Source organism: Bowmanella sp. JS7-9 (assembly GCF_004329715.1).
Lineage (GTDB): Bacteria > Pseudomonadota > Gammaproteobacteria > Enterobacterales > Alteromonadaceae > Pseudobowmanella > Pseudobowmanella zhangzhouensis.
The window spans coordinates 1-110,475 of sequence record NZ_JXSY01000010.1 but is presented as its reverse complement, the minus strand read 5'-3'; the positions used below and the strand labels follow the sequence as shown (position 1 = coordinate 110,475).

The 110,475-nt window shown below is 49.6% G+C and carries 104 protein-coding genes, 1 tRNA gene and 1 pseudogene; 40 read left to right on the top strand and 66 right to left on the bottom strand.

Going from position 1 to position 110,475, the window contains the following annotated elements; translation table 11 throughout:
- Positions 1-461: 461 nt before the first annotated feature.
- A tRNA-Arg gene (locus TK45_RS05490) sits at positions 462-538 on the bottom strand.
- Positions 539-774: 236 nt separating this feature from the next.
- On the opposite strand from TK45_RS05490, the gene TK45_RS05485 reads away from it, so the two are divergent.
- Both TK45_RS05485 and TK45_RS05480 read left to right on the top strand, forming a co-directional pair.
- Positions 775-1,131, top strand: coding sequence for a cytochrome c5 family protein (locus tag TK45_RS05485; RefSeq protein WP_131257637.1), 357 nt, complete (start codon positions 775-777; stop codon positions 1,129-1,131).
- A gap of 133 nt (positions 1,132-1,264) precedes the next feature.
- The gene (locus TK45_RS05480) at positions 1,265-3,883 is read left to right on the top strand and encodes an EAL domain-containing protein (protein WP_131257630.1); all 2,619 of its coding nucleotides are present in this window, start codon (positions 1,265-1,267) and stop codon (positions 3,881-3,883) included.
- On the opposite strand, the gene rep is transcribed toward TK45_RS05480, so the two are convergent.
- Positions 3,873-5,891, bottom strand: a complete 2,019-nt coding sequence (gene rep / locus TK45_RS05475; RefSeq protein WP_131257629.1) for a DNA helicase Rep — start codon at positions 5,889-5,891, stop codon at positions 3,873-3,875. The two genes, TK45_RS05480 and rep, sit on opposite strands and share 11 nt — an antisense overlap.
- A gap of 152 nt (positions 5,892-6,043) precedes the next feature.
- Here rep and TK45_RS05470 point away from each other — a divergent pair, with 152 nt between their 5' ends.
- Complete coding sequence (locus tag TK45_RS05470; protein WP_131257628.1) at positions 6,044-6,295, top strand: accessory factor UbiK family protein; 252 nt, start codon at positions 6,044-6,046, stop codon at positions 6,293-6,295.
- A 16-nt stretch (positions 6,296-6,311) separates the two neighbouring features.
- On the opposite strand, the gene ilvA is transcribed toward TK45_RS05470, so the two are convergent.
- From ilvA to TK45_RS05455, 3 genes are all read right to left on the bottom strand, one after another.
- Positions 6,312-7,859 carry a threonine ammonia-lyase, biosynthetic gene (gene ilvA, locus TK45_RS05465; RefSeq protein WP_131257627.1) on the bottom strand — a complete coding sequence of 516 codons (1,548 nt, stop codon included), beginning with the start codon at positions 7,857-7,859 and terminating at the stop codon, positions 6,312-6,314.
- On the bottom strand, positions 7,859-9,709 hold the full coding sequence (gene ilvD, locus TK45_RS05460; RefSeq protein ID WP_131257626.1) for a dihydroxy-acid dehydratase: 1,851 nt from the start codon (positions 9,707-9,709) through the stop codon (positions 7,859-7,861). The genes ilvA and ilvD overlap by 1 nt, the downstream gene beginning before the upstream one ends.
- A gap of 132 nt (positions 9,710-9,841) precedes the next feature.
- Positions 9,842-10,774: a branched-chain amino acid transaminase gene (locus TK45_RS05455; protein WP_131257625.1), complete on the bottom strand. Its 933-nt coding sequence runs from the start codon at positions 10,772-10,774 to the stop codon at positions 9,842-9,844.
- Between the two features lie 364 nt (positions 10,775-11,138).
- On the opposite strand from TK45_RS05455, the gene TK45_RS05450 reads away from it, so the two are divergent.
- Positions 11,139-11,783, top strand: coding sequence for a trimeric intracellular cation channel family protein (locus TK45_RS05450; protein ID WP_131257624.1), 645 nt, complete (start codon positions 11,139-11,141; stop codon positions 11,781-11,783).
- Here TK45_RS05450 and TK45_RS16205 read toward each other — a convergent pair.
- Entirely contained in the window at positions 11,780-12,982 is a 1,203-nt protein-coding gene (locus TK45_RS16205; protein WP_165490705.1) for a hypothetical protein, read from the bottom strand. The two genes, TK45_RS05450 and TK45_RS16205, sit on opposite strands and share 4 nt — an antisense overlap.
- A 44-nt stretch (positions 12,983-13,026) precedes the next feature.
- On the opposite strand from TK45_RS16205, the gene TK45_RS16200 reads away from it, so the two are divergent.
- Positions 13,027-14,004 (top strand): hypothetical protein, encoded by a 978-nt coding sequence (locus TK45_RS16200; RefSeq protein WP_165490711.1) that lies wholly within the window; start codon positions 13,027-13,029, stop codon positions 14,002-14,004.
- Positions 14,005-14,273: 269 nt separating this feature from the next.
- Here the strand turns inward: TK45_RS16200 and TK45_RS05435 are convergent, their stop codons facing one another.
- Both TK45_RS05435 and TK45_RS05430 read right to left on the bottom strand, forming a co-directional pair.
- Positions 14,274-15,065 carry an outer membrane lipoprotein-sorting protein gene (locus TK45_RS05435; RefSeq protein ID WP_131257622.1) on the bottom strand — a complete coding sequence of 264 codons (792 nt, stop codon included), beginning with the start codon at positions 15,063-15,065 and terminating at the stop codon, positions 14,274-14,276.
- Entirely contained in the window at positions 15,055-17,367 is a 2,313-nt protein-coding gene (locus TK45_RS05430; RefSeq protein WP_131257621.1) for an RND family transporter, read from the bottom strand. The genes TK45_RS05435 and TK45_RS05430 overlap by 11 nt, the downstream gene beginning before the upstream one ends.
- Positions 17,368-17,570: 203 nt before the next feature.
- Here TK45_RS05430 and TK45_RS05425 point away from each other — a divergent pair, with 203 nt between their 5' ends.
- Complete coding sequence (locus tag TK45_RS05425; protein WP_131257620.1) at positions 17,571-19,088, top strand: YifB family Mg chelatase-like AAA ATPase; 1,518 nt, start codon at positions 17,571-17,573, stop codon at positions 19,086-19,088.
- On the opposite strand, the gene ilvY is transcribed toward TK45_RS05425, so the two are convergent.
- The gene (gene ilvY, locus TK45_RS05420) at positions 19,085-19,945 is read right to left on the bottom strand and encodes an HTH-type transcriptional activator IlvY (RefSeq protein ID WP_131257636.1); all 861 of its coding nucleotides are present in this window, start codon (positions 19,943-19,945) and stop codon (positions 19,085-19,087) included. The genes TK45_RS05425 and ilvY overlap by 4 nt on opposite strands.
- Before the next feature lie 117 nt (positions 19,946-20,062).
- Between ilvY and ilvC the strand changes: the two genes are divergently transcribed.
- From ilvC to TK45_RS05405, 3 genes are all read left to right on the top strand, one after another.
- Complete coding sequence (gene ilvC / locus TK45_RS05415; protein WP_131257619.1) at positions 20,063-21,547, top strand: ketol-acid reductoisomerase; 1,485 nt, start codon at positions 20,063-20,065, stop codon at positions 21,545-21,547.
- Between the two features lie 119 nt (positions 21,548-21,666).
- On the top strand, positions 21,667-22,332 hold the full coding sequence (locus TK45_RS05410) for a cyclase family protein (protein ID WP_131257618.1): 666 nt from the start codon (positions 21,667-21,669) through the stop codon (positions 22,330-22,332).
- A gap of 3 nt (positions 22,333-22,335) precedes the next feature.
- Positions 22,336-23,319, top strand: coding sequence for a GlxA family transcriptional regulator (locus TK45_RS05405; RefSeq protein WP_131257617.1), 984 nt, complete (start codon positions 22,336-22,338; stop codon positions 23,317-23,319).
- Here the strand turns inward: TK45_RS05405 and TK45_RS05400 are convergent.
- From TK45_RS05400 to cyaY, 9 genes are all read right to left on the bottom strand, one after another.
- Positions 23,311-24,219, bottom strand: a complete 909-nt coding sequence (locus tag TK45_RS05400; RefSeq protein ID WP_131257616.1) for a DMT family transporter — start codon at positions 24,217-24,219, stop codon at positions 23,311-23,313. The two genes, TK45_RS05405 and TK45_RS05400, sit on opposite strands and share 9 nt — an antisense overlap.
- A 58-nt stretch (positions 24,220-24,277) precedes the next feature.
- The gene (locus TK45_RS05395) at positions 24,278-25,528 is read right to left on the bottom strand and encodes a glutamate-5-semialdehyde dehydrogenase (RefSeq protein ID WP_131257615.1); all 1,251 of its coding nucleotides are present in this window, start codon (positions 25,526-25,528) and stop codon (positions 24,278-24,280) included.
- Between the two features lie 137 nt (positions 25,529-25,665).
- Positions 25,666-26,829: a heme biosynthesis HemY N-terminal domain-containing protein gene (locus TK45_RS05390; RefSeq protein ID WP_165490710.1), complete on the bottom strand. Its 1,164-nt coding sequence runs from the start codon at positions 26,827-26,829 to the stop codon at positions 25,666-25,668.
- Entirely contained in the window at positions 26,822-28,672 is a 1,851-nt protein-coding gene (locus TK45_RS05385) for a uroporphyrinogen-III synthase (RefSeq protein ID WP_131257613.1), read from the bottom strand. Before TK45_RS05385 ends, TK45_RS05390 begins: the two co-directional genes overlap by 8 nt.
- Positions 28,672-29,598, bottom strand: coding sequence for a hydroxymethylbilane synthase (hemC, locus tag TK45_RS05380; protein ID WP_131257612.1), 927 nt, complete (start codon positions 29,596-29,598; stop codon positions 28,672-28,674). Before hemC ends, TK45_RS05385 begins: the two co-directional genes overlap by 1 nt.
- 124 nt (positions 29,599-29,722) lie before the next feature.
- On the bottom strand, positions 29,723-31,057 hold the full coding sequence (locus tag TK45_RS05375; protein ID WP_131257611.1) for a magnesium transporter: 1,335 nt from the start codon (positions 31,055-31,057) through the stop codon (positions 29,723-29,725).
- Between the two features lie 87 nt (positions 31,058-31,144).
- A complete protein-coding gene (locus TK45_RS05370) occupies positions 31,145-31,534 on the bottom strand; it encodes a DUF2914 domain-containing protein (protein ID WP_131257610.1) in 390 nt (129 codons plus the stop codon).
- A 15-nt stretch (positions 31,535-31,549) separates the two neighbouring features.
- Positions 31,550-32,218 carry an alpha/beta hydrolase gene (locus TK45_RS05365; protein WP_131257609.1) on the bottom strand — a complete coding sequence of 223 codons (669 nt, stop codon included), beginning with the start codon at positions 32,216-32,218 and terminating at the stop codon, positions 31,550-31,552.
- The gene (cyaY, locus tag TK45_RS05360) at positions 32,211-32,546 is read right to left on the bottom strand and encodes an iron donor protein CyaY (RefSeq protein ID WP_371414260.1); all 336 of its coding nucleotides are present in this window, start codon (positions 32,544-32,546) and stop codon (positions 32,211-32,213) included. The genes TK45_RS05365 and cyaY overlap by 8 nt, the downstream gene beginning before the upstream one ends.
- Before the next feature lie 135 nt (positions 32,547-32,681).
- On the opposite strand from cyaY, the gene gmk reads away from it, so the two are divergent.
- The 7 genes from gmk (at position 32,682) to TK45_RS05325 (ending at position 39,866) form a co-directional block, all read left to right on the top strand.
- Complete coding sequence (gmk, locus tag TK45_RS05355; RefSeq protein ID WP_131257608.1) at positions 32,682-33,320, top strand: guanylate kinase; 639 nt, start codon at positions 32,682-32,684, stop codon at positions 33,318-33,320.
- A gap of 87 nt (positions 33,321-33,407) precedes the next feature.
- On the top strand, positions 33,408-33,683 hold the full coding sequence (gene rpoZ, locus TK45_RS05350; RefSeq protein ID WP_131257607.1) for a DNA-directed RNA polymerase subunit omega: 276 nt from the start codon (positions 33,408-33,410) through the stop codon (positions 33,681-33,683).
- A gap of 104 nt (positions 33,684-33,787) precedes the next feature.
- Complete coding sequence (gene spoT, locus TK45_RS05345; RefSeq protein WP_131257606.1) at positions 33,788-35,896, top strand: bifunctional GTP diphosphokinase/guanosine-3',5'-bis pyrophosphate 3'-pyrophosphohydrolase; 2,109 nt, start codon at positions 33,788-33,790, stop codon at positions 35,894-35,896.
- Positions 35,897-35,927: 31 nt separating this feature from the next.
- A complete protein-coding gene (locus TK45_RS05340) occupies positions 35,928-36,314 on the top strand; it encodes a RidA family protein (RefSeq protein ID WP_131257605.1) in 387 nt (128 codons plus the stop codon).
- 2 nt (positions 36,315-36,316) lie between these two features.
- Complete coding sequence (gene trmH / locus TK45_RS05335) at positions 36,317-37,009, top strand: tRNA (guanosine(18)-2'-O)-methyltransferase TrmH (protein ID WP_131257604.1); 693 nt, start codon at positions 36,317-36,319, stop codon at positions 37,007-37,009.
- Positions 37,010-37,054: 45 nt separating this feature from the next.
- Positions 37,055-39,130: an ATP-dependent DNA helicase RecG gene (gene recG, locus TK45_RS05330; RefSeq protein ID WP_131257603.1), complete on the top strand. Its 2,076-nt coding sequence runs from the start codon at positions 37,055-37,057 to the stop codon at positions 39,128-39,130.
- Positions 39,123-39,866 (top strand): class I SAM-dependent methyltransferase, encoded by a 744-nt coding sequence (locus tag TK45_RS05325; protein WP_131257602.1) that lies wholly within the window; start codon positions 39,123-39,125, stop codon positions 39,864-39,866. The genes recG and TK45_RS05325 overlap by 8 nt, the downstream gene beginning before the upstream one ends.
- Here the strand turns inward: TK45_RS05325 and TK45_RS05320 are convergent.
- Entirely contained in the window at positions 39,856-40,296 is a 441-nt protein-coding gene (locus tag TK45_RS05320; protein WP_131257601.1) for a nuclear transport factor 2 family protein, read from the bottom strand. The genes TK45_RS05325 and TK45_RS05320 overlap by 11 nt on opposite strands.
- Before the next feature lie 9 nt (positions 40,297-40,305).
- Positions 40,306-40,644, bottom strand: a complete 339-nt coding sequence (locus tag TK45_RS05315; protein ID WP_131257600.1) for an MGMT family protein — start codon at positions 40,642-40,644, stop codon at positions 40,306-40,308.
- A 51-nt stretch (positions 40,645-40,695) separates the two neighbouring features.
- Here TK45_RS05315 and TK45_RS05310 point away from each other — a divergent pair, with 51 nt between their 5' ends.
- Positions 40,696-41,250, top strand: a complete 555-nt coding sequence (locus TK45_RS05310) for a tRNA-uridine aminocarboxypropyltransferase (protein ID WP_131257599.1) — start codon at positions 40,696-40,698, stop codon at positions 41,248-41,250.
- Here the strand turns inward: TK45_RS05310 and TK45_RS05305 are convergent.
- The 3 genes from TK45_RS05305 to cysE all read right to left on the bottom strand — a co-directional run bounded on the left by TK45_RS05305 (position 41,177) and on the right by cysE (position 46,894).
- Positions 41,177-43,804, bottom strand: a complete 2,628-nt coding sequence (locus TK45_RS05305) for a DUF3857 domain-containing protein (RefSeq protein WP_131257598.1) — start codon at positions 43,802-43,804, stop codon at positions 41,177-41,179. The genes TK45_RS05310 and TK45_RS05305 overlap by 74 nt on opposite strands.
- 148 nt (positions 43,805-43,952) lie before the next feature.
- On the bottom strand, positions 43,953-46,016 hold the full coding sequence (locus TK45_RS05300) for a M13 family metallopeptidase (RefSeq protein ID WP_131257597.1): 2,064 nt from the start codon (positions 46,014-46,016) through the stop codon (positions 43,953-43,955).
- Between the two features lie 92 nt (positions 46,017-46,108).
- Positions 46,109-46,894, bottom strand: coding sequence for a serine O-acetyltransferase (gene cysE / locus TK45_RS05295; protein ID WP_131257596.1), 786 nt, complete (start codon positions 46,892-46,894; stop codon positions 46,109-46,111).
- 226 nt (positions 46,895-47,120) lie between these two features.
- Between cysE and TK45_RS05290 the strand changes: the two genes are divergently transcribed.
- Complete coding sequence (locus TK45_RS05290) at positions 47,121-47,354, top strand: FeoA family protein (RefSeq protein ID WP_131257595.1); 234 nt, start codon at positions 47,121-47,123, stop codon at positions 47,352-47,354.
- A gap of 51 nt (positions 47,355-47,405) precedes the next feature.
- Entirely contained in the window at positions 47,406-49,223 is a 1,818-nt protein-coding gene (locus TK45_RS05285) for a ferrous iron transporter B (protein WP_131257594.1), read from the top strand.
- Positions 49,224-49,254: 31 nt separating this feature from the next.
- Here TK45_RS05285 and TK45_RS05280 read toward each other — a convergent pair whose 3' ends face one another.
- Positions 49,255-49,446, bottom strand: a complete 192-nt coding sequence (locus TK45_RS05280) for a CsbD family protein (RefSeq protein WP_131257593.1) — start codon at positions 49,444-49,446, stop codon at positions 49,255-49,257.
- Positions 49,447-49,637: 191 nt separating this feature from the next.
- Here TK45_RS05280 and TK45_RS05275 point away from each other — a divergent pair, with 191 nt between their 5' ends.
- The 5 genes from TK45_RS05275 to TK45_RS05255 all read left to right on the top strand — a co-directional run bounded on the left by TK45_RS05275 (position 49,638) and on the right by TK45_RS05255 (position 54,957).
- Positions 49,638-50,087, top strand: coding sequence for a hypothetical protein (locus TK45_RS05275; RefSeq protein ID WP_131257592.1), 450 nt, complete (start codon positions 49,638-49,640; stop codon positions 50,085-50,087).
- A 144-nt stretch (positions 50,088-50,231) separates the two neighbouring features.
- The gene (locus TK45_RS05270) at positions 50,232-50,522 is read left to right on the top strand and encodes an autorepressor SdpR family transcription factor (protein ID WP_131257591.1); all 291 of its coding nucleotides are present in this window, start codon (positions 50,232-50,234) and stop codon (positions 50,520-50,522) included.
- Positions 50,509-51,144 carry an SdpI family protein gene (locus TK45_RS05265; protein ID WP_131257590.1) on the top strand — a complete coding sequence of 212 codons (636 nt, stop codon included), beginning with the start codon at positions 50,509-50,511 and terminating at the stop codon, positions 51,142-51,144. The genes TK45_RS05270 and TK45_RS05265 overlap by 14 nt, the downstream gene beginning before the upstream one ends.
- Before the next feature lie 281 nt (positions 51,145-51,425).
- The gene (locus TK45_RS05260; protein WP_131257589.1) at positions 51,426-53,834 is read left to right on the top strand and encodes a hypothetical protein; all 2,409 of its coding nucleotides are present in this window, start codon (positions 51,426-51,428) and stop codon (positions 53,832-53,834) included.
- 52 nt (positions 53,835-53,886) lie between these two features.
- A complete protein-coding gene (locus TK45_RS05255; protein ID WP_131257588.1) occupies positions 53,887-54,957 on the top strand; it encodes a hypothetical protein in 1,071 nt (356 codons plus the stop codon).
- 4 nt (positions 54,958-54,961) lie between these two features.
- Here the strand turns inward: TK45_RS05255 and TK45_RS05250 are convergent, their stop codons facing one another.
- The 25 genes from TK45_RS05250 to rpmH form a co-directional block, all read right to left on the bottom strand.
- On the bottom strand, positions 54,962-56,110 hold the full coding sequence (locus TK45_RS05250; protein ID WP_165490709.1) for an AI-2E family transporter: 1,149 nt from the start codon (positions 56,108-56,110) through the stop codon (positions 54,962-54,964).
- A 116-nt stretch (positions 56,111-56,226) separates the two neighbouring features.
- Positions 56,227-56,643 carry a F0F1 ATP synthase subunit epsilon gene (locus tag TK45_RS05245; RefSeq protein WP_131257586.1) on the bottom strand — a complete coding sequence of 139 codons (417 nt, stop codon included), beginning with the start codon at positions 56,641-56,643 and terminating at the stop codon, positions 56,227-56,229.
- Positions 56,644-56,691: 48 nt separating this feature from the next.
- The gene (gene atpD, locus TK45_RS05240) at positions 56,692-58,074 is read right to left on the bottom strand and encodes a F0F1 ATP synthase subunit beta (RefSeq protein WP_131257585.1); all 1,383 of its coding nucleotides are present in this window, start codon (positions 58,072-58,074) and stop codon (positions 56,692-56,694) included.
- Between the two features lie 30 nt (positions 58,075-58,104).
- Positions 58,105-58,965 (bottom strand): F0F1 ATP synthase subunit gamma, encoded by an 861-nt coding sequence (gene atpG / locus TK45_RS05235; protein WP_131257584.1) that lies wholly within the window; start codon positions 58,963-58,965, stop codon positions 58,105-58,107.
- Positions 58,966-59,019: 54 nt separating this feature from the next.
- Positions 59,020-60,561: a F0F1 ATP synthase subunit alpha gene (gene atpA, locus TK45_RS05230; RefSeq protein ID WP_131257583.1), complete on the bottom strand. Its 1,542-nt coding sequence runs from the start codon at positions 60,559-60,561 to the stop codon at positions 59,020-59,022.
- A 13-nt stretch (positions 60,562-60,574) separates the two neighbouring features.
- Positions 60,575-61,108 (bottom strand): F0F1 ATP synthase subunit delta, encoded by a 534-nt coding sequence (atpH, locus tag TK45_RS05225; RefSeq protein ID WP_131257582.1) that lies wholly within the window; start codon positions 61,106-61,108, stop codon positions 60,575-60,577.
- Between the two features lie 12 nt (positions 61,109-61,120).
- Positions 61,121-61,591 (bottom strand): F0F1 ATP synthase subunit B, encoded by a 471-nt coding sequence (gene atpF, locus TK45_RS05220; protein WP_131257581.1) that lies wholly within the window; start codon positions 61,589-61,591, stop codon positions 61,121-61,123.
- Between the two features lie 50 nt (positions 61,592-61,641).
- Positions 61,642-61,869 carry a F0F1 ATP synthase subunit C gene (gene atpE, locus TK45_RS05215; protein WP_131257580.1) on the bottom strand — a complete coding sequence of 76 codons (228 nt, stop codon included), beginning with the start codon at positions 61,867-61,869 and terminating at the stop codon, positions 61,642-61,644.
- An 87-nt stretch (positions 61,870-61,956) separates the two neighbouring features.
- A complete protein-coding gene (gene atpB, locus TK45_RS05210; protein ID WP_131257579.1) occupies positions 61,957-62,757 on the bottom strand; it encodes a F0F1 ATP synthase subunit A in 801 nt (266 codons plus the stop codon).
- A gap of 13 nt (positions 62,758-62,770) precedes the next feature.
- Positions 62,771-63,151: an ATP synthase subunit I gene (locus TK45_RS05205; RefSeq protein ID WP_165490708.1), complete on the bottom strand. Its 381-nt coding sequence runs from the start codon at positions 63,149-63,151 to the stop codon at positions 62,771-62,773.
- A 90-nt stretch (positions 63,152-63,241) separates the two neighbouring features.
- Positions 63,242-64,108 (bottom strand): ParB/RepB/Spo0J family partition protein, encoded by an 867-nt coding sequence (locus tag TK45_RS05200; protein ID WP_131257577.1) that lies wholly within the window; start codon positions 64,106-64,108, stop codon positions 63,242-63,244.
- A 15-nt stretch (positions 64,109-64,123) separates the two neighbouring features.
- On the bottom strand, positions 64,124-64,912 hold the full coding sequence (locus TK45_RS05195; protein ID WP_131257576.1) for a ParA family protein: 789 nt from the start codon (positions 64,910-64,912) through the stop codon (positions 64,124-64,126).
- A gap of 55 nt (positions 64,913-64,967) precedes the next feature.
- Positions 64,968-65,591: a 16S rRNA (guanine(527)-N(7))-methyltransferase RsmG gene (rsmG, locus tag TK45_RS05190; protein ID WP_254426548.1), complete on the bottom strand. Its 624-nt coding sequence runs from the start codon at positions 65,589-65,591 to the stop codon at positions 64,968-64,970.
- A gap of 11 nt (positions 65,592-65,602) precedes the next feature.
- Complete coding sequence (mnmG, locus tag TK45_RS05185; RefSeq protein ID WP_131257574.1) at positions 65,603-67,492, bottom strand: tRNA uridine-5-carboxymethylaminomethyl(34) synthesis enzyme MnmG; 1,890 nt, start codon at positions 67,490-67,492, stop codon at positions 65,603-65,605.
- A 593-nt stretch (positions 67,493-68,085) separates the two neighbouring features.
- A complete protein-coding gene (locus TK45_RS05180) occupies positions 68,086-68,892 on the bottom strand; it encodes a DnaA ATPase domain-containing protein (RefSeq protein ID WP_131257573.1) in 807 nt (268 codons plus the stop codon).
- Positions 68,876-69,520 (bottom strand): DnaT-like ssDNA-binding domain-containing protein, encoded by a 645-nt coding sequence (locus TK45_RS05175; RefSeq protein WP_174719770.1) that lies wholly within the window; start codon positions 69,518-69,520, stop codon positions 68,876-68,878. Before TK45_RS05175 ends, TK45_RS05180 begins: the two co-directional genes overlap by 17 nt.
- The gene (mioC, locus tag TK45_RS05170; protein WP_131257572.1) at positions 69,513-69,944 is read right to left on the bottom strand and encodes an FMN-binding protein MioC; all 432 of its coding nucleotides are present in this window, start codon (positions 69,942-69,944) and stop codon (positions 69,513-69,515) included. The genes TK45_RS05175 and mioC overlap by 8 nt, the downstream gene beginning before the upstream one ends.
- Positions 69,945-69,996: 52 nt before the next feature.
- Positions 69,997-70,569 carry a LemA family protein gene (locus TK45_RS05165; RefSeq protein WP_131257571.1) on the bottom strand — a complete coding sequence of 191 codons (573 nt, stop codon included), beginning with the start codon at positions 70,567-70,569 and terminating at the stop codon, positions 69,997-69,999.
- An 8-nt stretch (positions 70,570-70,577) separates the two neighbouring features.
- Positions 70,578-71,609 (bottom strand): DUF3137 domain-containing protein, encoded by a 1,032-nt coding sequence (locus tag TK45_RS05160; protein WP_165490707.1) that lies wholly within the window; start codon positions 71,607-71,609, stop codon positions 70,578-70,580.
- Between the two features lie 15 nt (positions 71,610-71,624).
- Entirely contained in the window at positions 71,625-72,989 is a 1,365-nt protein-coding gene (mnmE, locus tag TK45_RS05155; RefSeq protein WP_217350809.1) for a tRNA uridine-5-carboxymethylaminomethyl(34) synthesis GTPase MnmE, read from the bottom strand.
- 11 nt (positions 72,990-73,000) lie between these two features.
- A complete protein-coding gene (locus tag TK45_RS05150) occupies positions 73,001-73,483 on the bottom strand; it encodes a YajQ family cyclic di-GMP-binding protein (protein ID WP_131257568.1) in 483 nt (160 codons plus the stop codon).
- A gap of 82 nt (positions 73,484-73,565) precedes the next feature.
- A complete protein-coding gene (gene yidC, locus TK45_RS05145) occupies positions 73,566-75,215 on the bottom strand; it encodes a membrane protein insertase YidC (protein ID WP_131257567.1) in 1,650 nt (549 codons plus the stop codon).
- Between the two features lie 12 nt (positions 75,216-75,227).
- Positions 75,228-75,482, bottom strand: coding sequence for a membrane protein insertion efficiency factor YidD (gene yidD / locus TK45_RS05140; protein WP_217350808.1), 255 nt, complete (start codon positions 75,480-75,482; stop codon positions 75,228-75,230).
- Positions 75,446-75,805: a ribonuclease P protein component gene (gene rnpA / locus TK45_RS05135; RefSeq protein ID WP_131257566.1), complete on the bottom strand. Its 360-nt coding sequence runs from the start codon at positions 75,803-75,805 to the stop codon at positions 75,446-75,448. Before rnpA ends, yidD begins: the two co-directional genes overlap by 37 nt.
- Positions 75,806-75,819: 14 nt before the next feature.
- The gene (gene rpmH / locus TK45_RS05130; protein ID WP_131257565.1) at positions 75,820-75,954 is read right to left on the bottom strand and encodes a 50S ribosomal protein L34; all 135 of its coding nucleotides are present in this window, start codon (positions 75,952-75,954) and stop codon (positions 75,820-75,822) included.
- A 510-nt stretch (positions 75,955-76,464) separates the two neighbouring features.
- On the opposite strand from rpmH, the gene dnaA reads away from it, so the two are divergent.
- Genes dnaA through gyrB form a run of 4 tightly spaced genes read left to right on the top strand, consistent with a single transcriptional unit; the run spans position 76,465 to position 82,482 of the window.
- Entirely contained in the window at positions 76,465-77,823 is a 1,359-nt protein-coding gene (gene dnaA, locus TK45_RS05125) for a chromosomal replication initiator protein DnaA (RefSeq protein WP_217350807.1), read from the top strand.
- Between the two features lie 20 nt (positions 77,824-77,843).
- Positions 77,844-78,947, top strand: coding sequence for a DNA polymerase III subunit beta (gene dnaN, locus TK45_RS05120; protein ID WP_131257563.1), 1,104 nt, complete (start codon positions 77,844-77,846; stop codon positions 78,945-78,947).
- Between the two features lie 15 nt (positions 78,948-78,962).
- On the top strand, positions 78,963-80,069 hold the full coding sequence (gene recF / locus TK45_RS05115) for a DNA replication/repair protein RecF (RefSeq protein WP_131257562.1): 1,107 nt from the start codon (positions 78,963-78,965) through the stop codon (positions 80,067-80,069).
- Positions 80,062-82,482, top strand: coding sequence for a DNA topoisomerase (ATP-hydrolyzing) subunit B (gene gyrB / locus TK45_RS05110; protein ID WP_131257561.1), 2,421 nt, complete (start codon positions 80,062-80,064; stop codon positions 82,480-82,482). The genes recF and gyrB overlap by 8 nt, the downstream gene beginning before the upstream one ends.
- 88 nt (positions 82,483-82,570) lie before the next feature.
- On the opposite strand, the gene TK45_RS05105 is transcribed toward gyrB, so the two are convergent.
- The 3 genes from TK45_RS05105 to glyQ are packed head-to-tail and all read right to left on the bottom strand — an operon-like array spanning position 82,571 to position 86,006.
- Positions 82,571-83,011, bottom strand: a complete 441-nt coding sequence (locus tag TK45_RS05105) for a hypothetical protein (protein ID WP_131257560.1) — start codon at positions 83,009-83,011, stop codon at positions 82,571-82,573.
- A gap of 16 nt (positions 83,012-83,027) precedes the next feature.
- A complete protein-coding gene (gene glyS / locus TK45_RS05100) occupies positions 83,028-85,097 on the bottom strand; it encodes a glycine--tRNA ligase subunit beta (RefSeq protein ID WP_131257559.1) in 2,070 nt (689 codons plus the stop codon).
- 3 nt (positions 85,098-85,100) lie between these two features.
- Positions 85,101-86,006 carry a glycine--tRNA ligase subunit alpha gene (gene glyQ / locus TK45_RS05095; protein ID WP_131257558.1) on the bottom strand — a complete coding sequence of 302 codons (906 nt, stop codon included), beginning with the start codon at positions 86,004-86,006 and terminating at the stop codon, positions 85,101-85,103.
- Between the two features lie 103 nt (positions 86,007-86,109).
- Here glyQ and TK45_RS05090 point away from each other — a divergent pair, with 103 nt between their 5' ends.
- A complete protein-coding gene (locus TK45_RS05090) occupies positions 86,110-86,694 on the top strand; it encodes a DNA-3-methyladenine glycosylase I (protein WP_131257557.1) in 585 nt (194 codons plus the stop codon).
- Here the strand turns inward: TK45_RS05090 and TK45_RS05085 are convergent.
- The 4 genes from TK45_RS05085 to TK45_RS05070 all read right to left on the bottom strand — a co-directional run bounded on the left by TK45_RS05085 (position 86,684) and on the right by TK45_RS05070 (position 89,370).
- Positions 86,684-87,124, bottom strand: coding sequence for a DUF2489 domain-containing protein (locus TK45_RS05085; RefSeq protein WP_165490706.1), 441 nt, complete (start codon positions 87,122-87,124; stop codon positions 86,684-86,686). The two genes, TK45_RS05090 and TK45_RS05085, sit on opposite strands and share 11 nt — an antisense overlap.
- Positions 87,121-87,636, bottom strand: coding sequence for a Der GTPase-activating protein YihI (gene yihI / locus TK45_RS05080; RefSeq protein WP_131257556.1), 516 nt, complete (start codon positions 87,634-87,636; stop codon positions 87,121-87,123). Before yihI ends, TK45_RS05085 begins: the two co-directional genes overlap by 4 nt.
- Positions 87,637-87,688: 52 nt before the next feature.
- Positions 87,689-88,366, bottom strand: coding sequence for a class I SAM-dependent methyltransferase (locus TK45_RS05075; protein ID WP_254426547.1), 678 nt, complete (start codon positions 88,364-88,366; stop codon positions 87,689-87,691).
- 380 nt (positions 88,367-88,746) lie between these two features.
- Positions 88,747-89,370: a cytochrome c gene (locus TK45_RS05070; protein ID WP_131257555.1), complete on the bottom strand. Its 624-nt coding sequence runs from the start codon at positions 89,368-89,370 to the stop codon at positions 88,747-88,749.
- Positions 89,371-89,532: 162 nt separating this feature from the next.
- Here TK45_RS05070 and yihA point away from each other — a divergent pair, with 162 nt between their 5' ends.
- Positions 89,533-90,135 (top strand): ribosome biogenesis GTP-binding protein YihA/YsxC, encoded by a 603-nt coding sequence (gene yihA / locus TK45_RS05065; RefSeq protein WP_131257554.1) that lies wholly within the window; start codon positions 89,533-89,535, stop codon positions 90,133-90,135.
- A gap of 332 nt (positions 90,136-90,467) precedes the next feature.
- On the opposite strand, the gene polA is transcribed toward yihA, so the two are convergent.
- Positions 90,468-93,227: a DNA polymerase I gene (gene polA, locus TK45_RS05060; RefSeq protein WP_131257553.1), complete on the bottom strand. Its 2,760-nt coding sequence runs from the start codon at positions 93,225-93,227 to the stop codon at positions 90,468-90,470.
- A gap of 389 nt (positions 93,228-93,616) precedes the next feature.
- Here polA and elbB point away from each other — a divergent pair, with 389 nt between their 5' ends.
- The gene (gene elbB, locus TK45_RS05055; RefSeq protein ID WP_131257552.1) at positions 93,617-94,288 is read left to right on the top strand and encodes an isoprenoid biosynthesis glyoxalase ElbB; all 672 of its coding nucleotides are present in this window, start codon (positions 93,617-93,619) and stop codon (positions 94,286-94,288) included.
- Here the strand turns inward: elbB and TK45_RS05050 are convergent.
- Complete coding sequence (locus TK45_RS05050; RefSeq protein WP_131257551.1) at positions 94,276-95,130, bottom strand: serine aminopeptidase domain-containing protein; 855 nt, start codon at positions 95,128-95,130, stop codon at positions 94,276-94,278. The two genes, elbB and TK45_RS05050, sit on opposite strands and share 13 nt — an antisense overlap.
- Positions 95,131-95,330: 200 nt before the next feature.
- Here TK45_RS05050 and TK45_RS05045 point away from each other — a divergent pair, with 200 nt between their 5' ends.
- Positions 95,331-96,782 (top strand): TrkH family potassium uptake protein, encoded by a 1,452-nt coding sequence (locus TK45_RS05045; RefSeq protein ID WP_131257550.1) that lies wholly within the window; start codon positions 95,331-95,333, stop codon positions 96,780-96,782.
- Between the two features lie 5 nt (positions 96,783-96,787).
- On the opposite strand, the gene trkA is transcribed toward TK45_RS05045, so the two are convergent.
- From trkA to def, 4 genes are read right to left on the bottom strand one after another with little or no spacing between them, the layout of a single operon-like run.
- Positions 96,788-98,221: a Trk system potassium transporter TrkA gene (gene trkA, locus TK45_RS05040; RefSeq protein ID WP_131257549.1), complete on the bottom strand. Its 1,434-nt coding sequence runs from the start codon at positions 98,219-98,221 to the stop codon at positions 96,788-96,790.
- A 33-nt stretch (positions 98,222-98,254) separates the two neighbouring features.
- Positions 98,255-99,541, bottom strand: a complete 1,287-nt coding sequence (gene rsmB, locus TK45_RS05035) for a 16S rRNA (cytosine(967)-C(5))-methyltransferase RsmB (protein ID WP_131257548.1) — start codon at positions 99,539-99,541, stop codon at positions 98,255-98,257.
- The gene (gene fmt / locus TK45_RS05030) at positions 99,538-100,473 is read right to left on the bottom strand and encodes a methionyl-tRNA formyltransferase (RefSeq protein ID WP_131257547.1); all 936 of its coding nucleotides are present in this window, start codon (positions 100,471-100,473) and stop codon (positions 99,538-99,540) included. Before fmt ends, rsmB begins: the two co-directional genes overlap by 4 nt.
- Positions 100,470-100,979 carry a peptide deformylase gene (gene def / locus TK45_RS05025; RefSeq protein WP_131257546.1) on the bottom strand — a complete coding sequence of 170 codons (510 nt, stop codon included), beginning with the start codon at positions 100,977-100,979 and terminating at the stop codon, positions 100,470-100,472. The genes fmt and def overlap by 4 nt, the downstream gene beginning before the upstream one ends.
- A 137-nt stretch (positions 100,980-101,116) precedes the next feature.
- Between def and TK45_RS05020 the strand changes: the two genes are divergently transcribed.
- The 4 genes from TK45_RS05020 to TK45_RS05005 are packed head-to-tail and all read left to right on the top strand — an operon-like array spanning position 101,117 to position 104,352.
- Positions 101,117-102,190, top strand: coding sequence for a LysM peptidoglycan-binding domain-containing protein (locus TK45_RS05020; protein WP_131257545.1), 1,074 nt, complete (start codon positions 101,117-101,119; stop codon positions 102,188-102,190).
- 8 nt (positions 102,191-102,198) lie between these two features.
- Positions 102,199-103,287: a DNA-processing protein DprA gene (dprA, locus tag TK45_RS05015; RefSeq protein ID WP_131257544.1), complete on the top strand. Its 1,089-nt coding sequence runs from the start codon at positions 102,199-102,201 to the stop codon at positions 103,285-103,287.
- Between the two features lie 4 nt (positions 103,288-103,291).
- Complete coding sequence (locus TK45_RS05010) at positions 103,292-103,768, top strand: DUF494 family protein (protein WP_131257543.1); 477 nt, start codon at positions 103,292-103,294, stop codon at positions 103,766-103,768.
- Between the two features lie 38 nt (positions 103,769-103,806).
- Positions 103,807-104,352: a type I DNA topoisomerase gene (locus TK45_RS05005; protein WP_131257542.1), complete on the top strand. Its 546-nt coding sequence runs from the start codon at positions 103,807-103,809 to the stop codon at positions 104,350-104,352.
- Here the strand turns inward: TK45_RS05005 and TK45_RS05000 are convergent, their stop codons facing one another.
- Together TK45_RS05000 and purE are read right to left on the bottom strand one after the other, a co-directional pair.
- Complete coding sequence (locus tag TK45_RS05000; protein WP_131257541.1) at positions 104,353-105,480, bottom strand: 5-(carboxyamino)imidazole ribonucleotide synthase; 1,128 nt, start codon at positions 105,478-105,480, stop codon at positions 104,353-104,355. It abuts the gene before it with no gap.
- A 3-nt stretch (positions 105,481-105,483) separates the two neighbouring features.
- A complete protein-coding gene (gene purE, locus TK45_RS04995; RefSeq protein ID WP_131257540.1) occupies positions 105,484-105,969 on the bottom strand; it encodes a 5-(carboxyamino)imidazole ribonucleotide mutase in 486 nt (161 codons plus the stop codon).
- A 148-nt stretch (positions 105,970-106,117) separates the two neighbouring features.
- Here purE and TK45_RS04990 point away from each other — a divergent pair, with 148 nt between their 5' ends.
- The 4 genes from TK45_RS04990 to aroE all read left to right on the top strand — a co-directional run bounded on the left by TK45_RS04990 (position 106,118) and on the right by aroE (position 109,333).
- Positions 106,118-106,678: a Sua5/YciO/YrdC/YwlC family protein gene (locus TK45_RS04990; RefSeq protein WP_254426546.1), complete on the top strand. Its 561-nt coding sequence runs from the start codon at positions 106,118-106,120 to the stop codon at positions 106,676-106,678.
- Positions 106,679-106,683: 5 nt separating this feature from the next.
- Positions 106,684-107,598: an oxygen-dependent coproporphyrinogen oxidase gene (gene hemF, locus TK45_RS04985; protein ID WP_131257538.1), complete on the top strand. Its 915-nt coding sequence runs from the start codon at positions 106,684-106,686 to the stop codon at positions 107,596-107,598.
- A gap of 135 nt (positions 107,599-107,733) precedes the next feature.
- On the top strand, positions 107,734-108,399 hold the full coding sequence (locus tag TK45_RS04980) for an OmpW family protein (protein ID WP_131257537.1): 666 nt from the start codon (positions 107,734-107,736) through the stop codon (positions 108,397-108,399).
- 118 nt (positions 108,400-108,517) lie between these two features.
- Positions 108,518-109,333, top strand: a complete 816-nt coding sequence (gene aroE / locus TK45_RS04975) for a shikimate dehydrogenase (RefSeq protein ID WP_131257536.1) — start codon at positions 108,518-108,520, stop codon at positions 109,331-109,333.
- Here the strand turns inward: aroE and rraA are convergent.
- Positions 109,328-109,822 carry a ribonuclease E activity regulator RraA gene (gene rraA / locus TK45_RS16335; RefSeq protein WP_174719771.1) on the bottom strand — a complete coding sequence of 165 codons (495 nt, stop codon included), beginning with the start codon at positions 109,820-109,822 and terminating at the stop codon, positions 109,328-109,330. The two genes, aroE and rraA, sit on opposite strands and share 6 nt — an antisense overlap.
- Positions 109,814-110,341 (bottom strand): annotated as a pseudogene (locus TK45_RS16330) (gamma carbonic anhydrase family protein); the annotation flags it as partial. The gene rraA and the pseudogene TK45_RS16330, both read right to left, overlap by 9 nt.
- Positions 110,342-110,475: the final 134 nt, after the last annotated feature.

Genomic DNA, 110,475 nt, shown 5'->3' with positions numbered 1-110,475 from the left:
CGCACTGAAGTGCGTTCAAAAATGCCAATGTGTCGGATCATCCCGGCAAAACTGTCGAACCCTAGGTTCTCATCCACAAGGTACCGTAGATACAAAAAACCAACATTGCTGGTTAAGGCTGAGATGATAAGCAAAGGATTACTCGTATCATCCTGATACTCGCCCCGTTGGGGTCGTCGTCGCTTTGCTCCGACATGCAAAAACGTTCCTGACGTTTTGGTCGAACGAATAGGTTCTCATCCGTAGGGTGCAAAAACGCAAAAACCAGCCATAAAGGCTGGTTTTCGTGTTTTTTGGCGCACCCGATAGGATTACTCGTATCTTCCTGATACTCGCCCTTTCGGGCCGCACTAAAGTGCGTTCAAATTTGCTCCCAGCAAATTTGTCGAACCCTAGGTTCTCATCCACGAGGTACTGTAGATACAAAAAAGCCGACATTAAGTCGGCGTTTTTTGTATCTATGGCGCACCCGATAGGATTCGAACCTATGACCTTTGCCTCCGGAGGGCAACGCTCTATCCAGCTGAGCTACGGGTGCTTAAGCGGCGCATATAATACGTGCGCGGTTGCGGGGCATCAACCGATTTATCCGGCTTTTGTGCATAATCTTGCGCTGTTTTGCCACCCGCGCTGATCAAAATCTTGTTCACAAACGTTTGTTCGTTATAATCGTACCCAGAATTTTTCTAAGGTTTTTAACTGCTCGCAGTGCTGAGCGTGGAGGAAAGTGTGAAATCAGGTCTGAAAGCATTATTCGGTCTGCTTGCTGGCGTAATGGTGTTTGCTGCAAATGCACAACAGGATATGTCTGACGCTGCAATTAAAGAGCGCATCAAGCCGATGGCTCAGGTCACTGTTGCAGGTGCGTCATCTGCGGCTGCCGCATCTGGCCCTCGCTCTGGTGAAGACGTATATAAAGCCTCATGTTTCGCCTGTCACGGCACTGGCGCACTGGGTGCACCTAAGCCAGGTGACGCTGCGGCGTGGGGCCCACGTATCGAGCAAGGTATGGATACATTGCTGAGCCACGCACTGAACGGTTTTAATGCGATGCCGCCACGCGGTACCTGTGGTGCCTGTTCTGATGACGAGATCAAAGCCGCCATCGAACACATGATCAAGGATATCTAAGGGACGGGTATTCCCTTAAAAATCATTGAATTACACGAGACCACCAATGTGTGGTCTTTTATTTGTATAAGATGTATGCTAACGCTCGCTATTGGCAGGAGCCACTAGCGAGTTTTTTGCATAACAGGGTTGTATGACGACAATAAACCCGGCCGAACAATTAACAGTCGAAGAATTACGCGAGCTTGTCCCGCAGTTGCAGCAACTGACTGAAAAATATAAACGCGCCGAACTTGTACAAAAAGCACTCTTTGATATCTCTGAATTAGCCAGTTCGGTTTCGGAGCTTGGCTCCCTTTATCCTGCGATCCATGAAATTCTTGGCGAGTTAATGACCGCCAGAAACTTCTTCGTTGCCCTGTATGACCACAATGAAGAGTCGGTAAACTTTACCTATTTTGTCGATGAATTCGATGAACTTACCCTACGTTCTTTCCCTGCGGCGCAACTGAAACGCGGCCTGACAGGTTATTTGCTGCGTAGCGGCGAAGCGCTGTTCCTGCGTCACGAAACCATAGAAGCACAACTCAAAGGGCTGGATGTCGAAAACATCGGCGCGGCCCCTGTCGACTGGATCGGCGTGCCCCTGAAAAAAGGCCGCCAGGTCATCGGCGCCATGGTTATTCAAAGCTATGACGAGTCAGAGCGCTATGGCGAAGACGATCTGGAATTTATGCTGTTCGTGTCCCAGCACATTGTTAACGCGCTGGAGCGGGTGAAAAGCCGCGAACTGATTGAAAAAACCATCAAAGAACGCACCCAGCAGCTGGAAAACATCAACAGCGAACTGGAAGAAGAAATTTCTGAACGTCAGAAGATAGAACAGCTGCAACAGGCGCTGTTCGAGATTTCTGAGTTATCTGCCAATGTTGAAGGTGACATGGCGACGTTTTATGCCAGTTTGCACGATATTCTGTCGCGCCTGATCAGTGCCCCTAACTGTTATATTGCCACCTTAAATGAAGCGGGCGATCATCTGGAATTCCCGTATTTCAGTGATGAATTAACCACGGAAATCTCCTCGCGTCCTCTTGGCCGCGGCCTGACCGAATATGTATTACGCCATGGGCAGGCTGCCCTGATTGATACCGTTAACGTATCGGATTTAGCCGTACAGGGCGAAATCGACCCACAGACCGCGGGCAATATGAATGCTAACTTCAACTCCTGGCTGGGCTCGCCACTCATCGTGGAAGGCGAGATCTACGGGGTGATTGCGGTACAGACTTATAACGAAAACAAAGCCTATGGCCACCGAGATCTGGAATTACTGCGTTTCGTTTCACACCACATCGCCACGGCAATGGAGCGCAAACGCGCGGCCGAAGCGATTCAGCGCACTAACCAGATGCTGGAAGAAAAGGTCAGAGAGCGTACCGAGGCGTTAAACCGCACCGCCGAAAACCTGCGCAAACAGATTGAAGAGCGCAAGGAAATTGAATTACGCCTGATCCACGATGCGCACCATGATGCGCTGACCGGCCTGCCGAACCGCGTGATGTTTAACAACCGCCTGGAGCTGGCCGTAGCCAATAAACAGCGCCATAAAGAGCATAATTTTGCCGTGCTGTTTATCGATCTGGACCGCTTTAAGCAAATTAACGATACCCTCGGCCACCATGCCGGCGACCTGTTCCTGATTGAGGTCGCGAAGCGCATTGGCAAATGTATACGCGGGCACGATCTGCTTGCCCGTCTGGGTGGTGATGAATTTGTCGTACTGCTGGATAACTTCGAGACACTGGAAGATGCCGAAGACGTGGCCAGCCGGATAATTGACTCGCTGTCTCGGGTGTTTGTGCTGGATGACAAAGAAATGTACTCGGGCGCCAGTATTGGTATTGCCTCAATTGAGCCATGGTACCAGTCTGCCGACGAAGTGATCCGTGATGCCGATGCCGCTATGTATCAGTCTAAGTCCACGGGCCGCGGTCGCTATGTGGTGTTCGATAAGAGCATGCGAGAAAAGCTGCTGGAAGAGCTGGCACTGGAAAATGAATTCCGTCGCGACCTGCGTGAAAAGGCCTTTGAGTGTTATTTTCAGCCGGCCGCCACGCTGGAAACGAAAGAACCGCTGTATTTCGAAGCCTATATTCGCTGGGAACACCCTAAGCTTGGCAAAATTAAGCGTGACCAGTTCTATAAAGTGGCCGAAGACAGTGGCCTGACGCTGGAACTGGACGAGTTCTTAATCGGCCAGGCCTGTGCGCTGCTACGCCAGTGGCAATATTCTGATGGCCCGGAGAAACGCTATTCCATCGCTATCAATATGTCGGTGAATGAACTGGTGCAGCCCAAGCTCATCGATAAAATTCTCGATTTTATCCGTGCCAGCGGCGTGAACCCTTATCATCTGCTGTTTGAGTTTGATGAAAGCCAGATGAATCGCCGTTCACAGCATATTCTGCCTGCGCTGAAAAAACTCAAAAAGGCCGGTATTCAATTGGTGCTGGATAACTTCGGCAGCGGACTGGCATCTCTGAGCTACCTGTATTCCTACCCGTTTGATTACGTCAAAATCGATCATCGTTTTGTGAAATCGCTACCGCGCTCACAAAAGAACCTGAAGATGATTCAGTCAGTCCTGAATATTGGTGAACACCTTAACTTTAAGGTGATTGCAGAAGGCATCGAAACGGCTCAGCAATTCCGTGAACTGGTCAGAATTGGCTGCCTGTATGGCCAGGGCCATTATCTGGAGCCGGCGCGTAAGCTGTCCATCAAAGCGCCCGCCAAAGCGACTAACTCTTAAGCCCCAGCAAGCCTTTTAAATTGGCTAAACCCTGTTCGTTGCGTTTCTGACGTTCTTCTTTACTTTCTGTTTGCGGGCGATCCGCCCACACTACATCATCCTGCGGCAATTCATCCAGAAAGCGGCTTGGCTCGGGGCGAATTATCTCACCAAACTGACGACGCTCACGGGCCAGGGTAAAAAACAGCTCGCGCTGCGCACGGGTTATGCCCACATAGGCCAGACGGCGCTCTTCTTCGATATTGTCTTCATCGATACTGGTCTGGTGCGGTAATAAGCCTTCTTCCATCCCCACCATAAACACGTACGGGAATTCCAAGCCTTTAGACGCGTGCAGTGTCATCAGCTGTACCTGATCAGAGGATTCTTCATCTTCACCGCGTTCCATCATATCTCTTAGGATCAGACGATTAACCACTTCCTGCAGCGTCATTGGCGCATCCAGTTCATCGCCTTCCAGCATGTCGGTGACCCAGCGGAACAGCGTACTGATGTTAGCCATGCCCATCTCTGCAGCTTTCGGGCTGGCGCTGGTTTCATACAGGTATTCTTCGTACCCCATGGACTTAATCATTTCACGCACGACCTGCACGGTATCACCGCGCTTGGCATTGTCGGCCAGTTCAATCACCCACTGGGCAAACGCATGGATGGCATTGAGCGGCTTACCACTGACATGCATTGCCAGGCCCTGTTCACAGGCTGCGGTAAACATCGACACACCCAGTTCGTTGGCATAATTACCCAGGCGCTCCAGCGAGGTACGGCCAATGCCACGGGGCGGAATATTGATAATACGCAGCAGGGCGTTATCGTCATCCTGATTCACCAGCAAGCGCAGATAAGCCATGATGTCTTTAACCTCTGCACGGCCAAAGAACGAGGTACCACCGTTGATCTTGTAGGGGATACGGTTGCTCATCAGCATTTTTTCAAACACCCGCGACTGAAAATTACCACGATATAAAATCGCGTAATCGCCATAAGAGGTGTTGTTCATAAATTTGTGCGCCATCAGCTCGGCCACCACTTTCTGCGCTTCGTCATCCTCATTACGGGTCGGGATCACGCGCAGCTTTTCACCGTAATCCAGCTCAGAAAACAGTTTCTTTTCAAACACATGGGGGTTGTTCTGAATCAGGATATTGGCGGAATGCAGGATCCGCCCGGAGGAACGATAGTTTTGCTCCAGCATGATCACGCGCAGGCTGGGAAAGTGCTTTTCCAGCAGGATCAGGTTCTGCGGTTTGGCACCACGCCAGGAATAAATCGACTGATCATCATCGCCTACCACAGTAAAACGCGCGCGCTCGCCCACCAGTAAACGCACCAGTTCGTACTGGCTGGTATTGGTATCCTGATACTCATCCACCAGCAAATACTGAATTTTACGCTGCCATTTGAGGCGGATTTCTTCATTCTGCTTAAACAGCAGGGTGGGCAGCAGGATCAGATCATCGAAATCCAGTGCATTGTAGGCGCGCAGATGGTTCTGATAGCGCTGATAGAATTCCGCAAATTCGCGCTCACCGGGGGATTTGGCTTCGCGCAGCAACTGCTTCGGCCCGAGCAAATCATTCTTCCAGTTGGAGATGCAGCTTTGCAGTATATTCAGCTGGTCTTTGTCACCATCCAGCTCGGTCTCGGTTAGGTCCTTCAATAGCGCCAGCGTGTCTTTGTCATCAAACAGCGAAAAGCCTGCCTTAAGCCCCAGCGCTTTGTTCTCTTTTTTGATGATATTCAGGCCCAATGTGTGGAAGGTCGACACCTGCAAGCCACGGGCTTCCTGTTTGCCCAGCGTCTGGCCCACCCGCTCTTTCATCTCGCGCGCCGCTTTATTGGTAAAGGTCACGGCGGCAATATGCCGGGCGGGCATTTTACACTCGCGCACCAGATAGGCGATTTTGTTGGTGATCACGCGGGTTTTACCACTGCCGGCGCCTGCCAGTACCAGACAAGGTCCGGAGACAAAGGTTACTGCTTGTTGTTGGGCCGGGTTAAGTTTCATGAAGACTCCGCGTAATGGCAGCGAATTTTAAGGAATTCAGCGCCTGACTACCACCAACAATGCACCCAAACGGCAGGAAACTGCGTATTGGTTTACCACAGCAGCCGTTTCATGGTTACAATGAGCCGATTAAACCCACAGGTTAGCGCAACATGATTAACGCCAAAAAAATTGAAGAAATCGCCCGCCAAATCACCGACGCCATTCCACCAGGCGTAAAAACCATGGCCGAAGGGGCGGAAGAGAAAATCAAACAGACCCTGCAGGCGCAACTAGCCAAGCTGGATGTGGTGACGCGCGAAGAATTTGATGTACAGACACAGGTATTGGCAAAAACCCGTGCCAAACTGGACGCACTGGAAGCCAAAATCGCCGAACTGGAAGCGGCGCAACAGGCGAAATAAACCTGTTTGATGGCCGCTAGCTGCGGCCATGCATATCCGCTAAGAAAAACTTGTAAGCCGGATTGTCGGTTTGCTCGCGATACTGATAGCCCAGTTGCTGCAGGTGAGCGATAAAGTCTGTTTCACTGCCCGGCTGGATCTCAAAACCCGCTAATACCAAGCCATCCGCAGCACCATGATTGCGGTAATGGAACAGCGTAATATTCCAGCGCTCGCCCAAGGTTTGCAGAAACTTCATCAGCGCACCAGGGTACTCCGGAAACTCAAAAGAAAAAATCCGCTCGTGCTGCAACTGATGTGGTCGCCCGCCGACCATATAGCGCACGTGTAGCTTGGCCATCTCGTTATCGGACAAGTCAAACAGGCTATAGCCCTGGGTATGCAGGCGCTCAGTTAACGCGGCAAATTCCGCTTTGCCTTCCCGGAGCTTTAAGCCCACGAAGATATGTGCTTCGTCACCATCAGCATACCGATAGTTAAATTCTGTGATGCCGCGGCCACCGAGCTCTGCGCAAAATTCACGGAATGCGCCTTTGCGCTCGGGGATACGCACCGCAAACACGGCTTCTTTCTGCTCCCCAAGCTCACAGCGTTCAGACACATAGCGCAAGGTATGGAAGTTGATATTTGCTCCGCACAAAATGCCACCGAGCTTTTGTCCGCGCAGGTGATGCTGTTGCACATACTTGCGAATGGCCGCGACCGATAGCGCCCCGGCAGGCTCAGCGATGACGCGGGTATCATCGAAAATGTCTTTGATTGCCGCACAGATTTCATCGGTGCTGACCGTCATCACTTCATCCACATATTGCTGACAAAGGCGGAACGTCTCGTCACCGATAATCCGCACCGCGACCCCGTCGGCGAAAATGCCAACTGAATCCAGCGCCACGGGCTTGCCCGCCTCGAGCGCGGCCTGCAGGCAGGCAGAATCTTCGGCTTCTACCGCGACGATTTTTAGCTGCGGTTTAAGTTGCTTGAGATACACCGCTATACCGGCAGCCAACCCGCCACCGCCGACCGCAATGAATAAGGTATCCAACTCGGGTAACTGCTCGAGTAATTCACGCCCAATGGTGCCCTGCCCAGCAATCACATCCGGATGGTCAAAAGGCGGGATCATGGCGTAGCCATGGGTATCGGCCAGATGGGCAGCATGGGTTTTGGCGGCATCAAAGTTAGTCCCGTGCAGCACAACCGTGGCGTACTCACCACCAAATTTACGTACCGCATCGACCTTAATATCCGGCGTGGTTTCCGGCATCACAATCACCGCCGGCACATTGCGACGACGAGCCGAATAGGCCAGCCCCTGGGCATGATTGCCGGCTGATGCGGCAACAACCCCGCAGGCGGCTTCGGCATCGCTGAGTTGCGACAGGCGATTATAAGCACCGCGCAGTTTGAACGATTTGACCGGCTGTTGATCTTCCCGTTTCAGGTAAATCTCATTACCCAGTTCATCGGACAGACGAGTCAGATAATCCACGTCGCTCTTTACCGCGACATCATATACCGGGGCCAGTAGGATCTTTTTCAGGTATTCGGCATCGCTGACTGTCATCAGTCACCTTCCAGCAGCGTTTTATCCCGTACCGCGCCTTTGTCGGCGCTGGTTGCCAATAGCGCATACGCTTTGAGCGCCAGTGACACGCTGCGTTCACGATTCGCTGGTTTCCAGGGTCTGGCGCGCTGCTGCATGGCATCACGACGTGACTGCAGGGTTGCGTCATCAACGGCAAGATGAATCCGTCTGGCCGGGATATCGATCTCAATCAAATCACCATTTTCCACCAACCCGATAGTGCCGCCACTGGCGGCTTCCGGTGAGACATGGCCGATGGACAGGCCCGATGTACCGCCGGAAAAGCGTCCATCGGTAATCAGGGCGCAGGCTTTGCCCAGCCCTTTGGATTTTAAATAGGAGGTGGGATAGAGCATTTCCTGCATGCCCGGACCACCTTTCGGGCCTTCGTAGCGAATAAGCACCACTTCACCGGCCTGTACTTCATCACTGAGAATACCTTGCACCGCATCATCCTGGCTTTCATAGATGCGCGCCGGACCGCTGAAACGCAGATTATCTTCATCTACCCCGGCAGTTTTAACGATGCAGCCATTTTCGGCCAGATTGCCGTAGAGCACGGCCAGCCCGCCCTCCAGACTATAGGCATGCTGCATATCGCGGATACAACCTGCGCTGCGGTCAGTGTCTGCATCCGGCCAGCGACAATCCTGACTAAAGGCGCGGGTGGTGCGAATACCAGCCGGCCCGGCTCGATAAAACGTCGTCGCATCCACATTGGCACTGTCGGTGATATCCCACTGGCTGATCACATTGGCAATACTGCTGCCCAGCACGTGGCCGGCATCCGGATTGAGCAAACCTGCTTTGTTTAGTTCATTCAAAATGCCCATCACCCCGCCGGCGCGGTGCACATCTTCCATATGATATTGCTGAGTGGAGGGAGCCACTTTGCAAAGATGCGGCACCTTACGCGATAAACGATCGATGTCCGCCATGGTGAAGTCCACTTCAGCTTCCTGGGCGGCAGCCAACAGGTGCAGAATGGTATTGGTTGATCCACCCATGGCGATATCCAGACACATGGCGTTTTCAAACGCCGCCAGATTGGCAATATTGCGCGGCAGGGCAGAGGCGTCATCCTGTTGGTAGTAACGCTGGCACAGCTCCACCACCAACTGACCAGCCTGAATAAACAGCTGTTCACGATCGGCATGGGTGGCCAGTAATGAGCCATTACCCGGCAGCGATAACCCCAGCGCTTCGGTTAAACAGTTCATTGAGTTGGCGGTAAACATGCCCGAGCAGGAGCCGCAGGTAGGACAGGCTGAGCGTTCGATTTGTTCGCTGTCGGCATCGCTGACATTCGGGTTGGCTGCCGCGACCATGGCGTCGACCAGATCCAATTTAATCAGCTTATCGGAGAGCTTGGTTTTGCCCGCTTCCATTGGTCCGCCTGACACAAATACCACAGGGATATTCAGGCGCAGTGCCGCCATCAGCATGCCGGGCGTGATTTTGTCGCAGTTGGAAATGCACACCAGCGCGTCGGCACAATGGGCGTTGACCATGTATTCGACCGCATCAGCGATCAACTCTCTGGAAGGCAGGCTGTATAGCATGCCGCCATGCCCCATGGCGATTCCGTCATCCACCGCGATGGTGTTGAATTCTTTGGCTACGCCGCCGGCCTGTTCGACGCTCTGCGCGACTAATTGACCAAGATCTTTAAGATGGACATGCCCGGGAACAAACTGGGTGAAGGAATTGGCGATGGCGATAATGGGTTTACCAAAATCGGTGTCTTTCATACCGGTGGCCCGCCATAGCGCGCGGGCTCCCGCCATATTGCGCCCCTGAGTCGAGGTCGCGGATCGTAATTTGGGCATCACATGTCCTTCTTGCTAAACAGAAAACTCTTGTTCACCTGTTATTGTTTTTAGCGGTGAGTAGGGTACAGCGTAATCTGTCTGTCACAGCGGGCGCACCTATGTGCGCCCATCAAGAAGGCAAAAGTGGTGTTACTCGATTGGTGTTAACCAACCCCACTTGTCTTCTGTTTCGCCACTGAACAAACCGAAGAATGCATTCTGTACTTTCTCAGTAATCGGGCCACGGCCACCATTACCGACAGGAATACCATCTACACTGCGTACCGGCGTGACTTCCGCCGCTGTACCACACATTAAAATTTCATCTGCCAGATACAGGGCTTCACGCGGAATATTTTGTTCGCGCACTTCGTAGCCCATATCTTTCAGTAACGTAATCACAGTATCACGGGTGATGCCCGGTAAAATTGCCGCGGTAACCGGCGTGGTCATCACGATACCATTACGGATCACAAACAGGTTTTCACCGGCACCTTCACTGACCAGACCGTTACGATCCAGTGCAATCCCTTCCACATAGCCATGACGACGGGCTTCCATGGAGATCAGTTGCGACGACAGGTAGTTACCACCCGCTTTTGCGCCGGTTGGCATAGTGTTGGCAGCCAAACGGTTCCAGCTGGATACGCCTGCATCCACACCGTTTTTCAGGCCTTCTTCACCTAAATACGCGCCCCATTCGAAGGCAGCGATAACCAGTTCGGTTTCTGTGCCAAATGGCACCTGCAGACCCATGCCGATATCGCCGTAAAACGCGATAGGGCGAATATAGGCAGATTTCAGTTTGTTGGCTTTGACGATATCCAGCGTGGCCTGGTTAATTTCTTCCAGACTATACGGGATGGTCATACGATAAATCTTGGCAGAGTCGAGCAAACGCTGACTATGTTCCTGCAGACGGAACACACAGGTGCCTTTGTGCGGTGTGTGATAGGCGCGAACACCCTCAAAGACCGAAGATCCATAGTGAATCGCATGAGTCATCACATGCACTGTGGCGTTTTGCCACGGCATAATTTCCCCGTTAAACCAAATCAGTTCTGCTGTTTTCTTCTTTGCCATCTTGATTCCTTGCAACCTGCGCCACTGCGCCCAAATGATTGGCGTCGAGTATATCGCCATTTAAAACGAAAAACCCCCGTTGAAATACCGGGGGTTTGGTTGTCAGTGTAAACTGAGCCACTACACCCCCGGGTTCGGGATGACCACTCGAATAATCATTAGGGTAATAGCGGTTGCAAATTTCATGTCTGTGACTTATGCCTGTCTAGGATGGACATACAGATATCACGAAAAAATACCGCCAATCAAGAAACATTTATCCTCAATTTAAAAATAAACAGCAACAATATTTTCAATGCGCTGATATCTGACATTTTTATCCTAATGTGGGAACATAGGCTTTTACGTTTGATGCATTAGCGCGATGGGCGATTTTTTACCTGACAATGCCAGCGATTGGCTGCACTGGATTGATTTATTGGGCGTGGCAGTATTTGCCATTTCCGGCACCCTGATGGCCCATAAAAAGCACATGGATGGGATTGGCGTCATTGTGTTGGCGACGGTGACCGCCATTGGCGGTGGTACGCTGCGAGATTTGATTCTGGATGTCCCGGTGTTCTGGGTGTCCGATAACAGTTACCTATATGCCATTTTGCTTGCAGCGCTCATCACCATCATCTGGATCCGTCGCAGTGATCGCTTTCCATTGCGATTTTTGCTGCATGCCGATGCCATCGGGTTAGCATTTTTTAATATTATGGGGGCTCAAAAAGCACTTAGCATGGGTGTGTCGCCGGTTGTCGCGGTGATGATGGGTACCATGAGTGGCGTGTTTGGAGGTTTGCTGCGAGATGTGATTTGCCGGGAAATTCCATTGGTACTTAAAGGCGAATTGTATGCCACCGCCTGTATCATCGGCGGCATACTCTATACCCTGTGTTTGTATGTAGGGATGGCAAGTCATTGGAGCATGGCCGCAGGTATTCTGGTTACTCTGACCATCCGCTTGCTGGCAATGCGTTACCACTGGCAGCTAACGGTCTTTCATCCGCCGACTAACCATTAAAAATGGTAGGTAAAGGTCAGCTGGGCGAAATCATCCTGACGTATGTACCACAATGGGTCGCTGGCCTGTTGATTGATAAACAGCCAGATATCTATATTCATGGTCCAGGCCGCTGAAAGACGGGTTTGCCCTTCAACCAGAAAAACACGGCTGCTGGTTTCATCCAAATCCTGCATCATACCGGCGAGTATTTGGCTGTCATCCATATCATTGAACCCAATGCGCGTGCCGAGGAACAAATCATTCTGGTTAAAACTGCTGGCGTCTGTACCCCGACTGTCGTACTGATATTCCAGCAACAGACCGACATCAATGGCGGAATCGCTGACGCCATACAAGGTGTATTCAAAGCCACCTACTGCGGCCTGATAGTCTTCAAATAGCTCACCTTCGCGGTGAATCGCTTCCAGCTTCCAGATCCAGTCACCGCTGAGATATAACGACTCAAGGCCATATTGGGTCATTTGCGGATAGAGCGGTCGCAAATGCGTCATAGGATTCAACGGGTCAGCAACCATCAACGGATCGCGTGACGTGCCATCAAATGCCGATAATGCGAGCTCCCAGTCACCGAATAACTGACTCCAGCGCAGGGCGTAATCCACGTGCTGTTGCTCATCCGCTGATTCATACAGCGCATCGTCATCGGTATTAATCAACACTGGCAGGCGTAAACGCCCTTCGGGCCCGGCAAAGGTACGTTCACGAAAATAAGGCATGACGAATATATCCAGATTGCCCCATCCACCATTGGTGGCAAGGCGCAGCATCGGCTGGCCTAACTTGTCTTCGGTATCCGGATGTTCGACTAAATCTGTCTGATTCACTACATCAACCAGGTGCAATGACTCGGCCTGTCCCCAAAACACTTTGTCGATGCCAGCATGGACTTCCCACCCTTCACCGACGTGAAAATATTTGAGTTCACGAATATCCACATGGCTGCGCTCGCTATCCTGGCTGTCCCAGCGGCCAAATACACTGGCAACAAGTGCGTCCCTCTCATCATTCCAAGGCACGTAAGCGGTTAACAAAGTGCTAATAGAGGTAGTGCTGTCAGTCTGCGCCGGATAGGCGGCCTGCTGCCAGAAATAGCGACCCTGCATAGCGAGTTCACCATCCAGTCGAAGCGGTGATTGTTGCTGTTCAGAGCGACTGGCAACTTCAGGTAGGGCAGCGAATGGCGATAGTACCGGCATAGCGCTTGCCGTTGGATTTTCCTCAGGTTCAGCATCTGTCGAGGATGTCTCCTGTGCAGCTGGAGCTGGAGCTGGAGCTGGAGCTGGAGCTGGAGCTGGAGCTGGAGCTGGAGCTGGAGCTGGAGCTGGAGCTGGAGCTGGAGCTGGAGCTGGAGCTGGAGCTGGAGCTGGAGCTGGAGCTGGAGCTGGAGCTGGAGCTGGAGCTGGAGCTGGAGCTGGAGCTGGAGCTGGAGCTGGAGCTGGAGCTGGAGCTGGAGCTGGAGCTGGAGCTGGAGCTGGAGCTGGAGCTGGAGCTGGAGCTGGAGCTGGAGCTGGAGCTGGAGCTGGAGCTGGAGCTGGAGCTGGAGCTGGAGCTGGAGCTGGAGCTGGAGCTGGAGCTGGAGCTGGAGCTGGAGCTGGAGCTGGAGCTGGAGCTGGAGCTGGAGCTGGAGCTGGAGCTGGAGCTGGAGCTGGAGCTGGAGCTGGAGCTGGAGCTGGAGCTGGAGCTGGAGCTGGAGCTGGAGCTGGAGCTGGAGCTGGAGCTGGAGCTGGAGCTGGAGCTGGAGCTGGAGCTGGAGCTGGAGCTGGAGCTGGAGCTGGAGCTGGAGCTGGAGCTGGAGCTGGAGCTGGAGCTGGAGCTGGAGCTGGAGCTGGAGCTGGAGCTGGAGCTGGAGCTGGAGCTGGAGCTGGAGCTGGAGCTGGAGCTGGAGCTGGAGCTGGAGCTGGAGCTGGAGCTGGAGCTGGAGCTGGAGCTGGAGCTGGAGCTGGAGCTGGAGCTGGAGCTGGAGCTGGAGCTGGAGCTGGAGCTGGAGCTGGAGCTGGAGCTGGAGCTGGAGCTGGAGCTGGAGCTGGAGCTGGAGCTGGAGCTGGAGCTGGAGCTGGAGCTGGAGCTGGAGCTGGAGCTGGAGCTGGAGCTGGAGCTGGAGCTGGAGCTGGAGCTGGAGCTGGAGCTGGAGCTGGAGCTGGAGCTGGAGCTGGAGCTTTGTCAGGATGAGCTTCACCGGAAACATCTGCAACTACAGCATCACACCCTGGCAAAGTAAGTGTACTGCCTGCACGCAAGCTGGTCAGGCTGGCATCGTTAAAAGCACGTGGATTCGCAGCGCGAATAGCCTGCATCCATTCAGATAACGCGACACCTAACGGGCGGTGGTTAAAAGCGATACGCCACAAGGTTTCCCCTTCGGCAACCGGACCATATTGCTGATCATTACCTGGCGAACAGACTTGTGCTGCGCTGGATGCTGAGCCGATTGCCAGTGAAATGGCCAGCGCAACCCTTGCAATACGAGTAGGCATTAACGTCATCCTATTATCTCGCACGTTTAAGACTATTTTGAGTAAAATCATCAACGCTCAAATTCGTATCAAAACTGATGCTATCGATGGCTAATGTCGTACTTTTGCCAGTTTGGTGATTGACCATATCGATGCGATGAGGGCGCCAATATTTATCTTTGTGTAACTGATAATCCGACATCGTCGCAGTTTTTAACAATGCGCCTTTGCGATCGTAATACTCTGTTTTAAGTGGACGAAATGCCTCGGTATCGAGCCAGGTAATCACTTTGGTATAACCAGAATAGCGATCTGTTGGGGTAGCCTCGATGACGTGCAATGCGACGCCATTGACAGTTTCATCGCGTAACCAGTTAAAGCGGAATTTATCCAGCTCAAAGGACGTCAGATCCTCATAAGCAAACTCACTACCCATGAACGGACCGGATTTATTGTTCGAAGAAATACGTTTAACCCGTTTAAGCGCTGGCATAAACAGCCACTGCTCATCGGCACCATCAACGTGAGAGTAGGTTAAAAAGGCAGTGCCTTTTACATCTGCAGGCTGATCAAAAATAGTCAGACTCTTGTCACCATCACCCTGTACTTCTAACGCCTGGGTGCGCAATTGGCGCACCGACTCGTTGCCCTGCGCGTCACGTAAAATCATACGGTTAGATGATTCAGAACTGCCCCAGCCCACATCCCGCTCTTTGCGTTGCTTGGCAATATCAAAACCTTTTTGCTGCGTAGCGTCGTCTGCAATCGCTGAAACTGACACGCTTAAACAAGCGGCCATTAAAAATCTCACCCAGTTAGTTCGCATCCTTCACCTCCTGATACGTCTCGCCTTTGTCCACTAACATCAAAAACGCGGGCAAAAAGAAAAAATCCACCAACAGCGCTATGGCAATAATAGCAGCGGTCAGTAAACCGAGGTCGCTGTTGAGGTTAAAGTCGGAAAGAGACAGCAACATAAACCCGGTAATCAGCACCAACGTCGTTACCCACAACGCCTTACCGACGCTGATAAATGCATAGCGTACCGCCTGCTCGGCATCTTTGCCCGCCTGACGGGCGTGCTTATATTTACTGAGGAAGTGGACCGTATCGTCGACCACAATCCCTAAACACATGGATGTCACCACTGACAAACCCAAGTTGACGTTACCGTTGTAAACCGCCCACACACCAAATCCGATACCTGCGGGTGCCAGATTGGGAATTAGTGAAATCAATCCCAAACGGACATCTTTTAGCGCAATCATCAGCAGCCCAGAGATCATCACGATGGCCCACGCTGTGCCCCACAGCATACTGGTCATATTGCGTTCGCCGATATGCGCGAACATCAATCCTACTCCCGCAACAGACACATTCACTTCGGGATAGTAGCGAGCGAGCCAGCTACGTACCCGCTGCTCAAATGCCACCATTTCCTTGCTGCCATTTTCGTGCAGGGTCACCGACAACTTCACTGCTGATTTATTCAGATTGAGCTGGTTATTTAAATCCAGTCCGTAAGGCAGCGACATCTCGTACAGCAGCAAATACTGGGCTGCAAGATCCTGCTCTTTGGGTAAACGATAAAAGTCATTGTCATCGTTGTGCATGTTACGATTTAAGCGCTTATATACATCAGCCAGTGTAAACACGTGGTCCACTTCCGGCTGGGCACGCAACCAGCTGGAAAATGATTCAAGTTTCTGCAGAAACAAAGGTGAGTTAACGCCGCTGGCTTCACCGGTTTCCAGCGCGATATCTACTGTGGTAAATCCAGTCAGATATTGCTGCATGAAATCCGCGTCCTGACGCAATGCGACATCTTCATCAAAGTATTCAATTGCCACATCATTAATGCTGTTAAACGGCATTAATACGGTAAAACCAACGATTACCGCACTGGATACGGGTAATAACCAACCACGATTGCGAATATTCCACTCCGCAAAGCGGTTCATCATTGGCTGTTTACCTTCCGCCACAGCGGGCGGATTAAGTGGCAACACACGCAAAAATGCCGGGAATATAGTTATCGACAACCACCACGCCAGAATCACACCAATCGCAGTAAGATTGCCCAGATCTCGAAGGGGTGGCACGTCTGAGAAGTTGAAAGTCAAAAAGCCAATCGCGGTGGTCGCGCTGGTAATAAAAATAGGTTTGAAATTTAGCGCAAGACTGGCGGCAATCGCGTCATTTTTATGCATACCATTACGCATATTAAACAACACACCCGACCCCATATGCACGCAATCGGCCACAGCCAGCGTCATCACAATAATCGGAACATTGACTGTCGCCGTTGAAAGGTAATACCCGAGCCAACCTGCAATACCCAATGTCACGGCAATACTCATGATAATGACCAACACTGTGCCCGTTGTTGCCGTAAACGAACGCAAAAGAATCACCAACATCAGGATGACCGCAATAAACATCGCGGGCAATAAGGTGGACGCATCTTTATTGGCCTCTTCAAAGAAGCCATTGTTTACCATTACCACGCCCGTAAGATGGAATTCGACCCCTGCGTATTGCAAGTCATAGCGGGCAACCAGATCGCGGACAAATGTCACTATTTCGGCGCTTTGTGCAGTTTTTAACTGATCATCATCCGATTGCTGCACGGTGATATTGATCATGGTGACACGGCCATCTTCTGAAATCAGTTTATTGACTAGTGAAGGCTCGTGAAGGGCAATCGTGCGAATCTTTTCGACTTTTTCCGGTGACAAATCTTCAGTGAACTCCAATAGCGGCGCCACCAACAAATCATCGTCTATGGCCTCGGTAAACTGGAAGTTTGTTACTGAATCGACCCGTGAAGAGTAGGGCGTTTGCCAGGCATCTTCTGTCATCCGCCACACCAGCTCGAGCATCCGTTCAGAGAACACACTGTCCTGCTTGGGCGCAATCACAATGCCGACGTTATCCGATTTATTAAACGTCGCCTGCATAGACTCGAAGTCGCGCAGCTGCGGGTTTTCTGCGCCAAAAAACACTTTGTAATCGCCACGAAAATACAACTGGCTGGCGCCCCATGCTGCCACAACGGTAAGCAACACGCTGAGAATCAGCGTTACCCAGCTACGCCGTAATGCCCAGTTTTCGATTAATTTTTCCATAAATATCAGGTCGTTAATTTCGCAGGCTAAAACAATAAGTAATCATGACACAGTTATCGCAATATCGCACAAGTCCACAGGTTAGGTGGTATCCCGATTGATAACTTATTGTATTAAATAATATTTTCCACTGACATTGCGCTTACCCGGCTAGCGACTACGTTTTATAGACAGCGTTGCTTTGTTATCGCCACGGAGAGCCCATGTCATTAGCACGCGTTTTCAGTCGCGCCTCAATTGGTGTCAATGCCCCACTTATTCAAATTGAGGTTCATCTGGCCAATGGCTTGCCGGCGTTCAATATCGTCGGTTTACCCGAAGCGTCAGTGCGAGAAGCGCGGGAGCGGGTGCGCAGCGCCCTGCAAAACTCCGGATTCGATTTCCCTGCGCGACGCATCACCGTCAATATGGCACCCGCCGATTTGCCCAAAGAAGGAGGGCGATTTGATTTAGCTATCGCCATCGGCATCATCAGTGCGGGCGGCCTGATACCTCCTGATACCTTGCAAAACGTCGAGTTACTTGGCGAATTAAGTCTTAATGGGGAATTGCAGGGCGTCAGTGCGTGTTTACCTTTTGTTATAGCGGCAGGCAAAGCTGGCCACAAAGCCATTGTCCCCAATGCCAACCAGGCCGAAGCCGCTTTGATTGATAATATGGACGTTGTTAATGCGCATTCTCTGATTGAGGTATTTCATCACCTTTTGGGTCAACAAAGTCTGCCGGTTTGCCAACACGACGAAACCTCACAACAGACCCTCTATCCTTTCGATTTGGCTGATGTCATAGGCCAGCAAGCCGCCAAGCGGGCACTGGAAATTGCTGCAGCAGGTGGGCATAACCTGCTGATGATAGGCCCGCCGGGCACAGGTAAAACCATGCTGGCACAGCGGCTGGTCACATTATTACCGCCCATGTCAGATGACGAGGCACTCGCCTCTGCGGCCATTCGTTCGGTTGCCGGCATGCAACCGGACAGTGTCCACTGGCGCCAACGGCCGTTTCGCGCACCCCACCATACTAGCTCTGCTGTAGCTCTGGTTGGCGGCGGCAGTAATCCGCGTCCGGGCGAGATTTCACTGGCCCATCATGGCGTATTATTTCTGGATGAGTTGCCCGAATTTGATCGCAAAGTGCTGGATGTGCTCAGAGAACCGATGGAGTCTGGTACCGTCAGTATCTCAAGAGCGGCACGGCAGGCGGAATTTCCCGCACAGTTTCAGCTGGTTGCAGCAATGAACCCCAGCCCCACCGGTGCACTGGATGACGGACGCAGCACAGGTGATCAGGTACTTCGCTATATCAATCGCATATCTGGTCCATTTTTAGACCGCATCGATATGCAATTGGATGTGCCAAGGCTACCCCAAGGCAGCCTGAGCAATCCCAACCAGCAGCAGAGTGAAACCAGTGCGCAGGTGCGTGAACGGGTAATGGCTGCCCACCAACGCCAGCTGACCCGGTGTGGTAAATGCAATGCGCAGCTCTCTACCCGGGAGATTGCACGGTACTGCCCCTTGCTCAGTGACGATCAACATTTTCTGGAGCAAGCCGTCGAAAAATTGGGATTATCGGTGCGTAGTTATCACCGAATCATAAAAGTGGCACGCACCATTGCCGACTTAGCCGATGACGCCAATATCGGCCGCAGCCATCTTGCACAGGCGCTGAGCTACCGGGCACTTGATCGTACCCTGGCGCAACTGACGTCAACTGTTTAAAGGGTGGCGGACACGATAGCGGCAATGACAGGATCCCGCGCACGCTCACGCATATAACATAATCCAAGCTTAAACGGCTCAATGCCGGATAGCGGCAAATAACTGATGCGGCTGGCTGCCACCGATTGCTCCACCACGACTTTCGGCACAATCCCGACACCACAACCCAGCGCGACCATACTCACGATCGCTTCATGCCCATTGACCTTAGCGTAGATACGCGGGCGAATCCCATGCTGCCGGAACCATTGGTTGGCAAGCGGTACCGATGGACCAGACTCCGCCATAATCACCGACACCTGTTGCCAGTCAAGTTGCTCTGCCTGTGTGACTTTCATGCTGGCCGGCACGATTAGCCCCAACGGCAAGGTGTCTAAATGCCGGTAGTCCAGTTCAGCGGGAAATTGCTCATCCACCACCGCTAGCGCCAAATCCGCGTTGCCGTGCAGCACATTGGCAACCGCCTGACCTGGCTCACCCGTAGTGAGTTTGACATCGACCTGGGGAAACTGCTGAGCAAGCGCCGACAGTATTGCCGGTGCGTGGCTGAAACTGGCCGTTACCGAGCAAAACAGATGCACATGGCCATGCAGCTTTTGCTGACTGTCCCTGAAACCCGCCTTCAAGGTCGCCCAATCCTGCAAATATTGGCGGGCAAAGGTCAGAAGTTGTTCGCCTTCAAAGGTAAGGCGTACATTGCGGTTATCACGGCTAAATAAACTCACTCCACAATCCTGCTCGAGGCGCTGAATAGCCCGGCTCAGAGTCGAAGGAGTTACATGCATCGCTTCTGCGGTCTTAGCGAAATGCAGGCTGGTGGCTAACTGTGTGAAAAGTTGCAGGTTACGGCTGTCCATTTGTTGCACTTTTTGCAATTAAGTATTGCGAATATATCACTTTATACAACACCAGCAAGATTCTACAGTGAACCTATCGCCCTGAAAGGGCTCCAGATTGATGCAGTGAAGAAAGTTATGGCCAATTATTTTAATCAGTTACCGTTTCGTACCCAGTTGGACCAGTTAGGTCGTTGTCGCTTTATGCAGCGGGAAGAATTTGCCCAGGGTTGCGATTACCTCAAAGGCAAGAAAATCGTAATCGTAGGTTGCGGTGCGCAAGGCCTGAATCAGGGCCTCAATATGCGTGATTCAGGTTTAGACGTTGCCTATGCCCTGCGTCAGGCGGCTATCGACGAAAAACGTGATTCGTGGCAACGTGCCACCAGCAACGGCTTTGAGGTTGGTACCTATGAGCAACTGATCCCAGGTGCCGATTTGGTTTATAACCTGACCCCGGACAAACAGCACAATGCCGTCGTCACGGCGGTGATGCCTTTGATGAAACAAGGGGCGACATTAAGCTATTCCCACGGATTTAATATTGTTGAAGAAGGTCAGCAGATTCGTGCGGATATCACCGTGGTCATGTGCGCACCCAAATGCCCGGGCACCGAAGTACGTGAAGAGTATAAGCGTGGTTTCGGCGTTCCCACCCTGATTGCGGTACATCCTGAAAACGATCCAAACGGTGATGGTCTGGATATTGCCAAAGCTCTGGCATCGGCGACCGGTGGCGATCGTGCTGGCGTATTGGAGTCATCGTTTGTTGCAGAAGTAAAATCCGACCTGATGGGCGAGCAAACCATCCTGTGCGGAATGCAGCAATCTGCCGCGATTCTGGCGTTTGAAAAAATGACCGCAGATGGCATCGACGCAGCCTATGCCGCGGCGCTAATTCAATATGGTCTGCAGGCGATCACAGAAGCCCTCAAGCTCGGTGGGGTAACCCACATGATGGATCGTTTACCGAACGCCGCGAAATTGCGCGCGTATCAACTGTCGGACGAGATTAAACAACTGTTGAAACCCTTGTTTGAGAAACATCAGGACGACATCATCAGTGGCGAGTTCTCCCGCACTATGATGGCCGACTGGGCGAATGACGACGCTAATCTGCTGAAATGGCGTGAAGAAACCCGTCAGAGTGGTTTTGAAAATGCACCGGTTTATGAAGGTCAAATCGATGAGCAGGAATTTTTCGATAAAGGCATTTTCCTGGTTGCCATGATCAAAGCCGGCGTAGAGCAGGCTTTCGATACGATGGTACAAGCCGGTATGCTGCCTGAGTCAGCCTATTACGAGTCTCTGCATGAAACCCCGTTAATCGCCAATACTATTGCTCGTAAGCGCCTGTATGAGATGAACGTGGTGATTTCCGATACCGCTGAGTATGGCAACTATCTGTTTGCCAATGCCGCGATTCCGACCCTGCGCGCGCAGCTGATGCCTACCTTAAGTACGGCGGAAATCGGCAAGGGCCTAGCCAAAGCCCATGGTGGGGTAGATAACAAAGCACTAATCGATGTGAATCAGGCGATTCGTCAACATCCGGTTGAAACCATCGGTGCCCAGTTACGAGGTTATATGACAGCAATGCAAGCGATTGTTTTACAAGCGTAAATCCCTGGTAGCGAGAGTGAAATTGATTTTTAGGTAGTCCTCGCCTTGTGTTTAGCCCGGCTTTAGCCGGGCTTTTTTTATGCCCCGATTGATTATATGGTGAACAAAAAGGAGGGCCTATGCATACCCGGCTTATCGATCTCAGCCACGAAATATTCGATGGTTTAATTACTTATAAAGGCCTCCCTGCTCCGGTGATTTGTGATTTTCTCAGCCGTGAACAAAGCAAGGCGAACTATGGCGGTCAGCACAGCGTGCAAATCGGCCGGATTAATATGGTGTCGAATACCGGCACCTACGTGGATGTACCGTTTCATTTTTGTGAGCACGGTGAAGACTTAGCGCAGCTGGAACTGTCACACTTTGCCGAATTACCCGGCATTTGCATCGATGCCCATGGCGTGCAGGCCATCGGCCCCGAACTTTTTGCCGGCAAGGCGCTGCGAGGCAGGGCGGTGTTGATCCACACCGGCTGGTCACAACACTGGAACACGCCGGTCTATTTTGAAAACCATCCGTTTCTCACCGAAGCCGCTGCCGGGTATCTTCAACAAGCCGGTGTGATGCTGGTGGGCATCGACTCGCACAATATTGACGATACCCGCGGCGTCACTCGTCCGGTACATCAGCACCTGTTGTCACACCGGATTTTAATTGTCGAACACCTGACCAATCTCGCCAGCCTGCCGCAGCAGGACTTTTTGTTTAGTGCCGTGCCACCCAAAGTTGCGGGCATGGGTACCTTTCCTGTGCGCGCCTATGCGTCACTGACGGCAAAAGGTTAGCCAATGAACAAACCGGCATTTACCATTGGCCTGTTGGTGTATCCCCATTGCTTACCCTCGCAACTTTTTGGATTGCGCGACAGTCTGCAGGTGGCTAATCGAGTGGCAGAGCTGGAAAAATTGCCGCCGCTGGATATCAAGCTGATTGGTTTGCAGGACTCAGTACAAAGCGTCAATGGGGAATGGCAAATTGGCTGCAGCACACAGACAGATGATATTGATGTGTTGTTAGTGCCCGGATTCTTTTTACGGCGCCGCGCCGAACTGCCCAAAATCATTAATGCGCTGCATGATGAAGTCCATCTGTTAAAGCACTTTGCCGCATCGGGACGCCTGCTGGCCAGTTGCTGTGTCGGTAGTTTCCTGTTAGCGGAAGCGGGAGTGCTGGATAAGAAACACGCCACCACAGCCTGGTATTTTGCCGATCAATTGCGTCAGCATTCGCCAACCTGTTTTGTCGACAATCAGGCCATGTTAATCACCGATGGCAATATTGCAACCAGCGGCGCAATGCTCAGTTGGGTCGATTTGATCATTACGCTGATTAGCCGCATTTACTCACAAGACATCAGTCGTCTTTGCCGACAACTGTTACTCGCTGACGCACCGCGTACCAGTCAGGCAGCGTTTATGAACCTGTCCCTGACCCGCATTCGGCGCGGCCATTTCGCCGAACAGGTCGAGGCGTTACTGGATGCCAATCTGGCCAGTCCCTATGACCTGAATCAGATGGCCGCCGCATTACAAACCAGCACCCGCACCTTATTGCGCAAATACAATCAGTTACGTGGCATCTCGCCATTGAAATATCTGCAAAACCGCCGTATGGAACAGGCACGTCAATTACTGGAGACCAGTACACTGAGTATCGAGCAAATTGCCCAACAGGTCGGCTATCAGGATCTCAGTGCGTTTCGGGCGGTTTTCAACCGCGAAGCCGGTATGCCGCCAGCCAGCTATCGGCGCATGGTCTCCCGCTCAGGCTGATTGCCGCGCTGGGCGCAAATGCCGCATCAAACGAAGTTTGCCCAGTGCAGTGGCATTGCCCAGCAGAATAACGCCAATCCCCAGCAGGGTTTGCCATTGCCACTGGAAGTTCTCAAACCAACTGGATAACACTAGTGCCACCAGTGGAAACAGCAGAACCACAAATACTGAGCGATCAGAACCGATTTTTTGCATCAATTTCATATAGGCACCAAACGCCAGTACGGTGCCAAACACACTTAAATAAACCGTCGCCAGCCAAAAATCTGAATCCGCCGGCAAGGTCAACGGGATACCACCTATCCAGATGGCCAATAACATCGCAATCACGGCGTAACTCATGCCCCAGAAGTTCAACTGCACAACAGGTACGCCATGCTCCAGTACATATTCATTCAGCACGTTGCCCACTGAGGCAAAAAAGTTGGAACCAATAACCAGTAAAATCCCGCCAATGAGCAGGCTATCGGTCGACAGACGTGCAAATTCAGGCCTGAAAACCAGTACCAGACCAATCACCCCGAGGCTGGCACCAAGCAACACATCACGCCGCACCGGCTTGTTAAAAAACCAGCGACGCAGCAGCACATTCATATAAATCATTAAACAACTCATCAGCGCCACCACGGCACTGATCAGGTGCTCTTCGCCGTAATACAGCAGGGTGTAGTCCAACCAGTACAGCGCCAGCCCACCGGCGGCGACCGGAAGGTGCAGTTGTCTGGGTATGCGCAATGAGCGGCGCGATAGAGTGATCCATACCAGCAGCAAAAAAGCCGCGATCACGAAGCGATACAACACCGAGACCATAGGATCAACCACACCTAATTGCAGGCGGATTACCAGCCAGGTCGAGCCCCAAATTAAGGTACAGATAGCGAACAACACTGCGACTTGCATAGATTTTCCAATAAAAAACCCACCGAATGGTGGGCTTTGTGTTCAGGATAGTGTGATATCAGCCACGCACGTGACCATCACCCAACACAATAAACTTCTCGGTTGTAAGCGATTCTACACCCATCGGGCCATAGGCATGCAGCTTGCTGGTTGAAATACCGATTTCCGCGCCCAGTCCCAGCTCGCCCCCATCGGAAAAGCGTGATGAAGCATTGGCCATCACCACCGCCGAGTTAATCCGGCGAATAAAATCCTGGGTGCGGGAATAATCCTGACTGGCAATCACTTCGGTATGCCCGGAACTGTATTGCTCGATATGCACGACACCGGCCTCATAGTCATCCACAACCCTGACCGCGATTTCCAGCGCCAGATATTCCGCATCCCAATCCGCATCGGTTGCCGGCTCTGCCTGTGCAAAGTAACCCAGGCTCTGCTCACAGGCGTGAACCCGTACGCCTTTTGCCGCAAATAACTTGGCAGCCATGGGCAGAAACTGTTCGGCTACCGCCTTATCGACCAGCAGCGTTTCCAGCGCGTTACACACTCCGGTTCGCTGAGTCTTGCCGTTTTCCAGTAAGGCCAGGGCTTTGCTGAGGTCAGCATGGGCGTCCACCAGCAGATGACATACACCTTTAAAATGCTGAATGACCGGGATGCGACTATTTTGCGTAACGTAACGGATCAGACCTTCACCGCCGCGTGGAATGATCAAATCCACGTCCTCACTGAGCGTCATCAATTCCTGCATAATGGCGCGGTCCGGATCCGGAATGACCACCACCGCATGTTGATTCACACCATGTTCGGTCAATGCAGTGCGAATACAATCGGCCAGCGCCAGATTGGAATGTAAGGCCTCTTTACCGCCGCGCAGAATCACGGCGTTGCCGGCTTTAAAGCATAAGGCGGCGGCATCGATGGTGACATTCGGTCGCGATTCGTAAATCATCGCAATCACACCTAATGGAATGCGCATTTTGCCCACTTCAATGCCACTGGACTGGCGGGTGATATGGCTGATTCGGCCCACCGGATCCTGCTGCGAGGCAATTGCCCGCACGGCATTGGCCAGATTAGTAATGCCCTGCTGATCCAGTTTTAGACGGTCAATCATGGCGTCAGACAGCCCGTTATCACGTGCTGCATTAAGATCCTGTAGGTTTGCGCTTTGCAACGCGCCGCTACGCTGTTCGAGTAAGTCGGCGATGCGATTCAGAATCGCGTTTTTTTGATGAGTGCTCAGGTTTGCCACCTGACGTGAAGCGTGTCTTGCGTGTTTTGCCATCTCGCGGATGGAAAAAGTCATAATTCTCCCTTGGGCCCGGCCCGTTACGTGCGAAGTTGCGAAGCCTATTTAACCTAATGATTTTCAGACAAAAATCAAATGCCTGATGGACTTAGATATAACCGGGTGTAAAGAATCGGCGTTTACACCCGCTGCATTTACTCACCACTGAGGGTCTGTTTATAAATCTCCAGCGCCTGCATTGGTTGTTGAGTCGCTTCTTTAATCTGCGCCAGCAGCAACATATCGGTTTTATCCTGCTGCAGGTTTAAGCGACGGGTGATCACCCGTTCTGCCAGGCGGTACTCACCGGCATTGTAGGCCAAATGGCCTAATGCAGACAAAACCGCGATGTTAGCGTCATCCTGTTTTAGCCAGTTTTCCAGTTTCTTCAGGGCGGCGGTCGGCTGCTTTGCGCGAATATCTTTGAATAATGCCAGCAATCCCGGCTCTGGCGCATCCAGAAAACTCACCAGTGCTTCCACGGCATCGTTGTGCATGTCCTGACTGATCAACTGACGCACATACGCGGCTTGCTGAGCCGGATCTTTGCGCGCCGAACGCGGCAGCGTCTGCCAGCGGGCTTTCAATTCGTTGGCACCTTCTTTACTGGCTATCTCAGCGAATGTTCCCAACGCCGCGGCGCGCATCCAGTGGTCATAACGCTCCATGCCCAAATGCTTTTTCCATCCTTTGAGCTTGTCTTTCAGTTCATGCCAACGATTAAGGCCTGCCAGCGCCTCTGCCCAGTGTGCGACCACGGATGGATGATCTTTGTGTTTATCATGCAGCCCTTCCAGTAAACGCAATGCCTCGGCATGATTTTCCTGTTTGAGCGCTAATCTGACCAAATTCAATGTCGCCGCCAACTCGGTGGCCGGTTGGCGCGCCGCTTTCTGCCATAACTCGCGGGCTTTATCGGTTTGATTCAGGCGCAGCGCCGCCTGGGCGGCAGCCAGCAAATCCACGCCAGAGAACGCATCCGCTTTGGCGGCTTTCTCCAGTTGTTTCTGTGCCTCCTGGAAATTCTGTTCATCCAGCGCCACCAGGCCTTTGGTAAAGGCGACTTGCTGGCGACGACTCTGCCAGCTACCGAAGAGATCGAACGAGCCCTTACTAAGTCGAAACGCCTTGGATAACAGCCACTTGGTGCCTTCCCACAGCAGCCATAACAGTAATAACGCTACGGCCAGGCCAGGCATGGTTGTCTCGACCGTCCAGTTACCTAATGAAATCAGCACATAGCCGAGCTTATCGTAGATAAACGGCCCGGCAATGATGCCAACGACCAGCAGGCCGAGCAGCAGGAATAATTTAATCATTCGCCACCTCGCCATTTACCCGTTGTGCGAGCAGACGTTGCAGGGGTTCCGCCACGGATAACTTTTCAGGGTAGAAACGACTAATGTCGGTGCCCTGCAATTGCTCCAGAGCGGCGGCGAATTGCTGGGTAAGTGCCAACTGACCGTCGAAGTTTTCACGCAGCAGGGCCATCGCCTGACTCAGTGCCTGTGCGTATAACTCAGGCTGTTCACGAAGCGCGGCGAACTGCGCTTCTAACAAATGTAAACGAAGTTGTTGTTTGACCAACCACTGTTGCTGGGCAGACATCAGCGGTTTGACCATTTCGCTGCGATGCCGCACTTTGAAAAAGATGTCCACGGTGCGAGTCCAGAAGGCTTTGAGATTCTGTTGCCAGTCGGCCACATCCCCACTGGGTTTGATTGCCTCTGGTTCATCCATAGCTTCCGGCAATTCCACCATGGCCAGCTCCAGCCCATCCACCTGACGCGCCAATGCACCGGCTTGTAACGCCATTTCCATGATCGGCGCATCCTGAATCATCGCCAGTGTTTGTAAGTCATCGGCCAGCAACGAGCGCAGCGGGATCAGGCTGGGGTCGTTGAGTTCTGCCAAGCGTAAATCTGCATCCTTCAGCATTTGCCGGGCACTGGCAAGATCATGCTCCAGCCACAATTTGCGGCCGGCCATACGCACCAGATAATCGGCTTCGGCAAGGATCCAATCACTGGGCTGACGACCGCTCATTTCCAGCAACTTACGCTGAGTACTGTCATTCAGCGCCATCATCTGCTGCATACGTTGTTCGGCGGCTTCGGCCTGCTGTGCAACCTGACGCTCGATGCCTGCGGTCAGGGTCTGTAACTCCTGACGTTGCTGTTCTACTTGTGCCCACAGAGCCTGTTGCTGAGTCTCATTCTGCTGCGCCTGCCATTGCTGCCAGTTCAGATAAAACCAGACGGCCGCAGCAATTACGCCCGCCAGTAACAACAAATTAAGCAGTGCCAGCACTCCGGGCCACTTGGCCGATTTTACCGGCGCAGCAGGCTGCTCACGGTCGGCAAAACTGAGATTTTGCTCCAGTTCGGTCAATGCGTTTTGTTGTTCTGCATCTTTTGCTTGTTGTTCGGCCATGGCCTGCTGCTCCGCAATCTTAAGCGCACCCGCGATAAGCGCCTGATCCGAGGCGCCGTCGCACAATGCGATTTGAGTTATTCCTTTCGAGTGTAAATAGTCAGCCTGTCGTTGACCAGCCACACACCAGTGTCGTGCCTGTAGCCAATCCTCTGACAGCGCTTCACAAAATAGCGCTAATTGTTCATTGCTGGTCGCAATAATGGCGTCCGGCGGTGTTGCTATTAATGCTTTAATATCAGCACTGATGTCCAAATCTACCCGTTTATACAGGTTAAAACTCTCTGGCTGGGCGCCCCGTTCGGTTAAGGTGGCAGCCAGTAAATCACGGCCACCATGGCCTTTAATCAGCCAAAGGCGTTTATCCTTTACATCAATCAGTTCAGCCAGCTCTAACAGACCCTCGCTGTCATGACGTTTTGGCACAGTGACGGACAGGCCCGCATCCCGCAAGACTGTGGCAGATGCCTCCCCTACGGCGTAAAAACGCCCGTCGCGGGGTAATTGCTCAGCCAATGCTGTAATCAGATTCTGTGCCGCATAGGTGCTGGTCACTACCCACCCATCTGGTGGATTTTTTGCCAGTTCGGCCTGTAAACGAGCAGCCTCGCTGACATCGTTTTCTACCTGCTGTACCGCCAACCCGGTTACCGCTAACCCAGCCTGCTGCAACGCGGCAACGCTGGCGGTGAGTTTCGGCTGGGGGCGTAACAACAGAAAATGCGTCATCAGGCGTAGGCCTCATCCAGCAGGGCTTTGGCGCCTTGTGCAAACAATTGTTGCGCAGCTTGCAGACCCAATGTTGAAGCGTCGGCAACATTGCCGCTTATTTCACATTGCACCAGTTTGCCTGAACTCACCCCACCGACCAGACCACGCACAGTCAGGATATCACCATCCAGCATGGCATGACTGCCAATCGGCACCTGACAGCCCCCTTGCAGCGCACCATTTAACGCGCGCTCAGCCACAACACGGGACGCGGTTGGCTGATGATGCAATGGCGCGAGTAATGCCAGCAAATCCTGATCGTCACTGCGACATTCAATGCCCACTGCACCTTGTCCCACAGCAGGTAAGGATTGTTCGACCGGCAAATAGGTGCGGATACGCTGCGCCATATCTAAACGAATCAGCCCTGCGGCAGCCAGAATAATCGCGTCGTAGTCACCCGCATCCAGCTTAGCCAGGCGGGTATTGACGTTACCGCGCAGATCACGAATCTGCACGTCCGGACGAACCTGACGGATCTGTACCTGACGACGCAGGCTTGACGTCCCCACAATCGCACCTTGTGGCAGATCATTCAGATCCGCATAGTTATTTGAAACAAACGCGTCGCGCGGATCCTCGCGCTCACAAATGCAATGAATATCGAACCCCTCTGGCATTTCGACGGGTACGTCTTTCATACTGTGAACCGCTATATCCGCCCGACCTTCCTGCATGGCGATTTCCAGCTCTTTGATAAACAGGCCCTTACCACCCACTTTGGCCAACGGCGCATCCAGAATCCGATCACCTTTGGTGGTCATAGGCAATAACTCAACCTGTAACCCTGGGTGGGCCTGCTCCAGAGCAGCTTTCACAAATTCGGCCTGCCACAAGGCCAGAGCACTTTGGCGGGTAGCGATACGGATGACCCGTTGATTCATAGTCGGTTAACTCACAACAAATGCATTTAATGCCTTGATAGTACCAGATATTTCGCTTGTGGCGGTTTGTGCTGAAACAAAAAAAGCCGCGGCAGCGGCTTTTCATCTCCGGTCAGCATCGGGCTCAAAGCAGCAGCATGGTACCCAAGCCTAAGAACGCCACAAAGCCGACAATGTCGGTCACTGTGGTCAGAATGACGGAGCCGGATAATGCCGGGTCGATATCAAATTTTTCTAACAACACCGGGATCAACACGCCAGATAACGCCGCGCAGATAATATTGGCCAGAATTGCCAGACCAATCACTAACCCTAAGCGCGGATCACCAAACCAGAAGCTTGCCACCGCACCTATCACAACGGCCCAAATCACCCCATTTACCGCGCCAACCCCCACCTCTTTGCGGGTTAGTGCCTGTAAATTGGCTTTGCTAACCTGACCTAGCGCGAGACCACGAATAATCAGCGTCAGGGTTTGGCTGCCGGCAATGCCGCCCATACTGGCCACTACTGGCATCAATACTGCCAGCGCCACCACCTGCTGCAGGGTGGCTTCGAACAAACCGATAAAAGCAGAAGCCAAAAACGCGGTTAGCAGGTTAATACCCAACCAAATCGCCCTTTTTCGGGCACTTTTCGCCACAGGAGAGAATAAGTCCTCTTCTTCATCCATACCGGCCGAGGCCATTAACTGACCTTCGTAATATTCATTAACCAGTTCACTGGCAGCAGTGATATCCAAACGCCCCAACAACTTTTGCTGTTCGTCGACAACCGGCAGGGCGGAAAAACCCGACTTTTGCAGCAACATGGCGGCATCGACGCAATCTTCTTTGGCCTGCAGCACACTGAACGCATCTTCGGAAATATCTACCAAGGGCGTGTGGTCAGGAGTACGCAGTACCTCGGTAATCCGCACCGCTTCGGCAAACTGACCGGCGCGGTTGACCAAAAACAATGTATCGGTATGGGGGGCAATCTCGCGGCGCAGCAGACGCATTGCATCACGGACTTTGGCATTTTGCGGCAACACCAGCATGTCATGATTAATCCAGCGCCCGGTTTCATCATCATCGAACTGGGCGGCATCGGCAAAGTACTCACTTTGCTTCTCGTCCATCAACGACAAAGCCAAATCGATAATCCGGCTCGGCAGGTTGTAAGACAGCTCTAACAGGTCTTCCGCATCGATATCCGCCAGTAACGTCAGCCACTGCTCACGGCTCATATCCGCGATCAGGGTTTCCCGCGCATCCACGCGCATCTCGACCAAGACTTCCAGGCGGCGACTTTGGGGTATTTGTTCCCAGGTGTGCTGACGTTCATCAACCGGCAATGATTCGAGCAACAACGCGATATCGGCGGCATCCTGCGAGGCCAGCACCGAAGCGAGCACGTTGTCGTCGGTATCCTGCGCGTGCACCACTTCTTCAATCAGATCGGTGATTTGTTCAGACATGAAACTAACCCTGTATACAACACCTTATTGGACAAGGTGCGATAGGAGAGGGTGATAATCGGGTATCACCCCATAACAAAACTATTTTTATTCTGCGTTAACGACGCTAAACGGGAAGCTATGCACCACTTCACCGTCGACCACCACGTCAATCCGCCAGTCACCATTCCAGGCACTGACCATACGTTTACTGGAATAGGTACGCCAGTTATCGCTGCCAACACTGAGGTTCACTTCAGCCATAACCTGATCACCATACAGCCAGCGGTGCATCACCTGTTTACCAGCATAGTCGGTCACGCGGGTGAAGAAATAGACTTTGCTGATCCCCTGCGCTGGCACCCGATATTGAGCCTGCAGATCATCCACCGGCTGACGATTCACAATACCTGTGGTCAGCACACTTTCCGCCACATCGGCCAGGGCCGCCGAACTCATTAGCACGCTGGCCAGCAGCATAGTGATTAACTTTTTCATCGAAATTCGCTCCCGTTATCCGGTTAGTCGCGCCTGTAACCAGGCAGAAATTTGCTCAATTTCGTCGGCGCACACATTGTGCTCCATCATGTAGTCCTGCCACTGCACATTGAATCCAGCCTGTTGCAGCGCATTATAGGCCTGACGACCATAGGTCATAGGCACAATATCATCCATTCGGCCATGGCACATCAGTATCGGTGTCTGACGATTTAGTTCACTGGCTTCACTGGCCAACTTGTCTGGCTCACTCATATATGTGGATAACGCCAGAATCCCTGCCAGTTTGTGTGTTATCCGTGTACCCAGATGCAATGCAATGACGCCGCCCTGAGAGAAACCGGCCAGGACAATTTTATCTGGCGCAACGCCCAGTTCGAGCTCTCGTTCAATCAAACGTTCAATCAAATTCGCCGACTCAGCCACACCTGTGGGGTCGGCCCGTTTATCCAGTTCCAGCGAACGAATATCGTACCAGGCATGCATCTGGTAGCCATTATTAATGGTAATCGCCCGTACCGGTGCGTGAGGAAACACAAACCGAATGCCGGCATCGGCGGGCAATTTCAGTTCCGGCACAATCGGGGCAAAGCCATGTCCGGAATCGCCCAAACCGTGCAGCCAAATCACGCAGGCTTTGACCTCACCGACCGGATTAACCTGGACAAACTCCAAATCAGTCATGACTGATATCCAGTTCCACAGCCATACCTGCCTGTTTACTGATCGCCTCGTTCATAAATGACCAGAATTCCGCATCAGTACGTTCATCAATCCACACGCCGTCATCGGTGTAATTGAAATGATGGCCATTAAACTTAGTTGCTACCCAAATTTGCAGCAATGGTGGCTGTTTATTGAGAATAATCTTAGTGCCGTTGACAAAGATCAGGGTCAGAATACCGCCGGCACTCTCGTAATCGATGTCGGCATCACAGTTGTCCAACGCTTCTTCGATTTTTAAAAAGGCTTCATCAACCAGTTGGTCATAGCGCGCTTCAGTCAGTGTCATGGGAAGATTTACCAGCAAATACTTAGATTAACCGTATGGTCTGGAAAATCGCGCCATTGATCAAGTAGTGTCTGAGGGCTGAACAGAATAAATAGCTGTGCTAACATACCGGAAAGTGAGCCACACGAAAAAATCATGAGTCCGGTAGCAGGAAATCTGTTTATTCTCGCCGCCCCGTCCGGAGGCGGAAAGTCCAGTCTAATCAAAGCATTGCTTGAAAAACATGCCGACCAGAATATGCAAGTCTCGGTATCCCTGACCACGCGCGCACCGCGCCCGGGCGAGGAAAATGGCAAACATTATCATTTCGTCGATGTTGCGCGTTTTAAACAGGAAATTGCCGATGGCACCCTGTTTGAGTGGGCAGAAGTATTTGGTAATTACTACGGCACCTCACGTACGGTGATCGAACAAACCCTGCAACAAGGTATCGATGTATTTCTGGATATTGACTGGCAGGGTGCCCGTCAGGTGAAGCAGCAGATCCCGGATGCCAGTGCGATTTTCATTTTACCGCCGTCGGAAGATGAACTCCGCAAACGCCTGACTGGTCGCGGCCAGGACAGCCAGGAAGTGATCGAACAGCGCATGGCTGAAGCGCGGGCGGAAATTTCCCATTATGCCGAATTTGATTACCTGGTGGTCAATGACGAATTTGACCATGCGTTGGCGGATTTAGAGCGCATCGTCCTGACCCAACGTTTACGCTTAGGCCCACAACGGGCTCGTCATCATGAGTTACTCGCCAGTTTATTGCCGGATGACCGCCGTTAAGGCGCATTTGTTGCTGGCATTGGGCCTGATTACTAAGTAAACTATGCAACCTTTTATTTTAACCCGACTAGCTCACGGAGAATTTTAATGGCTCGCGTAACTGTAGAAGACGCTCTCAACAAAATGGGTAACCGCTTCGACCTGGTTCTGGTTGCCGCGCGTCGTGCCCGCCAACTTGCCATCGAAGGCAAAGATCCAAAGGTTGAGGCAGATAACGACAAGCCAACCGTTATTGCCCTGCGGGAAATCGAAGAAGGCAAAGTGACTGCCGAGTCTGTTGAACAGGAAGATATGCGAGATCAACAGCAACAAGTCATGACTGACTTCAATGCCGTTGCCAGCATCCTGTCTGAGCAAGACTAATCATCTTTCGATGAATCCACTGTTGCCGGCGTGATAGCGTTGGCAACAGCCTCCTTTCCCCGTATCCTTAACACACGTTAGTTCACACGGATTTTCGCTCCAGCGTGTATTTGTTCGAAGGGTTAAAACAAAAAGTCAGCGCTTACTTGCCGGTCGAGCAGGTAGAGTTAGTCGAACGCGCCTTTAAGGTGGGCAAAGATGCTCACGAAGGTCAGTTGCGTTCCAGCGGTGACCCTTATATTACGCACCCTGTCGCCGTGGCCGGCATTCTGGCTGATATGCGCCTCGATCACGAAACCCTGTGTGCAGCGATTTTGCACGATGTCATCGAAGACACCGAATTGGACAAAGCCGATCTGGCCGATTTGTTTGGTGACACCATTGCCGGCTTAGTGGAAGGCGTGTCAAAGCTGGATAAAATTAAATTTCGCAGTCAAAAAGAAGCGCAGGTCGAAAACTTCCGCAAAATGGTTATGGCCATGGTGCAGGATATTCGTGTGATCCTGATTAAGCTGGCCGACCGCACCCACAACATGCGCACACTCGGCGCGCTGCGCCCGGATAAACGCCGCCGAATTGCCGCCGAGACGCTGGAAATCTACGCCCCACTGGCGCACCGCCTCGGTATTCACGATATGAAGAACGAGCTGGAAGATCTGGGATTTCAGGCGATGTATCCGTTTCGTCACCGCGCACTGGCGGGCGCCGTGCGACAGGCACGCGGAAACCGTAAAGAAATCATCGACAACATTTTCCATGAAATTGAAAGCCGACTGCGTGAACACCAGTTGGGCGCACGCGTGGTCGGCCGCGAGAAGCACCTGTATTCCATTTACCGCAAAATGAAAAACAAAGAACTGATGTTCAATGAGGTAATGGATATTTATGCGTTTCGCCTGATCGTGCCAAGCGTCGATGCCTGCTACCGTGCATTGGGCGTGATGCATGGCCTGTACAAGCCCATTGAGGGTCGCTTCAAAGATTATATCGCCATTCCCCGTACCAACGGTTACCAGTCGCTGCACACTTCGCTGGTGGGCCCTCATGGTATTCCGGTGGAGATCCAGATTCGTACCGAAGAAATGGATCATATGGCGGACAAAGGGGTTGCTGCGCATTGGTTATACAAAGAGCCCGGCGAGTCCAAAGGCACTACCGCACAGGTACGCGCCAACAAATGGATGCATTCCCTGCTGGAATTGCAGCAAAGCGCCAGTTCTTCATTTGAATTTATCGAGAACGTGAAAACCGACCTGTTCCCGGATGAAATCTACGTGTTTACCCCGGATGGTCGCATTATTGAGTTACCGACAGGCTCCACAGCAGTCGATTTTGCTTACGCAGTGCATTCCGATATTGGCAATACCTGCGTTGGGGTGCGCGTCAATCGTCGCACCTGGTCACTGAGCCGGCCACTGGAAACCGGCCAGACTGTCGAGATCATCACCTCGCCACGCGCCAAGCCCAATGCTAACTGGCTCAACTTCGTCATCAGCGCCAAGGCTCGTTCATATATTCGTCAATATCTTAAGCGTCAGCGCACCGAAGAGGCCATCAGTTTGGGTAACCGCTTGCTGCGCCATGCGCTGGGTACCACCAAGCTGGATGATATCCCACCAAGCGAGATTGAACGACTGGTCAAAGAAACCAACCACGAGAATTTCGACGCGTTGCTGGCGGATATCGGGCTGGGTAATGAACTGTCGGCCATCATTGCGCGGCGCTTAACCGGTATTGATGATTTACCCACTAAAGGGCAGGTGGCCATTCGCGGTACTGAGGGCCTGCTGGTCACGTTTGCGCGCTGCTGCCACCCGGTTCCTGACGATGAAATCATCGCATTGCTGAGTCCGGGTAAAGGCATGGTAATCCACCAGCACGGCTGTAAAAACATCGCGCGGATAGCCAAAGAAGAGCCTAACCGCGTGTTGCCGATGCAATGGGATGACGATCCAAAAGGTGAATTCAAAGCGGCGTTACGGGTGGAGCTGATCAACCATCAGGGTACGCTGGCCACCCTGACCAATGCGGTCACCAGTGCCGGGTCAAATATCATTACACTGCAAACGGAAGAAAAGGAGAGCAATATCTACTACGTGGATATGGAGCTCACCATTACCGACCGTCTGCACCTGGCCAACATTATGCGTAAGATCCGCGTCATGCCGGAAGTGCAGCGCGTATCCCGCCACAGTCAATATCGCGCCGGTTAATCCGGCGCCCCTATTTGAGTTCGAGGTTAAGATGAGCAAATCCATTATTCATACCGATCAGGCTCCAGCAGCCATCGGCACTTATAGCCAGGCCGTTAAAGCTGGCAATACTGTGTATCTGTCAGGCCAGATTCCGTTGAAACCGGACACCATGGAAATGGTTAGCGACGACTTCAGCGAGCAAACCGTACAGGTTTTTGAAAACCTTAAAGCAGTGTGTGAAGCCAGCGGCGGCACCCTGAATGATATGGTTAAGGTAAATATCTTTATGACTGACCTTAGCCATTTCGCCAAAGTAAATGAAATCATGAGTGGTTACTTCCGCGAGCCTTATCCAGCCCGCGCAGCGATTGGTGTGGCACAGTTACCCCGCGGTGCACAAATCGAAATAGACGGCATTCTGCGCCTGCCAGAATAAGCATGACGCCGGAACGCAATCAGCGCATCCGCGCGGCGTTAGCTCACCGCCAGGTCGACCTGGCGGTGTGTCTCGACAGGGTACATAAAACCCATAATCTGTCCGCGATTATTCGCACTGCCGAAGCCGTCGGTGTGCATCATGTGCATGCCGTATGGATGGATCAGCAATCCGGGCTGCGCAAAGGCACCAGCATGGGCACACATAATTGGATGCAGATCCATGACCATCCACACATCGAAGATGCCATCGATACTTTGCGGGCAGAAGGCAAGCAAGTGCTGATTAGCCATATGTCGGACAAGGCAGTAGATTTTCGTGAGGTAGATTATACCCGGCCAACCGCCATCATTATGAGTCAGGAGCGCCTTGGTGCATGTGAAGAGGCCATTGCCGCCGCCGATCAGCAAATTGTGGTGCCCATGGCCGGTATGGTGGAGTCACTGAATGTCTCGGTGGCGACCGCGATTGTACTGTATGAAGCACAACGACAGCGTCAGTTAGCCGGCATGTACCAGCAGGATAATTTTCCCGAGCAGGAAAAGCAGCGCCTGCTGTTTTTAGGTGGCTACCCAAGACTCTACCAGCAGTGCATTTCGAAAGGGCTGGCATTTCCACCTATCGATGATGACGGCCAGATTGCCGCCGATCCCGACTGGTGGCATGCGATGCAATACTCCAAAACTTCCGGTTAATTGGGGTATCATCTTGATATTCCTACTGATTAGCAGACCGCTTTGATGAAATCCGTCACCCAGACTCCCGTTACCGCGCTGAAAGGCGTGGGTGCCAAAGTGGCGGAAAAACTACAAAAGCTCGGTCTGCACAGTGTTCAGGACGTACTTTTCCATTTGCCGCTGCGCTACGAAGACCGCACCCGCATTTACCCGGTCTGTGACCTGTTGCCCGGCCTGCACGCCAGTGTCGAAGGGGAAATCAAAGATGTCAGCATTGCCTATGGCAAAGCGCGCATGCTGGTGGTGCGTATCCATGACGGAAGCGGCGGACTGACCCTGCGGTTTTTCCATTTTACTGCCGCTCAGCGCAATGCCATGGTGCCGGGTAAGCATCTGCGTGGTTTTGGTGAAATCCGTACCGGTAAACACGGGTTAGAAATGACCCACCCTGAATACAAAATCATTGAAGACAGCAGCCAGACAGAGTTACAGGAAACCCTGACACCTGTGTATCCCACCACCGAAGGTCTGAAACAGATTAGCCTGCGCAATATCACCGAACAGGCACTGGCCTTTCTTGAGCAACATGGCTTAACCGAATTATTGCCGGATGGTTTGTATGCGGGTCAGATCAGCCTGCCGGACGCGTTAAAACTGGTGCACCGACCGCCACCCGACGTGGCACTGACCCTGCTGGAAAGCGGCCAGCACCCGGCGCAAAAGCGTCTGATTCTGGAAGAGTTACTCGCCCACCACCTGAGCGTATTGAAAGTACGTCAGCAATCCGATGCCCACCGCGCTCAACCTGTTGCCACCGACGCTGAACTCATCAGTCGATTTTTACGCACCTTACCGTTTCAACCCACCGGCGCCCAGCAGCGCGTGGTGGAAGAGATTCAGTTTGATATGCAGCAGGGCAAACCCATGATGCGTCTGGTGCAGGGTGATGTAGGCTCTGGCAAAACACTGGTGGCGGTACTGGCCGCACTATCGGCGCTGGGCAAAGGCTGGCAGGTTGCGCTCATGGCCCCCACCGAATTGCTGGCCGAGCAGCATGCTAATAACTTTCGTCAATGGCTAACCCCACTGGGCATTGAAGTGGGATGGCTGGCCGGAAAACTGAAAGGTAATGCCCGCCGGGAAATGCTCGAGCGCCTCGCCAGTGGCGAGGTAAAAATGCTGGTGGGTACCCATGCGATATTTCAGGAGCAGGTGGTATTTTCCCATCTGTCACTGGTGATTATCGATGAACAACACCGATTTGGCGTGCATCAGCGCTTAGCCCTGCGGGAAAAGGGCTTACATCAGGGGCATTATCCCCATCAGCTGATAATGACCGCCACCCCCATTCCACGTACATTGGCGATGACCGCCTATGCGGACTTAGATACCTCCATCATCGATGAACTGCCTCCCGGCCGCACCCCGGTGAAGACCGTAGTAGTGCCTGACTCACGCCGTGGCGAAATCATGCAACGTGTCGATGAGGTGGTTAAACAGGAACAGCGTCAGGTCTACTGGGTGTGTACCCTGATTGAAGAGTCAGACGTACTGCAGTGTCAGGCCGCAGAAGACACAGCAACGGCGCTTAAAACCGCCTTGCCGGATATTCGTGTGGGACTGGTGCATGGTCGTCTTAAGCCTGCTGAAAAACAGCAAATCATGCTGGATTTTAAAGAAGCCAGGCTGGATCTGCTGGTGGCAACCACGGTTATCGAAGTGGGCGTAGATGTACCCAATGCCAGTTTAATGATTATCGAAAATCCCGAACGCCTGGGACTGGCGCAATTGCACCAATTACGCGGCCGGGTAGGGCGCGGCAGTGTCGAAAGCCATTGTGTGCTGTTATATTCTTCGCCCTTATCAAAAACGGCCAGTAAACGTTTGGCTGTACTACGCGAGAGTAATGATGGCTTTTACATCGCTCAGTGCGATCTGGAAATTCGTGGCCCGGGTGAATTACTCGGTACCAAACAAACGGGTCTGGCAGATATGAAAATTGCCGATGTGGTGCGCGATCAGGCACTGATCCCCCAGGTTCAGAATATCGCCAATACCCTGTGGCAACGATATCCATCCCATGCGCAGGCCATTATTAACCGCTGGTTGCCGCACCGCGAGGATTACGGCCATGCCTGATTTTAGCTTACTTTGTCAGGATCCGAATCGGCAGGAGACTGCTCGCCAACTGGCTGCCAAATACGGCTTTGTTTATGGCCAACAAGCGCAACACGGCTTAATACTTAGCCTCGAGACAGAGGGTCTGCAGCTCAAGAATCTGGATGAACCGAAGACTGGTGGCGTGATGGTGGATTTTATCAGCGCCGCCATGAGCTGGCGTCGTGAGCACGGTGGCGGACTCAAGGAGGCCGTCGCCAAGGCAGTGGGAGTAAAAGGCAATTATCATCTCACGGTATTCGATGCCACCGCAGGGCTTGGCCGCGACGCGTTTATTCTGGCCAATCTGGGCTGTTCGGTAACAATGACAGAGCGCAGCCCAATCGTGGCGGCGCTGCTTGAGGATGGCTTACAGCGCGGCATAGCAGATCCGGCCGTGCAGCGTATGCGTTTGTTGAATGTGCCTGCACTGCAAGCGATGCAAAACTGGCAAGACGAACAACCGGATGTGGTTTATCTCGACCCTATGTTTCCACACCGCAAGAAATCTGCGGCGGTCAAAAAAGATATGCGCTTGTTTCAGTTGCTGTTGGGGCCGGATCTGGATGCCGATGGGTTATTGGCACCGGCGCGTCAGCTGGCCAAAAAACGCGTGGTGGTCAAGCGACCCGCCAACGCGCCCTATTTGGCAGAATGTAAGCCTTCGATTGAAATGAAAGGCAAAGCCAATCGTTTCGATATCTATCTCAATCCTTAGTTGGCAATGCCTTTTTGGTTGCCTGCCAGTTAACCGCTTGCCAGCGCTCATCACGCCAGACAAACACGCCACTGTTTAAGTAATAACTTTTCTGATTGGCGTTGGCGCTATCGGTTGCCACCAGAGTAAAGTCCAGCAACGCAATGTTATCCAATAGGCGTATATGCACATCATCCGCGCTATACAGCACAGCCGGATTGTCGACCTTGCCTTCACCATTTACGCCCTGCATCAGAACATCTTTACCGAAGCGGGTACCTGAAGAACTGGTATACACCAAGTCACTTGCCCAGAACTGGTTGTGAATCTGAGCATCGTTCACACTGGCTCCAGTCAGGAATGCATGCAACTGATTTTCAAGGTCTTCTTTACTGCCCTGGGCTAAGACTGTGAATGACAATACACTCAATAAGGCTATCCATTTTTTCATTGTTTTCTCTCAGTATTGCAATGTAAATAACATCTCATCCAGGCTGGGTTGCCACTGAAAATCGCGCAGCTTGACCCGATTATTCAACACCACGACCCCCTCTTCCTGCAACAATCCGGTTTGCAGAGTACTGTGCGCCGAGCCTGATGGAAATGCAATCTGCCCGTTGCTGCGCAGAACCCGATACCAGGGCACCACCATTTGTTCTGGCACAAAACCCAGTGCTTTGCCCACCAGCCTGGCACGCCCGGGCAACCCTGCCAGATCGGCGATTTGGCCATAGCTGGCGATTTTGCCGTAAGGGATGGCCTGAACCGTTTGCCAAATGCGTTGATAATGTTGTTTCATACCCGCTAACTCATTTGTCCTGCTGATTTACGCAATCTATCGCGCTTCACTATGCCAGAATCTCCACGTCGTCCGTATTGTCCCACATGCCACTACCCATTACGGGTGTGCCTGTGTGACAGCGTAACGCGAATAGATAACAACTGTCAGATCCTGATTCTGCAGCATCCCAGCGAAGTATCTGTGGCAAAAAATACCGCGCGTTTACTGGCACTGAGTTTAAATCACTGCACCATTGCCATAGGTGAGCAGCCGGCAGATTTTCAACATCTGTCTATCGCGGACGATGCGGTTGTGTTGTATCCCAATCCTCACAGTCAGCCGCTCTCAATACCGAACGCCCCAACTGCGCCTCCGAGCCAACTTATTCTGTTGGACGGCACCTGGCGAAAAGCCTATAAGCTGTGGTGCAGTAACCCCTGGTTACACCAATTGGCCATCGCGCATCTCGACTCACCACCGCCAAGTACCTATCAGCGCTGCGCCAAAGGTGAACAGCAACTTTCAACGCTGGAAGCCTGCACGTATGCGCTCAGTGTGTTAGAGGGGTGTGATCCTCAACCGCTGTTATCCTTACTGGCTGCTCGCCAACGGGCCGGTTTTTGACGCTACGCTGATTAAACGTCGCTTTCACTGATTGGTTAAGAGCCAGATATATCACCCAAATGACCTCAACGAGCATAACCAACAACAGGTAAGCGAAATCCAACAAAGTAAATTCGACTTGCTGTCTCCCGATAATGCCGACCAACGCGGCATCTACCATGCCCAAAAGCACATCTGCAACCAGCAACACACAAAATACCGGAACAAAGGTGTGGCGTCGCTGTAGATACAACAGGCTAACGGCGAAAAGCCCACTTAACGTTAGAATCATTAAGGCCAGTTCGGCTTCAATCAACTGTAAAAAGCCGCTGGAATAGGTTTGTGCCAACTCAGTCCAATTTTGCTGGTCGAAATAATCACTGAAATCGCTTATTCCATTGATTGTGTATCCCAACGCAATCAGCAAAATAACGCCATTTATTGCCATAGTGACCGATGACGATGGCATCCCCTCTGTATATTGGACAGGATTAGGATCGCTACGAAAAATTAACCATATAATCGCCATTCCAGCCAAGCCAGCAAATACCACTACATACCAAAGGTTGTGCTTTACCTGTTCTTCATTTTGCAATTCGCCACCATCTTCGCTTGGTGCTCTAGGTTCAGCAGGCTGAGTGGTTTTAATGATTTGCGACGTTTTACGCGAGATCTGATAGTAACCGGCTTCATACGCGTTCTGCAGGTTTTGCTTGTAGAGTGCAAAATCCTGCGGATTTACCACATCAGTTTTAGAGTAGTAGTCATAGGCTATAGTCAGAACGCCATCACTGAATGTTACGTTTTTCGTGTAACTGAACGCCGGATCATCGACCGCTAGTTGCTGCTCCTCCATACTAGAGCCTGGTTCAAGCAAAATACGAGTGACATGGGATAGGTGCAACGGATACTCAATGGCAAGAGGCATCGTTCGAGTGTCCTCTTCCGGCACTTTGAGGTGGTCATCCATTAAAAAAGGTTCAAACTGAATCGCGATTTTTGGCTCGTTTTCCACTGGTTGCCAGGCATCATCGTGCTGGTAAAACTCTGTCGTGGTAACAATGTTTTCTTTGTAATCATAATCAATACGTAAAGGAGCGCGCAGCGAGATGCCCGGATAATATTTTTGCGTAAAACCGAGATAATCTTGCTCCAACGCAACCTGACCCTCTTCCGCCAGTTCGCGTCTTAGGTCATCTGCATAAAACCCTTGATAGGTCGCAATGATTTTATACATCATGTTGTTGCTTCTGGATGTCAGATCAATTTCTTCAATGACCCGTTTTACCTGTTGCTGCTTTGCAGGTGGAGGTAAAGAGACCAAGTCTCGCTGTCCCTCAATCAGAGGCAAGGCATGGTGACGATTCGGTTGATACAAAGTGTCTAACGAGCCCTGCTGGTGTTGTCTGGTCGGATCCAACCAATAGGTTTGTTCACCCAGCGCAACTTGTACTAGTAGATGATTGAAACCGTACTGGGCAGGCAAAAACTCGGGCAACGCCTTGCCCAACCGCTGGTGAACCAGCGCTATTTTTGACTCAATCCCCTGCGAACGAAGCAAACTTAGTAACAATAGTGCTTTGTCTTTTACGTCCGCGAATCCCTGTTGTAACACCTGGCTTGGCGGCAACGGCAACTGCGCGTGCAGTCCCATATCCGGATCCACGAAACGAATGCGGTCCTGGACATAACTCAATGCCTTAAGTGCTTTTTGCTCCTGATTCATCGACTCAGCAAATAATTGCTGCGCCAATTTCAAAATTGCAGGGTCTCGCTCGCGGCTCTCAAATCTCGGCAACATCCACCCAACGACCTGCTGCCAGGATGCAAAGTCTGATATCTGTACGTAAGGAAAAGGTTGAAACGAATTGGGATAATCTTCATCCGGTTTTATCCCAGCCACATTGTCTATTTGCAGCAGGAAGCTCTGGTCATCAGACTCATCGAATGTCGCATCTGAACGGTGGTAACGGAACGAAAGAGGCGTCTGCGACCTGTTTACCAAGCGATAAGATACTTTGCCGACTGATGTCCTCCAGGCCAAATCCAACCATATGGCAAAATGGCCGGCAAAAAGCGGATTTTCGCCAACGCGGGAAAAGCTGTACTCGACCACATCACCCACCTGAACATCATGCAACAATACGCTCAGCTGCTGGTCCTGGTTATACACCCGACTTTGCGCATCGTTTGCAGCAGGCTTAACATCGATCTTCGCTAAATGAAGTTGTGAGATACGTTGTCCATCACGGATGACATTCAGTGCATGGAGCTGTAACTGCTGATAACCAGGCGTAAAATCGATGGTAATGCTCGCTGCATCATCAATTCCTTCTGGGCTAGTCACCTGACTCACATAACGGTAGAAGCGGCTACTGTTTTGCTGGGCTAACAGATATTGGCGGTCAACCAATAACCAGGCACGCCCCTCATTATTTTGCTCATCAGATGCCAACGCGGCTGGAATGGATACGTCCATTACCCAATCTGGTGTCGCCACAACCTGATAATCTTGTGCAAAACTACTGTTGATAAACAGTAAGCAACATACTGCCCAAACAATCCGCTTTAACATCTCGCTTCCCTTCACGATAACATGATGATTTTTATGCTTTATCTGAGCAACTTTACTGTTTTTATTGTGCCAAGAACAGCGCTCAGCCCATTACCAGGCCAGCAATAAAAAGCCCCCGACAGGCGGGGGCTTTTAAATCACCAATACATTACCAGATTTTGACCCGTTGCTCCGGTGCCAGATAAAGCGCATCACCGGGTTTTACATCAAACGCAGTGTAGAATTCAGGCACGTTTCGTACTGATCCATTGGCACGGAATTTCGCTGGACTGTGAGGATCAGTGGATACCTGAGTGCGCAGTGCTTCTTCGCGCTGCTTAGCTGCCCAGACCTGGCCGAAACCAATGAACACCCGTTGATCACCGGTAAAACCATCCATCACCGGCGCTTCCTGGCCATTCAGCGATAAATGATAGGCTTTCAGCGCGATACTGATGCCACCTAAATCACCGATGTTTTCACCCAGGGTGAATTCCCCATTCACGTTCAAATCTGGCAGGGCCTGGAAACCGCTGTATTGCGCTACGAGTTCGCTGGTGCGACGTTTGAATTCGTCGCGGTCGTTGTCGGTCCACCAATTACGCAACACACCATCACCATCGAAGGTACTGCCGGAGTCATCAAATCCATGGCCGATTTCATGACCGATCACCGCGCCAATACCACCATAATTGACGGCATCTTCCGCTTCCATATTGAAAAACGGCGGTTGCAGAATCGCTGCAGGGAAGACGATTTCATTGGACGGCGGGCTGTAATAGGCATTAACCGTCTGTGGCGTCATGTTCCACTCATATTTACGCACCGGTCCCTGCTGTTTCTCCAGCATTTGTGCGTACTTCACTTCTGCCGAGCGACGCAGGTTGCCAAACAAATCGTCTTTACTGATAGTCAGCGCAGTATAGTCCTGCCACTTGTCCGGATACCCGATCTTCGGTGTGAATTTAGATAACTTATCCAGCGCCTGTACGCGGGTTTCTTCGGTCATCCAGTCCAACTGTTTGATGCTTTGCTCATAGGCCAGCAACAGGTTCTGCACCATTTTTTCCATGCGAGCTTTAGCTTCAGGCGGGAAGTGCTTCTTCACATAAACCTTGCCAATGACCTCACCCACGTGGCCATTGAGCAGGTTAACCCCACGACGCCACTGAGGAAGTTGCTCTTCAACGCCCTGCATTACTTTGCTGTAGAACTCAAAGTTGGCTTGATCCAGCGCGTCATTCAGGCGTGCGGCGTTAGCATTAACCAGGTGCCACTGCAGAAACGCTTTCCAGGTGTCCATATCTGTGTCCTGAATAATCTGATTCAGGGCCTTCATGTAATCCACCTGGGTGACGACCAACCCGTCCAACGAGGTCAGCTGCATGTCGCGCATAAACACATCCCATGCAAAGTCCGGCATCAGATCCGACAACTGGTCCAGGGGATATTTGTTGTACAGAGCAACCATGTCGCGGGTCTGCTCTTTTTTCATATGCTCGCCGGCAATGCGGGTTTCCAGCGCCATAATGCTTTGCGCTTTGGCCTCAGCGCCATCAATCCCTGCCAGAGTCAGCACAGTAGCAATATGCGCCTGGTATTTTGCGCGAATATTGCGGGTTGCTTCATCATCTTTGAAATAGTACTCACGCTCAGGCAGACCAATGCCACCTTGCCAGGCGTAGATCATATAGGTTTGTGGATTTTTGAAATCGACATATTGGTTAATTGCAAACGGCGCGCCGTATCCGTAACGGTTGGCATAGGCAAAATAGGCAGCCAGGTCCGTTTTGTTTTGTAAAGCAGCAATTTTTGCCAGCTCAGGCTGCAATGGCGTTACCCCTAATGCGTTACGGGTGTCCATGTCCATATAGGAGGAATACAGATCGCCGACCTTTTGCTCGTCGCTGCCCGCCGCAAAATTGCCCGCGGATGCCTCATTGATGATCGCCATCACATCTTCCTGGGATTTCTCGTGCAGGATATGGAAAGCGCCATAGCTGGCTTTGTCTGCCGGAATATCGGTTTTTTCCAGCCAGGAGCCATTCACATACTGAAAGAAATCATCTCCTGGCTTAACACTGCTATCAAAATTTTGCAGATAAACGCCAGATTCGAGTTGTTCAACGGGTTGCTGAACAATTGTTTCAGAAGAATTTGTACGTTGTTCCGGGGCCTGGCTACAGGCGCTGAGTGCGCAAGCACAGGCAAGCGCAATGAGAGAGTAACGCATGGTGTGTTCCTGTTTATTATTATCAATCTGTACTTTGACAGAACCGCTTAAAAACACCAGTGCAGGACTACAAATGACATAGTCTGTTACAGTTATTCGTCTTCTAACACATTCTGCTGCATACTTTCGCACGGTCGGGTACAGCGCGGTTTACCGACGACTTTAGCCGGCACGCCAACCACAGTCACATGAGGCGGCACATCGCTGAGTACCACACTCCCAGCACCGACCTTACTGCCTTCGCCAATTTCAATATTGCCAAGGATTTTTGCGCCAGCACCAATCATGACGCCCTGTCTGACTTTCGGGTGGCGATCCCCTGATTCATTGCCGGTACCGCCCAGTGTTACCGATTGCAATAGCGATACGTTGTCTTCAATCACACAGGTTTCACCAATAACAATACCTGTCGCATGATCAAACATGAGGCCCTTGCCCAATCTCGCAGCAGGATGAATATCCACACCATTGACGGCGGAATTACGACTTTGCAGAAATAACGCCAGATCGCGACGTTTATGCTGCCATAGCCAATTGGCCAAACGATGAATTTGAATGGCCTTAAACCCTTTAAAATAAAGCATGACAGATAGACAAGCGCTTACCGCAGGATCGCGCTGTAGGACAGCTGTGACGTCCGCGATGGCATCGTCCACTAATTCAGGACTGAGCAAATAAGCCTGATCGATCATTTCCCGTAACGCCAGCGCAGACACGGTTTCATCACTAATGGTGTCGCTCAGCATATAACTCAGTGTGGATTCGATGTTGTGATGCACCAGTACGCAGGCATGCAGATAGCTACTCAGTAACGGTTCGCTTTGCGCAACCAGCTGTGCTTCCTGTTTTAACTGCAACCAAAACTCTGTCGAATTCATATCACCATCCCCAGCAAAGGTTAATGTCAGCATAAGATCAGTTGGTCACTTGAGCAATGCGCAGATCATTCTGTGCAACAGGATCAATCACCAGGTAAAAACATGACCTGACGCAAAAAAAACGCTGTATTACTTACTTTCCGCTGGTTTTTCAGCGGTCAGCTATTGTCCGGAACGAAAAATAAGCTAATAATAATAATTATCATTTAGACGCTGGAGCACACCAATGACGTTATGGGAAATCCCTGCAAAAAATTCTGCTCAGATTGACGCCTTAAGCCAGGCGCTAAATCCGGCCGTGGCGGCACGTCTAAGTGAAATGGGCTTTACTCCGGGACAGGACGTATATTGTTTGCGTCGCTCGCCATTACAGGGGCCACTGGTTGTACAACTGGGAGACTGCGTGTATTCACTGGAACGCGATGTCGCCAACCAAATTCATCTCGCCCACGCTAGCTAATATTCGATTTTTCACTGCCCTGAATGAGGCAGTGACAGTTCAGGTAGTTTAATGAAACGCATTATTCTTGTCGGCAAACCCAACTGCGGTAAAAGTCTGCTGTTTAACCAGCTCACCGGACTACGTCAGAAAGTAGCTAATTTCCCCGGTGTCACGGTGGAACTAAAAAGCGGACAGTTTAAAGAATTTGAGCTGGTGGACTTTCCGGGCACCTACTCACTGCACACCTTATCCAAAGATGAGGAAATTGCGGTCGTTAAGTTAAAAGAGGCCATGCAACAAGAGAACACAGCCGTCGTAGTCTGTGTGCTGGACGCGACGCGCATGGAGCGTAGTTTGGTGTTCGGTCTTCAGGTTCAGGCACTTGCCAAGGCCCATGACAAAACCGTGGTGTTTGTGCTGAACATGATCGATGAAGTGCGTCGCTATGGTTTCGATATTGATACCACCCAACTTGCCGATGAACTGGGCAGCCCGGTGTTTGCTTTGTCTGCCAAAACCCTGATTGGTTTGAGCGAATTTCAAAAAGCGCTGCCCGAAATTGCCAGACAGCCTGAGCAATACCGCAATGAACAGTCTGCCATCGCACCCGAGAACGCGCTGATCGTGGCGCGGGAACTGAGTAAGAATCACGGTGTAAATGCGGACGTGGTGCTGAAAAAGCAAAACCGCATCGACAGCTTCATGCTGAATAACGTCTTCGGTGGCGTCGCCTTCCTGTTTATCATGTTCTTTTTGTTCCAGAGTATTTTTACCTGGGCCACACCACTTATGGATGCAGTGGAATTCGCAATCGGCGAACTGGCCGTGTGGGTGACAGGCTTCACTGGCGAGGGCATGACAACGGACTTCTTGTCAGATGCTATTTTTGGCGGGATTGGGTCATTTTTAGTGTTTGTACCGCAGATCATGGTGTTAACCCTGATTATCGGTGTCCTAGAAGACAGCGGTTATCTGGCCCGCGCGGCGCTGATTTGCCACAAACCTTTGAGTTACTTTGGTCTGTCAGGCCGTAGCTTTATCCCTTATCTGTCAGGTCATGCCTGTGCTATCCCGGCGATTATGGCGGCACGCACTATCGAGTCTCCACGAAAACGCCTGTTTACCATGATGACGATTCCGCTGATGTCATGCTCGGCACGCCTGCCAGTTTACGCTTTACTTATTGCCGTATTAATTCCGGCAGATGCCACCCTGATGGGCATCTTTAATCTGCAAGGCGTGGCGTTCTTTGGGCTCTATTTATTTGGCATTGTAACAGCGCTACTGGTGAGCTTTTTTCTGCATAAATTTACCCACCAGCATGACGAAAAGTCGGATATGCCATTTATTCTTGAGTTGCCGACGTACCGCTTACCCCACTGGAAACCCCTTATGTACCGGGTCGTTAACAGTGGACTGGCCTTTATCAAACGCGCTGGTCCGGTAATTTTCTGGGTGTCCGTGGTTATTTGGGTGTTAGGCTACTTCCCGCAACATGGTGGTCTGGAAAACAGCTATTTGGGTAAGATTGGTCATTTCATTGAGCCAATCTTCGAGCCATTGGGATTGGATTGGCGCTACGGTGTAGCGATACTGATGTCTTTCCTTGCCCGCGAGGTATTTGTTGGTGCGCTAGGTACTCTGTTTGGCATTGAAGGCGCAGACGAAAATATCAGTGGGCTGGCAGAAAATATTCAAGCCGATGGCTTAGCCCTGGGCGCAGGTATTGGCTTGCTGTTGTTCTACGTTGTGGCATTGCAATGTGTCGCTACGGTAGCGGTACTTCGGGCCGAGACTGGCAAAGCCAGAATCGCAGCAGGGTTGGTGGTCGCTTATGGCCTGCTGGCTTATATCATTGCGTTACTGGCAGCAAACCTGATTAACTAATAAAAACGCCGGCTAACGCCGGCGTTTTTGTTTATCGCAGGTATTTGTCTACCTCATATTCCGCCTGATCGCGGGAATAACCGTAATACTCCTGAATTTTGCCCACCAACTCATTGCGATATCCATCTATCACTTCCAAATCGTCGTCGGTAAGCCGCCCCCAACGTTGCTGGATTTTGCCTTTCACTTCATTCCAGTTACCTTCAATGCGATATTTGTCCATCGTGTCCTCCACAACATAGTGTTAATGCCAACCGGTCTAGCAATTACAACCTGGCACCTCAGACCGCCCACTAAGTGTAGCGGAGGAAAATAAAAATCCAGCAAACGACACAGATTGAAACAGTTCAGATTGTTGGCCACATAATGCCTTTGCTAATCTAATCAATCAGTTAATCAGGAATCGAAGACACTATGCGGATTTTGACATTAGTCGGAGCGTTATTTGCCTCCTCAGCCTTGGCAGATACTTCACCAATCTCCCCAGTTCAGGCTTTATTTGATGGCATGCGCGAACATAATAGCGAAAAAATTTTGGCGCAATTTACGGATAACGCCACCCTGAAACGGGTAAAGCCGGATGGTCAGATTCAGCAAACTGACATTGGCAAGTTCGCCACCAGCATTGCTAATCATCCTAAATATCTGGACGAACAGTTACTGTCTGTGAACATTGCGGTCGAGGGCAATCTGGCCAGCGTATGGACCCCGTTTGCATTTTATATCGATGGCACGCTGAGCCATTGTGGCAGCAATCATTTTACCGTGGTGAAGGTGCAGGAGAGCTGGAAACTCCTCGATGTTATTGATGTGGGGTACGAAGGCAACTGTGAGGAATTCATTCACAACAACAAAAAGCCATAACGACCACTCAAACACGAGTCTTCCTAAGCGTCTGTCACACAGGCGCTGATTGCGGAACTTGCTGTGTTGATTTTTTTGCTTGACTAATTAACCATTTAGTTAAATAGTTAATTAGCCATTGAATATCAGGAAATCCATCACCTAATGAACGATGTATACCGCGCGCTATCCGATCCAACCAGACGGAAAATACTCGAATTGTTAAAAGTACGGGAAAAAAGTGCCGGAGAACTAGCAGACCACTTCGACATGAGTAAACCCGCGATGTCTAAACATTTTACCGTTCTGAAAAGCGCAGATTTGGTTTACTCACGACGCGAAGGCAATCAGATTTATTACGGCCTGAATCTGTCTGTTTTACAAGAGGCTCTAATGGGGCTTATGCAGGCATTTGATCTGGGCAAATCAGGGAGTAAAGACAGTGAAAATAGTTAGTTGGCTGAGTATTTTTCTAACACTTATCGTTATGGCAATAGCATGGTCATGGTTACCTGAAGGGGCGATGGTACCGATTCATTGGAATTTAAACGGCGAGCCCGACAGTTTCACCAACAAATGGACCGCATTTGCAATATTTCCATTAGTGCAACTGGGTTTACTGGCATTACGTGCATGGCTGCCAGCAATCGAGCCGCGCAAAGACAACATGCATGGGTCAAAGCAGGGTTACTCGCTGATGTTTACTGCGTTAATCCTCGCCATGTTTGCACTGCAGGTTGTCACTTTAGCGGCAACTTTAAAATGGATCTCGGAACCTGCCAGTGCCATCCTGTTGTGTATCTCATTGTTATTGATGGCATTGGGCAATTATTTGTCACGGGTGCGTTCCAATTTTTTCATTGGCATACGTACCCCATGGACGTTAAGCAACGAGCAAGTTTGGTATCAAACCCATCGGCTGGGTTCAAAATTATTTGTCGCCGCAGGTTGCATCGGTATTCTGGCGACATTGTTACCTGTCACCATAGGTTTTCGATTATTTTTGGTCGCGATCGTCATCGCCGCCCTAATCCCAGTTGTGTACAGTTGGTTTATCTATAAAAAAGAGACTGCGTAACTGTTTTATTCAAAAGTCCCCAGCTAGCCAACGCTGGGGACGATGAATGCGACAATAATTTACTCTCAATCCGCTCGCTCAACAGACAAAAATTTCCACCGGCCCGTAAAGTTAATTAACGCTTTGAATTAACAACCAAAAAGTAATGGAACAGCATGTTTCCTGCCACTTCAAAGCTTGGTTGTAATTGAGTAATTGCACTTCTTTGCTAGGTTTAAGTGTTGATCTGGCTGTCCATATTTTTCTTTTTTCACGGAACAATCGAACCTGAGAGGCCGCCCATGTCCCGACTACATCACACTAAATCAATGCTCACGCTATGTCTGTGTGCATCGCTTGCCGGCTGTTTTGGCAGCGATGATGACGACGAAACTCCCACCCCGAATCCCGAACCTGTCAATGCGGCATTAAGTGGTGCGGCATCAAAGGGAATAATCATAGGTGGCACTGTCACCGCCTATGAGATAGTCGATGGTGTCGTAACCGATACCGTGCTGGGCACGGCGACAACCGGCGATGACGGCACATACAGCATTAATATCGAAGGCGGTGAAGCTAAACTATTTAAAGTGGTCATCAGCGTGCCAACCGGTGGCGCCAGCATGAAATGTGATATGCCGGACGGTTGTGACGTGGATGGCGATGGCAACATTGATGCGGATACTGAAAGCTTTGGCAAAGTGATTCCTCTACCTGCCGACTTCACCTTATCTGCCATTGCCAGTCTTGCTGCGGATGCTACTTCAATTAGTACCAACGTCACCGTTTTAACTCAGGCTGCCGCATCAATTGCCGAAGCCAATGGCCTGACACCGGAGGCAGCAACTAATGCCAACAGCCAGGTGGCAGCGCTGTTTAATATCAGCTCGGGAGATGTGACCAATGTGCCGGTTATTGACCTGACCGATGCGGATTCCGTTAATGGCGCCAGCGAAGCTGACCTGAAAGCGGCGTTAACCTCTGTGGCAGTTGCCAATGCCGCTGCCACAGTCGCCGCGACCCAAGCTGGCACCAACGGAAATAACCTCGCCAATATCATTGCGGGGGTGAATAGTTTCGCGCAGACCATGGCAGCCAATAACGGGCAAATTGTGGCAAATGACGCTGACGGAGATAACACCACCGTCAGCCTGTCTGACGTGCTCGGTCAGGTATCCAATGTCGCGCTGACTGTTGCGACCCAAACGTTAGCGCTTACCCCTGAACAGTTTGAAAGTCAGGCTCCCGCCAGCTTAGTCGCGGTGCAACAGCAAGCCACCCAGCAACAACAGGTGGTCGAACTGCTGGACGAAGGCGAGCAAACCAACGCCGGGCCGTCTGATGAAATAAACAGTGACAACATGGCCAAAGTGAAGGCGATGGTTGCCGATGTGCGCAATCTGGAAGTAAGCCTGCAGCCTATCGCTGAAGCGTTTGATGGCACCAGCACATCTGAGGGTTTTGCCTCACAACTGGAGCAGGCATCTAGGGTGCTTGATAATGACTCCATGCTGGTATTCGATGCCATTACTCAGGCGGGGCTTGCATTTACCGAAGCATTCGAAGATTACAATGGCCAAACCTCGCTGCCAGCCGCTGCATATAACTTCTCGGCCAGTAACGGGCTGACCGTAGCCATGACGCCAGGCGCGTCACTCAGTGCTGCCGTAGCCAGCATTAATCAGGTGACAGTTGGTGAAGTGACTCTGGATATGACGGCAGATCTGAATGCGACGTTTGATGAGCAAACCACTGAAACGGATAATAGTGGCGAGGGCACGGCTACTGGCGACGTGGATATTATGATCAGTGGTACCGCGATGGACCGATTGGTCACGGTTACCCTGACAGAATTGAGCCTTGAAGCTGAGTTTAATGACCAATGGCAATGGTCATGGACAAATTCACAATCTGACACCGGCTACAGCTCCAGCAATACAGATAGTGGCACCTTTATGGGTGATATCAGCCTGCATGGCGATATTATGATCGCGCACAATTCCGGTGTTGTAGAGTCTCCGGCCAGTTTTGAAGGAGAAATCATGCTGGCGGTGACCGATTTAGTTGAAACCTATGATGACAGCTACAGCAATGAAGGCACCTTCAATCCGGATGGTACCGGCTCATACAGCTATATGCAGTCGTTCAGTAGTTCACTTAGCGTCAGTAGCCTCGACATAATGCTGGCCGGTAAGTTTACCCTTGGCAGCAATAATTTATCTGCAGTCTTAATGGGCAGCGCCAATGCACCGGAAGGCACTACGATTACCTTCGAAGAAATGAGCAGTTACGAAGGCTTCGAAAACTCCACCGGTGAGTTTGGCCAAAGCTATGAGAGTAGCTCCACTAACAATGAAACCGCCGAGGCCTACATGGCGGTTGAATTGAGTTTGGCCTTTATTGCAAATCTGCCGGGCATCGATGACCAGACGTCTTTGGCGTTTAGTCTGGAACGCAGCGGACTGGAAGATGTCATGGCGCATATCGATGCCACATGGACCGGCAATGACTATGATATCAGCATGGATTCTGCGCAGAAAATGGTTACGGTGACCAATCTGGATGGTGTCACGCTAACCATGCAGGAAGATGAAAATGAAGTCATTAGCGGCCATATCTCGTTGGAAGGCGAGCAATACGCCACTGTGGAAGAAACCAGCAACGGTGCCGTTATCATCCGCTACACTGATGGTGAATTTGAATCCTTCTGATCAAACCGATTAATCAGGGGGCTTATGCCCCCTTTTTTATGGATGAATGTTAATGCCCAAATTTTTACTGCTGATCGGTTTCTTCTCAGTTGTTACCCCGTCTTTCGCGCAAACCACGGAATATTTTCTGTCGGTTGATTCTCTGAGCATCAGCGACACCGTGCCTGTATACAGTTATTTTCATCAACTGGACGGGCAAAGTCAGAGCGGTAACTATGCCTTTACCCGTAATCAGTTGAAAGCCGGGGTACGCTATCCGCTCAACGCCCATAGCCAGATCGAATTATCTGCGTTGAGCCGCTATGACTATGGCCTGACATTCAGCCCGGACAGTTTCGATCTGTTTTATCGGGAAAAAAACAAGCTACCAGCACGGGAGAATACAAGCAGCGACATGGATATTAGTGCGCTTGAATTGCAAGGTGAAGGTATTGAACTGGCGCATGTTTATCAGGATAAACATTGGCGTGTTGTCACCGGGCTTAGTGTCGTGACTATAGCTAGGGTGCTGGACGGCACGCTCACCGGTCAGTTGATTACCGATAACGATAGTTATCAGGGCAATCTGTTCCTTGCCCAGCATTACACCCGCGATACGATTTTAGACAGACAAGTAAGCAAAGACAGAGGCTTGGGTTGGAGTCTAAGAATTGGTGTGGAATGGCACTATGATGATTTTGCTATCAGCTATCAGGCAGACGATATCACTTCCCGCATTTATTGGGATGAACTGGCGTTTACCGATGCAAGCCTGCAACCACGCTCGGTCAGTTTTGATGAAAATGGCTTACTAAGCGTAACCCCGAATATCACTGGTGATGAGGGCTATCAGACTCACCAACAATCTTTCGATGCATTACACAGATTGCATGCGCAGTATCACCTGAACGATAAGCTCACGCTAAATGGCGAAGTGATCCACTACCGGCAGCAATCTTTACCTTATATGGGAGCTGATTTCCCGTTGGCTGATAACAGCAGGATGTCTGTGGCATACGGGATAGCGGATAAGGCCATCGCTGTAGGTGTACAAACCGCAAAATTCAGCGCCAGGCTACAGCTTTCCAATATTGATTATCAGCAGGCCCGTTCAATCGGATTTAATATTGGCGTCACCTTTTAATTGCCTATTTTGCTTCGACCAGACGGATCCAGTGGGGTGCTTTGTCCATCTGCACTAAGACCAGCTTGATACACACCAGGATTGGCAGAGCCAACAACACTCCCGCCATCCCCCACAACCAGCCCATGCAGGCCAGCCATAAAATGACGATGAGGGGATTCACCTGCATTCTGCGCCCCAATACCAAAGGTGTGATTAATTGCGACTCAATAATATTCAGCAGCATAAACAACGTGGCGGGTGCCAACGCCATCAACGTGAGGTTGTATTGTACCAATCCTGCCATCAGCAACATGCTAAGGCTTATCACTGAGCCAACATATGGCACAAAGTTAAACAGCGCCACCACAGACCCCCACAGAATAAAATCCTGCGTACCAAGCAAGTAAAGGGCTGTAGCCGTCATAATGCCTAACCCGGCATTAATGGTGGCGACGGTAAAAATGTATTTAGATAGCTCAGACTGAATACTTTTAACGGTAGCTTTGACCTTGTCTTTATTGGTCACCTGTGGAAATTCATCGATGAAAACGGTAAACAATCGTCGGCCATAGACCAGAATAAACAGGGTTAAAATCACTCCTCCAAGACACTGGGCCAGAAATAATGGCGCTGCCAGTAACGAGGTAAACAGTAACTCTGCGCCGCCCTGTTCGATTCGCTCGGATACACTGGGCTGATTATCCGGTTTTTGTTCGGGCTCAGGCTCTTCTTCATCGCGACTAAACCAGGAGAAAAAGCCCGAATCTTTCTCTTCTTTTTTAGGCTCTTCCAGCTCCTGACGCGCTTCCTGCTCACCCAACTGCATGACCTGATTAAAAGACTCGACCTGTTGCTCTATATATAGGGTAAATTTAGGGACGGCCTTTAACCACTTCTCTGCCGGCTCTGCCAATTCAGCCCCCAACCACACCACAGGTGTCAGCAACACCGTTAACAATGTTACTGACGAGATAATCCGCGGAACGTGCGCCTGCTTGAGGCGGCTTACCAGCGGATTAAGCAACAGCGCCACTAACAAGGAAAACACCAGTGGAATAAGCAAGGATTGCGCGAAATACAGCACGGCCAAAACAGCAATCACCGCCAGCGTGTTCAAAGGCGTGATCAGTTTACGTGGTGATGTGGTGTGAGTAGATTGTGTGTCGCTCAAAGTCAGATCCCTTTCACTTTTGGCTCTACTGTATAAGTGTTTATGCGGAGAAAGCAAAATTCACCAACAAAAAACCCCGCATCAGCGGGGCTTTTTAATCAGTTATTCGCTTTAACTTACTTACGCAGGTTTTTAATCAGACGTAATTGCGCAATAGCCTGAGCCAGTTCGGCTGCAGCTTCTGCATAGTTAAAGTCGGTACCAGGATTCGCGATGTGCTCTTCTGCACGACGTTTGGCTTCTTCAGCTGCCGCTTCGTCAAGCTCTTCCGCACGTACGGCGACATCAGCCAGAACCACTACGCTGCTTGGTTGTACTTCTAAAACACCACCAGCAACATAAATGAATTCTTCTTCACCGAATTGTTTAACCAAACGCACCATACCCGGGCGCAGGGTCGTTAACAAAGGGGCGTGCCCAGGGTGGATACCCAGTTCACCTTCGCTACCTGTAACCTGAATGGTTTCAACCAGACCAGAAAAGATTTTCTGCTCTGCGCTTACTACATCCAGATGGACTGTCATGGCGGCCATTAACCCTCCTCAAGATTACTGTCCGGCCGGAGCCGGACGGTAACTGTGTTATTTTTTGGCTTTTTCGATCGCTTCGTCGATTGAACCAACCATGTAGAAGGCTTGCTCCGGCAGGTGATCGTAATCGCCAGCCAGGATACCTTTAAATCCACTGATGGTGTCTTTCAGAGAAACGTACTTACCTGGTGAGCCAGTGAATACTTCTGCTACGAAGAATGGCTGAGACAGGAAACGCTGGATCTTACGGGCACGAGATACTACTTGCTTGTCTTCTTCAGACAGCTCGTCCATACCCAGAATCGCGATAATGTCTTTCAGCTCTTTGTAACGTTGCAGTACTGACTGTACGCCACGGGCAGTTTCATAGTGCTCTTGACCGATTACCAGAGGATCCAGCTGACGAGAAGTTGAATCCAGAGGGTCTACCGCAGGGTAAATACCCAGTGCAGCGATGTCACGAGACAATACAACGGTCGCGTCCAAGTGAGCAAAGGTCGTTGCCGGAGACGGGTCAGTTAAGTCATCCGCAGGTACGTATACCGCCTGGATAGACGTGATTGAACCAGTCTTAGTCGAGGTAATACGCTCCTGCAGAACACCCATCTCTTCTGCCAGCGTAGGCTGATAACCTACCGCAGATGGCATACGACCCAACAGGGCTGATACTTCGGTACCGGCCAGAGTGTAACGGTAGATGTTATCTACGAAGAACAGTACGTCACGACCTTCGTCACGGAATTTCTCTGCCATGGTCAGACCGGTCAGAGCAACACGCAGACGGTTGCCGGGTGGTTCGTTCATCTGACCATAAACCAGTGATACTTTATCCAGAACGTTTGAATCGTTCATTTCATGATAGAAGTCGTTACCTTCACGAGTACGCTCACCAACACCAGCGAATACAGAGTAACCACTGTGCTCGATAGCGATGTTACGGATAAGCTCCATCATGTTTACGGTTTTACCTACACCGGCACCACCGAACAGACCGACTTTACCACCCTTAGCGAATGGACAAACCAGGTCGATTACCTTGATACCCGTTTCTAACAGTTCTACCGCGTTAGATTGATCTTCATAAGAAGGGGCTTCACGGTGGATAGACATACGCTCTTCTTCACCGATTGGACCCGCTTCATCAATTGGGTTACCCAGTACATCCATAATACGGCCCAAAGTCGCTTTACCGACCGGAACCATGATAGGTGCACCAGTATTTTCTACAGTCAGACCACGACGCAGACCGTCTGTGGTACCCAGAGCGATAGCACGTACTACGCCACCACCTAACTGCTGTTGTACTTCCAGAGTAAGTCCCTGCAGATCACCTTCAGTAACCTTCAGTGCGTCATAGACTCGTGGTACCGCATCTTGTGGAAACTCGATGTCCACAACGGCGCCAATGATTTGGACGACCTTACCTTGACTCATGATATTTCCTCTTAAATTAAAAACCTTTGCCTACACCGCAGCTGCACCGCTAACGATTTCGCTGATTTCCTGCGTAATCGCTGCCTGACGCGCTTTGTTGTATACCAGTTGCAGATCGTCGATCAGGTTGCCTGCGTTATCTGTTGCGGCTTTCATCGCGACCATACGCGCAGCCTGCTCAGACGCGAGGTTTTCTACAACACCCTGGTATACCTGAGATTCAATGTAACGAACTAACAGCATGTCCAGAATTGGCTTAGCATCTGGTTCGTAGATGTAATCCCAGTGGTGGGTTAATTTGTCTTCTTCAGATTTTGGCAAAGGTAACAATTGCTCGATTTTTGGCTCCTGCGCCATAGTGTTCACAAACTTGTTGAACACCAGGAACAAGCGGTCAATCTTGCCTTCGTCATAGGCATTTAGCATGATGCGAACCGCACCAACTAAATCCTGTACAGACGGGTTATCACCCAGACCTGACTCTGCCGCCAACACTTCACCGCCAAAACGGTTGAAAAACGCGACTGCTTTTGACCCCAGCGCAGCGAAGTCAACATCGACTCCCTGCTGCTTCCAGGATTTGATTTCTTTCGCGACTGCCTTGAATTCGTTAGCGTTTAAGCCGCCACACAATCCACGATCAGATGAAATCACAATATAGCCAACGCGTTTAACTTCACGTTCTTCCATATATGGATGACGATATTCAAGGTTGGCATGGGCAATGTGACCAATCACTTTGCGCATGTTCTCAGCGTACGGACGGCTGGAAGCCATGCGTTCCTGCGCACGTTTCATTTTTGACGCAGCAACCATTTCCATCGCGCTGGTGATCTTCTGAGTATTTTTGATACTCCCGATCTTACCTTTTATCTCTTTACCGCCGGCCATGACTATCTCCTCGATTACTCAACGACGGATGCGCCTTGCGGCGCATCACACTGATTACCAGGTTTGGGTTTCCTTGAACTTAGTCAGCGCTTCGTTCAGGGTCGCCTCAATATCGTCGTTGTAGTTACCAGTTTGGTTGATAGTGGCCATCAGCTCAGCATACGTGCTGTTCATGAAAGAGTGCAGGGCCGCTTCAAAATCCAGAACTTTGTTCAGTTCAACAGACTTCAGGTAGCCTTTCTCTACTGCGAACAGTGATACCGCCATGTCTGCAACAGACAGTGGCGCGAATTGCTTTTGCTTCATCAGCTCAGTTACACGCTGACCATGCTCTAACTGAGCACGGGTTGCGTCGTCCAAATCAGAAGCGAACTGAGAGAACGCTGCCAATTCACGGTACTGAGCCAATGCCAGACGGATACCACCACCCAGCTTCTTGATAATTTTGGTCTGTGCCGCACCACCTACACGAGATACCGAGATACCCGCGTTAACCGCAGGACGGATACCCGCGTTGAACAAGTCAGTTTCCAGGAAGATCTGACCGTCAGTAATCGAGATTACGTTGGTAGGTACGAATGCAGATACGTCACCCGCTTGCGTTTCGATGATTGGCAGAGCGGTCAATGAACCGGTTTTGCCTTTTACTTCACCGTTAGTGAAACGCTCTACGTACAGCTCGTTTACACGGGCAGCACGTTCCAGTAGACGTGAGTGCAGATAGAATACGTCACCCGGGTAGGCTTCACGACCTGGTGGACGACGCAGCAATAATGATACCTGACGGTAAGCAACAGCTTGCTTAGACAGGTCATCGTATACGATCAGCGCATCTTCACCGCGGTCACGGAAGAATTCACCCATAGTACAACCAGAGTATGGAGCCAGGTATTGCAGAGCCGCAGACTCAGAAGCCGATGCAGCAACGACGATGGTGTGAGCCATTGCGCCGTGCTCTTCCAGCTTACGTACAACGTTAGCAATAGTAGAGGCTTTCTGACCGATAGCGACGTAAATACACTTAACGCCAGTACCTTTCTGGTTGATGATGGCATCAACTGCCATGGCAGTTTTACCAGTCTGACGGTCACCGATGATCAGCTCACGCTGACCACGACCGATTGGAATCATCGAGTCGATAGACTTGTAACCAGTTTGCACTGGCTGGTCTACTGAGCGACGGTCGATTACACCCGGAGCGATTTTCTCAACAGGTTCGAAACCGTCAGCCTCAATAGCGCCTTTACCATCGATTGGCTCACCCAGGGTGTTAACCACACGACCTAACAGACCACGACCAACTGGTACTTCTAAGATACGGCCAGTTGACTTAACTTTGGTGCCTTCTTGCAGGTCCGCATATGGACCCATTACAACCGCACCTACAGAGTCGCGCTCTAAGTTCAGTGCGATAGCGTAGCGGCTACCCGGAAGCTCAATCATTTCACCCTGCATGACATCTGCAAGGCCGTGAATACGAATGATACCGTCGGTAACACCAACGATAGTCCCTTCGTTACGAGCTTCACTTACTACATTGAACTGTTCAATACGTTTTTTGATCAGTTCAGCAATTTCAGTGGAATTCAGTTGCATCCTCAGTTCCCCGTTATGCTTGCAACGCGTCGGTCAGACGGCTCAAGGTGCTCTTCACAGAGCCATCAATTACCGTATCGCCGGCCTTAATAACCAAACCAGCTATCAGGGTAGAATCGACGTTACAATTCAGCTTAACTTTACGTGCCAGACGTTTTTCAAGTGACGCGGCAATTTTTTGTGTCTGTTCATCAGAAAGCTCGACAGTCGATGTCACCTGGACATCAATTTCTTTGTCGTACTCCGCTTTCAGTTCGTTGAACAGCGCTAATACAGCCGGCAACGCTTTCAGACGTCGATTATCTGCCAGAACACGAATAAAGTTCTGGCCGGCTTCGTTGAGTTGTTCGCCACACACCTGTACAAACAGGTCTGCCAAGCTATCTGCTGCCAGCGCGCCAGTCAGTAATTCCTGAATTGCGTCGTTAGCAGAGACTTCGGCAGCAAACACTAACATTTCCTGCCAGTTCTCAACGGCATTATTCTCGACCGCATAGGCGAAAGCAGCTTTAGCGTAAGGACGAGCAATGGTTGTCATTTCAGACATCAGCCATTCTCCTTACAGTTCAGCGACAAGTTTTTCAACAATGTCAGAATGTGCAGCTGCATCGATTTCACGTGCCAGAATTTTCTCTGCACCTACAACCGCTAATGTAGCGACTTGCTTGCGCAGTTCTTCTCTTGCACGGTTGCGTTCCGCATCAACCTCAGCGTGACCCTGAGCGATGATTTTCTCACGCTCGCTGTGACCACGTTGGGTCTCTTCGTCAACGATTTGGCTGGCACGTTTTTTAGCCTGCTCGATAATTTCCGCGGCCTGAGCCTTGGCGTCTTTCAGTTGTTCACTGGCTTTTTCCTGAGCTAAATGCAGGTCTTTCTCTGCACGCTCAGATGCCGCCAGGCCATCTGCAATTTGTTTTTGACGGTTTTCGATCGCTTGCATGATTGGTGGCCATACATATTTCATGCAGAACAACACAAACACGATAAACGCGATACTTTGACCGATCAGAGTGGCGTTGATATTCACAACAGCTCCCCTTTATAAAAATTGATCGTTACGGGTTAAGTGGCGTTAACTTACGCGCCCAGAACGAACAACATATAAAGAGCGATAGCTACACCGATCATCGCGATTGCGTCGATCAGACCAGCCACGATAAACATGCGAGTTTGCAACTGAGCAGCCAGCTCTGGTTGACGAGCTGAAGACTCCAGGAACTTACCACCTAACAGACCGAAGCCGATAGCTGGACCCAGAGCGCACAGACCAATCAGGATACCTACTGCGATGTATAATTCACCCATTTTATTTCACCTTTTTAAAGTTAAAGTTAATGTTAAAAACTTGATTTTATTAAACTTTTTACTAATACAATTTGTTCAAAAACAGTATTAGTGGTCTTCGTGAGCCATGCTCAGATAAACAATGGTCAACATCATAAAGATGAAGGCCTGTAACGGGATTACCAGCAAGTGGAATACCGCCCATACAAAGTGCATTGGTAACTGGTAGAAACCAGTTAACGCAATCAGGATAAAGATCAGCTCACCGGCGTACAGGTTACCGAACAAACGCAGTGCCAGAGACAAAGGTTTAGCAAACAGGGTAACCAATTCCAGAATCAGGTTAACCGGTACAAACGCCCAGTGGTTAAATGGCGTAAAACTCAGCTCTTTCAGGAAGCCACCAGCACCTTTAACCTTGATCGAGTAGTAGATCATCAGGACAAATACGCCCAGAGATAGTGCGAACGTCATGTTCAGGTCTGTGGTGGGTACGACTTTCATATAAACATGATGCGGATCCATGCCAAATGCATGTTCACCGATTAGCATTGCCAAACCAGGCAGCCAGTCAACCGGTACCAAATCCATCAGGTTCATCAGCAATACCCACACGAAAATGGTCAGTGCCAATGGCGCAATTACCGGGTTTTTACCGTGGAATGTGCTTTTTACCGTGGAGTCTACGAAATCAACGATTAACTCAACCGCAGCCTGTGTTTTGCTTGGCACACCGCTAGTCGCGTTTTTCGCTACACGACGAAAAATCCAGAGAAAAAGAATACCCAGACCAATTGACCAACCTAATGTATCGATGTGCCAGGTCCAGAAACCTTCACCGACGCTCGCGTTGGTTAAGTGGTGCAAGATGTATTGTGAGGAGGTTTGTCCACCTTCAGTTGCAGCCATGATTTACCCTACTTTAAAGTTTTACAAAAATCGTTACGAACCACTGACTGGCAGTAGTAGCAGCGTAAGTGAGTAACATGACCGACAATATCAGGCCTGACCACTGGTACACTGCGCAGAACAATCCGATACTAATAAGCAATTTCAGGGATTGTCCGCGATAAATATTGCGCATGGTTTGTTGCAACTGGCTGGCACCCACGGTGCGAAAGAAAAACCAGCTGAAAATCATGAACGGGAGGATACAGGAAACACCACCTGCAAGACCTGAAATAGCGCCATTCATGCCATACATCGCCCCGCTTATTGCACTTGCTAAGCCGGTCACGACCAGCTGTGCTATCAGTATTTTTGCGGCAATTGCCCGGCCTGCGGCAGCCAGTGGCGATATCAAAATTTTCTTAACCTATTCTTAACAAACAGACTCAAAAAGCAGCGGAATTATACTTGTTTAACACCTATTTTCAACTAGATGCGGCGAGGGCTAGCGGGAAATACGCGCAAGAATGCCGTCTAATTGATCAAGATTGGCAAAGTTAATCGTCAATTTGCCTTTACCCTTGGCGTTATGCGCAATGGAAACCTCGGCGCCAAGGTTTTCAGAAAGCTCTGTTTGCAATTTTTGTACATCCGGATCTAACGATGTTTCAGCTTTCGGTTTTGGTGGCTCCTGCAGACGACGGACCAGATTTTCAGTATCTCTGACTGTCATACCTTTCGACGCAACAGTGCGTGCCGCGTCCGATTGTTGTTCCCCTTCCAGCGCGAGCAGAGCACGGGCATGGCCCATCTCAATATCGCCATATTCGAGCAACAACTTCACGTCGTCATTGAGATTATTAAGACGCAACAGATTAGATACTGCCGTACGGGATTTACCCACGGCTTCTGCAACCTGTTGGTGGGTGAGTTCAAATTCTGTCAGTAAGCGTTCCAGCGCCTGGGCTTCTTCCATGGCGTTGAGATCTTCACGCTGAATGTTCTCGATCAGTGCAATCGCAACCGCGGCTTCATCTTCAACGTTTTTGATAAGGCACGGCACACTGTCCAGCTTGGCCAACTGAGATGCCCGCCAGCGACGTTCACCGGCGATGATTTCGTAGCGGTCTGCACCAATACTGCGCACCACAATCGGTTGAATAACCCCTTGCGAACGAATAGAAGAGGCCAATTCTTCCAGTGCCTCGGGTGACATGTCTTTACGAGGTTGATATTTACCCGGCTGTAATATTTCCACTGGCAGGAACTGCAGGTCTTTGTCTTTCACTGCATCAGTGATATCCGGACGACGCTGACTATTCGCCAATAATGCATCCAGCCCGCGGCCTAATCCTCGATTTTTACTAGACATGTCTTCCTCTGTAATTTAGCTGGCAGCCTGGGCTTGCTGCTCTTTTCCACGGCGCAGAATTTCACCTGCCAATGCTAAATAGGCTTTGGCGCCCGTAGATGATTTTTCATAATACATCGCCGGCGTACCAAAACTGGGGGCTTCCGCCAAACGCACATTACGTGGGATCACCGTGCGATATACCTGCGAGCCAAAGTGTCGTTTTAATTGCTCAGACACATCATTGGCTAAACGATTGCGTGGATCGTACATGGTACGTAATACCCCTTCAATCTTCAGGGCAGGATTAACGACCGACGCCAACTTCTGAATGGTATCCATTAAGGCGGTTAATCCCTCCAGCGCGTAGTATTCGCACTGCATGGGTACCAGCACAGAATCTGCCGCTGCCATCGCGTTAACGGTTAACTGACTAAGAGAAGGGGGACAATCGATAAAAATATAATCGTAGTAGTCACGAACTGGCGCCAACGCATTACGCAGACGTACTTCACGGGCAAACAATTCCATGAGTTTAATTTCTGCCGCGGTTACATCGCCATTCGCAGCGATCAGGTCGTATTTGCCAGTGGTGTTGGATACGATCACATCCTTCACCGGCTTATCTTCGATGAGCAACTCGTACACAGTGGCGTCCACATCAAATTTGTCGACACCACTGCCCATTGTGGCATTACCCTGAGGATCGAGATCAATCAATAACACTTTGCGTCGTGTTGCCGCCATGGAGGCCGCCACATTGACTGCGGTAGTGGTTTTTCCTACACCACCTTTTTGATTAGCAATTGCAATGACCTTTCCCAAAATCTCAGTCCCAGCTTGTGATTATGATAATTAGAATCTGGTAGCGTAAATGGCGCTAGTGCTTGCGGATTTTGACTAAATGACGTTCGCCATCCAAACCCGGAACGCGCAATTTTATCACGTCTTGCACATAAAATTCCGCAGGAATTTCTGCCATCTCCTGCTCCGGAAACTGGCCTTTGAGCGCCATAAACGTCCCAGCAGAATCTACCAGATGCGCACACCAGTGCAACATATCTTTTATGCTGGCAAACGCCCGGCTCAACACCATATCAAATGGTACCGCAGGGATAAATTCTTCCACCCGGGACTGCACAGGGGTGATATTCGGTAGTTTTAATTCAAAACCAACCTGGCGCATAAAGCGTACGCGTTTACCCAAACTATCGAGCAGGGTGAAATTAGCCTCAGGTAACATAATGGCCAGCGGAATACCTGGCAGACCCGGGCCCGTGCCCACATCGATAAACTGACTACCCTGCAGGTAAGGCGCCACCACCACTGAATCGAGAATATGCTTTACCAGCATTTCATTAGGGTCGCGCACGGACGTCAGGTTGTACGCCTTGTTCCACTTGTGCATTAACTGCACATAACCAACCAGTTGTTGTTGCTGCAGTTCACTCACATCCAGGTCAGTGTGCGCCAATGCATCCTGTAATCGGCGCAATAAAGTCATATCAATATTCATCAGGCGGATTTTCTCAACATGCCTTGTTTTTTCAAATACACCAGCAGCAAAGAAATGGCTGCCGGGGTAATCCCGGAGATGCGCGATGCTTTACCAATGGTTTCCGGGCGCGCCGCGGTCAGCTTGTTAACCACTTCGTTGGATAAGCCGGATATTTTTGAATAGTCCAGATCCATTGGTAACAGCGTGTTTTCATTGCGTTGTGTACGTGCAATTTCATCCTGCTGACGCTCGATATAGCCTGCATACTTGATTTGGATTTCAACCTGTTCGGCTGCCTGCATGTCGCTGAGGCCCGGTCCGATCCCATCGATCGTCATCAGATCGGAATAAGTAATCTCAGGGCGTCGAATCAACTCTTCCAGTGAACTTTCGCGGCTTAACGGGGTTTTTAATTTTCCGTTTAGTGCATCTACTGAACTATGGCCCGGATGAACCCAGCTACTGCGTAAACGCTGACGCTCAAGCTCGATATTTTCCATTTTCGCGTTAAACGCAGCCCAGCGTTCATCGTCCACCAGCCCAAGTTCACGACCTTTTGGCGTTAAACGGATATCAGCATTGTCTTCGCGCAGTAACAGGCGGTATTCGGCACGACTGGTAAACATACGGTACGGTTCTTTGGTGCCAAGGGTGGATAAATCATCCACCAATACGCCCATATAGGCCTGATCACGGCTCGGTGACCATGCATCTTTACCCTGCACTTGCAGAGCGGCGTTCAGGCCAGCGAGCAGGCCTTGTGCACCGGCTTCTTCGTAGCCTGTGGTGCCATTAATCTGGCCAGCAAAAAACAAACCGGCAATAAATTTAGTTTCCAGTGAATGTTTCAGATCGCGCGGATCAAAATAATCATATTCGATGGCATAGCCAGGGCGAATAATATGCGCGTTTTCAAACCCTTTGATCGAATGGATCAAAGCCTGCTGTACATCGAATGGTAAACTGGTGGAAATACCATTTGGATAAACTTCGATACTGTTCAGGCCCTCAGGCTCTACAAATATCTGGTGATTGGTCTTGTCTGCAAAACGCATCACCTTATCTTCGATAGACGGACAATAGCGTGGGCCAATGCCTTCAATCACACCGGCATACATAGGTGAACGATCGAGATTGTTGCGAATGATCTCGTGAGTCTGTTCATTGGTATGGGTGATGTAGCATGAAATTTGGCGCGGATGCTGGCTAACATTTCCCATAAATGAAAATACAGGTAACGGATCGTCGCCCGGCTGCGCCTGCATAACGGAATAATCCAGCGTGCGCGCATCAAGGCGTGCAGGTGTGCCGGTTTTTAAGCGATCAACCCTAAATGGCAGAGCACGTAAGCGTTTGGCTAATGCATTTGATGGTGGGTCGCCCGCACGGCCGCCTTGGTAGTTATCCAAACCAATGTGAATAACACCACCCAAGAATGTGCCGACTGTCAGTACAACGGTTTTTGCGCGGAATTTTAATCCCATTTGGGTAACCACACCGACAACACGATCCTGTTCAACGATCAAATCATCACAAGATTGCTGAAACAACGTCAGGTTTGGCTGGTTTTCCAGCATGCTACGGATAGCTGCCCGATACAGGCTGCGGTCAGCCTGGGCGCGGGTTGCACGCACCGCAGGGCCTTTGCTGGAATTTAACGTTCTGAATTGGATCCCACCCAGATCGATCGCTTTGGCCATAGCACCGCCAAGCGCGTCTATTTCTTTTACCAAATGCCCCTTACCGATCCCACCAATTGCAGGATTACAGGACATTTGTCCAAGGGTTTCAATATTGTGAGTAAGCAGCAGGGTTTTCACACCCATTCTTGCCGATGCTAATGCGGCTTCGGTGCCGGCATGACCACCACCAACAACAATCACATCATAGGTTTCACTGTAAAACATCTCTTACCTCACAAGTATTAAAAACCCGATTTTTCGGGGGCGCATATTCTATAGATTTTCACGTATGAAAGGAACGATTAAAAACTGTGCAAAGTGTGAATGTGATCGCTTTATAGATCTATGGATCTCTGAGATCTTTTCTTATTCTTAGATCTATTAAGGGCGCACTTTTTATGTATAACTCCATAAAACCGTTTTAAAACAAATAGTTACACAAGATCTAAAGTGTGGAAAATCGTTGATCAACCGGGTATTACCAGTGATCAACTTGCCTTTTTATCCACAGGCGCATTTGTTATCGATCTTATCTAATGGCTTATAATAGGATAACTACAGGGTTAAAGCTGTTTTATCCACACTTGTTAAGATCCAGATCAGTTTTCTGTGGGTAATTTGTGATCTAAAAAGACGTTCGTGGGTGCAACAGGCTTTTTTATTGATCATTTATCTGTATAAGATCGCAAAGGCTCACAAGTGGATAGATCTGCGGCCCTTTAAAAATAAGGTTTTGGAGGTTCTACGCAGCGCGATCGACAGACATAAAAAAACCGATCAAAATCAGCTTTTTTAGCAAAAATAGTCAGCGGATGTGATCATTTGATCTGATTTGGCTGATATACGGGTACCGAATATATGTCGTCTTTAAGCGCTTTACGTCTGCTCGGGCCACTAAAGCGCACCCGGTAGGTATCGTATTCCTTGATGGATTCAAAGCAATAAGGGCCAAGAGCGTGCTCCAGCGCGGCTAATTCGTGGTTGGTGATCAGAATGCAGTTCTTATTATTTACCAGGCGCTGACGTAACAGATTGCCGAGCCAGGATTGGGTATTTTTCTTTAGCTGAGTTTCGTTTACACACACCTCATCAAGGATGAGGAGATCGACATCCAGCAGCTCTTGCTGAACTTCTCGAAATTTTTCACCAATCTTATCCTGAGCATTGAAGTCAAAGGAGGAAAAGCGCATTTCCAATAGGCTGGATAGCTGGCGATACAATACGCTGATTTCAAACTGATCAATCAGGGCATGGGCAATGGCACCGGCAATATGTGACTTACCGCGACCATAATCGCCGTAAAAAATCATCATATGCGAGCCGCTTGCGCGCCAGTGCGGGTCTTCGTGGGCGGCAATAAATGACTGCGCGATACTAATTGCTTCGCGTACATCGTCACTGTCTTCAATCAGGGTATCAAAGGTCCAGCGAGGGTTAAGATCTGATTTGCCATGGATATTCAGAATCCGCTGTTTACGTGCTTGCTGCTGCTCTTGCTTGATTTCCTGATTGGCTTGTTCGGCAAATTCTTTACGTATTTCCGCAAAATCCTTTTTTGGCATCTCCAGCGGCGCTTTTCCCAGGATGCGTGCCAACTGGTTAATTTTATCATTCAGATTTTGCACGGTATTTCTCCACTAATTTACGCGCGTTTTCGTCTGCGCTGACACCTGCCGTTTTCTGGACTAACTGATTACCGACCCGTTGGGTTGCCTGATAACCACTGGCCATCCGATTCTTTTTCAGGTGTTGTACAAATTTTTGCGTCCATTGGAACAGGCTGAATTGATTACTGGGACGGCCCAGCCAGTAAGCAATAAACTCACCTGTTTCCTGTTCAGTGTACCTTGCATCCAACAAGCCAACCAGCCGCGCCAATTGATTAAATAAACCCGTATCCGGCTGCCAGTTTGCATGCATAGCCGTTGCACCAAGGTGTAATCGATCGAACTTATCCTGGGTCGCAGCCAGCATTGGCAGAATCACCCGTTTACCATTAAGGCTGTGTTCGGCATCAGTGGTTTGGTGAAATCCGATCAGGCCCACATTGGCCAGTTCGGTTAACAGACTATTGATTTGCCGACCCAGGGTAATAATTTCCTTGCGAGCATTTAATAAGGTTTTGATCTGCTTGTAGTTAAGCGGCTCACTTTCGCCTGTGGTGTTAGCGCCAGGTCGCAGAATCAGTAAATACAAAACACGTGCTTCGTTGCTGACTGCCTGGCTCAGTGCGTCCAGCTCTGCGTTATTCATGGGCAATAAATGGTTGGATCCAACTGACAGCGACATCTTCCGGAATCGGATGCTCCAGAACATCAATAAATAGCGGGTCGGTAATCGCCTTTGCACCGGCTGATTGCATTAAACCGTCCAGTTGCTTGGCACCAAAACAAAACGTGTCGTAGCTGGTATCCCCCAGACCGACAATAAAATAGTGCGTATCCGCTAAGTTTGCCTGAGCCAGTTGTTGCGCGAATGGTTGGATGTTATCGGGCAAATCACCGGCACCATGGGTGGAACTGCACAAAATCCACGTTGCAGTGGTATTAAGTTCATTCAGATCAGGTTGGAGATGAATGGTTACATGCGCACCACGCTGGGTTAATTCGGCTTCCAGCGCGTCGGCCACGTACTCACTGGCACCAAGCATAGAGCCAACAATTATTTCAAACTGCATAACGAATGATTCTTAAGGTATTTGTGCAATGGTACTCCGCCCGCGAGGGAAGTTAAATATTCGGGCGGTAATCAAAACCTGCTTCAGCATCATTATCGCGGAACGTATCAACCGCTTGTTTGCGCAGAAACCAGGCATTGACCAGTACATTGGGGAACACGCTGATACCGTTATTAAAATCTTCAACGTTCTGATTAAACAACCGAATGGCTGCGCCTACATTGTCTTGTTGTTCACTGATTTCGCGCATCAGGTTATTAAACAGGGACGATGTTTTTAAGTCAGGATAGGCTTCAACTGCAATGTGCATTCCCTGAATCAATTGTTTGCTTTGTTGCTCTACAGCCGCCAGTGCTGCGGTATCCGGTGTTGTGCTGTCAAGCTTGCCCATTGCACTGCGTAATGCAGCAATGTTGCTTTGCACCTGTTGTTCAAATTCCTGATGCTGGCTGGCAATTTGTTCGATATGTGGCAACGTTTTGTTTTTCTGCCGTTCCTGCGTGATCACATCTGCCCAGGCTCGTTTAACCGCATTTTCGCGGCTGATAATGCCATTGTAGATGCTAATAATTACCACAAATAGCAAAACGACAATCGCAAGAATAACCAGAATAGATGTGCTCATATGCAACCTTATTGGAAGTTGTTATCGGTATATTTCATTAGTTGTTCAATGAATACCAGTGTTGATTGTAGTTTGTCCAGTTTACTGATTTGACGAATCTCATCGGCAAACAAGGCAGGTTGATCGAAGCCATAGCGGCGCTGTAACTGCAATAAATCACTGTCAGCAAACGACAAACATAATTGGCCACTGGCATCGAATTCAAGATTAACCTTGTTTAACCGGTTGGTAAGGTTGAGCAGAGATTCCACTACCTTAGGGGAACAGAACTTTGCTGCGGCCAGTTCATCATGGGCGGAGACTTTAAAGACGTCATTAAATCGATTTGATGCCGGGCGATAGCCATGTGGCAATGCTGACAGATCAAAACCAGCCACCCGTAAGCGGCTAACATAATGAAATGGCAGGGTAATTCCATAACGGTGAAAATGGTCATAGACGGTGCGGGTTCTAACCCGGGTGCGACCTTTCCCATCTGAAGTGACATAGGTCACCGTACGTTTATTGACGTAGTGAAAAACATAGTAATAGTAGGTAAAGCTGTGTTCGTTGCCGTTGTATTGGCCTTTTATCCACTCGGTCAGTTCACGTAAGTGGTTACCGCGCTGAAAGTCCGCGAAACGTATACCGAGCTCAGCGACCTGTTGTTTTCCATCTACAGACTCAGGTTGTAAATAATTGTCTAACAATACATTTTTGTAGAAAAGCTGGTCCTGTAATCGGTTGATTTGTTGACGTCGATAAACGAATTGGATTAACCAGATCGCGATACTCAACAACGGCAGAATAGCGTGTATCCACGGCGGCAAGGGTAGGGTAATCAGCCCGGATTTTTGCATAGCGAAACCGATCACCGCGATGATGACCGAAATGATAGTGACCAGAATGTAACGGGAATAGTTGAACGTTAATGGCCGCCCAAAGCGACCTATTTCATCCAGGATATCCAGCAGATCCTGCTGACGGATTGCCACTGCTAGTTGCTGGCCAATACGTTGCAATAAATTAGCAAGACTGCGGTTTTGTTGTGACACTGTCATCCGTGACATCTGTCTTTATTTCCCGATACAGAAGCTGCTGAAGATTCTGCCGAGCAGGTCGTCTGAGCTAAATTCGCCGGTGATCTCATTCAGATATTGCTGCGCCAGCCGCAACTCTTCAGCCAGTAACTCCCCGGCGAGGTTATCCTGCAACTGCTGCAGTCCGATATCCAGGTGTTCGCCGGCCCGTTCGATTGCCTCTAGGTGGCGGCGTCTGGCAATAAACTGGCCTTCCGGGCTGCTGCTAAATCCCATGCAGTCTTTCAGGTGATTGGCGAGCAGCTCGATACCCTGTTTACCACTGGCTGAAAGGCGAATGACCGGAATGTCATTTACTTCACTGATCCCTACGGTTTCACCAGAAATATCCACCTTATTGCGAATTATTGTCACAGGCACAGAGGCGGGCAACTGATGAATAAATTCAGGCCAGATAGTCGCAGGATCACAGGAAGCCTGTTGGCTGCTGTCGAGCATCAGCAGTACCCTATCGGCACCGTTTATTTCTTCCCAGGCGCGCTGAATACCTATTTGTTCGACTTTGTCCGGTGATTCGCGTAAACCGGCGGTATCGATAATATGCAGAGGCATTCCGTCGATATGGATATGCTCGCGCAGTACATCGCGGGTAGTGCCTTCGATATCGGTGACAATCGCCGCTTCACGGCCGGCCAGTGCATTGAGCAAACTGGATTTACCGGCATTAGGGCGCCCGGCGATAACCACTTTCATGCCTTCGCGTAAGATGCTGCCCTGTTTGGCTTGCGCTCTTACGGTGGTCAGTTGAGCAATGATTTGTTGCAGGTCACCCAGTACTTTACCATCGCTGAGAAAATCGATTTCTTCATCGGGAAAATCAATTGCCGCTTCCACGTACATACGCAGGTGAATGATTTGCTCAACCAACTGATGAATATGCGCAGAAAATTCTCCCTGCAACGAGCGCAAGGCACTTTTGGCCGCCTGTTCAGAACTGGCATCGATGAGATCGGCAATTGCCTCTGCTTGTGCCAGGTCCAGCTTGTCGTTTAGAAATGCGCGTTGGGAAAACTCTCCCGGTTGGGCGAGACGAATGCGTTTGTCGCTGAGGATTTCCTTCAGCAACATATCCATCACAATCTGACCACCGTGGCCCTGCAATTCCAGAACATCTTCGCCGGTAAAGGAATTTGGGCCCTGAAAATATAATGCGATGCCCTGATCTAAGATGGCGCCATCGGCACTGCGAAACGGCAGGTATTCTGCCTGGCGTGTAGCGGGCACTTTACCAAGCAATCGTCGCGCTACGTCGGCGCTTAAATCGCCGGAGACGCGGATAATACCAACGCCGCCGCGGCCAGGTGCAGTGGCCTGTGCGCAGATGGTCGGTTCGTTATGAATGGCCGGTTGCATCAGTCGCGGAAATTATTGAACTGAAAAGGCTGGCCAAGATCACTGGTTCTGATCAGTGCGATGGCTTCCTGCAGATCGTCACGTTTCTTACCGTTTACGCGCAGTTGCTCACCCTGAATCTGGGCTTGTACTTTTATTTTGGAATCTTTCAGCAATTTAACGATTTTCTTCGCCATTGCCTGGTCGATACCCTGCTTAAACTGAATGGTTTGTTTATGCATTTTGCCGGTACGTTCTATGGATTTGGCTTCCAGCGACGTTGCGTCAATCTGACGCTTGGCACATTTATCACGCAGGATGTCGCGCAGCTGATTCAGCTGGAATTCGGCCTCTGCAGAGATTAATACGGCATTATCTTTTAATTCAAAGCTGGCTTCGACGCCACGAAAATCAAAGCGGCTGTCTAGTTCGCGATTTGCATTGTCTACCGCGTTGCGGACTTCAACCATGTCGATTTCAGAAACAATATCAAATGAAGGCATGTGGTTACTCTCTTGAATGTAATGACCCTATTTTAAATAAAAAAACCCGCCTTGTGGCGGGTTTTGCTTATTTACGAATGATTTAGCTTACGGCGATACCGCGTTTACGCATGGAGGCGTAGATCATTTTTGCCTGTACCAGGGTAATCAGGTTACTTACCAGCCAGTAAAGTACCAGACCTGCCGGGAACATCACGAAGAATACCGTCATTACTACAGGCATCCATTGCATAATCTTTTGTTGCATTGGGTCTTGTACAGTAACCGGATTCAGTTTTTGCAATGCATACATGCTGACACCCATCAGGATTGGCAGAATGTAGTAAGGATCTTTTACCGACAGGTCGGCAATCCACAGATAAAACTCGGCATGGCGCAGTTCAACGGATTCCAGGAACATATAGTACAACGCCAGGAAAATTGGCATTTGTAGTAATAGTGGGAAACAGCCTCCCATCGGGTTCACTTTCTCTTTGCGATACAGTTCCATCATGGCTTGCGACATCTTTTGACGATCATCGCCATATTTGTCTTTCAGTGCCTGCATCTTAGGCTGAATCGCGCGCATTTTACCCATGGACTCATATTGCTTTTTGGTCAGTGGGTACATGGCCCCTTTAACCAAAATGGTGATAACAATAATTGCCAGACCCCAGTTGCCCAGGAATGAATGCAGGAATTTCAGCAACCAGAACAGAGGCTGTGATAACCACCAGAAAATACCGTAATCCACAGTCAAATCGAGGCCACGGGCGAGTTGCTCCAATGAATCCTGATCTTTCGGACCGATGTACAGTTCATTACTGATTTCTACCTGGTCGCCGGGCGCCAGTGTAATCAAATCCTGGGTATAACCGATGGTGCCGTAGACATTATTCAGATTGCGGCTGAATAAAGTAACGTTTTGATCTTGTGCAGGTACCCAGGCACTAACGAAGTAGTGTTCCAGCATAGCAACCCAACCACCGGTTGAGTTCATGTCTAGACGGGCTTCCTGAATGTCTTCAAATGTGTACTTTTCGTAGCGGACCTGATCGGTGGAATAAGCTGCGCCGCGATAGGTTGGCATAAACATGCCGCCGCTTTCAGCACCTTTATAGGCCTGCTTTAGTTGCGTATACGGACGAACCTGTTTGTTGCTATCGCTCTGATTACTCAGTACGTATTGCACCAGCACATCATGTTTACCACGGGTAAAGATAAAGTTTTTGGTGATTTGCAGACCGTCCGCGGTAGTCAGGGTTAATGGAACTGTCAGGCTATCACCTTCGAGTTCCCAGGCAGTCTGGGTTGTGCTGTATACGGCGCGGTTTTTACTGGAATCGGGTCCGTTTGGTCCGATCAAACCACTTTGCGCGATATACAAACCGTCTGCATCATTGCGCAGCAGGTTAAAGCGTTCGGCAGATTTTTGTGTGACGGCATAATCCATCAGGTCAGCGCGAACTACATCACCACCACGGGTATCAATGCTGATGTATAATGTGTCAGTTTTTACCGTAACAAGTTGACCAGTGGTTTCATTGTTAACAACCTGAGCTTTATCTGCAGCAACTTGCGGAACATCTGACATCTGCTCAGTGTTATCAGTGGCGATAGGTGTATCTGCCTGCACTTGTTGTACAGAAGGGGTGCCAACTGGTTTAGGGGCAGTTTTAATCTGCCACTGTTGCCAAAGTAAAAAGCTGACAACGGCCAAACCAATCAGTAAAAAACTTCGTTGGGATTCCATATCTGACTACTTTTATTCTGTCTCTTTCGAGGGTTTTTCTGGAACCGGGTCAATTCCACCCGGATGTAAAGGGTTGCATTTTATAATGCGTTTAACGGTTAACCAACCACCAATTGCCGCCCCATGGACTTTAATTGCTTCCATGGCGTAATTAGAGCAGCTTGGATAGAAACGACAGTTTTGCCCGAGTAGAGGGGAAATACAACACTTGTAGCCTTTTAGGCCCGCGATTAACGCTCGCTGCAACGGCGAGAGATGCGGTTCCACTGCTTTTCCAATAGTTTAAACAGATCCTGATTACTCAGCTGATCCAGACCGGATTTACCAATTATGACAATATCGATATTGCCCAGTTGTGGTAAATGGTGGCGAAAACTCTCACGTACGATTCGCTTTACGCGGTTACGTTCATGGGCTCTGCGAATACGTTTTTTAGCCAGCGTGATCCCGAGTCTGGGGTGATCCAGTTGGTTTTTTTTTGCCAGTAAAGTGATATGAGGAGTGGATGCTGCAACAGCATCAGAGAATACATTCTCGAAATGGGTGGGAGTCAGAAGTCTGACTGCCCTTGAAAAAGATTTTTCACCCACTTCGATATATGTACTTAGGCAGATAAACGAGCACGGCCTTTGGCACGACGACGAGCGAGAACCTTACGGCCATTTTTAGTCGCCATGCGCGCACGAAAACCATGTGAACGTTTACGCTTTAAGTTGCTTGGTTGAAATGTTCTTTTCATTACCGGGTCCGCCGCTTAAAGGTTAATTACAACTTATTGAACGATAACCGCTCAAAAAGGACGGCGAATTCTAAAGAGAGTAAGGCACGTTGTCAACGACTGATCGTCCAGATCCATAAGAGTTTTTGCCTGATCGAGTAGTGGCTTGTTGATAAAAGTGCAAAAACTGGTTTCTTTATCCACAGAAAATGTCGCTAATAGCAAGGTTTTTGCCAACTTTTTAGCCAACAACGATTTATTGCGGAGTGTAACTGACCATTCTTGTTACCCGCCTTTCATGATAAAAAGTTGATATAAAACAATGGTGTATATCATTTTTTAGGGGAAAGCATAAATCCGCTTAAATTCAATGTTGAAGTTGTGGATAAATTTGCGCGATAATCGTTGCCCGCTGAAAAATACTTCGCGGCACGATACATGGTCATTGCAACGAATAAGCAAAAAAGGCCCCCGGTAAAAGAATTAAAATTGGCTTGAAAGTGATGTTCAGGCCTGATGGAACGTGCGTTTATGTCACTTTGGAATCAATGTCTGGAACGACTGCAGCAAGAATTGCCAACTCAGCAATTTAGCATGTGGATAAGACCACTGCGCGCTGAGTTGGACAGCAACACGTTAGTGTTGTTTGCCCCAAATCGATTTGTGCTGGATTGGGTCAAAGATAATTACATTGATCAAATTAGTTCGTTATGTCGTGAATTCTGCCATGGCAATGCGCCCACGTTGCGTTTCGAAGTTAGCGCGATGCGTCCCGTCACACCTGTGTTTACTCGTCAGGCTGTGGAGCAACCAGCTAGGGTGTTTGAACAATCAGTTGCCCAGCAACCGCCGGCGGCGATGCCTCCTAAAAGTAATATCAATCCAAACTATCAGTTTGATAACTTTGTGGAAGGTAAGTCTAACCACATGGCCAAGGCGGCAGCGATTCAGGTTGCGAATAATCCCGGTAGTAAGAGTTCTAACCCTCTGTATATCTACGGTGGGACAGGTTTAGGTAAGACTCACCTGTTGCATGCTGTGGGTAATGGCATCATGGCGAAAAAGAAAGATGCCAAAGTGGTGTATATGCATTCAGAGCGATTTGTTCAGGACATGGTCAAATCACTGCAAAATAATGCGATTGAAGAATTTAAGCGTTATTACCGTTCTCTCGATGCGTTGCTAATCGATGACATCCAGTTTTTCGCCAATAAGGAACGTAGTCAGGAAGAGTTTTTCCATACGATAAACTCGCTACTCGAAGGTAATCAGCAGATCATCTTAACGTCAGATCGTTATCCTAAAGAAATTCAGGGTGTGGAAGATCGTCTTAAATCCCGTTTCGGTTGGGGTCTTACCATGGCGATAGACCCGCCTGAGTTAGAGACCCGGGTGGCGATCCTGATGCGTAAGGCACAAGAAAACCGCATTCATCTGCCAGACGAGGTCGCATTTTTTATCGCTAAGCGCCTGCGCAGTAATGTACGTGAGTTAGAAGGCGCGTTAAACCGCGTCATCGCGAACGCTAACTTTACCGGCCGACCTATTACCATTGATTTTGTGCGTGAAGCACTGCGCGATTTACTCGCGTTACAAGAAAAGTTAGTCACCATTGACAATATTCAGAAGACAGTGGCTGAATACTATAAGATCAAAGTCGCGGATATTTTGTCAAAACGTCGTAGCCGCAGTGTAGCGCGTCCACGTCAGGTTGCCATGGCTCTGGCGAAGGAACTCACGAATCATAGTTTGCCTGAAATAGGCGATGCTTTTGGCGGACGAGATCATACAACAGTGTTACATGCCTGTCGTAAGATTGAACAGTTACGCGAAGAAAGTCATGATATTAAAGAAGATTATCAAAACCTGATCCGAACATTGTCGTCATAAGAAGAATTAAGAGTAAGCGCATGAAATTTACAATTAGCAGGGAAAACTTTTTACAACCGCTTCAGTTAGTATCCGGTGCCGTTGAACGACGTCATACCTTACCAATTCTCTCCAATGTACTGATCAAGGTAAGTGAAGGCTCACTGTGGCTGACTGGTACTGATTTAGAGGTTGAACTCATTTCTAATGTCACTCTGACAGGTGATCATCAGGATGGAGAAATCACGGTTCCTGCGAAAAAACTGTTTGATATTGTTCGTGGTTTACCCGAAGGCAGTGAAGTTCAGTTCAGTGTTGAGGACAGTCGCGCATTGTTGCGTTCAGGTCGAAGCCGTTTCACTTTATCCACTTTATCTGCATCGGATTATCCAAATCTGGAAGATTGGCAGGGTGATCTCGAATTCGAGATTTCTCAGGCCGAACTTAAGAAGCTGATTGATAGCACCCAATTTGCAATGGCTCAGCAAGACGTTCGCTATTATTTGAACGGTATGTCGTTGGAGACAGAAGAGGGTGTGATCAGAACCGTTGCGACCGATGGACACCGTCTAGCGCTCTGTCGCTTGGCGTATACCGAAACACCATTACCGGTTCGTCAGGTGATCATTCCTCGCAAGGGTGTGATAGAGATCCAACGTTTAATTGGAGATGGTGACAAGCAGGTTAAGATCCAGATTGGTGCAAACCACATCCGGATGTTCTCCAGTGATTTTATCTTTACCAGTAAATTAGTGGATGGCCGCTTCCCGGATTATCGCCGTGTGCTGCCGAAAGATGGGGATAAGACAGTTATAGCCGAGAAGGGGTTACTCAAAAACTCATTTGCCCGTGCAGCCATCTTGTCTAATGAAAAGTTCCGTGGTGTACGCTTGAATCTGACATCGGGTGAGCTAAAAATCACTGCAAATAACCCAGAGCAGGAAGAAGCCGAAGAAATCGTTGATGTGAACTACCAGGGTGATTCTCTCGAGATTGGCTTCAATGTCGCTTACCTGCTGGACGTGTTCAATACGCTAAGCTCTGAGCAAGTCAAGATTTCGTTGGCTGATGCCAATAGCAGTGCATTAATCGAAGCTTCTGATGATGACGCAGCACTCTACGTCATCATGCCAATGCGCCTCTAAGATAGCGACACACCTATGCGCCTGGACGCTGTCCAGATAAAATATTTTCGCAATATTCAGGATGCTGTGCTGATGCCGGCATCCTGCTTAAATATTATCGTCGGCGAAAATGGTTCCGGTAAAACCAGCTTACTCGAAGCTATCCATTACGTAAGTTATGGACGGTCGTTTCGTACCTCTAAATATCAAAATTTAATAGCCCATGAAAGCAGTGCTTTCGTATTGTTTGCACGGGTATTCGACCAGCATAGTGGCGTCCGAAAGGTTGGCTTAGAGCGAAAGAGAAATGGTCAGGTCGATATGCGTATTGATGGCGAAAAGCTAAATCGTATTTTGGACTTTGCCAGCCGCATGCCGACGCAGGTTTTTACGCCGCTGTCTTCAGAGTTGTTAACCGGCTCACCAGGTAATCGTCGTAGCTTTGTAGATTGGTTATTGTTTCACGTGAAACAACGCAGTTTTAGCGAATTGTCCAAGCGCTATTCTCAGGTACTTAAGCAGCGCAATGCCATGCTTAAAACAAGACAATTGGATAGCCAGCAAGAAGGTTTCTGGCTAGCTCAATTGAACGAGTATGGCAGCGTCATAGACCACTTACGCCAAGAGATCGTTGAACAGTTAAAACCACACTTTTCCCACATAATTGCGCAATTCTTACCTGAGTTTTCATTTGAAATCACGTATTATAGAGGCTGGGAAAAGGATGCAAATTTAGCCGATTCTCTGGCAACTCACAGTCATCGAGACCGTGCTTATGGATTCACGAGTGTTGGCCCTCATAAGGCTGATATTCGCATAAAGGCCGATGGGAAGTCGGCGCAAGACATCCTGTCTCGAGGACAACTGCGTGTGTTAACAGCCGCGTTGCAATTATCGCAAAGTCGATTGCTCTATCAGCAAAACAGCGAGCGATGTTTGTTCCTATTAGATGACATAGGCGCGGAGCTGGATAAGCACAAACGAGGCTTATTTTTACAAGAGTTGCTTAAAGCAGAGGCGCAAATTTTTGTTACCGCTACAGATGTTCATCAGGTTACAGATGTACTGACAGAGTCTGTGGATAAAAAAGTGTTTCACGTGAAACAAGGTATCGTGAACGAGGAGAAAATAATAAATGGCTGAACAAAGTAATTATGATTCATCCAGTATCAAGGTATTGAAAGGGCTGGACGCGGTACGTAAGCGTCCGGGTATGTATATCGGTGATACAGATGATGGTACCGGCTTGCACCATATGGTGTTCGAAGTTGTCGACAACTCCATCGATGAAGCGTTAGCGGGTTACTGCAGCCAAATCAAAGTTACCATTCACAATGATAACTCCGTTTCGGTAGAAGACGATGGTCGTGGTATTCCGACTGACTTACACCCGGAAGAGGGTGTCTCTGCTGCGGAAGTTATTATGACTGTTCTGCACGCCGGGGGTAAATTTGATGACAACTCTTACAAAGTATCTGGCGGTCTGCACGGTGTAGGTGTATCAGTTGTTAACGCACTGTCTGAGAAGCTGCAATTACGCATTAAACGTAAAGGTCAGGTGCACGAACAAGAGTATCGTATTGGCGAACCACAAGCGCCATTGGCCGTGACTGGTACAACTGAATCAACGGGTACGCGCGTGCGTTTCTGGCCAAGTGCGCAGACTTTTACCAACATAGAATTCCATTACGATATTCTTGCTAAACGCTTGCGTGAATTATCTTTCCTGAACTCTGGCGTCTCTATTCTATTGACCGATGAGCGTGATGGTAAGCAAGATCAATTCAAATATGAGGGAGGTATTCAGGCTTTTGTTCAGTACCTCAATCAGAATAAAACACCTGTGCACCAAAAAGCCTTCCACTTCGCTAATGAGCGAGAAGATGGCATTTCTGTAGAAGTTGCAATGCAGTGGAATGATGGCTTCCAGGAGAATATTTTCTGTTTTACCAACAACATTCCTCAACGTGACGGCGGTACTCACTTAGCCGGTTTCCGAGCAGCCCTTACCCGAACCCTGAATACCTTTATGGAGAAGGAAGGTTTAAATAAGAAGGATAAAGCGGCTACCAGTGGGGATGATGCTCGCGAAGGTTTAACAGCTGTCATTTCTGTTAAGGTTCCTGATCCTAAGTTCTCTTCTCAGACCAAAGATAAGCTGGTGTCTTCTGAAGTGAAATCTGCGGTAGAAACTGTCATGGCTGAGAGACTGCATGAGTTTTTACTGGAAAACCCGGGCGATGCGAAGGTCATCGTGGGTAAAATAATTGATGCCGCTCGCGCCCGTGAAGCAGCACGTCGTGCCCGTGAAATGACTCGACGCAAAGGTGCATTAGACCTTGCCGGATTACCAGGTAAGTTGGCAGATTGTCAGGAAAAAGATCCAAGCTTATCTGAACTGTACATAGTGGAAGGGGACTCGGCCGGTGGCTCTGCCAAACAAGGCCGAAATCGAAAAAATCAGGCGATTTTGCCTCTGAAAGGTAAGATCCTCAACGTTGAAAAGGCCCGCTTCGACAAAATGCTGTCTTCACAGGAAGTGGCCACTCTGATTACTGCATTAGGTTGTGGCATTGGTCGCGATGAATATGACCCTGAAAAATTGCGCTACCACAGCATCATTATTATGACGGATGCGGATGTGGATGGTTCTCACATTCGTACTTTGCTGCTGACCTTCTTCTATCGTCAAATGCCTGAAATTATCGAGCGTGGCTACGTCTATATCGCCCAGCCGCCTCTGTACAAGATCAAGAAAGGTAAACAAGAGCAGTATCTTAAAGATGACGCGGCACTCACTGCGCACTTAACAAATATTGCACTTGAGGGAGCCAGCCTGCATGTCAATGCAGATGCGCCAGGAATTAGTGGTGCTGCGCTAGAGCAAATGGTTCGTCAGTTCCAGTCAACGATGAATCTGATCGAGCGTATCAGCCGCATGATGCCACGCAATCTGTTAACTCGTTTGGTATATACACCTGTGTTAGATAAAGCCCATTTAAAAGATAAGGCCAAGCTAACTGAAATGGGTGAGCATTTAGTTGCTGCGCTGAGTGAGCATGAAGTGGATGGTGCTTCCTATCGTTTCGATATTAATGACGATATGGAACGTGGTGGATATGTTCTGGCTATTACGATCCGCCAACATGGTATCGACAGCACCTATAACCTCGATGCAGATTTTGTCGATTCAAGCGAATATGGTCGCCTGAAAGAACTAAATCAGGTTATCAACGGCTTAATTGAAGAGGGTGGTTACATCAAGCGTGGCGAAAAGACTCTGGAAGTTGAATCCTTTGCACAAGCATTGGATTGGTTGATGGCAGAGTCTAAGAAAGGTCAGTATATCCAGCGCTATAAAGGTCTGGGTGAAATGAACCCTGAGCAATTGTGGGAGACTACCATGGATCCCGCTAGCCGCCGTATGCTGCAAGTCACTATCGAAGACGCAATCGGCGCTGATCAGTTATTTACCACCTTGATGGGTGATCAGGTAGAACCTCGCCGAGCATTTATTGAAGAAAATGCACTGCGAGTAGCTAACCTTGATGTGTAACTATTTGATAATTAAATAAAAAAAGAGGCAAACGCCTCTTTTTTTATAGTTGAATTTCGGGAAGTCCAATCCGTTGGTGAAGCGTTACTTACAAGCGGTTTACTGTGACGCGCGGATATTCGCTGTCCTGAAAGTCGATAACGAAACGGAACTTGCCTGATTTTTCCGGGGTAAACTGGAAATTTTCGAAACCAGAAAAACAGTTGGCGTTTACCCACTGACCTTCGTACAAGGTTTTATCTTTATTTTCGAAGGCGTAACCGCAGTTCGTACCGGCGCTCCAGCCCTTATCGATGAACTTAAATTCGTAAGGCTGTCCATCGGCTATCAGTTGTGCATCTGCTACGTAGCGATATCCGAACTCATTGACCAATTGATACTTATTATCGACTTCCCACCAGGTAAAATTACCGACCAGATACATATTTGCGTAGTCCGGTCTCGGGGTCATTTCGAGGTAATTCTTAATTGGGGTACTACAGCCACTTAGCATTAATGCCAATGTGGCTGGTAATAAACGTTTAAACAACGGGTTATCCTGCTTCTTATTGATTTAACAAGGCGATATCAGCAACCTGAAGGAATTGTTGCTGTAAATCATTTAACAGACCCAGTCGATTTTTCCGCAGTTCAGCGTCATCAGCCATGACCATTACCTGATCAAAAAACGCGTCTACCTCTTCGCGCAACGTGGCAAGTTCGGTTAATACTTGCTGGTAATCGTTACTGGCTACCGCAGGTGCTGTACGCCCTTTTACGGCTTGTAAGGCTTCTCCAAGCGCTATCTCTGCGTCTTCTTGTAGCAAAGATAACTGCCAGCCTTCTGATACGTCTGACGCATTCTTACTAAGAATGTTGGATACGCGCTTATTGGCTGCTGCCAATGCTTCTGCGCCTGCTAATGACTTGAAGTGGCTTACCGCAAAAATTCGCGCAGCGAAGTCTGTTGGTTGAGTAGGTTTACGAGCCAACACAGCCTGAATTACATCTACTGTAATCCCTTGCTCCTGATACAACGCCCGCAGACGACCTAGCAAGAACTCCAGAACGTCCTGTTCAACGGTTTGATTGCTGAGCTTATCCGTCAATAACGACGCTGCTTTGGCGATTAGAACCTGTAAATCCAATGGTAATTTGCTTTCGGCAATAACGCGCAGTGTACCTATGGCAGCACGTCGCAAGGCAAAAGGATCTTTATCGCCTTTGGGTAACATGCCAATACCCATGATACCAACCAGGGTGTCCAGTTTATCGGCTAGCGCGACCGCGCAGCTGATAGGATTTTGCGGTAATGCATCGCCGGCGAAACGCGGCATATACTGTTCGTTTAGTGCATTGGCAACGTTTTCCGGTTCGCCGTCGTGATAGGCATAATGCATGCCCATCACACCCTGCACATCCGGGAATTCCATGACCATATTGGTCATCAGATCGGTTTTACTCAGCAAACCGGCACGTTTGGCCTGCTGAACGTCAGCACCGAGTTGCTCGGCAATAAAACCAGCCAATTCTGCAATACGTTCTGATTTGTCTTTTAATGTGCCCAGTTTTTGCTGGAACACCACAGTACCTAACGTCGCAATCCGGCTTTCCAGGCTCTGCTTCTTATCGGTATTAAAGAAAAATTGTGCGTCGGCCAAACGTGGACGTATAACCTTTTCGTTGCCACTGATGACCTGAATAGGGTCTTTACTTTCAATGTTGCTGATAAAAATAAACTTATTGATTAAGCGGCCCTGGTTATCGAAAAGCGGGAAATACTTTTGGTCACCCTTCATCGTGTAAATCAGGGCTTCCTGTGGCACGGCGAGGAACGACTCTTCAAACTCCGCTAGCATCGCCACCGGCCACTCAACCAACGCTGTCACTTCGTTAAGCAGATCTTCCTGAATCTCGGCTACTGCGCCAATTTCTTTGGCTTTGGCATCAATCTGCGCCCGAATAATGTCTTTACGCTCTGCGAAATCAACAACAACATACTGTTGCTCGAGTACGGCTTCATATTGGTCGGCATGATTGAGGGTAACTTGCCCTTGTGAATGAAATCGATGACCGTTTAGCACATTGGCCGATGTCCTTCCCAATACACTAGCTGGTAAAACGCGCTCGCCATACATTACCGTGAGGGTATGAACAGGGCGGATAAACTGTGTCTTGTTGTTGCCCCAACGCATTGGTTTGGGTACCGGCAATTTTGCAACGGCAATGCTAAGCATGCCTTCGATCAACTGATCCAGCGGCTGACCTTGCTGTAATGCCTGATAAACCAACCATTCGCCTTTATCCGTGGATAAACGCTCAGCCTGACTGATTTCAATCCCGTTACCTTTGGCCCAACCCAGCGCGGCTTTGGTTGGATTACCTTCTGCATCGAATGCGGCAGAAACGGCAGGACCACGCTTTTCAATCGTCTTATCTGCTTGCTGCCAGGCTAATTGACTTACTTTTACTGCCAGACGGCGTGGTGAGGCTAGCCAGTTGACTTGACTGTAGCTGAGTCCGGCAGCGTCCAGTTCGGCCTGCAGATTGTCTGCTAATGCTGTCGCTAGGGCGGCAAGTGACTTTGGTGGCAGTTCTTCGGTGCCAATTTCAATTAATAGATTTTCTGACTGCATGAATTACTGCTCCTGCTTACACATAGGGAATCCAAGCTCTTCGCGAGCGGCGAAGTACGCTTCTGCACAGGCTTTTGCCAGCGTGCGGACGCGCAGAATAAAACGTTGACGCTCGGTTACCGAAATCGCGTGGCGTGCATCCAGAAGGTTAAATGCATGAGAGGCTTTCATAACCTGCTCATAGGCAGGTAAGGGCAGGCCTTGCTCGATAAGAAACTGAGACGCTTTTTCGCACTCATCAAACTCGTTAAACAACGCAGGTACATCTGCCAATTCAAAGTTATATTTGGATTGCTCAACTTCATTCTGGTGGAACACGTCACCGTAGGTAACTTTACCCATAGGGCCATCAGTCCAAACCAGATCATAAATACTGTCTACACCCTGGATATACATCGCCAGACGTTCGAGTCCGTAGGTGATTTCACCAGTTACAGGTGAGCACTCAAGGCCCCCTACCTGTTGGAAATAGGTAAACTGTGTGACTTCCATGCCGTTAAGCCATACTTCCCAGCCAAGACCCCAGGCACCCAAAGTAGGCGATTCCCAGTTGTCTTCTACAAAGCGAATATCGTGAACCAGCGGATCGAAGCCCAGTTCCTGTAAAGAACCCAGATACAATTCCTGAATATTATCGGGTGACGGTTTCAGCATGACCTGAAATTGGTAATAGTGCTGCAATCGGTTTGGGTTTTCGCCATAGCGGCCGTCGGTAGGACGTCGACACGGTTGCACATAGGCACTGCTGATAGGCTCGGGACCAATCGAACGCAGGAAAGTCATTGGATGGAAGGTGCCTGCACCGACCTGCATATCCAGTGGCTGAATAATTACGCACCCCTGGCGCGCCCAATAATCCTGTAAGGCCAGAATCAGGCCCTGAAAGGTCTTAATATCAAACTTTTGCATGTGGCAACTTTTTGCTGATGAACCGATTAAAAATGCGCACAAGTATACCTTTTGCGGCGCGTTGAATGTAGGCTAAATTTGCGCTAAACCTCAGGAATTAAACATGAATCAGTTAAAACGTTGTGCCTGGCCAGGCAAGGATCCGATGTATCAGCAATATCACGATGAGGTGTGGGGGCGTCCCGTGTCTGACAGTCAGGAATTATTTGCAAAATTATGTTTGGATGGGCAGCAAGCGGGCCTGAGTTGGATCACCATTTTGCGTAAACAGGCTAATTACGAGCAGGCGTTTCTACAGTTCGAACCTTCAAAAATTGCCCTGTTTGACGAAGGTGACGTTGAACGTTTATTGCAAAATCCGAGTATCGTGCGTAATCGTTTGAAGATCCAGTCCATTATCCGAAATGCTCGCGCATTTTTGGCATTGGAGCAGCAGGGTATTAATTTCAGTGACTTTCTATGGGCATTTGTTGGGCACAAAACGATAGTAAATAAATGGCAGGAGCAAGGACAGGTGCCCGCAACCAGTCCGGAGTCAGATGCCATGTCGAAGGCCCTGAAAAAAGCTGGATTTAACTTTGTCGGCAGTACGATTTGCTACGCATTTATGCAGGCAGTGGGCATGGTCAATGACCACATTACCGACTGCCATTGTTACGCTGAATGTGTCGCGGCGGCTAAACGCTAAATTTGGCCAGTGTTTCGGCTTCAAGCAGAATCTGACTCTCTAACTCTGCTTCCCATTCGCTGCGGGACAAATCCATTTTGCGGCGTTCCAGCTTGTTTTGCTGCGCTCGCGCCTCGTGCGTCGGCAAGTTTTTCACTTTATCGTATAGCGCGTGCAGGGCAGGGAATCGTCCACGATAGTCGGGCTGCGGTAAAACGGGGATGGCATCCAGTAACACGCATAACCGAATACTCGCCTCAGACAAATCGCACTGTTGTTGGACGGTTGCCAGAGCGATGGTTTGAATACTCTCGGTAATTTTCTCGATGCGAGCAGCGCGGGCGGCTTTTTGTCGTTGACCTTGTTTATACAATAACGTCAGCAAATAGCCGGCGTAACCGGCGAGCCCAAGAATAATTAAGCTTGCAGCAGAAACCAGCATATTTGTCATTTGCGATACTCATTGAGATCGGACTGTTCGAAACGTTCCAGCAAGTCAGCGTCATCATCTTCTTCGTCAACGTCATCAACGCTTTCAATCCCGAGCATCTTACAAAGCTGTTGGTGACGTGCGAGTTTTTCATCGACAAAACGTTGCTCGTCTGTAGTTATCTTTTTACCTTGCTCTAACTTCGCTATCAGCTGTTCCAGACGCTTATCGTTCTCTATGGCCTCAAGTTCCTGTGCAGGTGAGAAGAAGCGTGGTTTGTTTATCTTCGGTTTTGCCTCGGCAATTAGCGCGATAGGCTTTTTGCTCCCGAGGCGTGGATCCACTGCTGACGCTTTGGTTTTCGCGACAGGTTTTTTCTTCTGGCCCTCGGCTTGTTTATTGCCGGCAGGTTTGCCTTTATGCTTTTTGACACGCTCATTACTGGGTTGAGACTTTCTCAACTTTTCTAATTCTTCTTTAGGAAGCTTGCGCACGCCGATTAAACCGACTTTACGCGTTTTTTTCTTTGCCATGGTTTTACTGTAAACAGGGAAGTTGGGTGGTATTTTACGCTGCCAAGTCTTACTACGCGAGTTTTTGCAGCAAGATCACATCATTACTCACGATAGTCATCGAAAGGTTGTCCCGTTCAGCCAACCAACGGAACGTTGCCTCGCTGAAAAAACTGACATGGGTAAAATCATTCTTGTAGTGCCAATTTGTGAATTTTTCTTTGCTCAATACACGCTTGGTCATGATGCCAATCCAGCCGCCCGGTTTAAGGCAATCCAAAAATATCTGCCATTCACGATAGGGCGTATGAAAATGTTCAATCGCTTCGCTACAGCTAATAAAATCATATTGCTGTGCCAATACGTTGCGGTTGGGATAATAGTTTGGGTCAAACACATGCATGCTATGACCACCACTCTTGCTTAGCATGTTGGCCAACAGCGGTGTTGGACCACAACCAAAATCCAAGCCGTTACTATTCGGCTGCAATACCTGATTGAGCGGAGCTGCCAGTTTATTCAGGAAACGACGATAACCCTCATCTTCAGCATGATTTTCATGTAAGTCGTATTCATGTTTCTCTTGCTGTGCGTTCGGTAAAAACTCTGGTTCGACGAACACCAGTTGGCATTGCGCGCATTGCTGGTAACGGCGGCGTTTATCCTGATGATAAAAGTGAGTTTGAGAAAAGTGGCAAAGGGGGCATGTCATGGCGCAGAGTGTATCAACAGGCAAAGAAAAAGGCGACATAGTCGCCTCTCTTTAATATTCAGTGCCTTAAGACACTTCTCCCATTACCAGTCCCTAGAAACTGACAACGTCCTGTGTAGCGCTTCACTTTTTATTGTTGTTTACGAAGCTCTTTTTCTATTTATTGGTCATCCTGACGCTTTATTAACCATCCCTAAAACTATATGGCAATCGCCACATATTAGCGCACGTACTCAGTCTTCCTGACTGTGGTATTTCGTGTCCGTGTTTTAACTGGAGGCCAGAATACAGGAAAAAATAAAATTTACAACTTTTTTACAAGTAAACTGAACAGCAGTCATTAAACTATATGTTGCTGGCTAAATAATCAACAAAAAAGCGGCCTGTTAGCCGCTTTTCGTCGCATTTGATTGCTTGCTTTAGTGTAAACCGGCAACAAATTTTGACAGCAATGCGATATCGTCATCACTTAAACGCTTCGCGATATCACGCATCATGCCGTTCATATCATTAGCGCGTTGGCCGCTACGGAATTTTTCCAGCTGAGCTTTAACATAAGCACTGTGCTGACCGCTGATATCCGGGAATTTTGCTAGCTCCATACCATTTCCGCGCGGGCCATGGCAGGCTGCACACGCTGCAATGCCTTTTTCAGCATCGCCACCCTGATACATTTTCATTCCGGCAGCAACAACATCTTCCGGGGTTTCACCACCAGTCATCTCCTGGCTTGAGAAATAGGCAGCTAAGTCCTCGATATCCTGATCTGACAGCGCAGCGGCCTGCGCGCTCATAATCGGATCATTACGACCTTCAGCGCCAGCTGTTTGTGCTGCTTTGCGAAAATCATGCAATTGCTTAGCAATGTAGCCTGCATGTTGACCGGCGATCTTTGGATACATATCGATGGCCGCGTTACCGTCCGCACCATGGCAAGCAGCACAGACCATAGACTTATCTTTTCCGGCTTGTGCATCACCTGCGGCCGCTGCCTGAAAGCTTAAGCCAGATGTGACCAACAGCAGAAGACAGAGTTTTTTCATAATCATTCTCGTAGCACTGAGTAGTTTGAAGCCATTATTGTACACAATTAGCCACTAAGGAAAATATATTCCCAAGGTTTTGTAGGGATTTATTCAATTAAAACAAGGCGCATTGTGCAGCCTGTAGTAAAATAGCCGCATACATAAAGTTTGGAGAGTAAGTTGAGTTATTTCACCCAGGCCCAGTTCTTTACCAGCGCCCCCGACATTAAGCACCTGCCAATGGATGATGGTATTGAAATTGCGTTTGCCGGACGTTCCAATGCAGGCAAATCCAGTGCGTTAAATACCCTGACCCGACAAAAAGGTCTGGCACGTACCAGTAAAACGCCTGGACGTACCCAGATGATCAACGTGTTTACCCTGGAAGAGGGACGTAGACTGGTGGACTTACCAGGATATGGTTTTGCACAGGTTCCACTGGAAATGAAAAAGAAGTGGCAACGCTCATTGGCTGAGTATCTGGAAAAGCGCAGCAGCCTTAAAGGCCTGGTGGTGCTGATGGATATCCGCCATCCGTTCAAAGATCTCGACCAGGACCTGATTCGTTGGGCGGTGGATAGCAAATTGCCGGTATTAGCCTTGTTGACTAAAGCCGACAAATTTAAGTCGGGTAAACGAAAGGCACAGGTATTGATGGCTCGCGAAGCGGCAATTGCGTTTGGTGGAGATGTGCAGGTAGAAGCCTTTTCTTCACTGGATAAAATTGGCTTACCTTTACTGGAAAATAAACTGTTCGATTGGTTTGGTATGTCTCAGGAATAAAAAAACGCCTCGCATTTAGCGAGGCGTAGAAGGGAGACAAACATGAAAACACAATACACTCATAAACTCTGACGCTGTGTCCGCAGCAAAGTTCATTTATCCCGCAAAAATTTTTTCAGGCATAAAAAAAGCCCCGGCAATTGCCGAGGCCGAAGCAAAGGTCTGATAGATAAACATCTTACCTCTGTACCCTACGCTGCAAATGATAGCGTAGGAACATGGGAAATCAACAATAAATGTAATAATTTTTCATTTAATGCGGTTTTTTCTATCTTTTTTGTGTTTAACGGGTCTTATTTTGTGTTTGTGTGTCATTAAATTACAAAATGTGATCAGTGTGCCTCATCCCAGTTTTTGCCAATACCGGCCTCAACTAATAATGGCACGGCTAGTTGAGCGGCATTTTGCATGATGTTGCAGATCTTTTTCGCAAAGTCCTCAGCAAGGTCGTCACGGATTTCAAATACCAGTTCATCGTGTACCTGCATAATCATGCGCACCGCATTGTTGTCCAGCGTATCTATCCAGGCATGTACCGCTAACATCGCTTTCTTGATGATATCCGCAGCTGTGCCTTGCATTGGCGCATTTATCGCGGCGCGTTCAGCCCCTTTTCTGGCAATCGCATTGCTGGAGTGAATATCGGATAAATACAAGCGACGACCGAACACGGTTTCGACATAGCCATGCTGCTTGGCAAACTCGCGGGTATTTTCCATATAGGTCAGCACGCCAGGATAACGTTCGAAGTATAGGTCCATGTAATCCTGTGCCTGATAACGAGGAATACCCAATTGCTTGGATAATCCAAACGCCGACATGCCGTAAATCAGGCCAAAGTTAATCGCTTTGGCGCTGCGGCGTTGTTCAACTGTGACTGCCTCGAGATCAACCTCAAATACTTCGGCAGCAGTGGCTTTATGTACATCACGTCCCTGTGCGAAAGCGTCCAGCAAGCCTTTATCGGCAGAAAGGTGCGCCATAATGCGTAATTCAATTTGCGAGTAATCTGCGGCGACAATTTTATAGCCTGGATTAGCGACGAATGCTTTGCGAACTTTGCGGCCTTCCTCAGTGCGGATAGGGATATTTTGCAAATTTGGATCGGTAGACGAAAGGCGTCCTGTGGCCGCGACCGCCTGATGATAAGATGTATGCACCCGGCCAGTTCGGTGGTTTATCATTTGCGGCAATTTATCTGTGTATGTGGATTTGAGCTTAGTCAGGCTGCGATATTCCAGAATCAGGCGTGGCAAGTCGTAGTTTTCTGCCAATTCCTGCAAAACGTCTTCTGCGGTAGATGGTGCGCCCTTGGGGGTTTTTTTAATTACTGGCAATTGCAGTTTATCGAACAAAATTTCCTGTAGTTGCTTAGTAGAGCTCAGATTAAACGGCTGACCAGCCAAGTCGTGCGTTTGCTTTTCCAGTTCCAGAATGCGACTGGCCAGATACTGGCTCTGCTCACCCAATTGTTGGCTGTCAATTAGCACACCGGTTTGTTCAATTTTTGCCAGTACCGGAATCAGAGGCACTTCTACTTCGGAAAATATGTGTGCCGGGCCCTGCTGCTCACTAAGCTGTGGCCAAAGACTCTGGTGAATTCGCAGGGTGATATCCGCATCTTCGGCGGCGTAGTGGGCCGCCTGTTCCAGCGCGATCTGGTTGAAGGTTAGCTGTTTTGCACCTTTACCTGCGATTTCTTCAAATTTAACGGTTTTTACGTCAAGTAACCGGCTGGCGAGGGAATCCATATCATGACGGCCGGCATTGCTGTTAAATACGTAAGACTCAAGCATGGTGTCGAACTTCACGCCACGCAGCGTAATGCCATAATTTGCCAGTACATTCATATCATATTTCAGATGCTGGCCAACTTTAGCGCGGCTATCGTCTTCTAATAAGGGTTTTAGTTGACTCAGCACCCAGCTCCGCTCCAATTGTTCTGGTGCATCAGGATAGTCATGAGCGACAGGAACGTAGGCGGCCTCGCCGGGAATGACACTGAAAGACAGACCAACCAATTCTGCTTCCATGTAATCCAGGCTGGTGGTTTCGGTGTCAAACGCAAATAGCTCAGCCTGCTGGAGTTTATCCAGCCAACGCTGAAAGTGTTCTTTGTCCAGAATGGTCTCGTAGCTAATTGCCACTGGCGTATCTGCTTCGGCAGGAGCTGAAGCAATCGCGCTTGCTGGCAGATTCGCTTTTTGTAGTTGGCGTTCTGCTTCATCGCGCCAGCGCTTAATTTCGAGATCACTAAATAATGTGAATAATGTTTGGTGGTCCGGATCTGTGGGAGACAGGGTAGTGGGGCTATATGGTAGCTCAACGTCGGTTTTAATTGTGGCCAGCAGGTAGCTCAGGCGCGCCTGCTCCTCATACTCAGCCATCTTGGCTGCCATGGTCTTGGCACCACGAAAATCCAGGCCCGCGATTTTATCCAGGTTGGTGTAAATCTCATCGATACCGCCAATGCCCTGTAGCATACCCAGCGCTGATTTATCACCCACACCTGGTACGCCGGGGATGTTATCGACTTTATCGCCTTTCAAGGCAAGTAAATCGATTATTAACTCCGGGCCGACACCGAATTTGGTGACCACCCCGTCGTTATCCATGATGGAATTATCCATGGTGTTGATCAGCGTGACATGCTCGTTAACCAACTGCGCCATGTCTTTATCACCAGTGCTGATTAGGGTATGGATACCTTGCTCACTGGCTTCTCTGGCAAGCGTGCCAATAACATCGTCCGCTTCGACACCTTCTTCAACGATCAGGGGCAATCCCAACGCTCGAATAATTTTATGCAATGGCTCTATCTGGCTGCGCAGATCATCTGGCATGGGAGGGCGATGGGCTTTGTATTCCGGATAAATATCATCCCGAAAGGTTTTGCCTTTAGCATCAAACACCACGGCAATATGTGTCGGATGATACTGATTTATCAGGCTCTTGAGCATATTTACTACGCCGAAAATAGCGTTGGTGGGTTGGCCTTTGCTATTACGCAGGTCTTTGATCGCGTGAAATGCCCGGAATAAATAAGATGACCCATCAACCAGGATAAATGGGTTGTCAGCGATTTTTTTCATGGTGAATACATATCGGGAAAATATGGCGACAAGGATGCCACAGTTACCTTATCTCAACCAGTGAACAAAATTGCACAACTTGTGGATAAGTTTGTAGATAATTTTTTCGCGATTAGCATGAACGCACCTCGTGTCGTGGACAAGAAGTGTCTGAAGGCTATGTTAATAATGCTCTGTAAGGAATAAGAAGAAACTTGAGACCTTGTTATTATTCTTGTATTCCATTGTGGATATTCCGATTTGTCAAAGCTGAGCAGGTCAAATCGGACAAGTACAATAACATAACCAGATTGGTTGAAAAGTGTTCTGTTTAAAGTTTTTTTGATTTAAAGCTGATTTAAAAATAATCAACAAGCATAAGGTAATAAATACAAGGGCTGGAGCAAGATATGAAAAAAGTCGCGATAATTCTAAGTGGCTGTGGTGTGTATGATGGTGCAGAGATTCATGAAGCGGTACTAACTATGTTGGCCGTCAGGCTGGCAGGGGCTAGTTACCGCTGTTTCGCGCCGGATAAAACACAATTGCATGTGATCAACCATCTGACCGGGCAGCCGCAGCCTGATGAGACTCGCAACGTTTTGGTGGAGTCGGCGCGCATTGCGCGTGGCGATATTCAACCGCTCAGTGACTGTCACGCCAGGGATTTTGATGTTTGTTTGGTGCCCGGTGGCTTCGGTGCTGCAAAAAACCTGTGTTCGTTTGCAACGGAGGGCTCGGCCATGTCAGTAGATAGTGAAGTTGTAAGGGTATGCAGGGAGTTTAGTCAGGCTGATAAACCGCTGGGCTATGCGTGTATCTCGCCTGCGATGGTAGCAAAAATACATGGTGAAGGTATCTCTGTGACGATTGGCAATGACAAGGAGACCGCGCTCGCCCTCGAGAATATGGGCGCGAAACATGTCAATTGTGAGGTTAATGATGTGGTGCTGGATAAGGCCCATAAAGTCGTCACCACGCCAGCCTATATGTTGGCAACCAACATCGAGCAAGCTTGGGAGGGGATCCAAAAATGGGTGATGCAAGTGTTGGCATTAGCTGAAAAACATCACACTTTTTGATCCAGCACGCTGAGGATAGCGGGTAGCAGATAGGTTGCCCATAGCGCTTCCTGCTGCCGATGCCGGAAAAAGCCGAAGTGGCCAATTCGCTTAAACGGCGTTTGCGATGATGAAATATGTTGATGGTCTATGTCATTTCGCGCAAACAGCCTGTGCAGCGCGCGAGCACTTTCAAGGGAAATCATGTGGTCATCGTCAAATGTCAGTGCGACAACCTTTTGCTTAGTGCTGGTAAATGTCGCGCGCATGCTAGGTGGCGCGGCAGCAAGGCAGTAATCGGAGTCGAGGCACCACTTGCGCCACTGATAGATGACTCTTTTGGGTAAGTTGGCGACCACCCCTAATTTTTTCCCCGGAAAATAACCAAACAAAGGGGTGAGTGCAGGAACTATCAAATGCCAAAGTGTGAGAGCTTTAAAGCGCATGGTCATGGGAGCAAGGCGCCAAAAACCACTGCCCGAGGCAATACTGACAATGCCGGATAATTCAGTTTGGTTGGGGATTAGAGGGAAAATTTGCCCGCTCAGACTATGTCCCACCCAGGTTATTTTAAGGTCTGGCCAACTTTCACGGCACCAGGCAATGACCCGGGCACAGTCAGTCTCAATCCAGTCTGTGATGTTGATGTCGATGTGTTTCAGTTGTTTGGGGGAATTGACACCCATGCCCTGAAAGTCAAACGTGACCGCAATGAACCCCTTTGTGGTGAGCCAGTTCGCCAGAGCAGCATAGTAGCGTTGATTAACTCCCATCGCCGGGGCAAGAATGATAACGCCATGCGCTTCGCTATCAGGCAGGTAAGGGGTGAGACTTACCTTAAGTGGATTTTTCGGCAAATTCATTATGCGTGTACGCCTTTGCTGCACTGATAGCTGGTTTTACTTTATCGGGGCGCTAACCATTTGAGAAATAAAAAATACTAAAAGGCTTTAGGTTTAGAAAACTAAAGACAATAATAGGCTGATAAAAACTATGAAAAAACAGCCAATTAGTTAGCATTTCTGCTGATTGTCAGGCTGATAACAGGTGCAAACATAACAACATGCAGTATCGTTCCATCATCCGCATATTGGGATTGCTTGTCGCGCTTTTTAGTGTTGCGATGATTCCGCCTGCGTTGGTATCTGTTATCTACGCCGATGGCAGTGGTTTGCCCTTCGTTACTGCCTTTGTTATCAGCATTGTCGCTGGCCTGAGCCTTTGGTACCCCAACCGCGAATTTAAGCGGGATCTCAAAGCCCGTGAGGGATTCTTAATTGTTGTGTTGTTCTGGACGGTGCTGGGCAGTGTGGGGGCATTACCCTTTATCCTGCTTGAACAGCCTAAAATGACGGTGGCCGACGCATTTTTTGAGTCCTTCTCAGGTTTAACTACCACCGGGGCAACTGTCATTCAGGGAATCGATTTCCTACCCAAAGCAGTATTGTTTTATCGACAGCAGCTTCAGTGGTTAGGGGGGATGGGGATCATTGTACTCGCTGTCGCTATCCTGCCTATTCTTGGGGTGGGTGGGATGCAGTTATATCGCGCCGAAACTCCGGGGCCGATTAAAGACTCGAAAATGACTCCGCGTATCGCCGATACAGCGAAACACCTATGGTACATCTATCTGGCGTTGACCACTGCCTGCACACTTGCTTATAAAGTTGCAGGCATGGGTTGGTTTGATGCTATTTGTCATGCATTCTCAACTATCGCAATCGGTGGGTTCTCCACCCATGATGCCAGCATGGGCTATTTCGACAGTCCGCTTATCAACATTGTTTGTGTTGTTTTTCTGTGGATCTCAGCACTGAATTTCGCCCTGCATTATGCAGCGGTTAGCGGGCGCACCTTGAAAGGCTACCTCTTTGATCCCGAGTTAAAAGCCTTTTTCATGCTGCAATTCGCGCTGATTCTGGTGTGTTTCCTGGTATTGCTGCATCACAACTGGTACGCCTCAACCGAAGCTACGCTGGATCAGGCCATGTTTCAGGCGGTCTCTATAAGTACGACCGCCGGTTTCGCGACAGATAGCTTTGCAGAATGGCCGCTGTTCTTACCCATACTGTTAATTTTTGCCAGTTTTATTGGTGGCTGTGCTGGCTCTACCGGTGGCGGGATGAAAGTTATCCGGATCGTGCTTTTGTATATTCAAGGCATGCGCGAAGTAAATCGTCTAATTCACCCCAAAGCCGTGTATATGGTCAAACTGGGTAACCGCGCGTTGCCAGACCGCGTTGTGGATGCAGTATGGGGCTTCTTTTCTGCCTATGCGGTAGTGTTTGTGGTGATCATGCTGTCATTGATTGCCACCGGCATGAATGACATCTCGGCGTTTTCGGCGACAGCGGCGTGCTTAAATAATCTCGGTCCGGGCCTGGGGCAGGTGGCAGCGCATTTTGGTGACGTCACAGATACCGGCAAGTGGTTATTAGTCGTTGCCATGCTGTTTGGCCGACTGGAGATATTCTCATTGCTGGTTCTGTTCACCCCAGCCTTCTGGCGTAGCTAAGAGGCTTACCCGAAGAAAAAAGCGCTGGGTTGGAACAGTTTCTCAACGTCCCGTACGTACTTTTTGTCTACTAAAAACAGAATAACGTGGTCGTCGGGCTGAATAACCGTATCGGAGTGCGCAATCAGTACTTCATCTTTTTGCGCAATCGACTCAATCATTTTATTTGAGTGTGCCAGTAACGGATCGGCTTTGCGCACTATTGCACCGATAGTGGCACCAGGTGGCAGTTTGATATCTTTAATCTGACGACCTATCACTTTCGAAGTTTTTTCATCACCATGGGCGACGGCCTCTATAGCTTCCGCGGCACCACGGCGAAGTGAGTACACATTAACAATATCACCCTTGCGTACGTGGGTAAGCAGTGCAGAGATAGTTGCCTGTTGTGGGGAAATAGCGATATCGATCTCACCGCCTTGTACCATATCCACATAGGCACCGCGCTGAATCAGTACCATGGTCTTCTTGGCGCCCATTCGTTTTGCCAGCATAGCGGACATGATATTTGCTTCGTCATCATTAGTGACAGCGATAAATACATCAGCCTGTTCGATATGCTCTTCGCTGAGCAATTCATGGTCTGATGCATCCCCCTGGAACACCAGAGTATGGTTCAACTGGCTGGCCAATTGCTCTGTTCGTTGCGCCGAGCGTTCGATCAGCTTGACGTTGTGGCGTTCCTCCAGCTGCTTTGCCAGCCCGGCACCAATCAGGCCACCACCGGCGATAATGATGCGTTTATAGCTACTTTCCAGCTTCTGTAACTCGCTCATAACCGCTCGAATATGTTTGGTCGCGGCGATAAAAAACACTTCATCGTCGGCTTCGATAACTGTGGTGCCTAACGGACGTATGGGTTTGCCCTGACGGTAAATGGCCGCCACGCGGGTATCCACGTTCGGCATATGTTCACGTAGAGTAGATAAAGCATGCCCAACCAGTAGACCGCCGTAGTAGGCTTTTACTGCGACCAGGCTGACTTTGCCATCCGCAAATTCCATGACTTGCAGGGCGCCCGGATAGTCAATCAAGCGGCGGATCGACTGCGTTACCAATTGCTCCGGCGCAATAAGGTGGTCAACCGGGATATCCTGCGGCTTAAATAACTGTTCCTGAAAATTGAGATAGTCTTCAGAGCGAATACGCGCAATTTTTGTGGGCGTTTTAAACAGGGTATGGGCAACCTGACAGGCCATCATATTGGTTTCATCACTATTGCTTACCGCGATCAGCATATCCGCATCTTCGGCGCCGGCCTGTTTCAGGATGTTAGGGTGAGAGCCGTGGCCCTCAACAATCCGTAAATCCAGTCTGTCTTGCAGTTCGCGTAACACCTGAGCATTGGCGTCAATGATGGTAATTTCATTTTGCTCGCCGACTAAGTTTTCAGCGAGTGTGGCACCGACCTGACCGGCACCCAGAATGATTATTTTCATTAACGGCTAACTCATTGGTTATAGTGATAAAAATTATTCTGACTTTAGCAGCATCGCATAATAGAAACCATCCATTTGCTGCTCGCCCGGCAGAATTTGACGGCCGACAGACTCAGCATCTGAACCTGGTAACGGCAATAAACAGGCATCTGTGTGCTGCTGTAAAAACCGTTCTATTTGCTGGCAGTTTTCCTGCGGCAGAATAGAGCAAGTGGCATAGAGTAGGTGTCCGCCGGGTTTGAGCGTTTGCCACAATGCGTTAAGTATTTGCTGTTGTAACTCGACCAAAGCGGGAATATCAAAGGCCTTACGTAACCATCGAATATCTGGGTGGCGACGAATTACTCCAGTGGCCGAGCACGGCGCATCCAGTAAGATCCGATCAAATGGTTTGCCGTCCCACCAGCTGTCTATTGCGCCAGCGTCAGCACAAATGATCGATGCCTGATGTCCGAGGCGTTGCAGGTTTTCTTTCACCCGTTCCAGTCGGCTTGCTTCGCTGTCCAATGCGATTAATTCGGATATTTCAGGTGCGAGCTCGGCAATGTGGCCGGTTTTGCCACCAGGCGCGGCACAAGCATCTAAAACACGCTCATCGGCTTGCGGGTTCAGGTAGGCCGCCGCTAACTGCGCGGCACCATCCTGCACACTAAACCAACCTTGTGCAAAGCCGGGCAGGCGGGTGATATCGGCAAACTGGTTCAGAATCACGGCGTCCGGATGTTGCTCGCTTAAGCTAAAGTCGAGCTGTTGTTCAGTTAACGCTTGCAGAAAATCCTGATGAGTAACGCGTGCACGGTTTACTCGTAGCCATAATGGAGCCTTGTGTTGCATGGCATTAAACACATCTGCAGCCCTTTCGCCATAAGCCTGGCTGATGTGCTGATAAAGCCAGTTGGGCAATCCATTTTGAACCGCACCATCCTCCGGTTGCGGGAGTGTTTGGCGCTGAGCATTGCGCAGTATTGCGTTCACTAAGCCTTTCAGAGACGGTGCTTTCAGTGTCACGCAGGCATTGACTGTTTCTGACAATGCGGCGTGGGCAGAAACACGAGTAAAATTAAGCTGATATAGCCCCACCAGTAACAGGTGTTCAATAACCTTATTTTTGCCTTTTAGCGGCTTGCTTAACATGGGGCGCAACCAAAACTGCAGTAAGGGCAGATGGCGTAACACCCCATAGGTGACCTCCTGTACCCAGGCTTTGTCTTTTTCGGTTAAAGGTGCCTGTGCTGCAGGCAACTGCTCGCGAAGTGACTGACCTTGTTCTAACACCCGATACAGCAGATTGGCGCAGATGGCGCGAATGTTGTATTTCACGCCAGCACCGTTCCGACGTTAAACCATTGGGCGCGGGAATTGAGTACGTCACTGGCCGCCATGGCCTTTTTACCGGGTATTTGCAAAGTGGTAATGCACAGGGCCTGTTCACCACAGGCAATCACGATACCCTGTTTATCGGCACATAAAATTTCACCTGGCTGACCCGATTGATTAATCACGTCGGCCTGCCATACCTTGATGGCCTGTTGCTCGGCCTCAAAAAACGCCACCGGCCATGGATTGAAAGCACGGATATTGCGCTCTAACTGCGCGGCGCTTAACTGCCAATCGATTTTGGCCTCTTCTTTTGAGAGCTTTTCGGCATAGTTGGCTTGCGCATTGTCCTGCTCTACCGGTGAGATTGACTCCAGATCTGTCAGGCAATCCAGCAATGCCTGAGGGCCTAATTGCGCGAGTTTGTCATAAAGGGTGGCGCTGGTGTCGCTGGGCTCAATGGACAATTCTGCTTTTAACAACATTGGTCCGGTATCCAGACCAATGTCCATTTGCATAATAGTCACACCGGTTTTTTCATCTCCAGCCCAAATCGCCCGTTGAATAGGAGCGGCGCCGCGCCAGCGTGGTAACAATGAACCATGTACGTTGATGCAACCGAGTCGCGGGGTGTCCAATACGACTTTGGGTAGAATCAGGCCATAGGCAACCACCACCATCAGATCGGCGTTTAATTCAGCTAATTCTTTTTGTGCCTCTTCATTACGCAGACTCTGTGGTTGGAATACCGGAATGTCATGCTCAACAGCAAGTTGCTTTACTGCGCTGGGCTGTAGCTTTTGGCCGCGACCGGCGGGACGATCAGGCTGGCTGTAAACACCAATAACCTTGTGCTCTGAATTGAGAAGCGCGGCCAGATGCCGCGCTGCGAAGTCCGGCGTACCGGCAAAAATAATATTTAGTGGCTTGCTCAAGGTTTCGCTTCCAGACGTGCTTCTTTTTCCAGTTTTTTGCGAATGCGCTGGCGCTTTAGTGGCGACAGATAATCGACAAACAGCACGCCGCGTAGATGATCTAATTCATGTTGAATACAGACGGCCAATAAACCCTCTGCATCTAATGTGAACTCGTTGCCGTCACGATCCAGTGCGCGTACAGTAACCTGTTCGGCACGATCGACCTTGGCGTAGTTATTCGGCACGGACAAACAGCCTTCTTCGCTGATGGTCGAGCCGGCCTTGCTGATAATCTCCGGGTTGATAAATACCAGCGGATTATTTTGTTCTTCAGACACGTCCATGACGACCACGCGCTTGTGCACATTTACCTGAGTGGCGGCCAGGCCGATGCCTTTTTCGTCACGCATGGTTTCGAACATATCGTCGATAAGTTGTTGAATGTCGGCATCTACTTTTTCTACCGCTGTGGCGACAGTTCGTAAACGCTCATCTGGAAATCGAAGTACTTCTAAAACGGCCATAATTTCTTTAGCTACAATAGGGTTAGTATAAATTTGTATACGATCCTTGTACGCAAACCTATTACTCTGTTATCAAATTACCGATATTCTATCTTATCTGAGTAGATTTGACACAATCCTGTGAAGGGGGAGCCAAGATGGCTAAGTGGTTACGATGGTTAATAATGCTGGCTGTAATGCCATTAAGCGTGTTGGCCATACAGATTAAGGACACGGCACCAGACGTATATATAGTCAAAAAGGGCGATACCCTGTGGGATATATCCAGCATGTACCTGGAAAAACCCTGGCAATGGCCTGAGCTATGGCGCAATAACACCTTCCTTACCAACCCTCACCTGATCTACCCCGGCGATGAACTGCGCCTGCGGGTGAATGAGCAGGGGGAGCCTGAACTGGAAATTGTACGAGAGCCCGAAGTATTAAAACCTTTGGTTAAGCTGTCACCTCAAGGCCGCAAAGTGTTCAAACCAGAACCCATTGCGACTATCCCGTGGTCGGTAATTGAATCCTTTGTTAACAATGACTTTTTGCTGTCAGATGAAGAATTCCAGGCATTACCGATAGTGTTGGGTGATCCCGACGGTGGCATTCGCTTCGCCAGCGGGGATTTGATTATCAGCGATAAGATTGATTCCGCCGGCAACGACTATGTCATAGTGCGCAAACAGAATCAGTTAATGGACATGGATGATGAGTTACTCGGCTGGCAGGTGCGTAATGTCGCCGATGTAGAGGTGATTCCGGCTGACACAGGCAGCACCAGTGTCGTCAAAGTGAAAGCGTCTAACTTCGAAGCAAATCGTGGCGATCGGATCATGCCCGCACCGCCAATGCATACAGATAAAGTGTTGGGGCTGGTGCCGGCCAATCAGCAACGTGGCCATGTGATTGGCAGCGTCGAGAACCATACGTTGATGGGTAAATATGACGTAGTCGCGCTGGATATGGGGAGCTCTGATGTTGTGCCTGGTACGGTGTTTGGTATTTATAAACAGGGCCCGGCGATTAAGCGAGATGATAAGCCTCAGTATGTCGATGATGGTAATAAGACAGACAAACTGATCTCCACCATTACCAGTGACACAGAGCAACCCGCGTTAAAGATTGGCGAAGTGGTCGTTTTTAAGGTGTTTGATAACAGTAGTTATGCGTTAATTATCAAAGCTAACCAATCAGTGAAGCGCGGAGCCATCGTCGCGAAACCTTAGATGACACTATGAGTACGCCAGACATATTAGCCTGGTTAGTTCTCAATCAAGCGCCGGATATCAAGCCGGCGCTACTTCATCGCTTACTTAAGCGATATGCCCCAAATGATTTGCTCCAACTTCCTTCTCAACATTTACAAGCATTGGGGTTAAGTCAAACCGCCATATCCGCTTTGCGTGAACCCAATCAACACTGGCTCGACTGCGCGCAGCGTTGGTTATCTGCCGGTGAGCATAATTTTGTACTAACCCTGCATGATGACGATTACCCGGAGCCCCTGCGGCAAATTGCTCAGGCGCCGCCTTTACTGTTTGGCCTGGGGAATAGGGCGTTATTGAACCGTTGCCAATTAGCCATTGTTGGAAGTCGCAATCCAACGGTGCAGGGCAAAGCTCATGCAAGCGAGTTTGCTACGGAGTTGGTGCGTCGTGGATGGGTTGTCACCAGTGGGCTTGCTATTGGCATTGATGCGGCAGCACATCAAGGTGCGTTGGCATTTGGGGATTCGACGATTGCTGTTTTAGGGTGTGGCATCGACCATATTTACCCTCGCCGCAATCTAAACTTGGCGGAGCGAATCATTCAGCAGCAGGGGATGATTCTGTCAGAGTTTGCGCCGGGGATTAAACCATTAGCTCAATATTTCCCGCGACGAAACCGAATTATCAGCGGCTTGTCTAAAGGTGTATTAGTGGTTGAAGCGGCCCTGAAAAGTGGTTCGCTCATCACGGCACGATATGCATTGGAACAAGGACGTGAAGTGTTTGCGATTCCGGGCAGTATTCATAGCCCCATGGTGAAAGGTTGCCACTATTTAATTCAGCAGGGCGCTAAGCTGGTGGAGTCGGTAGATGACATTTTGGCTGAATTACCATCAGTTGGTCTGGCAATTGCGGAGAAACCCGAAAAAAGTAACATTCAGCGCTTGGCAACCGATAGTTTGTTAGATAGTGTTGATTATGAAGTAACAACCATAGATGTAGTTGCCGAACGCAGCGCGCTGTCTATAGAGCAGGTTACAGCGACACTATTAGAATATGAGCTGCGTGGACTAGTAGCTTCCGTTCCCGGAGGTTACGTCAAATTGAGGGGTTAAAGTTATGTTCGATATCCTCATGTATTTGTTCGAAAATCTGATTCACAGCGAAGCGGAAATTCGCGTTGATCAGGATGAACTCACCGAAGAGCTGACCCGTGCCGGGTTCCATCACGATGAAATATATAAGGCGCTTTCCTGGCTGGAAAAACTCGCCGCACTGCAGGAAACCGATCAAAAGCCCTATTTGGCAGGGTTATCGACAACGCCAGTCACGCGTATTTACACCTATCAGGAGCAAATGCGTCTGGACGTGGAATGCCAGGGCTTTCTGATTTTTCTTGAGCAAATCAAAGTGCTGGATGCATCGACCCGTGAAATGGTGATTGATCGCGTGATGGAACTGGATTCTGCAGAGTTTGGTCTGGAAGACTTAAAATGGGTGGTGTTGATGGTGTTGTTTAATGTGCCAGGTAAAGAAAATGCCTACGCACAGATGGAAGATCTGTTGTTTGAAACACCGCAAGGTCCGTTACACTAACGAGTAAACGGAGCCTCTGGCTCCGTTTTTATATTGTCATGTCTAAAATAGATCATTCACTCTTTCACGCCGATCATCATGCGCTGCAACAGGCCTTTGGCGACTGTCCCCAATGCGCGGCGCCGCTGCAATTAAAGCGCAGCAAAAAAGGCCCCTTTATAGGCTGCTCACGCTACCCGGAGTGTGATTTCAGCAAACCGCTGCATGAACATGAGGACAGCCTGATAAAAGTGATTGATGGCTCTCATTGTCCGGAATGCGACGCGCCACTGGCGATTAAAAAGGGACGCTACGGTTTATTCATTGGCTGTAGCCGGTTTCCCGATTGCCATCATATTGAGTCTATCAAAACACAGGATGACACTCAGGTTAATTGCCCGGTGTGTAAGAATGGGCATTTAGTAAAGCGCGCGAATAAATACGGTAAGAGTTTTTACGCCTGTAATGGCTATCCGGCCTGTAAATTTCTGATGAACCACACCCCAATCAGTGGCGTTTGTCAGAAATGTGGTTTTGGCGTATTGGAAAAGCGCGGTGGCAAACTGCGCTGTGCTGACAAACGTTGTCAGCACGTGCAGGAATAATCAGGCAAATTGAGCCATTAAAGGAAATGCGTGAGGGTCTAGGCAGCTGGCTAAGTCAGCCAAGCGTGCGTTTAACTCAGCCACGTCTTGTCCGGTAACATTAATATGCCCCATCTTACGTCCGGGACGCTTTTCTTTGCCGTACCAATGCACCGTGACACCCGGCATTTGGTACACCGTTTTGGGGAGCTCATCTTCTCCCAGAATATTGATCATTGCCGTTGGGGCAATTTGTACCGTGCTACCCAAAGGCATGTCACACACTGCGCGCAAATGATTACTGAACTGGCTGGTGGCTGCGCCCTGTTGTGTCCAGTGACCTGAGTTGTGTACTCGAGGCGCGATTTCATTGACCAGCAGCTGGCCACCTGTCACAAAGCATTCAACCGCCAGCACACCAACGTAATTCAGCGCATTAGCAATGTTATTAAAGATCTGCTGTGCCTGCGCTTGCAACTCTGCAGACTCGTCGCCACGGGCAACGGAGATATGCAGAATACCTTCATGGTGCTGATTTTCCGTGATGGGATAACACGCCACATCACCTTGCTGGTTACGGGCGCCTATAATTGATACTTCCCGCTCAAATCGTACAAATTGCTCTGCAACGATGCCTTGTGAGTCACTGGAGTGCTTAATAAATTCACTGATGTCTACTGCAACGCGTTCAACATCCTGCTGGTACTTGAGTCGCCATTGGCCTTTGCCATCGTAACCATCCATAGCGCTTTTCAACACCAAAGGCAGCCCCAGTGTGTTTACTGCATGTTGTAGTTCGGTGATATCTTTGATGACTTTATATGCGGCGTTTTTAACCCAGGCGCCATCCAGCAAGCCTTTTTCTATACGGCGGTCGCCACCGGTGCGAATGGCTGTTGCAGACGGACGAAGTTTGCCGCTGTTTTCGCACATAGTAAGGATATCTAATGGGATATGTTCGAATTCGGCAGTGACAATGTCGGCAGCATCAATAGCCGCTTGCAGGCTGCTGGCATGGGCCTCTTTCGTGATGGGATCAACGACCTGATTGGTTCGGACATCAAAGGCTCGCACAATCAGGCCGAGTGTATCGGCCTCTTCGGCCATCATTTTCGCCAGTTGTCCAGCGCCAAGAACAAGGACTTGCATCAGTTAGTGTCCTGCTGGATCTGGGCTGGCGAGTACTGTGTCGGTTTGCTTTTGACGGAATTCATCTATTTTCCCCATCAATTCATCATCGCTGGTGGCGAGGATTTGCGCCGCTAACAACCCGGCATTCGCCGCGCCCGGATCACCGATAGCTAACGTACCGACGGCGACCCCCTTGGGCATTTGTACGATAGACAGTAAAGAATCCATGCCTTTCAGGGCTTTTGATTGCACCGGCACGCCTAAAACCGGCAAGCTGGTAAATGCGGCCGCCATGCCAGGTAAGTGAGCTGCGCCACCGGCGCCCGCGATAATTACTTTTAAACCGCGGGCAGATGCGCTGCCACAATAGTCTGCTAATAAGTGCGGAGTGCGGTGGGCTGATACGACTTTCGTTTCATAGGCAATCCCAAAATGATCCAACATACTCGCCGCATGTTGCATGGTTGGCCAATCAGATGTTGACCCCATAATAATGCCTACTTTCATATTTCTTCCTACCGAATTGGCGCGGCTGCGCAAAATGAAAGCGCGCATTATAGCCGCATTAATGTACAGCTTAAAACCTTTAGCGCGGCTGCGAGTTACATAGAAAGTATGCTAATCTCGCCGCCAGTATAATAACTCATAGATTATCGTGAGCGAGTCGACCAAATTCCACTCAGTGCAAGACGCGTTTTATGCAGGCGGATTGATAGCCTATCCAACTGAAGCCGTGTTTGGCTTGGGTTGTGACCCGGACAATTCAGATGCGCTCTCGCGACTGCTAGCTCTGAAGCAAAGGCCAGCTTCCAAAGGGCTGATTCTCGTAGCGGCCGATTATTCACAGCTATTGCCATATATAGATGATAAACGTATTCCGCAGGAACGCCGTTTTGAGATTTTTTCAAAGTGGCCCGGCCCAATTACCTGGTTATTACCGAAAAGTGAGCGGGTGTCTGATTTACTTTGCGGTGATTCGGACCTAATCGCGGTGCGCATCCCCGATTTCGCGCCAGTGCGGGAGTTATGTCGCGCACTGACCAAGCCTATCGTGTCGACCAGTGCCAATGTAAGCGGTATGCCGCCAGCGATAACCGCAGCAGATGTAATCCAACAATTAGGTCGCGGTGTCGATTGGTTGGTTGATGTACCCGTTGGTGGAAATGCCAGCCCCAGTAAAATATTTAACGCCATGACTGGCGAACAACTCAGGTAGTAAACATGTCTCATCCGGATATTAATAGTGTCATAGCCTACTTTCATAAGCTGCAGGACAATATTTGCCAAACCCTTGAGCTGGTAGACGGTAAGGGCAACTTTATCGAAGACAACTGGCAACGTGCGGAGGGCGGTGGTGGCCGGACACGGGTGATGCGCTCAGGTAAAGTGATAGAGCAGGGCGGGGTGAACTTTTCCCACGTATTTGGCGATCAAATGCCGGCGTCGGCAACGGCACACCGTCCAGAGTTGGCAGGCCGTAAGTTTCAGGCTTGTGGAGTTTCGTTAGTTATCCATCCGCACAATCCACATGTACCGACGTCACACGCGAATGTACGATTTTTTATTGCGGAAAAAGAAGGCCACGAACCCATCTGGTGGTTTGGCGGAGGATTTGACCTGACACCATTCTATCCCCAGTTTGAAGACGTACTGCATTGGCACCGCACAGCGCAAAAACTTTGTCAGCCATTTGGGGACACAGTGTATGCCGACTACAAAAAATGGTGTGACGAATATTTTTATTTGAAACACCGTGATGAAACCCGTGGCGTAGGCGGTTTATTTTTTGATGACCTAAACCAATGGGGCTTTGATAAGAGCTTTGAATTTGTTCAGGCAGTGGGCGACGGTTATCTGGATGCGTATGTGCCGATTGTGGAGCGTCGAAAAGAGGTGAGTTTCACTGAAGCGGAGCGTCAATTTCAATTATATCGGCGTGGGCGCTACGTGGAGTTTAACCTGGTTTATGATCGCGGCACCTTATTTGGATTACAGACCGGTGGACGTACCGAGTCGATTCTGATGTCGATGCCGCCATTGGCGCGCTGGGAATACGATTATCAACCTTTGCCCGGTAGTAAGGAGGAGCTGCTGTATAAAGAGTTTCTTGCTCCTCGAGACTGGCTCAGTCTGTAGTTTCCTCTGATACCTTTCATTTATTTGATTTAAAACAATAAAAGCCGCGGGCTGCCCCGCGGTTATTGCACCAGATCAATATTCCTTGGCGGTGGCTCACCTACGCTATTCGCATACACTCAAAAGGAAACGATCATGAAAAAATCAATTTTAACTCTTGCTTTAACTGCTGGTCTGGCTGCTGTGAGCGGCGTTGCCGCTGCCTATGATGCGGGTGACTTAATATTGCGTGCTGGTTATACCAACGTCGCGCCAAATGATGATAGCGGCGCAGTGCTGGTAGACGGTGCAGACTCAGGATTAACAGTGGGTGTGGATGATAATGCCCAACTGGGTCTGAATATCGTCTATTTCTACGATAACAACTGGGCGATTGAAGTGCTGGCCGCTACACCATTTTCCCACGATATCATTGTTCATACTCCGGACGGCAACGCGAAACTGGCAGAAACTAAACACCTGCCACCCACAGTGAGTGCGCTGTACTTCTTCAATGATAAAGATGCCGCATTCCAGCCTTACGCGGGTGTAGGGGTGAACTATACGGTATTCTTCGATGAAGACTTTACATCTACTTTCAAGGACGCTGGCTTTTCTGATTTAGATTTGGACAGTTCTTTTGGTCTGGCGGCGCAAGTAGGGTTTGATTACAAATTGAATGATAACTGGATGGTGAATGCGTCTGTACGTTATATCGATATCGATACCACGGCTAATTTCTCTGCAGGCGCAGCGAAAGGTAAAGTTGACGTCGACATTAACCCCACTGTGGTCTCATTGATGGTTGGTTACAAGTTCTGATAGCGCTCGCGCTTATTGGATTGTTGTTAAAAACAGGCGGCCAGTGTGCCGCCTGTTTTATTTTATCTTCTTAATTCAGTAGGCTATGGCGCATTAATCATCTTTCCAGTGTTGATTCATGGACCAGTACGCAGTTTTCGGTAACCCAATTAGCCACAGTAAATCCCCTGCTATTCATACGATGTTTGCCAAACAGACGCAGCAGGCCATGGAATATGGCGTGATCGAAGCGCCGTTGGACGGTTTCGAAAAGGCAGTTGGCGAGTTTATACATCGCGGTGGTCAGGGAGCAAATGTCACGCTACCGTTCAAACAACAAGCCTTTGCGCTAGCGGACCAGTTATCAGAAGCGGCCAGGCTGGCAGAGGCGGTCAACACACTCTCATTTAATAAAGGTCGGATATATGGTGATAACACCGACGGCAAAGGGCTGGTGGCAGATTTAAAACTGCAGGGAGTCACACTAACCGATGCGCGAATACTACTGCTAGGCGCCGGTGGGGCCGCACGCGGAGTCATTGCCCCCTTATTAAGTGAATTACCTGCATCTATACATGTGGCCAATCGTACTGAGCAACGCGCTGTAGAATTAGCTGTACAAAACCCTTCATCGAAGTTGGTTGCCTCAGGGTTGGATAATATAGAAGGGGAGTTTGATTTAGTGATCAACGCCTCGTCGGCAAGCCTGGCTGGCTCTGTGCCATCCATTCGCGGGCCGTTAGTTGCAGATGCGGTGTGCTATGACATGGTTTATGCCGCTACCGTAACACCATTTAATCTATGGGCGCGTCAACAAGGTGCCAGCAGGACAATCGATGGGCTTGGCATGTTAGTCTGTCAGGCGGCGGAAAGCTTTGCTATCTGGCGCGGGGTGAGACCGGATGTTAATCCGGTCATGCAGTTTTTGCGTGCGCAAATGACTCAATCTTTATAGTAACGGTTGGCTGCTAACTAAAACGCCGTTGTTATCGGCATACAGGTACTCACCCGGTACAAATTGTATGCCGGCAAACTGAACGTTCTGGTTAATCTCTCCCTTGCCGAGTTTTTCGGTCTTCTGAGGAGCCGCGGCCAAAGCCTTAATGCCGATTGGCAGTTGTTTAAGAATATCCACGTCACGTACGCAGCCATTTATTACAAAACCGTGCCAGCCATTTTTAACAGCCTGTTCGGCCAGCATGTCACCCAGCAATGCTTTGTTAAGTGAACCTCTGCCGTTAACGACCATCACCTTTCCATGCCCTGGTTCTCTAACCATTTGCTTAACCATCGAATTATCTTCAAAACAGGCCACTGTGACCACTTCGCCGTAAAACGAAGAGTTGCCACCATAATTAGTAAACAGGGGTTCTGCGATTCTTAATGGTGGGGACAGCTCGTCACATAAATCAGGTAGTGCAAACGCGGGCTTGGCTTGCTGCAGATATTCTTCTTTTAATAAGACGTAATTGCTGGCCGACACCGGCAGGAAGGCAAGTTCTTCATCAGTGAGCTTACGCGCTTGCTTTACCGGACTGCCTACATAGAGGTATCCAGACTCTAAATACTTATTGGGAGGCACCAGACTGCCTGCGCCGATAATGACATCGTCACCTACCGTGGCATTATCCATAACGATAGCGCCCATACCGACCAGTATCCGATTACCCAGCGTGCAGCCATGTAACATGACTTTATGGCCGACAGTGACATCGTCACCGATTAATAGGGGATAGCCTGCTGGATTGGAGGTGGTTTTGCGGGTTACGTGCAGCACACTCCCATCCTGAATATTACTGCGCTTCCCAATACTTACCTTATTAACATCCCCTCTGATTGCTACTAATGGCCAGATACTGGATTCTTCATCGATAAAAACTTCACCAGCTACAATGGCGCTATCATCAATATAGGCATTTGCGGCAATTGTTGGCTTTATATTTTTGTAAATTTTCAGTGTCATAATCGTGATTATTGGCGGTTTACTACTGTTAAGTGTACCAAAAATAACCTGTTTAGCTAAAAAGTAAGCGAAAGAACGCAAAAACATAGAAAAAGTGAAAAAAGTACTTGCGTGAAAATCTCTGGTGCGTAGAA

Bases quoted from the DNA above. Each gene is read 5' to 3' on its own strand.
- TK45_RS05485 (WP_131257637.1), top strand. From the start codon at position 775: ATGGTGTTTGCTGCAAATGCACAACAGGATATGTCTGACGCTGCAATT.
- TK45_RS05480 (WP_131257630.1), top strand. From the start codon at position 1,265: ATGACGACAATAAACCCGGCCGAACAATTAACAGTCGAAGAATTACGC.
- rep (WP_131257629.1), bottom strand. From the start codon at position 5,891: ATGAAACTTAACCCGGCCCAACAACAAGCAGTAACCTTTGTCTCCGGA.
- TK45_RS05470 (WP_131257628.1), top strand. From the start codon at position 6,044: ATGATTAACGCCAAAAAAATTGAAGAAATCGCCCGCCAAATCACCGAC.
- ilvA (WP_131257627.1), bottom strand. From the start codon at position 7,859: ATGACAGTCAGCGATGCCGAATACCTGAAAAAGATCCTACTGGCCCCG.
- ilvD (WP_131257626.1), bottom strand. From the start codon at position 9,709: ATGCCCAAATTACGATCCGCGACCTCGACTCAGGGGCGCAATATGGCG.
- TK45_RS05455 (WP_131257625.1), bottom strand. From the start codon at position 10,774: ATGGCAAAGAAGAAAACAGCAGAACTGATTTGGTTTAACGGGGAAATT.
- TK45_RS05450 (WP_131257624.1), top strand. From the start codon at position 11,139: ATGGGCGATTTTTTACCTGACAATGCCAGCGATTGGCTGCACTGGATT.
- TK45_RS16205 (WP_165490705.1), bottom strand. From the start codon at position 12,982: ATGCCGGTACTATCGCCATTCGCTGCCCTACCTGAAGTTGCCAGTCGC.
- TK45_RS16200 (WP_165490711.1), top strand. From the start codon at position 13,027: ATGTCTCCTGTGCAGCTGGAGCTGGAGCTGGAGCTGGAGCTGGAGCTG.
- TK45_RS05435 (WP_131257622.1), bottom strand. From the start codon at position 15,065: ATGCGAACTAACTGGGTGAGATTTTTAATGGCCGCTTGTTTAAGCGTG.
- TK45_RS05430 (WP_131257621.1), bottom strand. From the start codon at position 17,367: ATGGAAAAATTAATCGAAAACTGGGCATTACGGCGTAGCTGGGTAACG.
- TK45_RS05425 (WP_131257620.1), top strand. From the start codon at position 17,571: ATGTCATTAGCACGCGTTTTCAGTCGCGCCTCAATTGGTGTCAATGCC.
- ilvY (WP_131257636.1), bottom strand. From the start codon at position 19,945: ATGGACAGCCGTAACCTGCAACTTTTCACACAGTTAGCCACCAGCCTG.
- ilvC (WP_131257619.1), top strand. From the start codon at position 20,063: ATGGCCAATTATTTTAATCAGTTACCGTTTCGTACCCAGTTGGACCAG.
- TK45_RS05410 (WP_131257618.1), top strand. From the start codon at position 21,667: ATGCATACCCGGCTTATCGATCTCAGCCACGAAATATTCGATGGTTTA.
- TK45_RS05405 (WP_131257617.1), top strand. From the start codon at position 22,336: ATGAACAAACCGGCATTTACCATTGGCCTGTTGGTGTATCCCCATTGC.
- TK45_RS05400 (WP_131257616.1), bottom strand. From the start codon at position 24,219: ATGCAAGTCGCAGTGTTGTTCGCTATCTGTACCTTAATTTGGGGCTCG.
- TK45_RS05395 (WP_131257615.1), bottom strand. From the start codon at position 25,528: ATGACTTTTTCCATCCGCGAGATGGCAAAACACGCAAGACACGCTTCA.
- TK45_RS05390 (WP_165490710.1), bottom strand. From the start codon at position 26,829: ATGATTAAATTATTCCTGCTGCTCGGCCTGCTGGTCGTTGGCATCATT.
- TK45_RS05385 (WP_131257613.1), bottom strand. From the start codon at position 28,672: ATGACGCATTTTCTGTTGTTACGCCCCCAGCCGAAACTCACCGCCAGC.
- hemC (WP_131257612.1), bottom strand. From the start codon at position 29,598: ATGAATCAACGGGTCATCCGTATCGCTACCCGCCAAAGTGCTCTGGCC.
- TK45_RS05375 (WP_131257611.1), bottom strand. From the start codon at position 31,057: ATGTCTGAACAAATCACCGATCTGATTGAAGAAGTGGTGCACGCGCAG.
- TK45_RS05370 (WP_131257610.1), bottom strand. From the start codon at position 31,534: ATGAAAAAGTTAATCACTATGCTGCTGGCCAGCGTGCTAATGAGTTCG.
- TK45_RS05365 (WP_131257609.1), bottom strand. From the start codon at position 32,218: ATGACTGATTTGGAGTTTGTCCAGGTTAATCCGGTCGGTGAGGTCAAA.
- cyaY (WP_371414260.1), bottom strand. From the start codon at position 32,546: ATGACACTGACTGAAGCGCGCTATGACCAACTGGTTGATGAAGCCTTT.
- gmk (WP_131257608.1), top strand. From the start codon at position 32,682: ATGAGTCCGGTAGCAGGAAATCTGTTTATTCTCGCCGCCCCGTCCGGA.
- rpoZ (WP_131257607.1), top strand. From the start codon at position 33,408: ATGGCTCGCGTAACTGTAGAAGACGCTCTCAACAAAATGGGTAACCGC.
- TK45_RS05340 (WP_131257605.1), top strand. From the start codon at position 35,928: ATGAGCAAATCCATTATTCATACCGATCAGGCTCCAGCAGCCATCGGC.
- trmH (WP_131257604.1), top strand. From the start codon at position 36,317: ATGACGCCGGAACGCAATCAGCGCATCCGCGCGGCGTTAGCTCACCGC.
- recG (WP_131257603.1), top strand. From the start codon at position 37,055: ATGAAATCCGTCACCCAGACTCCCGTTACCGCGCTGAAAGGCGTGGGT.
- TK45_RS05325 (WP_131257602.1), top strand. From the start codon at position 39,123: ATGCCTGATTTTAGCTTACTTTGTCAGGATCCGAATCGGCAGGAGACT.
- TK45_RS05320 (WP_131257601.1), bottom strand. From the start codon at position 40,296: ATGAAAAAATGGATAGCCTTATTGAGTGTATTGTCATTCACAGTCTTA.
- TK45_RS05315 (WP_131257600.1), bottom strand. From the start codon at position 40,644: ATGAAACAACATTATCAACGCATTTGGCAAACGGTTCAGGCCATCCCT.
- TK45_RS05310 (WP_131257599.1), top strand. From the start codon at position 40,696: ATGCCAGAATCTCCACGTCGTCCGTATTGTCCCACATGCCACTACCCA.
- TK45_RS05305 (WP_131257598.1), bottom strand. From the start codon at position 43,804: ATGTTAAAGCGGATTGTTTGGGCAGTATGTTGCTTACTGTTTATCAAC.
- TK45_RS05300 (WP_131257597.1), bottom strand. From the start codon at position 46,016: ATGCGTTACTCTCTCATTGCGCTTGCCTGTGCTTGCGCACTCAGCGCC.
- cysE (WP_131257596.1), bottom strand. From the start codon at position 46,894: ATGAATTCGACAGAGTTTTGGTTGCAGTTAAAACAGGAAGCACAGCTG.
- TK45_RS05290 (WP_131257595.1), top strand. From the start codon at position 47,121: ATGACGTTATGGGAAATCCCTGCAAAAAATTCTGCTCAGATTGACGCC.
- TK45_RS05285 (WP_131257594.1), top strand. From the start codon at position 47,406: ATGAAACGCATTATTCTTGTCGGCAAACCCAACTGCGGTAAAAGTCTG.
- TK45_RS05280 (WP_131257593.1), bottom strand. From the start codon at position 49,446: ATGGACAAATATCGCATTGAAGGTAACTGGAATGAAGTGAAAGGCAAA.
- TK45_RS05275 (WP_131257592.1), top strand. From the start codon at position 49,638: ATGCGGATTTTGACATTAGTCGGAGCGTTATTTGCCTCCTCAGCCTTG.
- TK45_RS05270 (WP_131257591.1), top strand. From the start codon at position 50,232: ATGAACGATGTATACCGCGCGCTATCCGATCCAACCAGACGGAAAATA.
- TK45_RS05260 (WP_131257589.1), top strand. From the start codon at position 51,426: ATGTCCCGACTACATCACACTAAATCAATGCTCACGCTATGTCTGTGT.
- TK45_RS05255 (WP_131257588.1), top strand. From the start codon at position 53,887: ATGCCCAAATTTTTACTGCTGATCGGTTTCTTCTCAGTTGTTACCCCG.
- TK45_RS05245 (WP_131257586.1), bottom strand. From the start codon at position 56,643: ATGGCCGCCATGACAGTCCATCTGGATGTAGTAAGCGCAGAGCAGAAA.
- atpD (WP_131257585.1), bottom strand. From the start codon at position 58,074: ATGAGTCAAGGTAAGGTCGTCCAAATCATTGGCGCCGTTGTGGACATC.
- atpG (WP_131257584.1), bottom strand. From the start codon at position 58,965: ATGGCCGGCGGTAAAGAGATAAAAGGTAAGATCGGGAGTATCAAAAAT.
- atpA (WP_131257583.1), bottom strand. From the start codon at position 60,561: ATGCAACTGAATTCCACTGAAATTGCTGAACTGATCAAAAAACGTATT.
- atpH (WP_131257582.1), bottom strand. From the start codon at position 61,108: ATGTCTGAAATGACAACCATTGCTCGTCCTTACGCTAAAGCTGCTTTC.
- atpE (WP_131257580.1), bottom strand. From the start codon at position 61,869: ATGGGTGAATTATACATCGCAGTAGGTATCCTGATTGGTCTGTGCGCT.
- atpB (WP_131257579.1), bottom strand. From the start codon at position 62,757: ATGGCTGCAACTGAAGGTGGACAAACCTCCTCACAATACATCTTGCAC.
- TK45_RS05200 (WP_131257577.1), bottom strand. From the start codon at position 64,108: ATGTCTAGTAAAAATCGAGGATTAGGCCGCGGGCTGGATGCATTATTG.
- rsmG (WP_254426548.1), bottom strand. From the start codon at position 65,591: ATGACTTTATTGCGCCGATTACAGGATGCATTGGCGCACACTGACCTG.
- mnmG (WP_131257574.1), bottom strand. From the start codon at position 67,492: ATGTTTTACAGTGAAACCTATGATGTGATTGTTGTTGGTGGTGGTCAT.
- TK45_RS05175 (WP_174719770.1), bottom strand. From the start codon at position 69,520: ATGAATAACGCAGAGCTGGACGCACTGAGCCAGGCAGTCAGCAACGAA.
- mioC (WP_131257572.1), bottom strand. From the start codon at position 69,944: ATGCAGTTTGAAATAATTGTTGGCTCTATGCTTGGTGCCAGTGAGTAC.
- TK45_RS05165 (WP_131257571.1), bottom strand. From the start codon at position 70,569: ATGAGCACATCTATTCTGGTTATTCTTGCGATTGTCGTTTTGCTATTT.
- TK45_RS05160 (WP_165490707.1), bottom strand. From the start codon at position 71,609: ATGACAGTGTCACAACAAAACCGCAGTCTTGCTAATTTATTGCAACGT.
- TK45_RS05150 (WP_131257568.1), bottom strand. From the start codon at position 73,483: ATGCCTTCATTTGATATTGTTTCTGAAATCGACATGGTTGAAGTCCGC.
- yidC (WP_131257567.1), bottom strand. From the start codon at position 75,215: ATGGAATCCCAACGAAGTTTTTTACTGATTGGTTTGGCCGTTGTCAGC.
- rpmH (WP_131257565.1), bottom strand. From the start codon at position 75,954: ATGAAAAGAACATTTCAACCAAGCAACTTAAAGCGTAAACGTTCACAT.
- dnaA (WP_217350807.1), top strand. From the start codon at position 76,465: ATGTCACTTTGGAATCAATGTCTGGAACGACTGCAGCAAGAATTGCCA.
- dnaN (WP_131257563.1), top strand. From the start codon at position 77,844: ATGAAATTTACAATTAGCAGGGAAAACTTTTTACAACCGCTTCAGTTA.
- recF (WP_131257562.1), top strand. From the start codon at position 78,963: ATGCGCCTGGACGCTGTCCAGATAAAATATTTTCGCAATATTCAGGAT.
- gyrB (WP_131257561.1), top strand. From the start codon at position 80,062: ATGGCTGAACAAAGTAATTATGATTCATCCAGTATCAAGGTATTGAAA.
- glyS (WP_131257559.1), bottom strand. From the start codon at position 85,097: ATGCAGTCAGAAAATCTATTAATTGAAATTGGCACCGAAGAACTGCCA.
- glyQ (WP_131257558.1), bottom strand. From the start codon at position 86,006: ATGCAAAAGTTTGATATTAAGACCTTTCAGGGCCTGATTCTGGCCTTA.
- TK45_RS05090 (WP_131257557.1), top strand. From the start codon at position 86,110: ATGAATCAGTTAAAACGTTGTGCCTGGCCAGGCAAGGATCCGATGTAT.
- TK45_RS05085 (WP_165490706.1), bottom strand. From the start codon at position 87,124: ATGACAAATATGCTGGTTTCTGCTGCAAGCTTAATTATTCTTGGGCTC.
- yihI (WP_131257556.1), bottom strand. From the start codon at position 87,636: ATGGCAAAGAAAAAAACGCGTAAAGTCGGTTTAATCGGCGTGCGCAAG.
- TK45_RS05075 (WP_254426547.1), bottom strand. From the start codon at position 88,366: ATGTCGCCTTTTTCTTTGCCTGTTGATACACTCTGCGCCATGACATGC.
- TK45_RS05070 (WP_131257555.1), bottom strand. From the start codon at position 89,370: ATGAAAAAACTCTGTCTTCTGCTGTTGGTCACATCTGGCTTAAGCTTT.
- polA (WP_131257553.1), bottom strand. From the start codon at position 93,227: ATGAAAAAAATCGCTGACAACCCATTTATCCTGGTTGATGGGTCATCT.
- elbB (WP_131257552.1), top strand. From the start codon at position 93,617: ATGAAAAAAGTCGCGATAATTCTAAGTGGCTGTGGTGTGTATGATGGT.
- TK45_RS05050 (WP_131257551.1), bottom strand. From the start codon at position 95,130: ATGAATTTGCCGAAAAATCCACTTAAGGTAAGTCTCACCCCTTACCTG.
- TK45_RS05045 (WP_131257550.1), top strand. From the start codon at position 95,331: ATGCAGTATCGTTCCATCATCCGCATATTGGGATTGCTTGTCGCGCTT.
- trkA (WP_131257549.1), bottom strand. From the start codon at position 98,221: ATGAAAATAATCATTCTGGGTGCCGGTCAGGTCGGTGCCACACTCGCT.
- def (WP_131257546.1), bottom strand. From the start codon at position 100,979: ATGGCCGTTTTAGAAGTACTTCGATTTCCAGATGAGCGTTTACGAACT.
- TK45_RS05020 (WP_131257545.1), top strand. From the start codon at position 101,117: ATGGCTAAGTGGTTACGATGGTTAATAATGCTGGCTGTAATGCCATTA.
- dprA (WP_131257544.1), top strand. From the start codon at position 102,199: ATGAGTACGCCAGACATATTAGCCTGGTTAGTTCTCAATCAAGCGCCG.
- TK45_RS05010 (WP_131257543.1), top strand. From the start codon at position 103,292: ATGTTCGATATCCTCATGTATTTGTTCGAAAATCTGATTCACAGCGAA.
- TK45_RS05005 (WP_131257542.1), top strand. From the start codon at position 103,807: ATGTCTAAAATAGATCATTCACTCTTTCACGCCGATCATCATGCGCTG.
- TK45_RS05000 (WP_131257541.1), bottom strand. From the start codon at position 105,480: ATGCAAGTCCTTGTTCTTGGCGCTGGACAACTGGCGAAAATGATGGCC.
- purE (WP_131257540.1), bottom strand. From the start codon at position 105,969: ATGAAAGTAGGCATTATTATGGGGTCAACATCTGATTGGCCAACCATG.
- hemF (WP_131257538.1), top strand. From the start codon at position 106,684: ATGTCTCATCCGGATATTAATAGTGTCATAGCCTACTTTCATAAGCTG.
- TK45_RS04980 (WP_131257537.1), top strand. From the start codon at position 107,734: ATGAAAAAATCAATTTTAACTCTTGCTTTAACTGCTGGTCTGGCTGCT.
- aroE (WP_131257536.1), top strand. From the start codon at position 108,518: ATGGACCAGTACGCAGTTTTCGGTAACCCAATTAGCCACAGTAAATCC.